Source organism: Mesorhizobium sp. B2-9-1 (genome assembly GCF_006439455.1).
GTDB lineage: Bacteria > Pseudomonadota > Alphaproteobacteria > Rhizobiales > Rhizobiaceae > Mesorhizobium.
Window position 1 is genome coordinate 1 of sequence record NZ_VFTP01000011.1, and the last position, 109,612, is coordinate 109,612.

The 109,612-nt window shown below is 64.5% G+C and carries 116 protein-coding genes and 2 pseudogenes; 47 read left to right on the forward strand and 71 right to left on the reverse strand.

Annotation, left to right across the window (positions count from 1 at the left end; genetic code table 11):
* Nucleotides 1-160: 160 nt before the first annotated feature.
* Genes FJW05_RS18790 through FJW05_RS18800 form a run of 3 tightly spaced genes read right to left on the reverse strand, consistent with a single transcriptional unit; the run spans nt 161 to nt 2,892 of the window.
* Entirely contained in the window at nt 161-1,042 is an 882-nt protein-coding gene (locus FJW05_RS18790) for a MurR/RpiR family transcriptional regulator (RefSeq protein WP_140634745.1), read from the reverse strand.
* Nucleotides 1,043-1,051: 9 nt separating this feature from the next.
* Nucleotides 1,052-2,119: a sn-glycerol-3-phosphate ABC transporter ATP-binding protein UgpC gene (ugpC, locus tag FJW05_RS18795; protein ID WP_140634746.1), complete on the reverse strand. Its 1,068-nt coding sequence runs from the start codon at nt 2,117-2,119 to the stop codon at nt 1,052-1,054.
* A gap of 2 nt (nt 2,120-2,121) precedes the next feature.
* Nucleotides 2,122-2,892, reverse strand: a complete 771-nt coding sequence (locus FJW05_RS18800) for an SDR family oxidoreductase (protein WP_140634747.1) — start codon at nt 2,890-2,892, stop codon at nt 2,122-2,124.
* A 173-nt stretch (nt 2,893-3,065) separates the two neighbouring features.
* On the opposite strand from FJW05_RS18800, the gene FJW05_RS18805 reads away from it, so the two are divergent.
* The 4 genes from FJW05_RS18805 (at nt 3,066) to FJW05_RS18825 (ending at nt 7,932) form a co-directional block, all read left to right on the forward strand.
* The gene (locus FJW05_RS18805) at nt 3,066-4,298 is read left to right on the forward strand and encodes a sugar ABC transporter substrate-binding protein (protein WP_140634748.1); all 1,233 of its coding nucleotides are present in this window, start codon (nt 3,066-3,068) and stop codon (nt 4,296-4,298) included.
* Between the two features lie 401 nt (nt 4,299-4,699).
* Nucleotides 4,700-5,569, forward strand: coding sequence for a sugar ABC transporter permease (locus tag FJW05_RS18815; RefSeq protein ID WP_140634749.1), 870 nt, complete (start codon nt 4,700-4,702; stop codon nt 5,567-5,569).
* A complete protein-coding gene (locus FJW05_RS18820) occupies nt 5,566-6,390 on the forward strand; it encodes a carbohydrate ABC transporter permease (protein WP_140546426.1) in 825 nt (274 codons plus the stop codon). Before FJW05_RS18815 ends, FJW05_RS18820 begins: the two co-directional genes overlap by 4 nt.
* A 21-nt stretch (nt 6,391-6,411) precedes the next feature.
* Nucleotides 6,412-7,932: a M81 family metallopeptidase gene (locus FJW05_RS18825; RefSeq protein ID WP_140634750.1), complete on the forward strand. Its 1,521-nt coding sequence runs from the start codon at nt 6,412-6,414 to the stop codon at nt 7,930-7,932.
* A gap of 109 nt (nt 7,933-8,041) precedes the next feature.
* Here the strand turns inward: FJW05_RS18825 and FJW05_RS18830 are convergent, their stop codons facing one another.
* From FJW05_RS18830 to FJW05_RS18855, 6 genes are all read right to left on the reverse strand, one after another.
* Nucleotides 8,042-10,096, reverse strand: coding sequence for a M3 family metallopeptidase (locus tag FJW05_RS18830; RefSeq protein ID WP_140634960.1), 2,055 nt, complete (start codon nt 10,094-10,096; stop codon nt 8,042-8,044).
* A 405-nt stretch (nt 10,097-10,501) separates the two neighbouring features.
* Entirely contained in the window at nt 10,502-10,873 is a 372-nt protein-coding gene (locus tag FJW05_RS18835) for a nuclear transport factor 2 family protein (RefSeq protein WP_246673523.1), read from the reverse strand.
* Between the two features lie 55 nt (nt 10,874-10,928).
* Entirely contained in the window at nt 10,929-11,570 is a 642-nt protein-coding gene (locus tag FJW05_RS18840; protein ID WP_140547167.1) for a carbonic anhydrase, read from the reverse strand.
* Nucleotides 11,571-11,733: 163 nt separating this feature from the next.
* Complete coding sequence (locus tag FJW05_RS18845) at nt 11,734-12,486, reverse strand: DUF429 domain-containing protein (protein WP_140634752.1); 753 nt, start codon at nt 12,484-12,486, stop codon at nt 11,734-11,736.
* Nucleotides 12,483-13,367, reverse strand: coding sequence for a pyridoxal kinase PdxY (gene pdxY, locus FJW05_RS18850; RefSeq protein ID WP_140634753.1), 885 nt, complete (start codon nt 13,365-13,367; stop codon nt 12,483-12,485). The genes FJW05_RS18845 and pdxY overlap by 4 nt, the downstream gene beginning before the upstream one ends.
* 12 nt (nt 13,368-13,379) lie before the next feature.
* Nucleotides 13,380-13,631 carry a hypothetical protein gene (locus tag FJW05_RS18855; protein WP_140634754.1) on the reverse strand — a complete coding sequence of 84 codons (252 nt, stop codon included), beginning with the start codon at nt 13,629-13,631 and terminating at the stop codon, nt 13,380-13,382.
* 242 nt (nt 13,632-13,873) lie between these two features.
* Between FJW05_RS18855 and FJW05_RS18860 the strand changes: the two genes are divergently transcribed.
* The 5 genes from FJW05_RS18860 to ppa all read left to right on the forward strand — a co-directional run bounded on the left by FJW05_RS18860 (nt 13,874) and on the right by ppa (nt 17,883).
* Nucleotides 13,874-14,518 carry a LemA family protein gene (locus FJW05_RS18860; protein WP_140634755.1) on the forward strand — a complete coding sequence of 215 codons (645 nt, stop codon included), beginning with the start codon at nt 13,874-13,876 and terminating at the stop codon, nt 14,516-14,518.
* A gap of 163 nt (nt 14,519-14,681) precedes the next feature.
* Entirely contained in the window at nt 14,682-15,542 is an 861-nt protein-coding gene (locus FJW05_RS18870; protein ID WP_140634756.1) for a YgcG family protein, read from the forward strand.
* A 6-nt stretch (nt 15,543-15,548) separates the two neighbouring features.
* Nucleotides 15,549-16,187 carry a TPM domain-containing protein gene (locus FJW05_RS18875; protein WP_140634758.1) on the forward strand — a complete coding sequence of 213 codons (639 nt, stop codon included), beginning with the start codon at nt 15,549-15,551 and terminating at the stop codon, nt 16,185-16,187.
* A gap of 530 nt (nt 16,188-16,717) precedes the next feature.
* Nucleotides 16,718-17,227: a GNAT family N-acetyltransferase gene (locus FJW05_RS18880; protein ID WP_040991512.1), complete on the forward strand. Its 510-nt coding sequence runs from the start codon at nt 16,718-16,720 to the stop codon at nt 17,225-17,227.
* A 122-nt stretch (nt 17,228-17,349) separates the two neighbouring features.
* Complete coding sequence (gene ppa, locus FJW05_RS18885; RefSeq protein ID WP_095769600.1) at nt 17,350-17,883, forward strand: inorganic diphosphatase; 534 nt, start codon at nt 17,350-17,352, stop codon at nt 17,881-17,883.
* A gap of 3 nt (nt 17,884-17,886) precedes the next feature.
* Here the strand turns inward: ppa and FJW05_RS18890 are convergent, their stop codons facing one another.
* Genes FJW05_RS18890 through FJW05_RS18905 form a run of 4 tightly spaced genes read right to left on the reverse strand, consistent with a single transcriptional unit; the run spans nt 17,887 to nt 22,343 of the window.
* Nucleotides 17,887-18,834 (reverse strand): ABC transporter permease, encoded by a 948-nt coding sequence (locus FJW05_RS18890; protein ID WP_140634760.1) that lies wholly within the window; start codon nt 18,832-18,834, stop codon nt 17,887-17,889.
* Nucleotides 18,835-18,837: 3 nt separating this feature from the next.
* Nucleotides 18,838-19,815, reverse strand: a complete 978-nt coding sequence (locus FJW05_RS18895; protein WP_181164999.1) for an ABC transporter permease — start codon at nt 19,813-19,815, stop codon at nt 18,838-18,840.
* Nucleotide 19,816: 1 nt separating this feature from the next.
* Entirely contained in the window at nt 19,817-21,280 is a 1,464-nt protein-coding gene (locus FJW05_RS18900; protein ID WP_140634764.1) for a sugar ABC transporter ATP-binding protein, read from the reverse strand.
* Between the two features lie 46 nt (nt 21,281-21,326).
* Nucleotides 21,327-22,343: an ABC transporter substrate-binding protein gene (locus tag FJW05_RS18905; RefSeq protein WP_140634766.1), complete on the reverse strand. Its 1,017-nt coding sequence runs from the start codon at nt 22,341-22,343 to the stop codon at nt 21,327-21,329.
* 182 nt (nt 22,344-22,525) lie between these two features.
* Between FJW05_RS18905 and FJW05_RS18910 the strand changes: the two genes are divergently transcribed.
* The 7 genes from FJW05_RS18910 (at nt 22,526) to FJW05_RS18940 (ending at nt 31,452) form a co-directional block, all read left to right on the forward strand.
* Nucleotides 22,526-24,937, forward strand: coding sequence for a glucan 1,4-alpha-glucosidase (locus tag FJW05_RS18910; protein WP_140634768.1), 2,412 nt, complete (start codon nt 22,526-22,528; stop codon nt 24,935-24,937).
* 50 nt (nt 24,938-24,987) lie between these two features.
* Complete coding sequence (gene gnd / locus FJW05_RS18915; protein ID WP_140544756.1) at nt 24,988-26,001, forward strand: phosphogluconate dehydrogenase (NAD(+)-dependent, decarboxylating); 1,014 nt, start codon at nt 24,988-24,990, stop codon at nt 25,999-26,001.
* Nucleotides 26,002-26,014: 13 nt separating this feature from the next.
* Nucleotides 26,015-27,391 carry a glucose-6-phosphate dehydrogenase gene (gene zwf / locus FJW05_RS18920; protein WP_140634770.1) on the forward strand — a complete coding sequence of 459 codons (1,377 nt, stop codon included), beginning with the start codon at nt 26,015-26,017 and terminating at the stop codon, nt 27,389-27,391.
* Between the two features lie 17 nt (nt 27,392-27,408).
* Nucleotides 27,409-28,113 (forward strand): ROK family protein, encoded by a 705-nt coding sequence (locus FJW05_RS18925; RefSeq protein ID WP_140634772.1) that lies wholly within the window; start codon nt 27,409-27,411, stop codon nt 28,111-28,113.
* Between the two features lie 205 nt (nt 28,114-28,318).
* Entirely contained in the window at nt 28,319-28,780 is a 462-nt protein-coding gene (locus FJW05_RS18930; RefSeq protein WP_140544762.1) for a MucR family transcriptional regulator, read from the forward strand.
* A 173-nt stretch (nt 28,781-28,953) separates the two neighbouring features.
* Nucleotides 28,954-30,054, forward strand: coding sequence for an aminotransferase class I/II-fold pyridoxal phosphate-dependent enzyme (locus tag FJW05_RS18935; protein WP_140634774.1), 1,101 nt, complete (start codon nt 28,954-28,956; stop codon nt 30,052-30,054).
* 156 nt (nt 30,055-30,210) lie between these two features.
* The gene (locus FJW05_RS18940) at nt 30,211-31,452 is read left to right on the forward strand and encodes an MFS transporter (RefSeq protein WP_181165007.1); all 1,242 of its coding nucleotides are present in this window, start codon (nt 30,211-30,213) and stop codon (nt 31,450-31,452) included.
* 86 nt (nt 31,453-31,538) lie between these two features.
* On the opposite strand, the gene FJW05_RS18945 is transcribed toward FJW05_RS18940, so the two are convergent.
* The gene (locus tag FJW05_RS18945) at nt 31,539-31,769 is read right to left on the reverse strand and encodes a hypothetical protein (protein WP_140634778.1); all 231 of its coding nucleotides are present in this window, start codon (nt 31,767-31,769) and stop codon (nt 31,539-31,541) included.
* A gap of 1 nt (nt 31,770) precedes the next feature.
* Here FJW05_RS18945 and FJW05_RS18950 point away from each other — a divergent pair, with 1 nt between their 5' ends.
* Genes FJW05_RS18950 through FJW05_RS18960 form a run of 3 tightly spaced genes read left to right on the forward strand, consistent with a single transcriptional unit; the run spans nt 31,771 to nt 34,716 of the window.
* On the forward strand, nt 31,771-32,370 hold the full coding sequence (locus FJW05_RS18950) for a hypothetical protein (RefSeq protein ID WP_246673525.1): 600 nt from the start codon (nt 31,771-31,773) through the stop codon (nt 32,368-32,370).
* Nucleotides 32,367-33,644, forward strand: a complete 1,278-nt coding sequence (locus FJW05_RS18955) for an XRE family transcriptional regulator (RefSeq protein WP_140634780.1) — start codon at nt 32,367-32,369, stop codon at nt 33,642-33,644. Before FJW05_RS18950 ends, FJW05_RS18955 begins: the two co-directional genes overlap by 4 nt.
* Nucleotides 33,631-34,716: a beta family protein gene (locus FJW05_RS18960; protein WP_140634782.1), complete on the forward strand. Its 1,086-nt coding sequence runs from the start codon at nt 33,631-33,633 to the stop codon at nt 34,714-34,716. Before FJW05_RS18955 ends, FJW05_RS18960 begins: the two co-directional genes overlap by 14 nt.
* On the opposite strand, the gene FJW05_RS18965 is transcribed toward FJW05_RS18960, so the two are convergent.
* From FJW05_RS18965 to hemC, 7 genes are all read right to left on the reverse strand, one after another.
* Nucleotides 34,670-35,266, reverse strand: coding sequence for a sce7726 family protein (locus FJW05_RS18965; RefSeq protein ID WP_140634784.1), 597 nt, complete (start codon nt 35,264-35,266; stop codon nt 34,670-34,672). The two genes, FJW05_RS18960 and FJW05_RS18965, sit on opposite strands and share 47 nt — an antisense overlap.
* Nucleotides 35,267-35,393: 127 nt before the next feature.
* On the reverse strand, nt 35,394-36,110 hold the full coding sequence (locus FJW05_RS18970) for a glutamine amidotransferase (RefSeq protein ID WP_140634786.1): 717 nt from the start codon (nt 36,108-36,110) through the stop codon (nt 35,394-35,396).
* 18 nt (nt 36,111-36,128) lie between these two features.
* Complete coding sequence (locus FJW05_RS18975) at nt 36,129-36,608, reverse strand: TerB family tellurite resistance protein (RefSeq protein WP_140634788.1); 480 nt, start codon at nt 36,606-36,608, stop codon at nt 36,129-36,131.
* 45 nt (nt 36,609-36,653) lie between these two features.
* Nucleotides 36,654-38,216, reverse strand: a complete 1,563-nt coding sequence (locus tag FJW05_RS18980; protein WP_140634789.1) for a heme biosynthesis protein HemY — start codon at nt 38,214-38,216, stop codon at nt 36,654-36,656.
* 9 nt (nt 38,217-38,225) lie between these two features.
* The gene (locus FJW05_RS18985) at nt 38,226-39,683 is read right to left on the reverse strand and encodes a mitofilin family membrane protein (protein WP_140634791.1); all 1,458 of its coding nucleotides are present in this window, start codon (nt 39,681-39,683) and stop codon (nt 38,226-38,228) included.
* Between the two features lie 100 nt (nt 39,684-39,783).
* On the reverse strand, nt 39,784-40,497 hold the full coding sequence (locus FJW05_RS18990; RefSeq protein WP_140634793.1) for a uroporphyrinogen-III synthase: 714 nt from the start codon (nt 40,495-40,497) through the stop codon (nt 39,784-39,786).
* 1 nt (nt 40,498) lies between these two features.
* Nucleotides 40,499-41,422, reverse strand: coding sequence for a hydroxymethylbilane synthase (gene hemC, locus FJW05_RS18995; RefSeq protein ID WP_140634795.1), 924 nt, complete (start codon nt 41,420-41,422; stop codon nt 40,499-40,501).
* Nucleotides 41,423-41,525: 103 nt separating this feature from the next.
* Here hemC and tsaD point away from each other — a divergent pair, with 103 nt between their 5' ends.
* The 6 genes from tsaD (at nt 41,526) to FJW05_RS19025 (ending at nt 45,562) form a co-directional block, all read left to right on the forward strand.
* Nucleotides 41,526-42,611, forward strand: a complete 1,086-nt coding sequence (gene tsaD, locus FJW05_RS19000; RefSeq protein ID WP_181165008.1) for a tRNA (adenosine(37)-N6)-threonylcarbamoyltransferase complex transferase subunit TsaD — start codon at nt 41,526-41,528, stop codon at nt 42,609-42,611.
* Nucleotides 42,608-43,609, forward strand: a complete 1,002-nt coding sequence (locus FJW05_RS19005; RefSeq protein ID WP_140634799.1) for an NAD(P)H-dependent glycerol-3-phosphate dehydrogenase — start codon at nt 42,608-42,610, stop codon at nt 43,607-43,609. Before tsaD ends, FJW05_RS19005 begins: the two co-directional genes overlap by 4 nt.
* Nucleotides 43,610-43,627: 18 nt before the next feature.
* Entirely contained in the window at nt 43,628-43,924 is a 297-nt protein-coding gene (locus tag FJW05_RS19010) for a YciI-like protein (protein ID WP_140634801.1), read from the forward strand.
* 92 nt (nt 43,925-44,016) lie between these two features.
* The gene (locus FJW05_RS19015; protein WP_140634803.1) at nt 44,017-44,442 is read left to right on the forward strand and encodes an EVE domain-containing protein; all 426 of its coding nucleotides are present in this window, start codon (nt 44,017-44,019) and stop codon (nt 44,440-44,442) included.
* A complete protein-coding gene (locus tag FJW05_RS19020; RefSeq protein WP_181165000.1) occupies nt 44,397-45,095 on the forward strand; it encodes a methyltransferase in 699 nt (232 codons plus the stop codon). The genes FJW05_RS19015 and FJW05_RS19020 overlap by 46 nt, the downstream gene beginning before the upstream one ends.
* 50 nt (nt 45,096-45,145) lie before the next feature.
* Nucleotides 45,146-45,562: a DUF1761 domain-containing protein gene (locus tag FJW05_RS19025; protein ID WP_140634807.1), complete on the forward strand. Its 417-nt coding sequence runs from the start codon at nt 45,146-45,148 to the stop codon at nt 45,560-45,562.
* A gap of 8 nt (nt 45,563-45,570) precedes the next feature.
* Here the strand turns inward: FJW05_RS19025 and gcvA are convergent, their stop codons facing one another.
* Nucleotides 45,571-46,491 carry a transcriptional regulator GcvA gene (gene gcvA / locus FJW05_RS19030; RefSeq protein ID WP_140634809.1) on the reverse strand — a complete coding sequence of 307 codons (921 nt, stop codon included), beginning with the start codon at nt 46,489-46,491 and terminating at the stop codon, nt 45,571-45,573.
* 130 nt (nt 46,492-46,621) lie between these two features.
* Between gcvA and FJW05_RS19035 the strand changes: the two genes are divergently transcribed.
* Complete coding sequence (locus tag FJW05_RS19035) at nt 46,622-46,882, forward strand: hypothetical protein (protein ID WP_140634811.1); 261 nt, start codon at nt 46,622-46,624, stop codon at nt 46,880-46,882.
* Nucleotides 46,883-46,992: 110 nt separating this feature from the next.
* On the opposite strand, the gene FJW05_RS19040 is transcribed toward FJW05_RS19035, so the two are convergent.
* Nucleotides 46,993-47,463, reverse strand: a complete 471-nt coding sequence (locus tag FJW05_RS19040; protein WP_246673534.1) for a L,D-transpeptidase — start codon at nt 47,461-47,463, stop codon at nt 46,993-46,995.
* Between FJW05_RS19040 and FJW05_RS27785 the strand changes: the two genes are divergently transcribed.
* From FJW05_RS27785 to FJW05_RS19050, 3 genes are all read left to right on the forward strand, one after another.
* Entirely contained in the window at nt 47,360-47,644 is a 285-nt protein-coding gene (locus FJW05_RS27785; RefSeq protein WP_246673538.1) for a hypothetical protein, read from the forward strand. The genes FJW05_RS19040 and FJW05_RS27785 overlap by 104 nt on opposite strands.
* 29 nt (nt 47,645-47,673) lie before the next feature.
* Complete coding sequence (locus FJW05_RS19045) at nt 47,674-48,357, forward strand: response regulator transcription factor (RefSeq protein WP_095769573.1); 684 nt, start codon at nt 47,674-47,676, stop codon at nt 48,355-48,357.
* Nucleotides 48,358-48,622: 265 nt separating this feature from the next.
* Nucleotides 48,623-49,078 (forward strand): cyclic nucleotide-binding domain-containing protein, encoded by a 456-nt coding sequence (locus FJW05_RS19050; protein WP_140545468.1) that lies wholly within the window; start codon nt 48,623-48,625, stop codon nt 49,076-49,078.
* Between the two features lie 123 nt (nt 49,079-49,201).
* Here the strand turns inward: FJW05_RS19050 and xth are convergent, their stop codons facing one another.
* The 7 genes from xth to tesB form a co-directional block, all read right to left on the reverse strand.
* Complete coding sequence (gene xth, locus FJW05_RS19055) at nt 49,202-50,008, reverse strand: exodeoxyribonuclease III (protein WP_140634815.1); 807 nt, start codon at nt 50,006-50,008, stop codon at nt 49,202-49,204.
* 226 nt (nt 50,009-50,234) lie between these two features.
* Entirely contained in the window at nt 50,235-50,903 is a 669-nt protein-coding gene (locus FJW05_RS19060) for an outer membrane lipoprotein carrier protein LolA (protein ID WP_140634817.1), read from the reverse strand.
* 350 nt (nt 50,904-51,253) lie between these two features.
* Complete coding sequence (locus FJW05_RS19065; protein WP_140634819.1) at nt 51,254-53,926, reverse strand: DNA translocase FtsK; 2,673 nt, start codon at nt 53,924-53,926, stop codon at nt 51,254-51,256.
* A 223-nt stretch (nt 53,927-54,149) separates the two neighbouring features.
* On the reverse strand, nt 54,150-54,428 hold the full coding sequence (locus FJW05_RS19070) for a hypothetical protein (protein ID WP_140545472.1): 279 nt from the start codon (nt 54,426-54,428) through the stop codon (nt 54,150-54,152).
* 267 nt (nt 54,429-54,695) lie between these two features.
* Nucleotides 54,696-55,877: an ammonium transporter gene (locus FJW05_RS19075; RefSeq protein ID WP_210200020.1), complete on the reverse strand. Its 1,182-nt coding sequence runs from the start codon at nt 55,875-55,877 to the stop codon at nt 54,696-54,698.
* Between the two features lie 196 nt (nt 55,878-56,073).
* Complete coding sequence (locus tag FJW05_RS19080; protein WP_006327120.1) at nt 56,074-56,412, reverse strand: P-II family nitrogen regulator; 339 nt, start codon at nt 56,410-56,412, stop codon at nt 56,074-56,076.
* Nucleotides 56,413-56,659: 247 nt separating this feature from the next.
* The gene (gene tesB, locus FJW05_RS19085; protein ID WP_140634823.1) at nt 56,660-57,523 is read right to left on the reverse strand and encodes an acyl-CoA thioesterase II; all 864 of its coding nucleotides are present in this window, start codon (nt 57,521-57,523) and stop codon (nt 56,660-56,662) included.
* 101 nt (nt 57,524-57,624) lie between these two features.
* On the opposite strand from tesB, the gene FJW05_RS19090 reads away from it, so the two are divergent.
* On the forward strand, nt 57,625-58,902 hold the full coding sequence (locus FJW05_RS19090) for a ubiquinone biosynthesis hydroxylase (protein ID WP_140634825.1): 1,278 nt from the start codon (nt 57,625-57,627) through the stop codon (nt 58,900-58,902).
* Nucleotides 58,903-59,167: 265 nt separating this feature from the next.
* On the opposite strand, the gene FJW05_RS19095 is transcribed toward FJW05_RS19090, so the two are convergent.
* From FJW05_RS19095 to FJW05_RS27790, 3 genes are all read right to left on the reverse strand, one after another.
* Complete coding sequence (locus FJW05_RS19095; protein WP_140634827.1) at nt 59,168-59,698, reverse strand: hypothetical protein; 531 nt, start codon at nt 59,696-59,698, stop codon at nt 59,168-59,170.
* 146 nt (nt 59,699-59,844) lie between these two features.
* Nucleotides 59,845-60,201, reverse strand: coding sequence for a YciI family protein (locus FJW05_RS19100; protein WP_140634829.1), 357 nt, complete (start codon nt 60,199-60,201; stop codon nt 59,845-59,847).
* Nucleotides 60,198-60,545: a hypothetical protein gene (locus tag FJW05_RS27790; RefSeq protein WP_246673527.1), complete on the reverse strand. Its 348-nt coding sequence runs from the start codon at nt 60,543-60,545 to the stop codon at nt 60,198-60,200. The genes FJW05_RS19100 and FJW05_RS27790 overlap by 4 nt, the downstream gene beginning before the upstream one ends.
* 85 nt (nt 60,546-60,630) lie before the next feature.
* Between FJW05_RS27790 and FJW05_RS19110 the strand changes: the two genes are divergently transcribed.
* The gene (locus tag FJW05_RS19110) at nt 60,631-61,056 is read left to right on the forward strand and encodes an OsmC family protein (RefSeq protein WP_124998336.1); all 426 of its coding nucleotides are present in this window, start codon (nt 60,631-60,633) and stop codon (nt 61,054-61,056) included.
* A 219-nt stretch (nt 61,057-61,275) separates the two neighbouring features.
* Here the strand turns inward: FJW05_RS19110 and FJW05_RS19120 are convergent, their stop codons facing one another.
* The 8 genes and pseudogenes from FJW05_RS19120 to FJW05_RS19155 all read right to left on the reverse strand — a co-directional run bounded on the left by FJW05_RS19120 (nt 61,276) and on the right by FJW05_RS19155 (nt 67,342).
* On the reverse strand, nt 61,276-61,911 hold the full coding sequence (locus tag FJW05_RS19120; RefSeq protein WP_140634831.1) for a DUF480 domain-containing protein: 636 nt from the start codon (nt 61,909-61,911) through the stop codon (nt 61,276-61,278).
* 270 nt (nt 61,912-62,181) lie between these two features.
* Nucleotides 62,182-62,961 (reverse strand): succinate dehydrogenase iron-sulfur subunit, encoded by a 780-nt coding sequence (locus FJW05_RS19125; protein WP_140634833.1) that lies wholly within the window; start codon nt 62,959-62,961, stop codon nt 62,182-62,184.
* Nucleotides 62,961-63,038, reverse strand: a pseudogene (locus tag FJW05_RS19130) (DUF3052 domain-containing protein); the annotation flags it as partial. The gene FJW05_RS19125 and the pseudogene FJW05_RS19130, both read right to left, overlap by 1 nt.
* A gap of 29 nt (nt 63,039-63,067) precedes the next feature.
* Nucleotides 63,068-63,796 carry a suppressor of fused domain protein gene (locus FJW05_RS19135; RefSeq protein ID WP_181165001.1) on the reverse strand — a complete coding sequence of 243 codons (729 nt, stop codon included), beginning with the start codon at nt 63,794-63,796 and terminating at the stop codon, nt 63,068-63,070.
* Between the two features lie 43 nt (nt 63,797-63,839).
* The gene (gene sdhA, locus FJW05_RS19140) at nt 63,840-65,675 is read right to left on the reverse strand and encodes a succinate dehydrogenase flavoprotein subunit (protein WP_140634836.1); all 1,836 of its coding nucleotides are present in this window, start codon (nt 65,673-65,675) and stop codon (nt 63,840-63,842) included.
* 4 nt (nt 65,676-65,679) lie between these two features.
* Complete coding sequence (gene sdhD, locus FJW05_RS19145) at nt 65,680-66,075, reverse strand: succinate dehydrogenase, hydrophobic membrane anchor protein (protein WP_140545484.1); 396 nt, start codon at nt 66,073-66,075, stop codon at nt 65,680-65,682.
* The gene (sdhC, locus tag FJW05_RS19150) at nt 66,075-66,497 is read right to left on the reverse strand and encodes a succinate dehydrogenase, cytochrome b556 subunit (protein WP_140545485.1); all 423 of its coding nucleotides are present in this window, start codon (nt 66,495-66,497) and stop codon (nt 66,075-66,077) included. The genes sdhD and sdhC overlap by 1 nt, the downstream gene beginning before the upstream one ends.
* A 293-nt stretch (nt 66,498-66,790) precedes the next feature.
* On the reverse strand, nt 66,791-67,342 hold the full coding sequence (locus tag FJW05_RS19155; RefSeq protein ID WP_246673528.1) for a hypothetical protein: 552 nt from the start codon (nt 67,340-67,342) through the stop codon (nt 66,791-66,793).
* Nucleotides 67,343-67,683: 341 nt separating this feature from the next.
* Here FJW05_RS19155 and FJW05_RS19160 point away from each other — a divergent pair, with 341 nt between their 5' ends.
* On the forward strand, nt 67,684-68,025 hold the full coding sequence (locus tag FJW05_RS19160; protein WP_140634838.1) for a hypothetical protein: 342 nt from the start codon (nt 67,684-67,686) through the stop codon (nt 68,023-68,025).
* Here the strand turns inward: FJW05_RS19160 and FJW05_RS19165 are convergent.
* Entirely contained in the window at nt 68,009-69,211 is a 1,203-nt protein-coding gene (locus FJW05_RS19165) for a GGDEF domain-containing protein (RefSeq protein ID WP_140634840.1), read from the reverse strand. The genes FJW05_RS19160 and FJW05_RS19165 overlap by 17 nt on opposite strands.
* A 388-nt stretch (nt 69,212-69,599) precedes the next feature.
* Nucleotides 69,600-70,796: a GGDEF domain-containing protein gene (locus FJW05_RS19170; RefSeq protein ID WP_140634842.1), complete on the reverse strand. Its 1,197-nt coding sequence runs from the start codon at nt 70,794-70,796 to the stop codon at nt 69,600-69,602.
* A 160-nt stretch (nt 70,797-70,956) separates the two neighbouring features.
* Between FJW05_RS19170 and FJW05_RS19175 the strand changes: the two genes are divergently transcribed.
* Entirely contained in the window at nt 70,957-71,262 is a 306-nt protein-coding gene (locus FJW05_RS19175) for a hypothetical protein (RefSeq protein ID WP_140545492.1), read from the forward strand.
* Between the two features lie 66 nt (nt 71,263-71,328).
* On the opposite strand, the gene leuC is transcribed toward FJW05_RS19175, so the two are convergent.
* The 6 genes from leuC to rplS all read right to left on the reverse strand — a co-directional run bounded on the left by leuC (nt 71,329) and on the right by rplS (nt 76,871).
* Complete coding sequence (gene leuC / locus FJW05_RS19180) at nt 71,329-72,738, reverse strand: 3-isopropylmalate dehydratase large subunit (protein ID WP_140634844.1); 1,410 nt, start codon at nt 72,736-72,738, stop codon at nt 71,329-71,331.
* Nucleotides 72,739-73,132: 394 nt separating this feature from the next.
* Nucleotides 73,133-73,783 carry a class I SAM-dependent methyltransferase gene (locus tag FJW05_RS19190; RefSeq protein WP_140634846.1) on the reverse strand — a complete coding sequence of 217 codons (651 nt, stop codon included), beginning with the start codon at nt 73,781-73,783 and terminating at the stop codon, nt 73,133-73,135.
* A gap of 58 nt (nt 73,784-73,841) precedes the next feature.
* Nucleotides 73,842-74,648: an amino acid ABC transporter permease gene (locus tag FJW05_RS19195; RefSeq protein WP_181165002.1), complete on the reverse strand. Its 807-nt coding sequence runs from the start codon at nt 74,646-74,648 to the stop codon at nt 73,842-73,844.
* Between the two features lie 261 nt (nt 74,649-74,909).
* Complete coding sequence (locus tag FJW05_RS19205; RefSeq protein ID WP_140634849.1) at nt 74,910-75,707, reverse strand: transporter substrate-binding domain-containing protein; 798 nt, start codon at nt 75,705-75,707, stop codon at nt 74,910-74,912.
* Nucleotides 75,708-75,877: 170 nt separating this feature from the next.
* Complete coding sequence (locus FJW05_RS19210; protein ID WP_181165003.1) at nt 75,878-76,048, reverse strand: hypothetical protein; 171 nt, start codon at nt 76,046-76,048, stop codon at nt 75,878-75,880.
* A gap of 301 nt (nt 76,049-76,349) precedes the next feature.
* Nucleotides 76,350-76,871 carry a 50S ribosomal protein L19 gene (rplS, locus tag FJW05_RS19215; protein ID WP_095769549.1) on the reverse strand — a complete coding sequence of 174 codons (522 nt, stop codon included), beginning with the start codon at nt 76,869-76,871 and terminating at the stop codon, nt 76,350-76,352.
* Nucleotides 76,872-77,227: 356 nt separating this feature from the next.
* On the opposite strand from rplS, the gene FJW05_RS19220 reads away from it, so the two are divergent.
* Nucleotides 77,228-77,980: a sulfite exporter TauE/SafE family protein gene (locus tag FJW05_RS19220; protein ID WP_140547008.1), complete on the forward strand. Its 753-nt coding sequence runs from the start codon at nt 77,228-77,230 to the stop codon at nt 77,978-77,980.
* Here FJW05_RS19220 and trmD read toward each other — a convergent pair.
* Nucleotides 77,962-78,663 carry a tRNA (guanosine(37)-N1)-methyltransferase TrmD gene (gene trmD, locus FJW05_RS19225; RefSeq protein ID WP_140634851.1) on the reverse strand — a complete coding sequence of 234 codons (702 nt, stop codon included), beginning with the start codon at nt 78,661-78,663 and terminating at the stop codon, nt 77,962-77,964. The two genes, FJW05_RS19220 and trmD, sit on opposite strands and share 19 nt — an antisense overlap.
* Nucleotides 78,660-79,259 carry a ribosome maturation factor RimM gene (gene rimM, locus FJW05_RS19230; protein WP_140634853.1) on the reverse strand — a complete coding sequence of 200 codons (600 nt, stop codon included), beginning with the start codon at nt 79,257-79,259 and terminating at the stop codon, nt 78,660-78,662. Before rimM ends, trmD begins: the two co-directional genes overlap by 4 nt.
* A gap of 99 nt (nt 79,260-79,358) precedes the next feature.
* On the opposite strand from rimM, the gene FJW05_RS19235 reads away from it, so the two are divergent.
* The 3 genes from FJW05_RS19235 (at nt 79,359) to rhuM (ending at nt 83,342) form a co-directional block, all read left to right on the forward strand.
* Entirely contained in the window at nt 79,359-80,297 is a 939-nt protein-coding gene (locus tag FJW05_RS19235) for a tyrosine recombinase XerC (protein ID WP_140634855.1), read from the forward strand.
* Between the two features lie 342 nt (nt 80,298-80,639).
* Nucleotides 80,640-81,704, forward strand: a complete 1,065-nt coding sequence (locus FJW05_RS19240) for a TraB/GumN family protein (RefSeq protein WP_140634857.1) — start codon at nt 80,640-80,642, stop codon at nt 81,702-81,704.
* A 606-nt stretch (nt 81,705-82,310) separates the two neighbouring features.
* Nucleotides 82,311-83,342, forward strand: coding sequence for a RhuM family protein (rhuM, locus tag FJW05_RS19250; protein WP_140634859.1), 1,032 nt, complete (start codon nt 82,311-82,313; stop codon nt 83,340-83,342).
* Between the two features lie 32 nt (nt 83,343-83,374).
* On the opposite strand, the gene lpdA is transcribed toward rhuM, so the two are convergent.
* The 15 genes from lpdA to FJW05_RS19325 all read right to left on the reverse strand — a co-directional run bounded on the left by lpdA (nt 83,375) and on the right by FJW05_RS19325 (nt 98,612).
* Entirely contained in the window at nt 83,375-84,781 is a 1,407-nt protein-coding gene (lpdA, locus tag FJW05_RS19255; protein ID WP_140634861.1) for a dihydrolipoyl dehydrogenase, read from the reverse strand.
* A gap of 24 nt (nt 84,782-84,805) precedes the next feature.
* Nucleotides 84,806-85,561, reverse strand: a complete 756-nt coding sequence (locus tag FJW05_RS19260; protein ID WP_140634863.1) for an SDR family oxidoreductase — start codon at nt 85,559-85,561, stop codon at nt 84,806-84,808.
* Nucleotides 85,558-86,070, reverse strand: coding sequence for a hypothetical protein (locus FJW05_RS19265; protein ID WP_140634865.1), 513 nt, complete (start codon nt 86,068-86,070; stop codon nt 85,558-85,560). Before FJW05_RS19265 ends, FJW05_RS19260 begins: the two co-directional genes overlap by 4 nt.
* On the reverse strand, nt 86,067-86,735 hold the full coding sequence (locus FJW05_RS19270; RefSeq protein ID WP_246673536.1) for a DUF4241 domain-containing protein: 669 nt from the start codon (nt 86,733-86,735) through the stop codon (nt 86,067-86,069). The genes FJW05_RS19265 and FJW05_RS19270 overlap by 4 nt, the downstream gene beginning before the upstream one ends.
* A 118-nt stretch (nt 86,736-86,853) precedes the next feature.
* The gene (odhB, locus tag FJW05_RS19275; protein ID WP_140634869.1) at nt 86,854-88,134 is read right to left on the reverse strand and encodes a 2-oxoglutarate dehydrogenase complex dihydrolipoyllysine-residue succinyltransferase; all 1,281 of its coding nucleotides are present in this window, start codon (nt 88,132-88,134) and stop codon (nt 86,854-86,856) included.
* Nucleotides 88,135-88,196: 62 nt separating this feature from the next.
* Nucleotides 88,197-91,184, reverse strand: a complete 2,988-nt coding sequence (locus FJW05_RS19280) for a 2-oxoglutarate dehydrogenase E1 component (protein WP_140634871.1) — start codon at nt 91,182-91,184, stop codon at nt 88,197-88,199.
* A 127-nt stretch (nt 91,185-91,311) separates the two neighbouring features.
* Nucleotides 91,312-92,214, reverse strand: a complete 903-nt coding sequence (gene sucD / locus FJW05_RS19285; protein ID WP_140634873.1) for a succinate--CoA ligase subunit alpha — start codon at nt 92,212-92,214, stop codon at nt 91,312-91,314.
* Between the two features lie 12 nt (nt 92,215-92,226).
* Nucleotides 92,227-92,724, reverse strand: a complete 498-nt coding sequence (locus FJW05_RS19290; protein WP_140634875.1) for a DUF1579 family protein — start codon at nt 92,722-92,724, stop codon at nt 92,227-92,229.
* 3 nt (nt 92,725-92,727) lie between these two features.
* Entirely contained in the window at nt 92,728-93,099 is a 372-nt protein-coding gene (locus tag FJW05_RS19295) for a cupin domain-containing protein (RefSeq protein WP_140634877.1), read from the reverse strand.
* 14 nt (nt 93,100-93,113) lie between these two features.
* Complete coding sequence (locus FJW05_RS19300) at nt 93,114-93,494, reverse strand: hypothetical protein (RefSeq protein ID WP_140634879.1); 381 nt, start codon at nt 93,492-93,494, stop codon at nt 93,114-93,116.
* Between the two features lie 16 nt (nt 93,495-93,510).
* Entirely contained in the window at nt 93,511-94,704 is a 1,194-nt protein-coding gene (gene sucC, locus FJW05_RS19305; protein ID WP_140634881.1) for an ADP-forming succinate--CoA ligase subunit beta, read from the reverse strand.
* Nucleotides 94,705-94,728: 24 nt separating this feature from the next.
* The gene (gene mdh / locus FJW05_RS19310) at nt 94,729-95,697 is read right to left on the reverse strand and encodes a malate dehydrogenase (protein ID WP_140545550.1); all 969 of its coding nucleotides are present in this window, start codon (nt 95,695-95,697) and stop codon (nt 94,729-94,731) included.
* A 276-nt stretch (nt 95,698-95,973) separates the two neighbouring features.
* A complete protein-coding gene (zapE, locus tag FJW05_RS19315) occupies nt 95,974-97,173 on the reverse strand; it encodes a cell division protein ZapE (protein WP_140634882.1) in 1,200 nt (399 codons plus the stop codon).
* A 264-nt stretch (nt 97,174-97,437) separates the two neighbouring features.
* A complete protein-coding gene (locus tag FJW05_RS19320) occupies nt 97,438-97,977 on the reverse strand; it encodes a protease inhibitor Inh/omp19 family protein (RefSeq protein ID WP_140634884.1) in 540 nt (179 codons plus the stop codon).
* 197 nt (nt 97,978-98,174) lie between these two features.
* Nucleotides 98,175-98,612, reverse strand: coding sequence for a VOC family protein (locus tag FJW05_RS19325; protein WP_140634886.1), 438 nt, complete (start codon nt 98,610-98,612; stop codon nt 98,175-98,177).
* A gap of 127 nt (nt 98,613-98,739) precedes the next feature.
* Between FJW05_RS19325 and FJW05_RS19330 the strand changes: the two genes are divergently transcribed.
* The 9 genes and pseudogenes from FJW05_RS19330 to FJW05_RS19370 all read left to right on the forward strand — a co-directional run bounded on the left by FJW05_RS19330 (nt 98,740) and on the right by FJW05_RS19370 (nt 106,055).
* On the forward strand, nt 98,740-99,777 hold the full coding sequence (locus FJW05_RS19330; protein ID WP_140634888.1) for an MBL fold metallo-hydrolase: 1,038 nt from the start codon (nt 98,740-98,742) through the stop codon (nt 99,775-99,777).
* A 29-nt stretch (nt 99,778-99,806) separates the two neighbouring features.
* On the forward strand, nt 99,807-99,968 hold the full coding sequence (locus tag FJW05_RS19335; protein WP_031195454.1) for a DUF1328 family protein: 162 nt from the start codon (nt 99,807-99,809) through the stop codon (nt 99,966-99,968).
* A 134-nt stretch (nt 99,969-100,102) separates the two neighbouring features.
* Nucleotides 100,103-100,987: a diaminopimelate epimerase gene (gene dapF, locus FJW05_RS19340; protein WP_140634890.1), complete on the forward strand. Its 885-nt coding sequence runs from the start codon at nt 100,103-100,105 to the stop codon at nt 100,985-100,987.
* Entirely contained in the window at nt 100,987-102,315 is a 1,329-nt protein-coding gene (mtaB, locus tag FJW05_RS19345) for a tRNA (N(6)-L-threonylcarbamoyladenosine(37)-C(2))-methylthiotransferase MtaB (protein ID WP_140634892.1), read from the forward strand. Before dapF ends, mtaB begins: the two co-directional genes overlap by 1 nt.
* A 14-nt stretch (nt 102,316-102,329) precedes the next feature.
* Nucleotides 102,330-103,955, forward strand: coding sequence for a signal recognition particle-docking protein FtsY (ftsY, locus tag FJW05_RS19350; protein ID WP_140634894.1), 1,626 nt, complete (start codon nt 102,330-102,332; stop codon nt 103,953-103,955).
* A 62-nt stretch (nt 103,956-104,017) separates the two neighbouring features.
* On the forward strand, nt 104,018-104,674 hold the full coding sequence (locus tag FJW05_RS19355) for a septation protein A (protein WP_140634896.1): 657 nt from the start codon (nt 104,018-104,020) through the stop codon (nt 104,672-104,674).
* 86 nt (nt 104,675-104,760) lie between these two features.
* Nucleotides 104,761-104,940 (forward strand): annotated as a pseudogene (locus tag FJW05_RS19360) (pyridoxamine 5'-phosphate oxidase family protein); the annotation flags it as partial.
* Nucleotides 104,941-104,983: 43 nt separating this feature from the next.
* A complete protein-coding gene (locus FJW05_RS19365) occupies nt 104,984-105,484 on the forward strand; it encodes an MSMEG_1061 family FMN-dependent PPOX-type flavoprotein (protein ID WP_181165004.1) in 501 nt (166 codons plus the stop codon).
* 37 nt (nt 105,485-105,521) lie between these two features.
* Entirely contained in the window at nt 105,522-106,055 is a 534-nt protein-coding gene (locus FJW05_RS19370) for an NADPH-dependent FMN reductase (protein WP_140634897.1), read from the forward strand.
* Between the two features lie 195 nt (nt 106,056-106,250).
* On the opposite strand, the gene FJW05_RS19375 is transcribed toward FJW05_RS19370, so the two are convergent.
* Both FJW05_RS19375 and FJW05_RS19380 read right to left on the reverse strand, forming a co-directional pair.
* A complete protein-coding gene (locus FJW05_RS19375; protein ID WP_140634900.1) occupies nt 106,251-106,457 on the reverse strand; it encodes a 4-oxalocrotonate tautomerase family protein in 207 nt (68 codons plus the stop codon).
* A 28-nt stretch (nt 106,458-106,485) separates the two neighbouring features.
* Nucleotides 106,486-107,406, reverse strand: a complete 921-nt coding sequence (locus FJW05_RS19380) for an SMP-30/gluconolactonase/LRE family protein (RefSeq protein WP_140634901.1) — start codon at nt 107,404-107,406, stop codon at nt 106,486-106,488.
* A 279-nt stretch (nt 107,407-107,685) separates the two neighbouring features.
* Between FJW05_RS19380 and FJW05_RS27475 the strand changes: the two genes are divergently transcribed.
* Nucleotides 107,686-107,850: a hypothetical protein gene (locus tag FJW05_RS27475; protein ID WP_181165005.1), complete on the forward strand. Its 165-nt coding sequence runs from the start codon at nt 107,686-107,688 to the stop codon at nt 107,848-107,850.
* A gap of 173 nt (nt 107,851-108,023) precedes the next feature.
* Here the strand turns inward: FJW05_RS27475 and FJW05_RS19385 are convergent, their stop codons facing one another.
* The 3 genes from FJW05_RS19385 to ccmB all read right to left on the reverse strand — a co-directional run bounded on the left by FJW05_RS19385 (nt 108,024) and on the right by ccmB (nt 109,549).
* Entirely contained in the window at nt 108,024-108,602 is a 579-nt protein-coding gene (locus tag FJW05_RS19385) for a DsbE family thiol:disulfide interchange protein (protein ID WP_140634903.1), read from the reverse strand.
* Complete coding sequence (gene ccmD, locus FJW05_RS19390; protein WP_140634905.1) at nt 108,599-108,766, reverse strand: heme exporter protein CcmD; 168 nt, start codon at nt 108,764-108,766, stop codon at nt 108,599-108,601. The genes FJW05_RS19385 and ccmD overlap by 4 nt, the downstream gene beginning before the upstream one ends.
* Before the next feature lie 117 nt (nt 108,767-108,883).
* A complete protein-coding gene (ccmB, locus tag FJW05_RS19395) occupies nt 108,884-109,549 on the reverse strand; it encodes a heme exporter protein CcmB (RefSeq protein WP_140634907.1) in 666 nt (221 codons plus the stop codon).
* Between the last annotated feature and the right edge of the window lie 63 nt (nt 109,550-109,612).

The following is a 109,612-nucleotide window of genomic DNA, read 5'->3' on the forward strand; positions in this document are numbered from 1 at the left end:
TCCTCTACCCCGTCGATCGGGGGAGAGGTGGCTCGGCGAAGCCGAGACGGAGTGGGGGTCGACCAGCGCTACATAAGGGGCGCGGCTGCCAATCGGGGAGATGGCCGGCAGGCCAGAGGGGGGCGCGAAGGATCGCCAACTTCGGCGGCGCTGCGACCGCTCAATCGCCCAGCGGCAGTTTCGGATCGTCCACCTTCAGCGTGTTCACGCTCTGCTTGATGCGGCGCAGATTCTCCAGCACTTTCGGCCCGCGCGCTTCCGCCACCGTGGTGGCGATCATGTCGAGGATGGCCAAAAGCGCGTAGCGCGACGAGGTCGGCTTGTAGATGTTGCCGTCCTCGACGGACTGCAGAAGGATGACCGTGTCGGCGACCTTGGCCAGGGCCGAATCCGGCGCAGTAATGGCGACGGTCGCCGCGCCATATTGCTGCGCGACCTCGACCGCCTCGATCACCGAGCGCGCATAGCCCGATACGGAGAAGGCAAGCAGCGTCGTCTCGGGCGTCGCGACGGCCGCATACATGCGCTGCAGCTGGCCGTCGGTCTGGGCGAGCGCCGAGAGGCCCAGCCGAAACAGCCGGTTCTGCATCTCGGTCGCCATCATCGAGGAAATGCCGCCTGAGCCGATGCACAGCACATTGCCGGAGCTCGCGATGCGGGCGGCGACGTCCATCAGCGCCGTCATGTCGAGATTCTCGCTGGCGCGCTGGATGGCGGCGATCGCCGCCTCGGTTATCGCCGAGGCGATGCGCTGCTCGCGCGCGTCGCGGCTGAGCGGCTCCGGCGACAGATACTGGCCGCCGATGGCGATCGCCTGCGCCAGGTAGAACTTGAAATCGCGAAGCCCCTCGCAGCCGAGATTGCGGCAGAAGCGGGTGACGGTCGGCTCGCTGACGCCGACGCGCGCGGCGATCTCCGAGATCGCGGCCTTCGAGGCGAAATCGAGGTCGGAAAGCACCAGCCCGGCCAGCCGGCGGTCCGACTTGGTGCCGTCCTGCGATATCAATTGCAGGCGGGTGATGATGTCGGCCGGGGTCTTCATGTCATCATCTCACAGCGGCAGGCCGGTCGCCTTGTCGAAGAGGTGGATGTTGCGCGGGTCGACGCTCACCGGCAGCCGGTCGCCGGGCTTCACCTGCAGCCGGTCACGGAACACCGCGCGCACCGTGTCGTCGCCGACCGAGCCATAGACATGGGTTTCCGAGCCGGTCGGCTCGACGACGTCGACCTTGATGGCGAGGCCATCGTCGCCGGCGCCGACGAGGAAGTGCTCGGGCCGGATGCCGGCCTCGACCGTGTCGCTGCCGGACAGAGCCTTGCCCGGGAGCGCCAGGCGGCCGCCGCCCGTCGTCTCGAACCAGGACTTGGCTCCAGCGCTCTTCAGCGCGCCGGAGACGAAGCTCATCGAAGGCGAGCCGATGAAGGCGGCGACGAATTTGTTGGCCGGCCGGTCATAGAGCTCCAGCGGCTGCCCGACCTGCTGGATGCGGCCGCGATCCATCACCACGATGCGGTCGGCCATGGTCATGGCCTCGATCTGGTCGTGGGTGACATAGACGATGGTCGATTTCAGCCGCTGGTGCAGCGCCTTGATCTCGGTGCGCATCTGCACGCGCAGCTGCGCGTCGAGATTGGAAAGCGGCTCGTCGAACAGGAAGACCGACGGCTCGCGCACGATCGCGCGGCCCATGGCGACGCGCTGGCGCTGGCCGCCGGACAATTGTCTCGGATAACGGTCGAGATAGGAAAAGAGGTTGAGCACGCCCGACGCCTTCTTGACCTTGTCCTCGATCGCGGAGCGCGTCTCGCCGCGGATTTTCGGGCCGAAGCCGATATTTTCCGAGGCCTTCAGATGCGGGAACAGCGCGTAAGACTGGAACACCATGGCGATGTTGCGCTTCTGCGGCGGCAGCTCGTTGGCGCGCGTGCCGCCGATGACGAGATCGCCTGAGGTGATCGTCTCCAGCCCTGCCAGCATGCGCAGGAGGGTTGACTTACCGCAGCCGGACGGGCCGACCAGCACGACGAACTCGCCGGTCCGGATGTCGAGATTGATGTCCTCGAGGATTTTGTGCTGGCCATAGGATTTCGACAGGTTGCGGAACTGGACGTCGGTCATGGTCACGCTCCCAATATGTCGTCGATGAAAGGCAGGTAGCCGGCTGTCAGTCCGGCGTCCACGGGCACCACGGCACCTGTTATGCCGGAAGCGCGCTCCGAGGCAAGGAAGGCGACGGCCTCCGCCACTTCTGACGCGTTGACGATGCGGCCGAGCGGATAGAGCCGCTTCAGCCGGCCTAAGATCTCGGGGTCCTTGGCCAGGCGATGATCCCAGGCGGCGGTGCGGATCGAGCCCGGGCAGACGACATTGGCGCGCAACCCGCTGCGGCCGAGCTCGACGGCGATCGATTTGGCGTAGGCGTTGATGCCGGCCTTGGCCGCCGCATAGGCCGGATTGCCGAAATGCGCGATGGCGTTGACCGAAGAGATGAAGACGACGCTGCCCGAGCCGCGCTCGGACATCGCCTTGATGAGCGGATCGGCGAAAGTCATCACGCCGGTCAGATTGAGGCCGAGCTCCTGCTCGATTTTGTCCGCCGTCAGCGCGTTCAAGGTCTCGGCGCGCGTCCAACCGGCATTGTTGATCAGGATGTCAGGGACGCCATCCTTGTCGAGCAGCGCGGGTATCGCCGCTTCGATCGAGGCCCGGTCGAGCAGGTTGAAGACGTGACGAGAGGCGATATGCGGACCGGCCAGCGCTTCTACCGATTGGTCGCAGCCGACGATGCGCGCGCCGCGCTCGGCCATGAGCTCGACGATTGCCGAGCCGAGGCCGCCGCCGGCGCCGGTGACGACAACGGTTCTGCCCTCGAAATCGGCCTTTGATACCACGATGCGCGCTCCTCCGCCGTGCCAGGCAGCGATGGAACGCTATCCAACAAAATGTAATTTAGCAACATGATAAACTGCTTGCATTGGGCATAACCCTCGATAATGTAGGAAAGTAACATAAATCCTGCGCCTCTAAGGCCCAGGCGCGAATGCGCATCATGGGAGGAAATCAGATGAGCCTTGCGAAATGGACTGTCGGCCTGTTGGCCGGAATGAGCATGCTGGCCTTTGCAGCACCTGCCGATGCCGGCGAGGTGCGCGTCACCGTTGCCGAATACAGCGCCAAGACCGGCCCCTATTTCGAAGAGGTGAAGAAGGAGTTCGAGGCGGCCAATCCCGGCATCACCATCAAGTATGAAGTGGTGCCGTGGGACGTGCTCCTGCAGAAGCTCACAACCGACATCACCGCCGGCACCAATGCCGACCTTTCGATCATCGGCACGCGCTGGCTGATCGACTTCGTCCAGCAGGATGTCGCCGAGCCGCTCGACAGCTACATCAAGCCCGAGTTCAAGGACCGCTTCATCGACACCTTCCTGCAGCCCTCGATCATGGACGGCCACACCTACGGCCTGCCGATCGCCGCCTCGGCGCGGGCCATGTATTACAACAAGGAGCTGTTCGAGAAAGCCGGCATCGCCAAGCCGCCGGCCACCTGGACCGAGCTGCAGGAGGACGCCCGCAAGATCAAGGCTCAAGGCGCCTTCGGCTACGGCCTGCAGGGCAAGGAGATCGAGACCGACGTCTACTACTACTATGCGATGTGGTCCTTCGGCACCGAGATCCTCAACAAGGACGGCACCTCCGGTCTGAGCACGCCCGGCGCGCTCGAGGCCGCCAAGCTTTACAAGTCGATGATCGACGAGGGTCTGACCGAGCCTGGCGTCACCTCCGACAACCGCGAGGACGTGCAGAACCTGTTCAAGCAGGGCAAGGTCGGCATGATGATCACCGCGCCCTTCCTGTCCAACCAGATCAAGGAAGAGGCGCCGAAGCTGAAATACGGCGTCGCCGCCATCCCTGCAGGCCCGACCGGCGCACGCGGCACCTATGGCGTCACCGATAGCATCATCATGTTCAAGAACTCCAAGAACAAGGACGAGGCCTGGAAGCTGCTCGACTTCCTGTTCACCAAGGAGCAGCGCGCCAAATTCACGCAAGGCGAAGGCTTCCTGCCGGTGAACAAGGAGGAGGCGAAGATGGACTATTACGTCAACAACGCCGACCTCGCCGCCTTCACCGCGCTCTTGCCCGACGCCCGCTTCGCGCCGGTCATCCCGGGCTGGGAAGAGATCGCCCAGATCACGTCCGACGCCATGCAGAAGATCTATCTCGGCAGCGCCACGCCGGAAGCGGCCCTGAAGGAGGCCGCCGACAAGGCCAACGCCGTGCTGACGAAGAAATAGGGCGTATCTCCCTGCGCCCGTGGCGCGCTCCACCCGTCGGAGCGCGCCACATCTTTTAGAAGAGGCTGCGACGGCCGCGGAAATGGCTAAACCGAGAAGGCCGCCAAAGTTGGCGCCGCCCCTCATTGCCCTGCCGGGCATTTCTCCCCGTATAGTGACGGGGAGAAAGAAGCTGGCCGCAACCTCGGAGCCATGCCTGCAACGTTGGTGATTGGCGAAAGCGGCGGCGACAGCGCCCCTCTCCCCGTCACTATACGGGGAGAGGATGCCGGCAGGCAGGTGAGGGGCAGCGCAGACGCAGGGAAGGAATTTGAACTGAGCCCCAACAAGGAACAGGTCGAGATTAGGCTAGCTGGCAAGCCAGCGCCGCTGATAGCTCGCAACGCGATACAAACCAGCCGATGCAAAATCGTCTCCTGCCCTATCTCCTGACGCTGCCCAGCTTGTTCTTGGCGGCGGTGGTGATCTTCTGGCCGATCTGGGACCTGATCCAGATCTCGACGCATGACGTCAACCGCTTCGGTCAGTTGCGCGAGTTCAGCGGTCTCGCCAATTTCGCGGCGCTCGCCGCCGATCCCGATTTTGTCGCCGCGCTCTGGCGCACCGCACTGTGGACGGTGCTCGTGGTCGGCGGCGCGCTGCTTTTGTCGATCCCGGTGGCGATCATCCTCAACACCGACTTCTACGGCCGCGGCCTCGCCCGTGTCGTCATCATGCTGCCCTGGGCGGTGTCGCTGACCATGGCGGCGGTGGTCTGGCGCTGGGCGCTCAGCGGCGAGAGCGGCATGCTGAATTCGGCGCTGATGAAGCTCGGCCTGATCAGCCAGAACATCCAGTGGCTGGCCAGCGCCGAAACCGCCTTCCCGATGCAGGTGCTGATCGGCATATTGGTGACGGTGCCGTTCACCACCACGATCTTCCTCGGCGGCCTGTCCTCGATCCCCGACGATCTCTACGAAGCCGCAGCGCTCGAGGGCGCGACGCCCTTCCAGCAGTTCCGCGAGATCACCTTTCCGCTGCTGAAACCCTTCATCAACATCGCGATCGTGCTCAACACCATCTATGTCTTCAACTCCTTCCCGATCATCTGGGTGATGACTCAAGGGGGGCCGGCGAACTCGACCGACATATTGGTGACCCATCTCTATAAGCTCGCCTTCCGCATCGGCAAGCTGGGCGAGGCTTCCGCCGTGTCGCTGGTGATGTTCGCGATCCTGCTCGTCTTCACCATGATCTATGTGCGGCTGGCCATGCGGGAGCAGCGGGCATGAACAGCAAGATGAAACGAACCATCGTCGCCTGGGTTCTGCTGGCCCCATTGATCGCGGTGACGATCTTCCCCTTCGCCGTCATGTTCCTCACCGCCGTCAAGCCGCGCACGGAGGTGCTGACGCCCACCTGGTGGCCGAGCGAATTCCGCTGGTCGAATTTCGCCGACATGTGGGTGGCGACCGGTTTCGGCCAGGCGCTGCTCAATTCGCTCTATGTCTCGGCGCTGGCGACCATCGGCGCGATCCTGATCTCGGTGCCGGCGGCCTACGCCATGTCGCGCTTCCGCTTCGGCGGCTACGGTGCCTTCCGGCAGTTCCTTTTGATCTCGCAGATGATATCGCCGATCGTGCTGGTGCTTGGCCTGTTCCGGCTGATGGCGGCCTGGGGGCTGGTCGAGAGCACCACCGCGCTCGGCTTCATCTACATGGCCTTCAACGTCGCCTTCACCGTCTGGATGCTGCAGAGCTATTTCGACACCATCCCGCGCGACCTTGAGGAGGCGGCCTGGATGGAAGGCGCCGGACGTTGGCTGACGCTGCGCAAGGTCTTCCTGCCACTTTGCCTGCCGGCAATCGCGGTGACGGCGATCTTCACCTTCATCAACGCCTGGAACGAGTTCGTCGTGGCGCTCACCATGCTGCGCAGCCAGGAAAGCTACACGCTGCCGATCCAGGTTTTCTCGCTGGTCGCCGGCCGCTATACGATCGAATGGCACCATGTCATGGCGGCCACGCTGCTGGCGACGCTGCCGGTGGCGATCCTCTTCATCTGGCTGCAGCGCTATCTGGTCAGAGGCCTTGCGCTCGGCGCGGTTAAGTAGCTTCCATTGCACGGAGCGTTCATGCGCATCTTCACCGCCTCGCTGGCGACGGAAACCAACACCTTCTCCCCGGTCCCGACCGACCGGGCTTCCTTCGAGATGGCCTTCTATGCCGGCCCCGGAAAACATCCGGAGACGCCGACGCTCTGCTCCTCGCCGATCGTGGCGCTGCGCAAGCGCGCCGCGAAGGAAGGGCTGACCATCATCGAAGGCACCGCCACCTGGGCGGAGCCCGGCGGCCTGGTGCAACGGCAGACCTATGAAGCGCTGCGCGACGAGATCCTCGATCAGCTCAAGGCCGCCTTGCCGGTCGATGCGGTGATCCTGGGATTGCATGGCGCCATGGTCGCGCAGGGCTATGACGATTGCGAAGGCGATCTCTTGGAGCGCGTGCGCGCCATCGTCGGCCCGAAAGTCGTGATCGCCTCGGAGTTCGATCCGCACAGCCATTTAACGCCGAAGCGCGTCGCGGCTTGCGACATCATGGCCTACTTCCTCGAATTCCCGCACACCGATTTCTACGAGCGCGGCGAGCACGTCGTCGAGCTCGGCCTTGCCGCGGCGCGCGGCGAGATCAAGCCGGTGATCTCGACCTTCGACTGCCGCATGATCCAGGTGCTGCCGACCAGCCGCGAGCCGATGCGCTCCTTCGTCGACAGGATCAAGGCACTGCATGGCAAGGACGGCGTGCTGTCGGTCTCGGTCATCCACGGCTTCATGGCCGCCGACGTGCCCGAAATGGGCACGCGCATCCTGGTCGTCACCGACAATGACAAGGAAAAGGGCGACAGGCTCGCCGAAACGCTCGGGCGCGAGCTCTATGACCTGCGCGAAGAGACCGCCATGACGATGCTGTCTGCATCGGCCGGCATCGAGCAGGCGCTAGCCGTGCGTGCCGAGCGCAAGGACAAGCCGGTGGTCATCGCCGACATCTGGGACAATCCGGGCGGCGGCGTGCCGGGCGACGGCACCATCGTGCTGCGCGAGCTGCTTTCGCGCGGCGTGAGCAAGGTCGGCGTGGCGACGATCTGGGATCCGGTCGCGGTCACCTTTTGCCATGCGGCCGGCGAGGGCGCGGTTATCGACCTGCGCTTCGGCGGCAAGGCCGGCCCTCAGGCCGGCGAGCCGATCGACGCCCGCGTCAGGATGCTGAAGACAACCAACGAAGGCTGGCAGAGCTTCGGGCCGAGCCGTGTGACGCTGGGGCCATCGGCGGTGGTGCGCATCGACGGCACCGAGGTCGACGTCATCTTGAACACCAACCGCACCCAGACCTTCGAGCCCGATATCTTTTCCAACATCGGCATCGATCCGTTGTCGAAGGAGGTCCTGCTGATCAAATCGACGAACCATTTCTACGCCGGCTTCGCGCCGATCGCCGCCGAGATCATCTATGTCGCCGCGCCGAGTTCCTATCCGAGCAATCCGGCGGTGACGGACTACAAGAAGCTGACGCGGCCGATCTGGCCGCGGGTGGCGGATCCGTGGCGCGCTTTCCCTTCTCCCCTTGTGGGAGAAGGTGTCGCCGAAGGCGACGGATGAGGGGTGTTCCAGCGGAGTGAGGCGCTGGCGTTCCCTGGAACACCCCTCATCCGTCTCGGCGCTGCGCGCCGATCCACCTTCTCCCACAAGGGGAGAAGGAAAAAGGGCGCTACACCAGCCCCCGCTTCACCGTCATCGCCTCAGGCGAAGGCATCTTGCCGCGGAAGGCCGTATAAAGCTCCTCCGGATCCTTCGAGCCGCCGGCGGCGTAGATGTTCTTCAGAAGCCGCTCGGCGAGTTCCGGATTGAAGGCATCGCCCGTCTCCTCGAACGCCGAGAAGGCATCGGCGTCGAGCACTTCCGACCACATGTAGGAATAATAGCCGGCTGAATATCCGTCGCCGGCGAAGACATGGCCGAAATGCGGGGTGCGGTGGCGCATCGCGATCGTGTCGGGCATATGCAGCTTTTCCAGCGTTTCAGCCTCGTATCGAAGCGGCTCGGCGGGCGCGTCCGGCCGCGCGTGATAGGCCATATCGATCAGCGCCGAGGCGGTGAACTCGACCGTCGCGAAACCGGCGCCGAAGGTGCGGGCGGCGAGCATCTTGTCGAGCAGCGCCTTCGGCATCGGCTTGCCGGTCTTGACGTGCAGCGCATGCTTTTCCAGCACCGCCGGCACGGTCAGCCAGTGCTCATAGAGCTGCGAGGGCAATTCGACGAAATCGCGGCTGACCGAAGTGCCCGAAACCGACGGCCAGGTGACGTCGGTCAGCATGCCGTGCAGCGCGTGGCCGAACTCGTGGAACAGGGTCTTTGCCTCGTCGACCGACAGAAGTGCCGCCTCGCCGGCCGGCGGCTTGGCGAAATTCATGATGTTGTAGATCACCGGCTTGGCGCCGTCGCCGAGCTTGTAACCGGACCGAAGCGCGCTCATCCAGGCGCCGGAGCGCTTTGAGGGCCGCGCGAAATAATCGGCGAGGAACAGGCCGCGTTCGCTGCCGTCGGCATTCTTCACCACGAAAACACGCGCGTCGGGATGCCAGGCTGTAATGCCCTTCTTCTCTTCGAAGGTAATGCCGAACAGGCGCGTCGCCACATCGAAGCAGGCTTCGATGACACGTTCGAGCTGCAGGTAAGGCTTCAACTCAGCTTCGTCGAAAGCGAATTTCTCGGCGCGCAGCTTCTCCTGGTAGAAGCGCCAGTCCCACGCTGCGAACTTCTCGTTGCTGCCGGCATTCGCGGCCAGCCGCTCCAGTTCCTTCTGGTCGGCCGCGGCCTTCTCCAGCGCCTTTTCCCAGACCGGGTCGAGCAGCTCGTGCACGGCCTTCGGCGTTTTTGCCATCGTGTCGTCGAGCTTCAGCGCCGCGAAGGAGCCGTAGCCCAGCAGCTTCGCCTTCTCGGCGCGCAGCTTCAGCATGTCGCGCACGACATCGGTATTGTCGGAGGCGCCGCCATTCTGGCCACGCATGATGAACGCCTTGAACGCGATCTCGCGCAGGTCGCGGCGCTCGGAAAATGTCGAGAATGGCTCGTAGATCGAGCGCGACAGCGTCACCGCGTAACGGCCCTTCTGGCCGCGCATTTCGGCCGCTTCCGCCATCGCGCTCTTCAAAAAGTCCGGCAGGCCGGCAAGGTCGGCCTCGTCGAGGAACAGCGCCCAGTCACGCTCGTCGGCCAGCACGTTCTGGCCGAATTTGGTGCCGAGCGAGGAAAGTTCCTCATTGATGGCCGCGAGCCGCTTCTTGCCCTCGGCGTCGAGTTTCGCGCCCGACCGGACAAAGCCTTTCCAGGTCTTTTCCAGAACGCGCAGCGTCTCGGCATCGAGCTTGAGGCTGTCGCGCCGCTGATAGAGGTCGTCGATGCGGGCAAACAGTTTTTCGTTCATCGAGATCGCCGAGAAATGCCGCGACATCTTTGGCGAAACCTCGCGCTCCATCGCCTGGATCGTGTCGTTGGTATGAGCGCCGGCGCGGCACCAGAAGATCGACGAGACACGGTCGAGCGCCTCGCCGGCAAGCTCGAGCGCGGCAAGTGTGTTCTCGACGGTCGGCATCTCGCTGTTGCCGGCGATCGCGTCGATCTCGGCCTGATGCGCCGCCAGCGCCGCGTCGAAGACCGGCCCGAAATCATTGTCGCCGATGCGCGAGAAATCCGGCAGGCCGAGCGGCCCTTGCCAGACGGTCAGCGGATGGGCGGCGAGGTCGACGGTTTTTGACATGAGCAAATCCAACTGGGAAGTTCGGTGAATTGGGAGCGGCAGGCTGCCCCGGATGTAGGACGATGCTACGCAGCGCGCAACAAGGGTAGCCCTGGGATTCGCCATGGACATTCAAGGGGTAAGGCGGCTCGCCGTTTCCGCGAAACGGTGAAATGCGCTGGTTCATCGCAAACCGAACCTCGTCATCCACGGGCGGAGCGACGCGAAGCGGAGCGCGGACCCGAGGATCCATTCCGTGACTTTAGCCGAGGAACGCAGCGGAGCAGAATTCTGCACCGTGGCAACGCCTCGACGTAACGGAATGGATCCTCGGGTCTGCGCCGCGTCGCTTCGCTCCTTGCTCCGCCCGTGGATGACGAACAGACGGGCGTTACGGCCAATCGCCAAGGCATGCGCCTGCCAACGCAAACACTAATAGGCGCTGCAGTCCTGCGCCACCGCCGTCTGGGTGCTGGCGACGATGCGGCCGCCGGCGATGGCAAAAGTCTCGCGCATCAGCATGTCGTTGCTGGGGAAGTCGTAGCAGGCGAGCACCGTGGTCTCGCCGTTCTCGCTCTTTTCGATGCGATGACGGATCGCGGCGCCCGCCACCGCGCCCTGCCATTCGTCGATCGAGGCGATGAAATCCTGCTTGGTCTGCACGACGCCGATATCGTCCAGCTTCATGCGCACGTCGTCGGCAAGCAATTCGGAAAGCTCGGTCCTGTCGGCGGCCAGCAGCGCCGAATACCAGCGGTCGATGATGGCGCCGTCGTCGGCGCTGGCACGCGCGACCGTGGACATGAGCAGCGCCGCCGCGAGAAGGAACCTCCGCCAGGTCCGGTGCATCGCCCCTCCGTTACAGCTCGGGCCGCTCGAAATCGCCGGTTTCCTTGTTCATCACCCAAAGCTCCCCGGTCGAGATGTCGAACCAGGCGCCGTGCAGCGAGAGCCGTCCCTTGCCTTCCAGGATCGAGACGCAAGGGAAGGTCCTCAAATTGGCGATCGAATAGCGGATGGAAATGCGTTCCAGCGCCGTCTGGCGCTCGGTCGCCGTCATCATGGTACTGGAGGCCACCGTCTCGGCGGCCGGCGCGATCAGGCTCATCCATTTGCCGATGAAGTCGCCAGGCGACAGCGGCGAGGAATTGGTGTCGAGAGCGGCACGGATGCCGCCGCAGCGGCCGTGGCCCATCACCACGATGTTCTTGACCTTCAGGCTCTGCACGGCGAATTCCAGCGCGGCCGATGTCGAGTGATATTCGCCGTCCGGCTCATAGGGCGGCACCAGATTGGCGACATTGCGCAGCACGAAGAGCTCGCCGGGGCCGGCGTCGAAGATCGCCTCCGGGGCTGAGCGGGAATCGCAGCAGGCGACGATCATCGTTTCAGGCGCCTGGCCTTCGCGCGCCAGCGAGCGATAGCGGTCGCTTTCCGAGGGATAGCGGCCGGCCATGAAGTTGCGATAGCCGGCGAGGAGGTGCTCGGGGAGGTGAGGCATGGGCGGCGTCTGGGCCCTTTCCGGGTTGGATGCGCACGAATGTGGGTGTTCGAGCGGTGTCTGCCTGAAGTCTGGGAAAGCCTCTAGCGGCAAAAGTCGGTCGCGAGCAATGCCGAATTGCGGATGAGCCCGTCGCAATCGCGATGCGGCATTCATGGCTTCGTCACGCCCAGATCGCAACGGGAATGCCGAAACGATCGGTCAATGGCGGATCTGGAGAAGGTTTTGCCTCGCCGCTGGCGATGCGCTCGGCAATCAGCATCATGGCCGCGGCGTCGAGGAAGTCGTCGCTCGCCGCGCCGCGCGGCGGCGCCTGGTCGAGAAAATCCTTCTTGTAGCCGTGCCGGCAAAGCAGCGCCTTGCGCTCCTCCATGCCGGCCGGGTTGACCGCTCCCTTGATCTTCTTCGGCAAGGCCATCGCCGTGCCGCCATTCAGCCGGCAGAACGCCACTTCCGGATGCGATTCGAAGATGCGGCTGCACAACTCCGGTCGCGTGATCAACAGCTGATCGATCTCGCGGATCTTCGAAAAGATGCCGAAGGCCTGGATGGAAACGCCGCGCGGCGGATCCGACGTTGCCAATGCCGTCGCGCTTGCCAGCCGATGCGCCGCATACCAGGCCTCGATCGTGGTGAAGTCGCTGGTATCGGCATAGAGTGCCGCCCGCGAGGGGATGGCGAACACGCTGGATTGCCGCGCCCCGAGCAGAGGCCGCACCAACGCTTCCGGCCCGCGGCCGCCTCTGCTCGCAAAATCCGGCAGGCCGATCGGCATGTCGACGGCGATCGTTGCATCCGGCAGCGCGTCGAGCAGCGCCTGGAAGCTCGGGAAGACCGAGACCGACGGCGCGGCGTCCGCTTCGCGGTGGACGGCGATCCAGCCGGCCTTGCAGCCATCGACGCCTGCGAGCTTCACGCCCGCTTGTCCCTCCCGGGATGCAGGAGATGGCGCAGCTGCACCATGGCCATGGGGTGCGACAGGCTCTGCGCGTCGGTTTCGAGTTGCAGCTCGTCGCCGCCGCGCTTCGCGGTGCGAGCGAGGATCTCGTAGACGGCAGCGGTGGTCGACTGCAGCGCCTTGACCGGCGGCTGGCCGGAGAGAACGCGCGCCAGATAGACGGCCGCCGTCAGATCGCCCAGCCCGTTCGGCGGCTTCTCGATCACGCGGTGCTCGGCAAGCAGCGCCTGGCTGCCGTCGAGCAGGAAATTGCCGGTGCCGCCCATCATCATGGCGGGCGCCGAGGTCACCAGCATGGTCGAAGGGCCGGCATGAAGTGCCGCCGCCGTCACCGCCTTGATGTCGGGCAGCGGCGCGCCCGCCATCCATTCCAGCTCGTAGCGGTTGGGCGTCGCGATATCAGCGATCGGCATCAATTTGTCGCGCATGGCGACGGCCGTCGGCTCGGGCACGTAGAGCCCGCCCGAATCGCCCATCACCGGGTCGCAGATATAAAGCGCGTTCGGCGTCTTTTCCTTGACGGCGGCGACCAGTGAGGCGACCGCGTCGGCCTGGCCGGCCTCGCCGAGATAGCCCGACAGCACGGCCCTCACCTCGCCCAGCCAGGGCGCGCGCTCGAGATCGGCCATCAGCGCCTTGAACTGATCGAGCGGCGGAACGATGCGCGTGGCCCGGCTGTGGCCCGGATGCCAGGGCAGGATGACGGTCGGCACCGCCCAGACCGGGAAGCCCAGCGTCTCCAGCGCGAAGACGGCGGCGCGGTTGCCGACCGAGCCGCGGGCGACATGGCTGGAGATGACGATGACCGCGCGCGGCGCGTCGATTTTTTCTGCATTCATGGAAATCTGTTCCTAGCCGCCACGCGTGGCGGCATACACCAGCCAGGCCAATAGCCCAATGGCAATGATGAAGCCGAGCGTTCGGCCAATGCGGGTTCCCCAATATTCGATGGGATCGGTGCGGTCGGTATCGGCGGCGGTCACGCGGTCGCGCGCATCCTTCGCCGTGCGGACGATGAACGACGCGCCGCCCGGCGCCGTCTCGCGCGCCACGCGTTCGAGGATGCGGCGTGATTCGGTCTCGTCGTCCCGGCGCTGGGCCATGGCAATTGCCCTTTCCTGCCCGGACTTTAGAGCAACTCCAGGAAAAGTGCGAAGCGTTTAGGCTCGGCGACTTCGCCGTAGCCTTCCGGCCGGAATTGCGTCGAACAAGGAGATGGAAACCTGTTGGCTCGACCATTCACAGGGGCTCGCGCCAGAGCTGGAATCGGCGTCGTCAGCCGGACATTTCCTTGCGCGTGGATTGTGGTAATGCTTCGCGTGCAACTTCTGTCGAGGGACCAATCATGATTGCCGAGCGCCTCTCACTAGCCTCCCCCTTCCGCAGCCTTGCCGCCTTCCTGATGATGGTTTTCGTGCTGCCGCTGCTTGCCGGCTGCGGTTACAACACCATTCCGACGGCGGAAGAGAACGCGCATGCGGCCTGGAGCGAGGTGCTCAACCAATATCAGCGCCGTTCCGACCTGATCCCGAACCTGGTCGAGACGGTGAAGGGCTATGCCTCGCATGAAAAAGATACGCTCGACGCGGTCGTCCAGGCGCGCGCCAAGGCAACGCAGATCACGGTGACGCCGGAGACGCTGAAAGACCCCGAGGCGCTGAAGAAGTTCCAGGATGCGCAGGCCGGGCTGACCAGCGCGCTGTCGCGGCTGATCGCGGTGTCGGAAGCCTATCCCGACCTCAAGGCGAACCAGAATTTTCTCGCGTTGCAGGCGCAGCTCGAAGGCACCGAGAACCGCATCGCGGTGGCGCGGCGCGACTATATCCAGGCGGTCAGGGACTATAATCTGACGCTGAGGACCTTCCCCTCGGTGCTGTGGGCGACCTTCTGGTTCCGCGGCAACGAGCCGTTTGCGAACTTCACCGTCGAGGAAGACAAGATGCAGGTGCCGAAGGTCGATTTCGGCACGAGCACGAAGCAGGGCGGGTGAGCCGGCGTCTTAGCTTATCGAGCCAGCCTTGAGTTCCGTCACCCCCCTCTCTGTCCTACCGGACATCTCCCCCTCAAGGGGGGAGATTGGCAGTTTCGGCAACCTCGCCCTCCCTTCGATGCTGAAGATTAGCGAAGGCCGGCGTGACATCCAATCTCCCCCCTTGAGGGGGAGATGTCCGGCAGGACAGAGAGGGGGGCGACAGAACGCCTACCTCTCATTGCTTGTCCTTCTTGCCGCCCTCTTCCTCCTCCCCCTCGCCGCCCTCGCCGCCGACCTTCCCGCGCTTACCGGCCGTGTCGTCGACAATGCCGGCATCATCGATGCCGGCACGCGCGCGGCGCTGACGCAAAAGCTCGCGGACTTCGAAACCAAGGGCTCGGACCAGATCGTCGTCGCCACCATAGCCAGCCTCGGCGGCGAGGAGATCGAACCTTACGCCAACCGGCTGTTCCGCTTCTGGAAGCTCGGCCAAGCCAAGGAGAACAACGGCGTGCTGCTCTTGGTGGCGCCCAACGACCGCAAGATGCGCATCGAGGTCGGCTACGGGCTGGAAGGCACGCTGACCGACCTGCACACCAAGCTGATCATCGAGAACGACATGGTGCCGGCCTTCCGCGCCGGCGATTTCTCCGGCGGCATCACCAAGGCCGTCGACGACATGATCATGGTCCTGGAGGGCAATCCGGAGGAGCTGGAAGCGCGCGGCAAGCGCAACGAGCAGGCGCCGTTCAACTCCGACGACCTGTTCTTCGCCATCTTCATCACCATCTGGGCGCTTATCTTCTTCGGCGGCATCGCGATGACGGTGCTGCCGCCGATCTTCGGCCAGAAGATCGGGCCCGGCCGCTATCGCTGGCTCGGCATGACTTTCAATCAGAACCGGCGCTCTTCCTCCGGCGGCTGGTCGTCCGGTGGCGGCTGGTCGTCCGGCGGCGGGGGCTGGTCCTCGGGAGGTGGCGGCGGCGGATTTTCAGGCGGCGGCGGCTCGTCGGGCGGCGGCGGCTCCTCGGGAAGCTGGTGAGGCATCATGGCAACGCGACCGATCAGCGCCGAGCACCATGACCGCATCGCCGAGGCGATCCGCATCGCCGAGTTGAAGACCGACGGCGAGATCTACTGCGTCGTCGCTCGGGCCAGTGACGGCTACTTCTTTCCAGCCGCGTTCACCACGACGATCGGCGTGTTCGTCGCCAGCCTTGTCGTCGCCTATGGGCTGGAGGCCTGGTGGCTGTCCATCCGGCTGCCGCATTTCGTGCTGGCGCAAGCGCTGGCGCTGGCCTCGGCGCTCATTCTGCTCTGGTTCCTGCCTACTTTGCGCATTCATTTCGTGCCGAGAAGGCTGCGCTATCAGGCGGCGCACGCCAATGCGATGAAGCAGTTCCTGGCCCGCAACGTCCACCGCACGAGCGCGCGCACCGGCGTGCTCATCTTTGTCTCCGTTGCCGAGCGCTATGCCGAGGTCGTCGCCGACTCCGGCATCGACGCCAAGGTCGGCCAGCATGTCTGGGACGGCGTGGTGGGCGATCTGACCAAACATGCCGGCGACGACCGGCTGGCCGACGGCTTCGTCAAGGCTATCGGTACGGTCGGCGCGGTTCTCGCCGAGCATTTCCCGGTCACCGAGGGCGACACCAACGAGCTCGACGATCATCTCGTCGAAATCTGACTAGTGGCACTGCACAAGGATTTCGACCGGTCGGCTTCGGTCAACTCTGTTTTGCGTTGGCAGGTGGCACGCGTTGGAGATTGGCCGAAACGCCAATCGCGATCGTCATTCCAGGGCGGAGCAGGAGCGAAGCTCCGTCGCGAAGACCCTCTTATGCCATTACCTTCGCCAAGGGGTGCAACGGAGCAGAATTCTGCACCGTGGCGGCGCTTCCAAGTCGCGGCATGGATTCTATGGTCTGCGCGCGTCGCTTCGCTCCTTGCTCCGCCATAGAATGACGAAGTTGGGGCGGCGTTTGCGCTGATTACACGGAAATGAACGGAAAATCTTGCACCAAGACAAACCGCAACCTTTCAAAATCCCTGTGTCGGGGAACTAGAGCATGATGCCGAAAAGTGTGAGGTGGTTTTCGGGCGACATCCGGCTCTAGGCGCCTCGTCGGCGCGCCCATCTTTCGCCTGTGCGAAAGCGAGGAGGCGTGTTGGCGGACTCTTTGCAATCCGGCGATGCGGGTTTATGGTTAACCAATCATGAACACGCTGACGATCGACATCCGGAAGGCAGAGCCGCGCGACGCGAGCGCCATCGCCGAGGTGCACCAGCAGGCCTGGCGCGGGGCCTATTCCGGCATCATCCCGCACCGCACGTTGACCTCGATGATCAACCGCCGCGGCGTCGATTGGTGGGCCAACGCGATTCGCCGCGCCGCCACCGTGCTGGTCGTCGAGATCGGCGGAACGGTCGCCGGCTATGCCACGATCGGCAAGAACCGCGCCCGCGAGCTCCGCCAGCAGGGCGAGATCTACGAGCTCTATCTGCGTCCGGAATATCAGGGCATCGGGCTCGGCAGCCGGCTGTTCAAGGCGGCCAAGGCCCGGCTCGCCGACCACGGCCTGCGCGGCCTGGTGGTCTGGGCGCTGGAGGACAATCACAACGCCCTGGCCTTCTACGCCGGCAATGGCGGCCGCGATATCGCCGAAGGCGTCGAGGTCTTCGAGCAGAAGGCGCTTAAGAAAGTGGCTTTCGTCTGGAATGACTAGCGTCGCCTAGGTTACAGGCCATCACAAACTGTGCGCCTCCATCAGCGTTCAGTGCCATTCGCCGCATTGCACCATGACGTTTCGCCCGCTATCGGTCTTGGAATCGAGAGAGGGATTTTGCCATGCGTATCGAAGCCGTGCCCACCGGAAAGAACCCGCCTGAGGACGTCAACGTCATCATCGAGGTGCCGATCGGCGGCGAGCCGATCAAATACGAGATGGACAAGGAGGCCGGCACCCTGTTCGTCGACCGCTTCCTGCACACCTCGATGCGCTACCCCGGCAATTACGGCTTCGTGCCGCACACGCTGTCGGGCGACGGCGACCCGATCGACGTTCTGGTCTGCAACACGCGCGCGCTGGTGCCGGGCTGCGTCATCAACGTGCGGCCGATCGGCGTCTTGATCATGGAAGACAATGCCGGCCAGGACGAGAAGGTGATCGCCGTCCCCTCGCCCAAGCTGACGCTGCGTTACGAGAACGTCACCGAATACACGCATCTGCCCGAGATCACGCGCCAGCAGGTGCAGCACTTCTTCGAGCACTACAAGGATCTCGAGCCCGGCAAATGGGTCAAGATCGAAGGCTGGCACGATTCCAAATACGCCAAGAAGATGATCGTCGACGCGATCGCGCGGGCCAAGACAGCCAAATAAAGGCTAGCGCACCGCCTTCTCGCCGCCCGCCGCCGTGATCACCCCGACGATGATCAGCCCGGTCAGCACCAGCCGCACGCCGGCGCTGACGCCGAACGTGTTGAGCATGGTGAGCAGGAGGACCAGGAACAGGCCGGCGCCCCAGACACCCGGCACATTGGCCTTGCCTCCGGCGACCGAGGTGCCGCCGATGACCACGACCGCGATCGAGGCGAGCAGGTATTCGTTGCCGATATCGACATTGGCGCCGCGGAAATAACCGGCAAGCAGCGCCCCGTCGATGCCGCCGAGCGCGCCGCACAGCGTGTAGGTGACGAAGCGGATGCGGCCGACATGGACGCCGGCCAGCCATGCGGCGCGGATGTTCTGGCCGATCGCCAGCACCGAGCGGCCGTAGATCATGCGCTGCAGCGCCAGCGCGGCGCCGATGGTGAAGACCACCGTCAGCATCGCCAGCACCGGAATGCCCAGCACCTGCCAGTTGGTGAAGTCGGCGAAGCCCGGCGGCGGCTTGATCTGCAGGCCGCGGCCATAGCTGATGTCGACCGACTGGATGATGAAGCTCGCCGACAGCGTCGCGATGATCGGCGGGATGCGCAGCGCCCAGATCAGCAGATAGTTGATCGCGCCGATCGCGGCGCCGCAGGCAAGTGCGGCAAGCAGACCGACGACGATCATGGCATCGCTGCCGCCCATCACCTTCATGGCGACCGCGCTGGCCAGCCCGATATTGGCCGGCAGAGACAGGTCGACATTGCCGGGCCCCAGCGTGATGACGAACATCTGGCCGACGCCGACGATGACGGTGAAGACGGCGAGCGAAAGTGCTGCCGTGACCATGCCTCCAGCGCCGTAGCCGCCGGTGAAGGCAATCGTTGCCAGCCAGACGACGAGGGCGCCGACGAACGACCAGATCCAGGGTTTCTCAAGCAGCGTTCGTACCGAGGTCATCGCTCACCGTTCCCTGCGGCTGATCAGCACCCGCGCCGCCAGCACGATGATCAGGATCGCGCCGTTGGCGGCCACCTGCCAGTCGGGCGGGATGTGCATGAAGGTCAAGAGCGGCGAGGCGGCGAGCGCCAATGTCAGCGCGCCGAGGACGGCGCCGATCGGCGACACCCTGCCGCCGACAAACTCGCCGCCGCCGAGGATGACGCCGGCGATCGAAAGCAGCGTGTAGCCATTGCCGATATTGGCGTCGGCCGAGGTGGTGATGCCGATCAGCGCCATGCCGGAGAGCACGCCGAACAGGCCGGTCAGCGCGAACAGCACGATCTTGGTCTTGAGCAGCGACCAGCCGGCGCGCCTCAGCGCCGCGGCATTGCCGCCGGAGCCGCGCAGGATAACGCCGTAGGACGTGCGCATCAGGCCGAAATGCACGATGGCGGCGATCAGCAGCGCGGCAAGGATCGGGAACGGGACGTAGGGCGGCTTGAACGACAGGATCGACAGCAGCCAGTCCGGCGCCTTGCCGCCGGGCTTGGGCAGGATGAGGATCGCAAGCCCCTGCCAGACGAAGCTCATGCCGAGCGTCACCACGATCGAAGGCAAATTGCGCAGGTGGATCAGCGCGCCGAGCAGCGCATAGATGCCGATCGAGCCTATGAGCACGAGAATGCCGATGAGCGGCGCGTCACGCAGCCACGTCGCGGTGACGCAACCGACGAAGCCGACGAACGTCCCTATCGACAGGTCGAGCTCGTTGCCGGCGATGACGAACATCTGCGCGATCGTCGCCAGCGCGATCGGGATCGCCAAGTTGAGCATCAGGTTGAAGCCGAAATAGCTGATGGCGCGCGGGTTGAGCCAGGCAATCGCAATCAGCACCAGTGCCAGCGACAAAGCCGGCAAAAGGCCGCGCAGCATGCGCGCCCGGGCGGCGCTGCCGCGCGGCGAGGCTTTCGGAACGGTGCCGGGAGCGATCGCCGTCATCTCAGGCCGCATCGCCGAACGAGGACTGGATGATCTTTTCCTCCGTCAGCTCGTCGCGCCGCAGATTGGCGACGATGCGGCCGTTCTTGAAGACATAGACATGGTCGCAATTGTCGAGCTCTTCGGTCTCGGTCGTGTACCAGAGGAAGGCCCGGCCCTTGGCGGCCTCCTCGCGCACCAGGTCGTAGACTTCCAGCTTGGTGCCGATATCGACGCCGCGCATCGGGTCGTCCATCAGCACGATCTCGGCGTCGGAACCGAGCGCGCGGGCAAACAGTGCCTTCTGCTGGTTGCCCCCCGACAGCGAATAGATGTTGTTGTTCATGTCGGGCGTGCGGATGCCGATCTTCTTCTTCCAGGCCTCGGCAAGCTCGGCCTCGCGCTGCGGCGAGATCAGCAGACCGCTGCGCAGCCGCGCCAGCGAGCGGATGCCGATGTTCTGCGCGATCGACCATTGCGAAAAGATGCCGTCCGATTGGCGGTCGCCGGCGACCAGCGCCACCGGCGCCGTCACCTCGATGCCGGTCCTGGCGCGGGCGGCGGCCGAGAAGATCGCCAGCAAAAGATCTGTCTGGCCGTGGCCGGCAAGTCCCGCAAGGCCGATGATCTCGCCTGCGCGCGCGACAAGCTCCTTGCCGTCCTGCTGCCTGGCCGGCCGTGCCCGCACCCTGAGCGCTCCTGGCTCGGTCTTGCGGGCCTCGGCGGCGGCTTTGTGATGTCCCTCCGCGCCGCCCATGGCCGCGACCAGCCTGTCGCGGTCGAACGCGCTCGCGGCATCGGCCGCGACCACCTTGCCGTCGCGCATCACCACGATGCGGTCGGCGTTCTGCAGCACCTCGCCCAGCACATGCGAGATCAGGATGCAGCTGCCGCCGGCCGCCACGAAGCGGCGCACGAAGGAAAGCAGCTGGCCCGCCGTATGTGCGTCGAGCGACGAGGTCGGCTCGTCGAGGATGACCAGGTGCAGCGGCTCGCGGGTCAGCGTGAAGGCGCGCGCCACCTCGACCATCTGCCGCCTGCCGATCGAAAGGTCGCCGGCGATGTCGTCCGCCGAAATGCCGTGGTCCGGGAAGATCTCGTCGAGCTTGGCTCGAATGAGGCCGGCGGCCCGGCGCCGCCAGCCGAAGCCGGTGAGCGCGGGGTGGTTGATGCGGGTATTCTCGGCGACGCTGAGATTGGGGCAGAGCGACAGCTCCTGGAAGACGCAGCGTATACCGAGCTCCAGCGCGCGCGCCACCGAATAGCTCGCTTCCTGATTGCCGCGCACGGCGATCTGCCCGCCATCCGGCCGCAGCGTGCCGGCCACCATGTGCATGAGCGTCGACTTGCCGGCGCCATTATGCCCGACCAACCCGACGCATTCGCCGGCGCCGACATGGAAGTCGACGCCGTTAAGCGCCCGGACGGCGCCGAAATGCTTTTCGGCGCCGTCCAGTTTGACGATGTCTGCAATAGCCTGGAGCATCCTCAACTTTTACCCGGTTGGCGATGCGGGCAGCAACGCCCCGCCGCTATTGCTTGATGTTGGCCTTGATGGCGGCGATGGCGTCTTCCTGCGTGTATTCGTGCGTGGCGACGCCGCCCTCCTTGATCTTCGGCAGCGCGGCCTCGAAATCGTCCTGAGTGAAGGCGAGATAGGGCACCAAAAGGTCGTGCGGGATGTCCTTGCGGCCATCGAGCACCTGCTGCGCCACCCAGAAGGCCAGCGTCGAGACGCCGGGCGCGATCGAGGCCGACCAGGTCTGGTAGCCGTCCTTCTCCTTCTGCTCCTTCCACCACTTCAGCTCGTCCTGCCGGTTGCCCATGATGATGGTCGGACGCGGCTTGCCGGCCGCGGCGAAGGCTTGCGCGGCACCATAGCCGTCGCCGCCCTGGTCGACGATGCCGACGACATCCGGCAGCGACGGCAGGATGGTCGCCACCGCCTTCTGCGCCGTCGTCTGGTCCCAGTCGCCCGTCACCGAACCGACGATCTTGAACTCGGGATGGGCGGCGACGCCCTCGAGGATGCCGGCATGGATGGCATCGTCGATCGAGGTGCCGGCGAGCCCGCGGATTTCCAGGAGATTGCCGCCCTTGGGCTGGAACTTGGCCATCTGCTCGACTTCCTGCTTGCCCATGTCCTTGAAGTCGACGACGACGCGGTAGGCGCAGGGCTCGGTCACGGTGCCGTCGAAGGAGACGACGACGATACCGGCGTCGCAGGCCTGTTTGATGGCGCCGTTCAGCGCATCGGGCGAGGCAGCGTTGATGACGATGGCGTCATAGCCCTGCAGGATCAGGTTCTGCACCTGGGCGGCCTGGGTCGGCACTTCCTTGTCGGCGGTGGTGAAGACATCGGCCGCGGCGACAATCTTGTCGTCGACCGCCTTCTTGGTGACGATCGCATAGCTGTCGAGCATCGCCTGGCGCCAGGAATTGCCGGCATAATTGTTGGAGAAGGCGATCTTCTTGCCGCTGGTGTCGGCAAGCGCGGTGCCCGAGGCGAGCATCGCCGCGAGTGCACTCAATACGAGCAGTTTCTTCATGTCGGTTCCTCCCGAGGTTGCTGCTATTAACGCGAAATCTCTGTTTTTTATCTATTGTCAGACAAATTCAGAGGAACCGCAAGCTGTCAACTCCAAAGCATTGGCACTGCCCGATCAACTTGCGGTGCGACGATTGAAAAGACGGCGGCTCCTGGTCTAGGAACGCGGCAGGAGGCCAATGCATGGCAGTGACGCCGACCGTTTCTAAAGGCGCGCCCGGAATTCCGGCGCGCTGGACGTCAAGTGCCAAGAGTGGCGTCGGAACCGCGCTTTCGGCAAAAAGCCCGCTCTGGTTCACCACCAGCCACGGCATCCTGAACGAAATCTATTACCCGCACCTCGACAGCGCCTGCACGCGCGACCTAGGGCTGATCGTAACCGGCCCTGACGGTTATTTTTCCGAGGAGAAGCGCGATGCGGCCCACACCGTCGACCCTTTCGAGGACGGGGTGCCTGGCTACCGGCTGACCAACATTGCCACCGACGGCGCTTACCGGATCAAGAAGCGCATCGTTACGGATTCGAAACGACCCGTGCTACTGCAGGAAGTGCATTTCAGCGCAATCAAGGGCTCGGGGGCCGATTATCGCGTCTACGCGCTGCTTGCGCCGCATCTCGTCAATGCCGGCATGGGCAACACGGCCTGGATCGGCGAGCACAAGGGGCAGCGTCTTCTCTTCGCCACAGGGCGCGGTGTCTCGCTGGCGCTCGCCTCCTCTTTGCCTTGGGGCGCCTGCTCGGCCGGCTATGTGGGCTTTTCCGACGGCTGGCGGCAACTGCACGACAATGGTGCGCTCGATCCTTCCAGCCAGTCGGCGGAGGACGGCAATGTCGCGCTGACCGGCGAGATTGGCTTTTCGGCCGGCGAGACGGTCGCCTTGCTGGCGCTCGGCTTCGGCGCTTCGCCGCAAGAAGCGGCGGATCTTGCCTTGGCAAGCCTGCAACAGGGTTTCGAGCCGGCCGCGAAGACCTATGTCGAGAACTGGCGGACATTCCAGGCAGGACTGGAAAAGCTCGACCGCCACGCCGCCTCGGGGCTGAACTCTTACCGCGTCAGCAGCGCGGTGCTGGCGACGCATCTGTCGGTAGCCAGGCCCGGCGCAGCCGTCGCCAGCCTGTCGATCCCCTGGGGTTTCAACAAGGGCGACGACGACCTCGGCGGCTATCACCTCATCTGGCCGCGCGACCTGGTCGAGACGGCGGGTGGCTTCCTGGCGGCCGGAGATGGCAGGCAGGCGCTGCAGATCCTCGCCTATCTGCGCTCGATCCAGCAGCCGGACGGCCACTGGCCGCAAAATTGCTGGTCCGACGGCACCGCCTATTGGCCCGGCATCCAGATGGACGAATGCGCCTTTCCGCTGCTGCTTGCCGATGCCTTGCGCCGCGCCGGCCACTTGCCGCAGTCGAAGCTCGCCGACTTCCTGGCGATGATCGAGAACGCCGCCGCCTATGTCGTGCGCAACGGTCCGGTCACCGGCGAGGACCGCTGGGAGGAGGACGCCGGCTACAGCCCGTTCACGCTAGCCGTGGAAATAGCGGGCCTGCTCGCCGCCGCTGACATGCTGGAAATCTGTGACAAAAATGAGCCGGCAAACTATCTGCGCGAGACCGCCGATTGCTGGAACGACCAGGTCGAGCGCTGGACCTATGTAACCGGCACGGAGGCAAGCGCCAGGGCTGGAACCGACGGCTACTATGTCCGCATCGCGCCGCCCGACAATGGCGGCGCCGCGTCTCCGAAGGACGGCTTCGTGCCGATCAAGAACCGGCCGCCGGGCGACACCGACAAGCCCGCCGAGGCGATCATCAGCCCGGATGCCCTGGCGCTGGTCCGCTTCGGCCTGAGGGCCGCGGACGACCCGCGCATCCTCAACACGGTCAAAGCGATCGACGCCGAGCTGCGCTGCGACCTGCCGCAGGGCCCGCTCTGGTACCGCTATACCGGCGACGGCTATGGCGAGCACGAGGACGGCGCGCCTTTCGACGGCACCGGCCGGGGGCGGCCGTGGCCGCTGCTCGCCGGCGAACGCGCCCATTACGAGCTGGCCGCCGGCCGCAAGGACAGGGCGGCGCAACTGCTTGAGACTTTCGAACGTTCGGCCGGCGAAGGCGGCCTCCTGCCGGAACAGGTCTGGGATCGCCCGGACATGCCCGACCGCGAACTGTGGCTGGGCAAACCGTCCGGCAGCGCCATGCCGCTGGTCTGGGCGCATGCCGAGCACATCAAGCTGTTGCGCTCGCTGCGCGACGGCGCCGTTTTCGACCTGCCGCCGCAGGGCGTCGAACGCTACATCAAGAGCAAGACGGCCTCGCCGCTGCGGGTCTGGCGCTTCAACAACAAGATCCGCTCCATTCCGGCCGGCAAGGCGCTGCGCGTCGAATTGTCGGCGCCCGGCGTCATCCATTGGAGCAGCGACAAATGGCTGACCGTGCGGGACAGCAAGACGGTCGAGAATGCGTTCGGCATTCACCTGGTGGATTTGCCCGTCAGCCGCCTGCAGCCTGGAACCACCATCGTCTTCACTTTTTTCTGGCCCGGGGCGATGCGTTGGGAGAATGTCGACTTCAGCGTCGGCATTGACGCTCAATCGTGATCCGGCAGGGCCATTGTACTTCTCCTTCCTCAAGCAATCGGGATTAAACCATGCAGATCGGAATGATGGGACTGGGCAGGATGGGCGCCAACATGGTGCGGCGCCTGATGCGCGACGGCCATGAATGCGTCGTCTACGACATCAATTCGGCAAGCGTCGCCGGCATGGTAAAAGACGGCGCGGTTGGTGCCGCCTCGCTGGAGGAGTTCGTCGCCAAGCTCGCCAAGCCGCGCTGCGCCTGGCTGATGCTGCCGGCCGCGATCACCGGCAGGATCGTCGACCAGGTGGCGGCGCTGATGGAGCCGGGCGACATCATCATCGACGGCGGCAATTCCTATTACCATGATGCCGTCGACCAAGCGGCCAAGCTGGCGGTTAAGGGCATCAACTTCGTCGATGTCGGCACCAGCGGCGGCGTCTGGGGGCTGGAGCGCGGCTATTGCCTGATGATCGGCGGCCCCGATGACGCTGTGAAGCATCTCGATTCGGTCTTTGCGACGCTGGCGCCGGGCGCCGATGCGGGCGCCAACCCGCCCAAGGATGCCGGCACCGCGCCCTTCGGTTATCTCCATTGTGGACCGAGCGGCGCCGGTCACTTCGTCAAGATGGTGCATAACGGCATCGAATATGGCGTGATGGCCGCCTATGCCGAAGGCATGAACATCCTGAAGTCGGCCAATGCCGGCAAGCGGTCCAGGATAGCGGACGCCGAGACCAGCCCGCTGGAAAATCCGCAATACTATCAGTTCGATATCGACCTGCCGCAGGTCGCCGAGGTCTGGCGGCACGGCAGCGTCATCGGCTCCTGGCTGCTCGATCTCACCGCCGGCGCGCTGAAGAACGATCCGGCGCTTGCCCAGTTCGGCGGCCGTGTTTCCGATTCCGGCGAAGGCCGCTGGACGCTCAAAGCGGCGATCGATACCGGCGTCCCGGCGCCGGTGCTGTCCTCGGCGCTGTTCGACCGCTTCTCCTCGCAAGGCGAATCGCAATTCGCCGACAAGCTTCTGTCCGCCATGCGCTATGCCTTCGGCGGCCATGTCGAGAAGCCGAAGACCGGCGCGTGAGGGGAGAGACTGCATGAGCCAGGAGAGGTCCGACACGCTGGTGCTTTTCGGAGCGACCGGCGACCTTGCGCACAAGAAGATTTTCCCGGCGCTCTACCAGATGGTCGCCAAGGGCACGCTGAGCGAGCCGGTGATCGGCGTCGCCTTCGAGCCTTGGGACCTTCCCAAGCTGGTGGACCGTGCGCGTGACGGCATCGTCACCGCGCTTGGCCGTGTCGACGACAAGGTCTTTTCCAAGCTCGCCTCGCTGCTGCGCTATGTCAGCGGCGACTACCGCGACGGCGCGACCTTCGAGAAGCTGAAGACGGCGCTGGGTTCCGCGCAGCGGCCGCTGCACTACATGGCCGTTCCCCCGACCATGTTCGAAACGGTCGTGCAAGGGCTGGAGCAGTCCGGCACCGCGCGCGGCGCGCGGCTGATGGTGGAAAAGCCGTTCGGCCACGACCTGCTGTCGGCGCGCTGGCTCAACCGGGTGCTGCATCTGGTGTTCGACGAGCAGTCGATCTTCCGCATCGACCATTATCTCGGCAAGGAAGCGATCCAGAACCTGCTCTATTTCCGCTTCGCCAATTCCTTCCTCGAGCCGATCTGGAACCGCAATTTCGTCGAGAGCGTGCAGATCACCATGGCCGAGGATTTCGGCATCGAGGGCCGCGGCAAATTCTATGACGATGTCGGCTGCATCCGCGACGTTATCGAGAACCACCTGCTCAACATCCTGTTGCTTTTGGCCATGGAGCCGCCGGTCGGCCGCTCGGCCGACGACCTGATCGACGAGAAGGTGCAGGTGCTGCGCGCCATCCGCACGCTAACCAAGGACGATGTCGTGCGCGGCCAGTTCGACGGCTATCTGGCCGAGCCGGGCGTCAGGCCCAACTCCCCGGTCGAGACCTTCGCCGCGGTGCGCTTTTTCGTCGACACCTGGCGCTGGCGCGACGTGCCTTTCTTCATCCGCGCCGGCAAGAACATGCCGGTGCACGCGACCGAGGTGGTCGTGCGTATGAAGCGGCCGCCGCTCGACGTCTTCGACCCCATAAAGCCGGGCGACGCCAATTATGTGCGCTTCCGCATCGACCCGCAGGTGGCGATCTCGATCGGCGCCCAGCGCAAGGTCGCAGGCGACGACATGATCGGCGAGCAGGTGGAGCTGACCGCGCTCGACGACACCAAGGGCGACATGCCGCCCTATGAGCGGCTGATCGGCGACGCCATGAACGGCAACGGCCAGCTCTTCACGCGGCAGGACGCGGCCGAGCTTGCCTGGCGCATCGTCGGTCCGGTGCTCGGCGACACCACGGCGCCGCAGATCTACGCGCCGAAAACCTGGGGACCTGCCGATGCCATGAACGGCTTCGGCCCACCCGATGGCTGGATCAATCCGAGCAAATAATTTTCGGGGAGGACGGGATGGCGAAGGCAGCAAAGAAAGCGGCGGCGACCGGCGATCCGATCGTGCTCACCGTCGATGTCGGCGGCTCGCATGTGAAGATCCTCTCCAGCGCAGGCGGCGAGATGCGCCGCGTCGCGTCCGGACCGAGCCTGACACCAGACCAGGTCGTCTCGTCGGTCAGGAAACTGGCCGAGGGCCTGGACTACGACGTCATCTCGATGGGTTATCCCGGCCCCGTGCGCGACAACAAGCCCTCGCTCGATCCCTTCAATCTCGGCAAGGGCTGGAACGGCTATGATTTCACCGCCGCTTTCGGCAAGCCGGTGAAGCTCGTCAACGACGCGCTGATGCAGGCGATCGGCAGCTATGACGGCGGCCGCATGCTGTTCCTTGGCCTCGGCACGGGCCTTGGCGCCGCCATGATCATCAAGAATGTCGGCCAGCCCATGGAGCTCGCCCATCTGCCCTACAAAAGGGGGTCGACTTTCGAGGATTATGTCGGCGAACGAGGCCTGGTGAAGCACGGGAAGAAGAAGTGGCGCAAATATGTTTTTGACGTTGTCGACAGGCTTCGCGCCGCCCTGCAGCCTGACTATGTCGTGATCGGCGGCGGCAATGTCGACAAGCTCGATCAATTGCCTGAAAAGTCCCGGCGCGGCGACAACACTCGCGCTTTCGAGGGTGGATTTCGTCTGTGGCGCGACAAGGCGCTGGTCGTCTGATATAGTTACATTTCAGTATAATTGTTCAAAACAGCGTGTATTGACGCGACAAAACGTTGCGCCGCGCAGATTTGCCGACTAGGAATTCGCCGGCCTGCGGCCCCTGCGGCTTCCCGAATTCGCAAACAACGCTCGCAGCGCTTCGACATTACACCGCGAAAACCGGATCGGTTTCGCGACCTTGCGGCAGAAATGGAGGGACTACGTGGACGAGGACACCAGCACAGCCAGGGAAATCGACCTGCTCGAGCTCACCGCTCATATCGTATCGGCCTATGTCGCCAAAAACCGCCTGCCTGCTTCCGACCTGGGCGGACTGATCGCCAGCGTTGCCTCTTCGATCGGCGGGATCAGCCAGCCGGTGGAGCCCGCGGCGCCCCCGCCGGTCCCCGCCGTCAATCCCAGGCGTTCGGTGACGCCGGACTACATCATCTGCCTCGAGGACGGGAAGAAGTTCAAATCGCTGAAGCGCCATATCGGCGTGCATTTCGGCCTGACGCCGGAGGCTTACCGCACCAAATGGGGCCTGCCGGTGGATTACCCGATGGTCGCTCCCAACTATGCGGCCTCGCGCTCGCAGCTCGCCAAGTCGATCGGCCTCGGCCGCAAGGCCGAACCGGAGCCGGCGAAGCCTGCAAGGGGCAGGAAGGCCAAGGCCCCGGCCTGAAATAACGCCCCTGCACCAATGGTTTAGCGAAGCCTGCCGAGGAATCAGCCTTGGCAGGCTTCCTGCTTTTATGGCTTGGATACCGTTCTACCAAGACAATTCCGGTACGGAATTGCCTCAAACAGGACGCCCGGTTCGTTTTCGCAAAACGATGAACCGCCAGGGACATGGCCATGAACTACGCCAGGATGGTGATCGAGAAGGAAGCGCCGGAGGAATACGGCTACGAGCGCATCCGCTACAACCTTTCCGAAAGCTCGATAGCAGACCAGAAACTCTCCGACATCGGTCTCGCGCTGCCCGATCTCACGCTGCTATATGGCGAGCATCGCGGCGACAAGGAACTGCGGGCGCTGATCGCCGGACAGGACAGCGGTCTTTCGTCCGATGATGTGCTGGTGACCGCTGGCGCGGCCGGCGCGCTGTTCATCATCGCCACGTCGCTTCTGTCGGCCGGCAACCATCTCGTGGTCGTGCGGCCGAACTACGCCACCAATATCGAGACACCGAAGGCGATCGGCTGCGCCATCTCCTATATCGATCTCGATTTCGACGAGGGCTTTGCCATCGACATCGACCGTGTGAAGGCAGAGCTGCGGCCGAACACCAGACTGATCAGCGTCACCTGCCCGCACAACCCGACCGGCACGATGATGACACGCGCCGACCTCGACGCGCTGATTGCGCTTGCCGAAAGCCGCAAATGCCGGCTGCTGGTCGACGAGACCTATCGCGACCTCTCCTATGGCGCCCGATTGCCGTCGGCGGCCTCGCTCAGCCCCGCCGCCATCAGCGCCTGCTCGCTGTCCAAGGCCTTCGGCATTCCGGGCATCCGCATCGGCTGGCTGATGACCCGCGATCCGCAATTGCAGGAAACCTTCCTCGCCGCCAAGGAGCAGATCGGCATCTGCGGCAGCGTCATCGACGAGGCGATCGCCCGCGCCACGCTCGAACGCCGTGATACCTTCCTCGCCTCGCTGCTGCCGGAAATGGCCAGGCGCCGCGACATCGTTCAATCCTGGATCGACGGCGAGCCTCTCGTCGACTGGGTGCGGCCGCAAGGCGGCGTTGTCGGCTTCCCACGGCTCAACGTCGATGCCGGCTTCGACCTCGACAGGTTCTATACCAGGCTGCTGGAGGAATACGGCACCTATGTCGGCCCTGGCCACTGGTTCGAGATGCCGAGACGCTTCTTCCGCCTCGGTTTCGGCTGGCCGACGGAAGCGGAGTTGCGCGGCGGGATCGAGGCCATCTCGGCCGCGTTGAGAGGCTGAACGCCCCCTCACCAGGGCAGGGAATTTCCGATTTTCTTCGCGCCAGGGCTGATTTTTTGCGCGCATGGCAAGACGAACTGGGCTAAAGGGTTGCGGCCGGACCAGCGCCCACCGTGGAAGTGCCCCCGCCGGCCATTGTCGCAAAGGGGCCCTCTGATCATGACCGTCGAAGCAACGTCACCAGACCAGCGTTACGCCGCATTTCGGCACCGCCCGTTCCTCAGCTATTGGACGGCGCGCTTTCTCACCACCTTCGCCACCATGATCGTCTCGGTCGCCGTCGGCTGGCAAGTCTATGATTTGACGCGCGATCCGTTCGACCTCGGCATTGTCGGCATCGTCCAGTTCCTGCCCTCGCTGCTCCTGGTCCTGGTCACCGGCGTCGTCGCCGACCGCTTCGGCCGCCGCCTGATCATGACCTTGTCGACTTTGGTCGAGGCCGGCTGCGCCTTGGCCCTGCTGCTTTTAACGCTGCGCGGCCTGACCAGCCCGCTGCCGATCTTTGCCGTGCTGGTGATGTTCGGCATTGCCCGCGCCTTCTACGGCCCCGCCTCGTCCTCGCTGTTCGCCAATCTCGTCCCGCAGGAAGATTTCGCCAACGCGATCGCCTGGAATTCGTCGGCCTGGCAGACGGCGACCATCGTCGGCCCGGTCGCCGGCGGCCTGCTCTACGGCGTGTCGGCGGAAGTCGCCTACGCCACCGCCGCGGTCCTGATGCTCGCTGCCGGGCTGCTCATCTTCACCATCCCGAAGCCCGCCCAGCAGACGGCCACCGACAAGCCGACGATGCAGACGCTGTTTGCCGGCTTCGGCTATATCTGGGGCGAGAAGATCGTGCTCGGCGCGATCTCGCTCGACTTGTTCGCCGTGCTCCTGTCGGGCGCCTCGGCGCTGCTGCCGGTCTATGCGCGCGATATCCTCCAGCTTGGCCCCTGGGGACTTGGCCTGCTGCGCTCGGCGCCTGGCATCGGCGCCATCTGCGTCGCCGTCTGGCTCGCCGGCCACCCGATCCGCAACCATGCCGGCAAGATCATGCTGGGCTTCGTCGCTTTGTTCGGCGCCTTCACGGTGCTGTTCGGCGTCTCGACCATCACCTGGCTGTCGATCGCGGCGCTCGCTCTGCTCGGCGCCACCGACATGTTCAGCGTCTATATCCGCGAGACGCTGATCCAGCTCTGGACACCGGACGAGGTGCGCGGCCGCGTCAACGCCGTCAACCAGGTCTTCGTCGGCGCCTCCAACGAGGTCGGCGAGTTCCGCGCCGGCACCATGGCGGCGCTGATCGGCACGGTCCCCGCGGTGGTGATCGGCGGCATCGGCGCCATAGCCGTCGCCGGCCTATGGGCCTATCTGTTCCCCGCGCTGCGCCAGGTGCGGCATCTCAACAGCCGCAACTGATCGCGTTCTTGATCCAAGCCGCTGGATCCGACGTTCAGGCCAATCTCACCGCGCCGTCGCCCAGCGAGGCAGGGGCGCGAGCAAATCTACTCCGAAAAGCTCACGCTGACGCCGCGCTGGCGAAAATAGGCCTGCATCAACTTGCGGCCGGCGCGGTTGTTCTGCACCAGCCTGGCCGGATCGAACACCGCCTGTTTCTTCCCCTCCCGTGCCAGCGCCGCCTTGAGTGCCGCGATATGCGCATCGAGGTCGGCATTGTCGGCTCGGAGTGAGGCATAGATATTTTCGGTCGCCTCGGCCAAGGTCAGTTCGTTCACGGTGTCTTCCTTCAATTGGTCGGGCGGCGCCTTAGCACAGATTCGCCGCTCGTCGATACCGGCGAGACTCGAAACCTTCCCGGCCTTGCGTTTCTGCAATTACAACATTATTGTTGTAAGCATGATTCCTGCCCTCATCCCATTGTCCGGCTCGCCGTGGACCGTTCTGCCCCCAGGGTCGCACGCGGCGAGTTTGGAGGATGTGGCGGCTGCCTTCGCAACGAATGCTTGGCGGCGCGAGCTTTTCGACGGCCTCGTTCTTGCCTGTAGAAAGCTACGGTCAGCTGGATGTCCGGCGATCTATCTCGACGGCAGCTATGTGACCGGAAAGCCGAGGCCCGGCGACTTCGACGCATGCTGGAATCCTACTGGGGTCGATCGAGCTAAGCTTGATCCCGTGTTCCTTGAATTTGCGAACGGTCGAGCAGCGCAGAAAGCGGCATTCAAGGGTGAGTTCTTTCCGTCCTCATTGATGTGCGTGGATGTCGGGCAGGCATTCGTCGATTTCTTTCAACTGGATCGTTTCACAGGAAAACAGAAAGGGATCGTCTCCATTCCGCTTTCGGCCGATCCGCTTCTCTCCGGGAAGGTGCAGCCATGATTTACAGCGACAAACAGTACGGCGTATCGGGTGCGCAACTAGCGAAGTTGCAAGACGCGCTTGCCGCTGCGGCGGCGCGCGCATCGGATCAGGCGTGGCTCAAGCAAGCAGAGATCGATGGGCTTAAAAGCCAGATCGCAGATATCGAGGCCGAGCTTACCGAATACGATCTGCTGAAATCCGGCCAGGTCTCGTTTTCGAAAGCCTACGCGCTGGAAGAATTGCCGCGCGTGCTGGTGCAGGCACGAATTGCCTCCGGCATGAGTCAGACGGACCTCGCCGAAAAACTTGGCATGAAGCCGCAACAGGTGCAGCGCTACGAGGCGACCGACTACATGGGCGCAAGCCTTGCTCGCCTGATCGAGGTTTCGAAAGCGCTCGGAGTGAAGGCGTCAGGAAGTTTTGAGGGGCCGAAGCAGGCTGGTGGATCGGTGTTCGCGTGGGGCGATGCCGATGGCATCGTCTGGGGTCAATTCCCCTACAGGGAGATGATCAAACGAAAGTGGTTTGATCTGCCACGCGGTGCAAACCCGGTCGAGCGCGTGAAGGAATATTTCCTGCATGCGGCGGGACCGCAATTTGCGACGGCGTATCACCGCAAGAAGATGCGCAGCGGAAATGTGCCGAACGAATACGCCCTCCTCGCGTGGCAGGCGCGTATTTTGGAACGGGCGCGTAGCAAGATTGAAGCAGAAGAGATTGCAACCTTCGAACTTGATGACCGGTGGCTGTCTGAGTTGGTAGGCCTCACGAAACGGAAGGATGGGCCAAAGCGTGCCCGCGATCTGCTGGCTGAGAAAGGCATCGTCCTCGTCGTCGAGCCGCACCTTCCGGGCTCCTATCTCGACGGCGCGGCCATGCTCGCCGACGGAGAGACGCCGGTTGTAGGACTTACGCTACGCTATGACCGTCTGGACAATTTCTGGTTTGTACTGTTGCACGAGCTCGGTCACGTTTTCCTGCATCTCTTCGACGGTTTGCGCTTCGACTTCTTCGACGAGGAAGGCGGCAATGATGGTGATGCGATCGAAGCGGAGGCTGACAAATTCGCGCTCGATGCACTGATACCTGAAGCATTGTGGGATCAGTGTTTGTCCCGCTTCGCCCTTTCGGAGGAGGCGGTGAAGATCGACGCGGAGACGATCGGCATCGATCCGAGCATCATCGCGGGGCGCATCAGGAAGGAGCGCGGTAACTACACCATCCTGAATGATCTGGTTGGTCGGGATCAGGTGCGCTCGCAGCTAGAGGAGGCGAGCGATGATCTTGACTAAGGACATGTATGTTCCGGCGCTGCGGTGGCGTCAGGGCGAATACCAGGCGCTTGCCCGCCTTTCCGCTGCTGCGAAGGACCGAACCGTCCCCTATGTCACCATTCCGGAAGTCGAATTCGATTTCGAATTGTGGCAGCCGAAGAAAACGGTTCAGGAACACGTCCATCCGTTTGCCGCCCGGTTCAATGCCAAGTGGGGGCAGCGGCCCGCGTGGGTCGGCGTGCATCCAAGTATTTCCGGGAAGCCGATGGGGGACGGCCGCGACATATTCACATACGCGTTCGAAGCCCTGAGGGCATTCCAGGCGAGTGCGATTCCGGCCGTCCCCCTCGATGCCTCCCCACCCATGGTCGCATCCGTTGCGGGGATTGTTGCGACCGACGGGCATGGAGCGGCCGTCGCAGTCCGGCTGGAAGACCTGATGAAGTCGGATGCACGCATGCGCATTGAGGCGTTGACCGGGGCACTCGGTCTATCGCTCAACGAAGTTGACCTCGTTATCGATCTCGGCGCGCCGAATTTTGAGCCCTATAACGCTTTCGCAGGCGCGCTGATTGCGGCCATGCAAAAGCTAGGTGATCTGCATACCTTCCGCAATTTCGTCGTCATCGGTACGGCGATTCCCGAGACGTTCAAGGATGTTGCCAAGGGCGCCGACCAGCTCTCTCGCCATGACTGGCTCTTTTATCAAACGTTGCTCGGCAAGCTGCCTCCCGGCATGCGGCAGCCCAATTACGGCGACTACACAATCGTCCATCCGGAATTCACACCGGTGGACATGCGCAAAATCAAATCGGCCGGCAAGCTTGTCTATACGACGTCGGCGGCATGGGAGGTCCGCAAAGGCGGGGCGTTCCGAGACAATCCGGGGCAGATGCACGACCACTGTGCTTCTATCGTGGCATCCGGCAAGTTTAGTGGAGCGGGTTTCTCAAGCGGCGATGACTACATCGCCAAATGTGCGGCGCGGACGGCAAAGCCTAGCAATCAGCCTTGGTGGAAGTTCGTTACGATCAACCACCACATCACACATGTGCTGGACGATCTCTCCATTTCTGGCGGCGCACCATGAAAGTGCGAATGGAAGCAGTAATCTCGCGAAGCGTCATGGACTCACAAAGCATTTCGTAAAGCTGCCTTCTTGGCCGTCGGAGGTCCTTCGGCGCACATCCGGCTTGGCCTAAGAGTTCGATGACTTCATTCCGCCAGAGAAGATGCGCCATCATGACCGGATCGATGTCAGGATTGGCGGCGGGGTTCCTCAATACATGAAAGCTGACACCACCCCTTGGTCCTTGCTCCGCCGCGATCACGCCGCACCATTCGGGAGCGCGGCTCATGATACCTGCAACATGCTTCGGCGCAGTGACGAGTGTGAGCTTCTGCAGCGTCTGGCGATAGATATCGATCTGGGTCGCGAACCGGTCGAGTGTGTCCCTCGCGCTCTTGATTTCATAGCCATGAATACAGCCGTTAATGACAGCCACGTCGATGCGGCTCCGGGCATGCACCAAGCCAAGTTCGTCGATCACGAGCGTGTCGGGATGAGATTTGGCGCGTCGCAATCGTTTTGCGTGTAGCGCAGAGCGGATGTCTGCGTCTGTCGTTCCCAACTTTGTCATAGCGGCATGGTTACTCCCCAACTTATGTTTTGCCGGAGGTTCTCCTCCAAGCCAAGACGGCAATCTGACTCACCTGACATTTCTCTCTTCTGGGCAAGCTCGGCCGTTCATGGCAATCGCCTTCGCCCTACCCCACAGCCGGCCTACCAAAAATCAACGCCAAAAACTCGCCCAGCCAGCGCTTGAGGTGCATGTCCCAGATCAGCCGGCCGCCGAGATGGTCGCGGCCGGGCTGGGCGCCGGGCAGCTCGAAGCGATGCGCGCCGCGCACCACCCAGCGCTGCATCATCACCCTTGTCAGCTCGCCGTGGAACTGGATGCCCCAGGCATTCTCGCCGTAACGAAACGCCTGGTTGGGATAGGTTTCCGCCGTCGCCAGCAGCGTCGCTTCCTTGGGCAGCGAAAAGCCCTCGCGGTGGAACTGGTAGACCATCTCCGGCCAGTGCAGAAGTTTCTTGCCGGCATCGGTCGCTTTCAGCGGATACCAGCCGATCTCGACCAGGCCATCGCCGTGGCCCTCGACCTTGCCGCCGAGATGGTTGGCGAGCATCTGCGCGCCCAGGCAGATGCCGAGGAACGGCCGGTTCTCTTTGAGCGGGATTTCCAGCCAGTCGGTCTCGCGGCGGACGAACTCATCCTCGTCATTGGCGCTCATCGGCCCGCCGAAGATAACCGCGCCGGCATGGCCGTCCAGCGTGCAGGGCAATTCATCACCCAATGGCGGCCGACGGATGTCGAGGTCGAAGCCTTCTTCCAGGAGCATGTGGCCGACGCGGCCGGGGCTCGAAGTCTCCTGATGCAGCACGATCAGGATTTTTGGTCTCGGCCTCGGTCTGGGTGGCATGGAGGGCGAAGGATCCTGTTATTCGTCGCTCGATTCGCCCCGCGCGCCGGGCACCTCGGCCGCCGCCTTGCGGCGCGCCTCGATGCGGTCGCGGCGCTCGACGCCGATCAGCTCGGCGACCCGCCAGACGGTGTTGTCCTCGAGCTCGTCAAGCTCGCCATCGGCGTAGACGATTTCCCACATCAGGCCGATGAAGGCCTTGCGCGCCTCGGCGTCGAGGTCGCGCTTGAGCACGCGGGTGAAGGCGTAGAGGTCGATCGCCTCGTTGTCGGCGCGCTCGCCGGCCGCCGCCAGCGCATCGAGCTCCTTACCGCTCACCGAATAGGTCTCGGCCAGGATCTGCTTGAACCGTTCCCATTCGACGTCCTGGCGCACGCCGTCGGCGTTCATCACATGATAGAGCAGCGCCGAAGCCGCGACACGCGGATCATCGGCGCTCGGCTTGGCCTCGCGCCCAGCCGGCAGATCCCTCAGGAACGAAAATACGCGCTCGAACATCGATGTTTTTTCCCTGCCCAACAAACCCGGTCCCAGAACACAGCCTCAGAACAAACGAAAGCGGCGCGGCGATTTTTCCGCTTCTTCTTCCGGCGCGACACCAGGGTCGTCCGGCAGAGGCGGCAGCTCCGAACCCTGCCGGACGCTTTCCGCCTCGCCGGCTGCATCGGCAGCCGCCATGTCTTTCTCGCCGCCATTCGCCGGCGCCGGCTTCTGCGCCGGAGCGTCGGGGACGATGTCGATCGCCTTGCCGTCCGCCGCGGGCGCGGCTGCGATCGCCGGCACCGGGAGATCGGTCTCGCTGTAGATCAGCTGGCCAAGCCGCTCCATCGGCGCGCGCCAGGTGAAGGCATCGAGCTTGCCGGTGACCGGCGACACCGGCGCCCAGCGCTCGGTGATGACGCCGTCCGCCACCCAGGCCGGATCGCGCGGCGCGCGCACCGCCTTCGACAGCAGTTGCCTTACCTTGCCCTGGTCGCCGGTCTCGGCTTCCTCGATATCGGCGAGCAGCAGATAGGCGCCCTCCCGGCGATCCATGCGGATCGCGGCCTCCGCCTCGCGCCGCGCGGTGGCGAAATCCTGGGCATCGAGCGCCGCGCGCGCCACGGTCATCGCCGACTCGGGATGGTTCCTCTTCAATTCCTGCAGCTTCTTCGCGCGGTTCAGACGATCGAGCACGGCGTCGCCCGGCCGGGCATGGGTGTAGAGCTCGGCGATGTCGGGATGCGGCTCGGCCTTCCAGGCGGCCTCCAGGATCTTGGAGCCCTTGCGCACGTCGTTTTGCCGGATAACCAGATCGGCGGCGATCACCGCGGCCGGCGCGAACTCCGGCGCCAGCTTGTTGGCTTCGAGCGCCGCGGTACGGGCCGCGTTCGGGTCGCTGTCGACCAGCGCCTGCGCCTTGGCGGTGAGCAGCACGGCGCGGCGGCGGTTGGCGGCGTCGCGCTCGATCTGCCTGGTCGATTTCTGCGCCTCGACCAGCTTCAGCGCGCCGTCCCAGTCGCCGCGTTCGGTGAGTTCCTCCAGCGTCGATTCCGCCGCCCAGGCAAGCTGCGGCGCCACCGCCGCCGCGCGGCCGGCATAGTGACGCGCGGCATTGCGGTCGCCGAGGCGCTCGGCCTCCAGATAGAGCCCGCGCAGGCCGAGCAGCCGCATCTCGGGATCGTCGAGCATGCGCTCGAATTTCTCCCGCGCGCCTTCATGGTCGCCTTCGAGCAGCGAGGCCTGGGCGTCGAGCAGGTTGATCAGCGGCTCCTGGTCGGAGTTGATCAGCTTGGCCGCCTCCTTGGTCTTCTTGCGCGCCAGCGCGCCGTCGCCGGCGCCGGCGGCGATCATGCCCGTCGACAATGCCTGGTAGCCGCGGTCGCGGCGGCGCACCCGGAAATAACGCGAGATCGTGTAGGGACTGTTCCACAGCGACTTGATCAGCCACCAGACGATCATCACCGCGGCCACAACGGCGACGATCGCCACCGCCGCCACCATCAGCGTGACCTGGTACTGGTAGCCGTTGAAGGTGACGAGCATATCGCCCGGGCGGTCCGCTAGCCAGGCAAAGCCGAGCCCGAGTGCGAAGACGACGGCGAGGAAGACGAGGAGGCGGATCATCTTGTCTCCTTAAGCCTTCGTCGCGCCGGCAATCAGCGTTTCGAGCTGCTTTTCGACCTCCAGCCGCGCCTTCAGTTTGCCGGCAAAGTCGGCGCCGGCCGTCTTCGCGGCATCAGGCAGCGTGTCATATTCGCTGAGCGCCTTGGCGTAGTCGCCCTGGTTGACCGCGACTTCCATGCGCGCGACGGTTTCCGGCACGCCCTTGCCCTCGACGGCGCCGACCGGCCGCACCTTGACCAGCGATTCCGCGCTCGACACCAGGCTCTGGAAGAAGCCGGCATTCTGGTCGACCGGCTTTGCCGCATCGACCATGGCGGTGGCGGCGGCATCGGCCTCCGCAGCGATGGTGGCGCGGGTCGGCACACCCTTTTCGGCATAAGAGCGCAGTGCCGGGAGCTCGGGCGCGTCCGGCGCGATCGCCGCGAACGTGTCGAGCTCGGTCGCGAAGGGCGCGCCGCGATCGAGCGCCGACTTCAGCGCCGAGGCGGCGATCGCCAGCGCGATCTTGGGTTGCGAGGCCTGCGCCTCGACCTTGCCGGAAAGCTGCGACACCGACTGCTCCAGCGCCGCAACCCTGCCGTCCTCGGCCTTGGCCGCGTCACCGGCCGATTTCACCAGCGCGTCGAGCCCGGCGATCTTCTCGTTGAGCGGACCGAGATCGGCGGGCGCCGCATTGCCGTTCTTCTGCAGCTCGGCGACGGTTGTCTCGATCTGGCCGACCTTGTTGCCGAGCGCCTTGAGCGCGGCGCCGTCGCCGCCTTGTCCGGCCGAGGATTTCAGCGCCGCGACATCGGCCTTGATCTGATCAAGCGCCGAGGACAGGCCGTCGACCTTGGCCGAGGTGCCGCCGCTTTCCTTCAGCCCCGCAATCTCGGTTTTCAGCGAAGCGATTTCGCCATTGACGCTATCGAGCGACTCCTCGCCCGGTCCCGACGAGCCGAGCAGGCCGACCGCTTGCAGCAGGCCGGCGCCGGCAAGCGCGATCACGCCGCCGACGACGCCCGCAGCTATGGCGTTGACGCCGGTTCTGCGTGGTGGCTGCGGCACGCGATCCTCGCTCCTCGTTTCGCCTGGCCTCGATGCGGAGGCGTCGGCGCCAGGCGCGGATGCGTCCTCGAAATTGTAGTCGAAGCCCTTGGGCTGGCTCTTCGGCGCATCGGACCCGCCGGGATATGGCGCCTCCGGCTCGTCCTTGCCGGCCTCTGGTTCATCGGCCGCTGCCTGCGCGGCGTCGCTATGTTCCCACGGCTCGATATCGGCCTGCTCGGCATGGATCGGCTCTTCCGGCGCCTCCGGCTGCGAAGCCGCGGCGGCCTCTTCCGCCTTCGCCTCGTCGGTCTGCGCTGCCTTGGCATCGGCCTTGGCGGCATCCTCGTCGGTGATTCGCGAGACGGCGCCGGGCTCGAGTTCGATGGTCACCGGCTCGCGCCGGGTCTTCGAATGTCGCATCTTCGGCGTCTTGACCATGCTTTGGGCTCCGCGAACTGGCTTGAGGATGGTTCAAAGGGTCCAGGGGATGCTCTAGCACATCACCAAGCGGTGAAAAGGGGCGGTGTGATGACGCGGCCTAGCGCGGTTGCGACAAAAGCGCGAGCAACGCGTCTTCCTCGGGCTTGGATGCGATGCCGATCCTGTTACGGGCAAACCCTTCCAGCGGCTCGGCGACACGGGACGAGAGCGCCAGGAATTCCGTCTTCTCAAAAAGATGCCGCAGCGTTGGCCGCGCAATCAGACTGGCCAGCGCGGCGCTGGCCTTGGCCGAATAAAGCAGCGCGGCCTCGACCGGCCGGCCCGACAGGCGGACGGCCACATCGGCATCGCCATAGTCGACAGCTGTCGTGTCGTAGGTCTCGATCGCCTGGACGTGCACGCCAGCCGCCGCCAACCGCCGCTCGAACCCCGGGAAGCGGACGCGGCCGCACAGATAGACGATTGCCTTGCCGGCAAGGCCGCCGGCGATGGCATCGGCCAGCGCCTCGGCGTCGCCCGGACCTTCCGTGACGGAGAGGAATCCCGCCCCGCGGCAGGCTTCTGCCGTCCGTTTGCCAACCGCGTGACAAGGCAGGCGCGTAAGCGCCGCGATCAGCGCCTTCGGCGCATGCCGCACCGCGTTGGCGCTGGTGACAGCGACTGCGACGGCATCGGTGCCGACGGTCGCCTCGACGGGCAATGCGCTGGTTTTGGTCAGCGGCAGCAGGACAGGCTGAAATTCGAGGGTTTCGAGGCGTCGTGCCGTGCGCGACGCGCCCGGCTCCGGCCTCGTCACCAGGACGCGGACCATGTCAGGCCCAGCCGTCGAAGAATGTCGCGCCGGCCCTGGCGCGGACCGTACGCGCCGCGTCCAGGCCGATCTCCGCCGCGTCCGCGGCCTCGCCTTCCAGCCGGACTTCGTGCGATTCCGTCCCGTCGGGCGAGATGATCAACCCGGCGAAGGAGAGTTTCTCGCCCGACACCGTCGCATGGCCGGCGATCGGCGTGCGGCAGGAGCCGTCGAGCGCTGCGAGGAAAGCCCTCTCGCAGGTGAGCGCCTGGCCGGTCGGCACGTGATGGATCGCCGCCAGCATCTTTTCGACGTCGCGGTCGCCGATGCGCGTTTCGATGCCGATCGCGCCTTGCCCCGGCGCCGGCGGAAAAGCCTCCAGCGGCATCAGGTCTGTGACGACATGTTCGAGGCCGAGGCGCTTCAACCCGGCATAGGCCAGGATAGTGCCTTCGGCGATGCCCTCTTCCAGCTTGCGCAGCCTGGTCTGCACATTGCCGCGGAAGATCACCACGTCGAGGTCCGGCCGCATGCGGCGGATCAGCGCTTGACGGCGCAGCGATGACGATCCGACCGCGGCGCCATGCGGCAGGTCCGCGATCCGCTTCGCCGTCTTGCCGATGAAGGCGTCGCGCGCGTCCTCGCGCGGCAGGAAAGTGACAAGCTCCAGCCCGTCGGGCAGCACCGTCGGCATGTCCTTCGACGAATGCACGGCGATGTCGATGCGGCGTTCGAGCAGCGCTTCCTCGATCTCCTTGGTGAACAGGCCCTTGCCGCCGGCCTCCGACAGCGGCCGGTCCTGGATGCGGTCACCGCTGGTCGAGATCGGCACCACCTCGAACGCCTGCTCCGGCAGGCCATGCGCCCGCATCAGCCGCGCCCGCGTCTCATGCGCCTGGGCCAATGCCAGCGGGCTGCCGCGTGTTCCGATTTTCAAAGTTTGCATGGCGCGCGGTCCGTGATAACCCCCGGGGCAGCTTGAGGTCTGCCGGGCCTTTTCCTAATTGGGATTGGCCGGTGATACAATCATAGAGGCCAGCGACCAATTGATCCGCGTTCTGGGCATTGAGACGAGTTGCGACGAGACGGCGGCCAGCGTGGTGGCGCTGGACGGCGTCGCCGCGCCCGAAATCCTGTCCAACATCGTGCTCAGCCAGATCGAGGAGCACGCGGCCTTCGGCGGCGTCGTGCCCGAGATCGCTGCGCGCGCCCATGTCGAGGCGCTGGACGGCATCGTCGAGGCGGCGCTCGCCGATTCGGCGGTGTCGCTCGACGAGGTCGACGCCATCGCCGCCACCGCCGGTCCCGGCCTGGTCGGCGGATTGATCGTCGGTCTGATGACCGCCAAGGCGATCGCCGCCGCCGCCAACAAGCCGCTGATCGCCATCAACCACCTCGAAGGCCACGCGCTGACGGCGCGGCTGACCGACGGCCTCGATTTTCCTTATCTTCTCCTGCTCGTTTCCGGCGGCCACACCCAGATCGTCGCGGTGCGCGGTGTCGGCGACTACCAGCGCTGGGCGACCACCATCGACGATGCGCTGGGCGAAGCCTTCGACAAGACCGCCAAGATGCTCGGCCTGCCCTATCCCGGCGGCCCGAATGTCGAGAAGGCGGCCGCCAGCGGGGATGCAGGCCGCTTTGCCTTCCCGCGCCCGATGAAGGGCTCGGCGCAGCCCGATTTCTCGTTCTCCGGTTTGAAGACGGCGGTGCGCCAGGCGGCGACGGCAATCGCGCCCTTGAGCGATCAGGACGTCGCCGACATCTGCGCCTCTTTCCAGGCGGCGGTGGCGGACGCGCTGGGCGATCGTGTCGGCCGCGCCCTTGCCCGCTTCCGCCAGGAATTTCCTGGCCAGGCGAAGCCGGCGCTGGTCGTTGCCGGCGGCGTCGCCGCCAACCGCACGATCAAGGCGACGCTCGAAGCGCTGTGTTCCGAGGCCGGCTTCGCATTCGTCGCGCCGCCGCAGAAGCTTTGCACCGATAATGCGGCGATGATCGCCTGGGCCGGCATCGAGCGGCTGCGCGCCGGCATCGCTGACGAAAACGCCGCCGATTTCGTGCCGCGCTCGCGCTGGCCGCTCGACAGTGTTTCCGCGCCCCTGGTCGGCTCGGGCCGGCGTGGTGCCAAGGCATGACCAAGAAAGGCACGAGCGGCTGGCGCATCTCGGTGCTGGGCGGCGGCGCCTGGGGTACGGCGCTGGCGCTGGCCATGCTGCGCGCCGGCCATGATGTCCGGCTCTATGCGCGCGACACCGAGACCGTCGCCGCCATCGCCCGCGGCGAGAACCCGCGCTACCTGCCCGGCATCAGGATCGAACCCGGCATCACTGCCACCAGCGACATTGCCGCGGCGCTCGACGGCGCCGACTGCGTGCTCGCCGTGACGCCGGCGCAGTCGCTGCGCGCCGTCCTGGCCAATGCCCGCAACCATGTTCCCGCAGGCGTGCCGCTGGTGCTCTGCGCCAAGGGTATCGAGCGCGACACCGGCGCGCTGCTCTCGGCGATCGTCGAGGAGAGCCTGCCGGGCAATCCGGTCGCGGCACTTTCCGGCCCGAGCTTCGCCAGCGACGTCGCGCGCGGCCTGCCGACGGCCGTGGTGGTTGCCGCCCGCGATGCGGAATTGGCGGCCGAGCTTGCCGCGCGCTTTTCGGCGCAGAACCTGCGCTGCTATTCGAGCGACGACCTGATCGGCGTCGAGATCGGCGGCGCGCTGAAGAACGTCTTTGCCATCGCTGCCGGCGCCGTTACCGGCGCGGGTCTCGGCGCCAGCGCCCAGGCCGCCATGGTGACGCGCGGCTTCGTCGAATTGCGCCGCATCGGCGCCGCCTTCGGCGCCCGGCCGGAGACGCTGATGGGGCTATCCGGCCTCGGCGACCTCTTGCTCACCTGCTCTTCCGCCCAGTCGCGCAATTTCGCCTACGGCTTGGCGCTCGGCCAGGGCAAGCCCCTTGCGGGCCTGCCGCTGGCCGAAGGCGTGCCCACGGCGGGGATTGCCGCCCGCATCGCCGCCGAGCGCGGCATCGAGGCGCCGATCATTTCCGCCGTCGCCGCCATCCTCGACGGCAAGGTGACCATCGGCCAGGCCGTGACCGCGCTGATGACACGCCCGCTCAAGACCGAAACCGACATATGAGCCATCGGAGTTTGAAACATGCTGTTTGCGTTGATTTGCAAGGACAAGCCCGGCAGCCTGCAGCTGCGCGTCGACACGCGGCCGGCGCATGCTGCGTTCCTGGAAGGCCTGATCGCCGAAGGCAAGCTTGCCTTTGCGGGTCCTTTCCTCAACGCCGACGGCAAGCCGGACGGCAGCCTGGTGATGATCGAAGCGCCGGACATGGCTGCTGCCCAAGGCCTGGCCGCGGCCGATCCCTACGCCAAGGCCGGCCTGTTCGAAAGCGTCGAGATCCGTGCGTGGAACTGGGTCTTCCAGAAGCCCGCCGGCGCATGATCGTTGCTACTCTCGCCGCAATGACGGCGAGAGAGTAAGAATAGACGGGAACGCCATGCGTGGCGGTGCGACAAAGCGATGGGACAAACGATATGAACTACTGGCTGTTCAAGTCCGAACCCTCGGTCTTTTCCTTCGAGGCGCTGAAGGCCAAAGGCAAGGCCGGCACGCAATGGGATGGCGTGCGCAACTACGCCGCCCGCAATAACATGAAGGCGATGCAGATCGGCGATCTTGGCTTCTTCTACCATTCCAATGAGGGCCTCGACATCGTCGGCATCGCCGAGGTCTGCGCGCTGGCGCATCCCGACACCACCACCGACGATCCGCGCTGGGAATGCGTCGACATCCGCGCCTATAAGGACGTGCCGAAGCCGGTGACGCTGGAAGAGGTGAAGGCCAATCCCAAGCTCGCCAAGATGGCGCTGGTCCGGCTCGGCCGGCTTTCCGTGCAGCCGGTGACGCCGGCAGAATGGAAAGAGGTCTGCCGCATGGCCGAGCTCAATCCGGCGCCGTGACGAAGCTCACGCCGAGAAGCGCGAGAAAGTTCATCCTCGACAATACGGCGCTGATGGCGCCGCCGCATGTGCCGGAAGTGCTGCTGCACCTCGCCGACGAGGCGCATGACCTGTGGCTGCGCACCGAGGAGGAATTGGCCGAGATCGGCCTGCCGCCGCCCTTCTGGGCCTTCGCCTGGGCGGGCGGCCAGGGCCTCGCCCGCTATGTGCTCGACCATCCCGGGACAGTGCGCGGCAGGCGCGTGCTCGACTTCGCCTCCGGTTCCGGCCTCGTCGCGATCGCAGCGATGAAAGCCGGTGCTAGCCAAGTGATCGCCGCCGACATCGACCCGTTCTGCGAGACGGCGATCGCGCTCAACCTCGAAGCCAACGGCGTTGAAGCGCAATTCCGCGGCACGGATTGCGTCGGCATCGACGATGGCTGGGACGTCGTGCTCGCCGGTGACGTCTTCTACGACAAGGCTTTCGCCGAACGGCTGCTGCCCTGGTTCACCTCTCTGAAGACGCGCGGCGCCGAGATCCTCGTCGGCGATCCCGGCCGCGCCTACCTGCCCAAGACCGGGCTGCAATCGCTTGCTGTCTACCAGGTTCCGGTGACGCGCGTGCTGGAGGATACCGAGGTCAAGCGTACGACCGTCTGGCGCCTTGCTTGACGGAACGACCGAACAAGCGTTCCATCGCCTTCAACTTGGAGGGGAAAAGCATGGATTTTTCGGTCGTGAACTGGCTGGCGGTGGTCGCCGCCGCCGTCGTCGCGTGGCTGTTCGGCGCCGCCTGGTACATGGGCTTGAGCAAGCCTTGGCTGAAGGCCGCCAGGCTCGACCCGGCCACCATGCAGCGCTCGGTCGTTCCCTTCGTTGTCAGCTTCATCGCCGAGCTGATCATGGCGCTCGTGCTGACGCTGGTGGTGGGCGCGATAACCGGCGGCGAGCCGAACCCGATCGCCGGGTTGCTGTTCGGCTTCGTGCTCTGGCTCGGCTTCATCGCCACCACGCTCACCGTCAACCACCGCTATGAAGGCTTCGGCTGGGCCCTGACGCTGATCGATGCCGGCCACTGGCTGGGCGTGATGCTGATCATCGGCGCCGTCATCGGCTGGTTCGGCGCGCCGGCTGGCTAAGGCGGCCGTCATGTCGGCGTCTTCGCCGCCTCCTCGGTAAGCCATTCGCGAAAGGCGACGACGCGCGCGTCGTCCTTCGCCGCCTCGGGATAGACCAGGAAATACGCGAATTCCGGCGCGACCTTGATGCCGAGCTGGAAGGGCCGCACCAGGCGGCCTTGCGAAAGATCGTTGGCGACCATGGCGAAATCGGCGAGCGCCACCGCGTTGCCGTCGAGCGCCGCCTGGGTGGCATCGGTCGAGGATCCGAAGACCAGGGTGCGGCTGTCGTCGAAATCGTCGACGCCGGCCGCGTGCATCCACATGCTCCAGTTCGGCCAGGTCACGCCCTGCCGCGACCATTCGATATGCGCGAGCGTGTGGTTGAACAGGTCGCGCGGCTCCTTCAGCGGTGGACCTGACGCCAGCAGGGCCGGGCTGCATACCGGGATGATGATGTTCTCGAACAGCCGATGCGCGCAGAGCCCGGGATATCTGCCGGCGCCGAAGCGGATGCCGACATCGACGTCGTCGAGGTCGAAATCCCGGACATCGTAGGTGATGTCGAAACGCAGCTCGATGCCCGGCTTTTGCTTGCGGAAGTCGTCGACGCGGCGCATCAACCATTTCGTCGCGAACTGCGCGTCGAGCGTCACCTTCAGCAGCGCCGTGCCGCGGGTCATCTTGCGGGCGCGGCTGACGGCGCGGTTGAGCAGGTCGAGCGCATCGACCGAGGCCTCCAGCAGCACATTGCCTGCCTCCGTCAGCCGGATAGTGCGGCTGGTGCGCGTGAACAGCACCAGCCCGAGCTGATCCTCGATTTCCTTGATCTGGTGGCTGACCGCCGCTGGCGTCAGGCCGAGCTCGTCGGCCGCGCGGGTGAAGTTGAGATGCCTGGCGGCCGCTTCGAACGTCCGCAGCGCACGCGTTCCCGGCAGCAGCTTGGACATGCGATCTCCAAATAAAACTTGATGATCAGAAAAGAACTACTCGTTTCCCGTTTGTTTTTCAATCCGGCATCATGGCTTCATCGAAACACTATAAAACCGGATTTGATATCCGGAGAACACGGATAGAGCCATGTCTGAGATCGCCCTGAAGTCCTGCGCCACCCTGGAATCCCCTTCCGGCGTCACGCTTTGGCTGCGTTCGGCACGCGATTGGCTGCGCCAGGCTCGCGTCGCCATCTGGCTGCCACACGAGTCGGTCGAAGATCTTTCCGACAGCCAGCTGCGCGACATCGGCGCCGAACGTCGGGACATCGCGAAGACGATGGACAGGGAGCTCCGCGAGATCGGGCTGCTCGGCACGGGCTGGCAGAAACAGGGAAAAAGGGACTAGGGATTAGGCAGTAGGCAATAGGGAAGGAGACACCTACTGCCTACTGCCTACTGCCTACTGCCTACTGCCTACTGCCTACTGCCTACTGCCTACTGCCTACTGCCTACTGCCTACCTCACCACCCTCACCACCGTCCTGTCCGACAGCAACGGAAGCAGCCTCGCCATGGTCCGCGCCGTCACCGCCACGCAGCCTTGCGTCGGCGTGAAGCCCGGCCGGGTCAGATGGAAGAAGATCGCGCTGCCGCGCCCGCGCCGGCGTGGCGCGATGTTCCAGTCGAGCACCAGGCAGACATCATAGAGCCGGTCGTCGCGCTTCATCCTCTCATGGCTGGCGCCATAGGGGATCTTCACCGGGCGGTTGTAGTTGCGGTCGTCCGGCACCTCGCACCAGCCGAGATCCGGACCGATGGGCGCCATCGGCAGCCTCGTCCTGCGCCCGCCCGCGAAATGATCGCCCCGGAAATAGCCAGACAGGATGCGCATCGACGCCAACGGGGTCGCGCCGTCCCCTTCATGTTTGTTGGCCGAGATGCCGCCGCGCCCCAAAGCGCAGGGAAACACCGTTTTGCCGGCTTGCAGGAAGCCTTGCGCGGGGTTGCCGGGGCGCGCGCGCACCACCAAAACGTTCAAGCCTTTCGGCAAAAATGCGCCCGACGCATTGCGCGCACGTTTTTTCTTGTATGATTGGGTCACGGAACAAATCACTGTGATCGGCTGTTGCGCCGGTGAGCTTCCGCATAAATGGGGGGAGGTCAACTGAATATTCTTTTTAAAACAACGGATTGATCCATGACATCACGCACCATTCTGATCGTCGATGACGACGACGACTTGCGCGCCACCCTGGTTGAGCAGCTGGCGCTCTACGAAGAATTCGACGTCCAGCAAGAAGCGACCGCCGCAAAAGGCGTTGCCGCGGCGCGCAGCGGCGTCGTCGACCTGCTCATCATGGATGTCGGCCTGCCCGACATGGATGGCCGCGAGGCGGTGAAGATCCTGCGCAAGGGCGGCTACAAGGCGCCGATCATCATGCTGACCGGCCACGACACCGATTCCGACACGATCCTGGGTCTCGAGGCCGGCGCCAATGATTATGTGACCAAACCTTTCCGCTTTGCCGTGCTGCTCGCGCGCATCCGCGCCCAGCTTCGCCAGCATGAGCAGAGCGAGGACGCGACCTTCTCGGTCGGCCCCTACACGTTCAAGCCCAGCCAGAAGCTGCTTATCGATCCGCGCGGCGCCAAGGTGCGGCTGACCGAGAAGGAAGCCTCGATCATCAAATACCTCTATCGCGCCGACCAGAAGGTGGTGACGCGCGACGTTCTTTTGGAAGAGGTCTGGGGCTACAATTCCGGCGTCACCACGCACACGCTGGAGACCCATGTCTACCGGTTGCGCCAGAAGATCGAGCGCGATCCTTCCAATGCCGAAATTCTTGTGACAGAAAGCGGCGGCTACAAGCTGGTTCCTTAAACATTTCATGATCAAGAACAATTCCAGGAAAAGTGTGAAACGGTTGGGCTCGGCGGCTTCGCCGAGGACGACTGTCCGGAATTGCGTCGAAACAAACATTTAGGGCGGTCGGGCGGGACCGCTTCGGGTACGATCCTGGTGCTGGAGGGTGATGGGTCGGCTCGTTGCTAGCATCGCATGATGCACGGTGGAGCGTTTCGCGCGCCCAGGAGGGCGCGCCGCTCCAAAGGAGGGACTGGACTGACCGCTCGGGGACACAGCTAGGATGGCGCTGGATGACGACATCCGCATTCTGTCAAGCGTGAAGCTTTTCCAGGGCTTCACGCAGGAACAGCTGCGCCTGCTCGCCTTCGGCGCCGAGACCACAGTGCTGCAGGCCGACCATAAGCTATACCGCGAGGACGATGTCGCCGACTCTGCCTATATCGTGGTCAGCGGTTTGATCGCGCTCTATCGGGAGCTGGGCGGCAAACGCGTCCCGATCGGTACGGCAGGCCCAGGCACCATGTTGAGCGAACTGGCGCTGATCGCCGATACCAACCGGCTGACCAGCGCCTCGGCCGCGGTCGACTCGGAAGTGATTCGATTGAGCCGCAAGATGTTCCACCGAATCCTGGAAGAATATCCGGAGATCGCGGTGCTGTTGCATGACCGCATCCTGGAGGAATTCCAGCAGATGATCGCCCGCATCGAGGAACTGGCGCCGCGGTTTACGGAATAGGATGGCGCCCGCCAAAAGCGCCTTCGTCATTCTCGGGCGGAGCAAGGAGCGAAGCTACGCGGCGCTCAGCCCTAGGATTGACGAACGCGAAGGTTTGCGTCTCTTAGCTGCCGACGTCGAACCTCAATCCAATTCAAACTTCGCAATCACCGGCACATGGTCGGACGGCTTTTCCCAGCCGCGCGCCGCCTGCAGGATCTCGTAGCCGGCGAAAGCCGGCACTAGGTTGGCGGACGACCAGACATGGTCGAGACGGCGGCCGCGGTTCGAGGCCTGCCAGTCTTTCGCGCGGTAGCTCCACCACGTGTAGAGTTTCTCTTCGGCCGGCACATTGAGCCGCATCAGGTCGACCCAGCCGCCGGCCTTGCGCATCGCCTCGAAATTTGTCGTCTCGACCGGCGTGTGGCTGACGACGTTGAGCAGCTGCTTGTGCGACCAGACGTCGTGTTCCTGCGGCGCGATGTTCAGGTCGCCGACCAGGATCGAGGCGGACGATTCGTCCCCGCTCGCCGGTACGGAGTTCATCTCGTAGACGAAATCGAGCTTGTGGCGGAATTTGCGGTTGATCTCCGGATCCGGTTCGTCGCCGCCAGCCGGCACGTAGAAATTATGCACCAGCACCGACTTGCCGCCCGCCTGCACCCTGACCGACAGATGCCGGCTGTCGTCGATCTCGCAGAACCGTCGCTTTTCGACCAGCTCGATCGGGCGGCGAGCGACCGTGGCAACGCCGTGATAGCCCTTCTGGCCGTGGAACACGATGTGCTCGTAGCCCGCCTTGCGGAAGGCTTTTTCCGGGAACAGCTCGTCGGGGACCTTGGTTTCCTGCAAGCAGAGAACATCGGGCGCATGCTCTTTCAGGAGCCGCTCGACGATCGGCATGCGCAGGCGCACGGAGTTGATGTTCCAGGTGGCGATGGTGAAGGGCATTCAGGCGGGGTCCGGCAAGAGATCGCCGATCTAGTGCCAGCCGCGCGCCGTAAAGACAAGCCGGACTAGGCCCTGCTCCGGCTTGTAGGTTCGCTGAGATTCAGGTCAGGACGAGCCGAGAATGGTGGCTACCGAGAACCGGAGCGGAGCGTACTTGAAGTACGTGAGCACCGGAAGCGCAGGAAGCCGCCATTCGCAGGCCGGCCTCACCTGAATATCGGCGGACCTACCTGGTCTTGGTATTCAGCTCTCTATTCGCCGTATAGTCGATCGCGAAAGTGTCCGCCGGGAAGTTGCCGCCTTCCTTGACGTTGAAGATCATCACCGTCGTGTCTTTTCCTTGAGCGTCGGTGATCGTCCACTGGCGCAGCTCGTAGGTCTTCGGATCGAACATCATGGTGATCGTCGCATTGCCGAACACCGACTTGTCGGAAAGCTTGATGGTTGTCAGGTCGTCCTCTTCCTTGACGGCCTTGACGCGTCCGCCGGAGAGGTCGATCCGGTCGTCGAGCAGCAATTTCAGCGGCGTCTTCGACAGCGGGTAGAGGTCGGAGGTGTTGAGCTTCTTGTTGAGGATCACCACCGACTTGCCATCGGAGATGACGCGGAAGTTCGAGGATCCGTCATAATTGAAGCGGATCTTGCCCGGACGCTCGAGGAAGAACTTGCCGCCGGTCTGCTCGCCTCTCGGCCCGAACTGGACGAACTCGCCACTCATCGACTTCACCGAGGAGAAATGGTCGGCGATCTTCTGCGCCGCTGGCGGTACCGCGGCCTGCGCGGCGGCCACGAGCTGATAGCCCGGCACGAGATTGAGAGCGGCGGCTCCGCCAAGCATCAGGCCGAGGCCAAGGACCTGGCGGCGGGTGAGGGCGAATTCGGTCTGGGTCTTCATGCCGGTCACTTTCTGTGATTCGTGTCGCCGCAGTTTCTGGACTCCCACTAGGGCCTAAGTTTGGCGGCTAGGCGAGAGCCCGCATTGAACGCGCCAGACGATTTCCGGTTGCCTGCTGACCCGGATCGGTGTCTCGCCGCGCCAGGGTTTGTCGAGATTCAGGTCAGGCCGAGTCGAAAATGGTGGTTTCCGAGAACCGGCCTACGCCGGCCGCAGCCTTCATAGAGCGGAGACACCTATGAGGGCTTCGGCCGGCGAAGGCCAGAGCGGAGCGTACTTTTCGTACGTGAGCACCGGAAGCGCAGGAAGCCGCCATTTGCAGGCCGGCCTCACCTGAATATCGATAAGCCCTAGAATTTGTCCTCTTCTGTCGGCACCAGGATCTCGCGTTTGCCGGCATGGTTGGCTGGGCCGACAATGCCTTCCTTCTCCATCTTCTCGATGATCGAGGCGGCGCGGTTGTAGCCGATGCCGAGCCGGCGCTGGATGTAGCTGGTCGAGGCCTTGCCGTCGCGCAGCACCACCGCCACCGCCTGGTCGTAGGGGTCGTCGGAATCCTCGAAATTGCCGCCGCCGCCGGAGCCGCTCTTGCCCGACGGACCGTCCTCGTCGTCTTCCTCGTCGTCCTCGGTGATGGCGTCGAGATATTCCGGCACGCCCTGCAGCTTCAGATGCCCGACAACCTTCTCGACCTCGTCATCCGAGACGAACGGGCCGTGGACGCGCTGGATGCGGCCGCCGCCGGCCATATAGAGCATGTCGCCCATGCCGAGCAGCTGCTCGGCGCCCTGCTCACCAAGGATGGTGCGGCTGTCGATCTTCGACGTCACTTGGAAGGAGATGCGGGTCGGGAAATTGGCCTTGATGGTGCCGGTGATGACGTCGACCGACGGGCGCTGCGTCGCCATGATGACATGGATGCCGGCGGCGCGCGCCATCTGCGCCAGGCGCTGCACCGCGCCTTCGATGTCCTTGCCGGCCACCATCATCAGGTCGGCCATCTCGTCGATGATGACTACGATATAGGGCATCGGCTCGAGATCGAGGTCCTCGGTCTCGTAGATCGCCTCGCCCGTCTGGCGGTCGAAGCCGGTCTGCACCGTGCGAGAGATCTTTTCGCCCTTCTTCTCGGCCTGCTGGACGCGCGCGTTGAAACCGTCGATGTTGCGCACGCCGACCTTGGACATCTTGCGGTAGCGGTCCTCCATCTCGCGCACCGTCCATTTCAGCGCGACGACCGCCTTCTTGGGATCGGTGACGACCGGCGTAAGCAAATGCGGGATGCCGTCATAGACCGACAGTTCCAGCATCTTGGGGTCGATCATGATCAGCCGGCATTCCTGCGGCGTCAGCCGGTAGAGCAGGGACAGGATCATGGTGTTGATGGCGACCGATTTGCCCGAGCCGGTGGTGCCGGCGACCAGTACGTGCGGCATCTTGGCGATGTCGACGATGACGGCCTCGCCGTTGATCGTCTTGCCTAGCGCCAGCGCCAGCTTGGCCTTGGTCGTCTCGAAATCGCGGCTGGCCATGATCTCCCTGAGATAGACCGTCTCGCGCTTCGCGTTGGGCAGCTCGATGCCAATAGCGTTGCGTCCCGGAACGACAGCGACGCGGCAGGCGATCGCGCTCATCGAGCGGGCGATGTCGTCGGAAAGGCCAATGACGCGCGAGGACTTGATGCCGGGCGCCGGCTCGAGCTCGTAAAGCGTCACGACCGGGCCCGGGCGGACATGGATGATCTCACCCTTGACGCCGAAATCCTCCAGCACGCCTTCGAGCAGGCGCGCGTTCTGCTCCAGCGCGTCCTTCGACAGGCTTGGATCCTTGGCGATGTTCTTCGGCTCGGACAGGAAGTGCAGCGACGGCATCTCGAACGTGTCGGACCCGATCAGCGAGGTCTGCGCCTCGCGCTGGACACGGGCGCCCGGCACGGGTCGCGCCGCCGGAGCCGCGACGCGGGTCGCGGCATCGGAGCGGAAATTCTGTACCCTGGCGCCCGGCGCGGCGCGGCGCTGGGTGGGCGCCTCGTCGTCGAAATCGTCAACGTCGGCGTCTTCGTCCTCCTCGTCGCCGAAAATATCTTCATCGACCGGATCGACCGAAACGCTTCGATCATTGACCATGGCGGCGAAGAATTCCGGCTCGACGCGGGCGCGGCCGCCGGGGCTCATGCGGGCCTCGGCGAACTCGGCCGATTCGACCCGCTCGGCCGCGCGCCGCCAGGCGCTTGCCTTCGGTTCCATCGACGGTTCGAATTCGTCGCGCTCGCGCCTGCGCCGCTCGGCGCGGCGGTGCAGGAAGGCGCGGAACGACAGCCACCAATGGGTGATGGCGCCGAGAGCGAGTATGCCCTCGTCGCCCTCGTCGTCGTCCTCATCGAACAGCATCTCGTCCTGCTCGCGCGGATCGGGCCGGGCGGCGCGCTCGGTGACGGCAAAGCCGTTCTTGCGCGCGATCAGTGCCGAGCCATAGGCGAACAGCCACAACATCGGCGCGGCGAGGATGACCGCTATGATGCTGGCGAACAGGCCTTTCGGATAACCGCCGACCGCGATGCCCGGGATTTTCAGAACCATGTCGCCGAACACGCCGCCGAGGCCGGTGGGCAGCGGCCAGGTATTTGGCGGCGTCACGCAGCCGGCGATGGCCGCGGCGGTGAGCGCAAAGCCGAACCATGCGAAGCCGCGCTTCGGCAATTTGTCGACGCCGCGCGCGGAAAACAGAAGGAAGCCCCAGATCACCGCCGGCACCAGCCCCGCGACGGCGGCAAGACCGAAGAACTGCATGGCGAGGTCGGAGAACACCGCGCCGGCATAGCCCATGGCGTTGGTGACGACGTTGCTGGTGGCGTGCGAGAAGCTCGGATCGGCGACATTCCATGTGGCTAGAGCGGCAATGCCGAAGGCGGTGAACAGGAACAGCCCCGCGCCGACCAGCCGCCCGACCTGACGCCGCGCGAATGCCTGGATGCCGTGCCCCGTATCGGTCAGCGCGAGCGGTGCTGAAGCGCCTGAACGCATGCTCTTCCCCGTGATCGTTGCCTGGCCGGGCGCATGGCGCATTCCGGCAGATTCGAACGCCAGACTATCGGGGGGAAGGTTAAGGCCGCATTAACCATGGGCCTTTACCCGCATGGCGCGGAGACCATGGCGCGGAAACAAAGATGGCAGGCCTCGCGGCCCGCCACCTCCTTGTCTTCAAACGCCGTAGGATCAGGCCCTTCCGGAACCTGACCTTCCACGATCACTCGTTGGCGCCGCCATAGGCCTTGAGATTGGCGCAGAATTCGGCGTGGGGTTTGCTCATCGCCGCGTCCTGGCACTCCTTCATCATCGCGTCCTGCTTGTCCTTCGGCATCGAAGCCCAGGCCGCCTTGAAGCCGGCCTCCGGCTTCATGGTCTTCATGCTGGAGTCGGTGAAGAACGGGGCCATGTTGTCCGGCTCATCGAGAGCACCGGCGAGTGCAACGCCGCTGATCATCGAAAGAGCCATTGCTCCCAGGACGATGTTCTTGATGTTCATCAGGTGGTTTCCTTCCCTCTTGTTCTGGCGGACGCCTTGATGACGCTCGCTATCCCAGTACGGAATCTGACGGGCTGATGTTTCATTCCGACGGATCAAGTGAATGTGATCGAAATGGCTTGGATCATCGCCCGGCAAAAAAAGGAGGCCCGGAAGGGTGTTCCGGGCCTCAAGGCGTGAGCGCTTTTCGAGAGCGTCACGACGGGATCTTGGGAGGAATTCCGGGCCGGCGGGAGGAGGGTCCGCCGGCCCTTGGCGAAGTCTGCCTTACGGCACAACTTCGCCGTGCTGGGTGACGTCGAGGCCTTCGACCTCTTCCTGGGTCGACGGACGCAGGCCGACCAGAGCCTTGACGATGTAGAGGATCACGAAGGTGGCGATCGCCGTCCACAGGATGGTGAAGGCGATGCCATAGAGCTGCTTGCCGACCGAGGCGTCCTTGCCGAGGGCGTTGATCGCCGGATCTGCCAGCGCGCCGGTGAGCAGCGCGCCGACGATGCCGCCGACGCCGTGGACGCCGAAAGCATCGAGCGAGTCGTCATAGCCGAACGCGTGCTTGAGCTTGACCGCCGAGAGGTAGCAGACCACGCCGGCGATGATGCCGATGATGAAGGCGCCGGTCGGGTTGACGAAGCCGGAAGCCGGCGTCACCGCGACGAGGCCGGCGACGGCGCCCGAGATGATGCCGAGCACCGAAGGCTTCTTGGCGACGATCCATTCGGCGAACATCCAGGCCAAAGCCGCCGCCGCGGTGGCGACCTGCGTGTTCATCATCGCCGCGCCCGCGAGGCCGTCGGCAGCCAGTTCCGAACCGGCGTTGAAGCCGAACCAGCCGACCCACAGCAGCGACGCGCCGATCACCGAATAAACGAGGTTGTGCGGCGCCATGTTGGTGGTGCCGTAGCCCTCGCGCTTGCCGAGCACCAGCGCGCAGACCAGGCCCGCGACACCGGCGTTGATATGGACGACCGTGCCGCCGGCGAAGTCGAGCACGCCGGCCGAACCGAGGAAGCCGCCGCCCCAGACCCAATGCGCGATCGGCGCGTAGACGAAGACCAGCCACAGGCCCATGAAGATCAACAGCGCCGAGAACTTCATGCGCTCGGCGAAGGCGCCGGCGATCAGCGCCGGCGTGATGATGGCGAAGGTCATCTGGAACATCGAGAAGACGAATTCAGGAATGTTCGCCACGCCCGGCGCCCACAGAGTCGAGACGGTGATGCCGTGATGGAAGAATTTCGAGAAGCCGCCGAGATAGGCGTTCGTGGCGCCGCCGTCGGAGAAGGCGAGCGAGTAGCCGAACATGAACCACAGCACCGTCACCAGGCAGGTGATGGCGAAGCTCTGCATGATGGTGGCAAGCACGTTCTTCTTGCGCACCATGCCGCCGTAGAACAGCGCCAGGCCCGGGATGGTCATCATCAGCACCAGCGCCGTCGAGGTCAGCATCCAGGCGGTGTTGCCGGTGTCGAGCGCCGGTGCCGGCGTGGCGGGCGCCGCGGCAGTAGCTGCCGGGGCGGCCTCCTGCGCGATGGCGGCGACGGTGCTCATGGCCACGAGCGCGAGCGAAGCGGCCGCGCGTCCCGTCGTCTTCAAGGTGGAAGGAATATTCATCGAACTCTCCGTTGGAATGGATGGTCGCCGCTTAGAGCGCGTCGGTGTCTGTTTCGCCGGTGCGGATGCGTACCGCCTGATCGATGCCGAAGACGAAGATCTTGCCGTCGCCGATCTGACCGGTCTTGGCGGCGGCGGTGATGGCTTCGACGGCCTTGTCGACCATGTCGGCGCCGACCGCGACCTCGATCTTGATCTTGGGCAGGAAGCTGACCGCGTATTCCGCGCCGCGATAGATTTCGGTATGCCCCTTCTGACGCCCGTAGCCTTTGACCTCGGTGACGGTCAGGCCCTGGATGCCGACGGCGGTTAGCGCTTCGCGCACCTCGTCGAGCTTGAACGGCTTGATGATTGCCATCACGATTTTCATAAGGTTTCACCCTTTGCTGTTGCGGTCCCCCGCGTTTGCACACCTTCACCGATCCCGAGGAGCCGGAGAGTGCCCGACAGGATTCAAGCTCCGTGCCAATTGCCGAAGCAGGGTGTTAACCTATTGTAAACAAAGAGAATGGGCGATCGGTGCACATCATTCGCGCACGGGCATGGCAGCATACCTGCCCATAAAATAGGCAAAAAATCGAAAATGCACGTATTCCAGGCAGTAGCCTGAAGCCGGCTCAGCGTTTCAGCCGGATCAGGCCTTCCTGGGCGACCGAGGCGATCAGCGTCCCATCCCGCGCGAACAGCGAGCCGCGAGTGAAGCCGCGCGACCCTTGCGTCGACGGGCTGTCCTGAGTGTAGAGGATCCAGTCGTCCAGCGAATGACTGCGGTGGAACCACATGGCGTGGTCGAGGCTGGCGGCCTGGATGTCGCGGTCGAAGATGGCGCGGCCATGCGCGAAAGTCGAGGTGTCGAGCAGCGTCATGTCGGAGAGATAGGCAAGCACCGCCGCCTGAATGGCGCGGTCTTCCGGCACCGGGCCGGTGGTGCGGATCCAGATGTTCTGCTGCGGCTCCAGCTTCTCGCGGCTCGTGTAGTGCTTCAGCATCACCGGCTTCATCTCGATCGGCCGGTCGCGCTCCCAGTAGCGCCTGATGCCTTCCGGCACCGCCTCGCCGAACTTGCCGAGCAGCTCGCGTTGGGTGAGCAGCGTGTCGGGCGCCGGCACGTCGCGCGGCATCGGCAGCTGATGCTCGAGCCCGACCTCATCCTGCTGGAAGGACGCCTCCAGCGAGAAGATCGCCTGGCCATGCTGGATCGCCACCACCCGGCGGGTGGTAAAGGAGCCGCCGTCGCGGATGCGGTCGACCTCGTAGACGATCGGCAGCTTGGTGTCGCCCGGCCGCATGAAATAGCCGTGCAGCGAATGCACGTGGCGTTCGGGTTCCACCGTGCGCTGCGCGGCGACCAGCGCCTGGGCGATGGTCTGGCCGCCGAACACGCGCTGCCAGTCGACCTTGGGGCTGCGACCACGATACAGATTGTGTTCGAGCTGCTCGAGGTCGAGAATGTCGAGAAGCTCGTCCATGGCCGCTGTCATGTTTGAAATCCTTCACGGATGTGCCATGGCCGGTTTCGGACAGGACGCGCAGGCAGTCAAGGCCGCAATGGCGGCCGCCGCAGCCGCGAAAGGATGATGCCATGGTCGACCGCAAGCCGGATGCAGCAGGCGCCAATGGGAAGCGCGAAGCGCCGCTCGACGTGCTCATCGCGGGCGCCGGCTATGTCGGCCTCACCGCCGCCGTGTCGCTGAAGCAGGCGCGCCCTAGCCTCGCCATCGCCGTCGTCGACGCGGCCCCCGCCGGCGTCTGGCAGCGCGACGGCCGCGCCTCGGCCATCGCGGCAGCCGCCAGCCGCATGCTGGAACAGCTCGGCGTCTGGGAAGAGATCGCGCCGGAAGCGCAGGCGATCACCGAGATGATCATCACTGATTCGCGCGCCGCCGACCCGGTGCGTCCGGTGTTTTTGACCTTCGACGGCGAGGTGGCGCCCGGCGAGCCTTTCGCCCACATGGTCGCCAACCGCGACCTGAACGGCGCGCTGCGCCGACGCGCCGAAAAGCTTGGCATCGACATCATCGAAGGCATGGCGGTCAGCGCCTTCGACGCGAATGGCGCCGGCATCACCGTGCATTTGGCCGATGGTGCCGCACTGAAGGCGCGGCTGCTGGTCGCCGCCGATGGCGTCAATTCGAAGCTGCGCGACATGGCCGGCATCAAGACCGTGAAATGGGAATACGGCCAGTCCGGCATCGTCTGCACGGTGGCGCATGAGCGCCCGCACAACGGTCGCGCCGAGGAGCATTTTCTGCCGGCGGGTCCCTTCGCCACGCTGCCGCTGAAGCCGGACAAGGACGGGACCAACCGCTCCTCGATCGTCTGGGTCGAGCGCACGGAGGATGCCAAGGCGCTGGTCGAGGGCGACGAGTTCGTCTTCGAGCACGATCTGGAGCTGCGCTTCGGCCTGAAGCTCGGCGAAATAAGAGTTGCCGACAAGCCGCGCGCCTGGCCGCTCGGCCTGACGCTCGCCCGCGCCTTCGTCGCACCGCGCTTCGCGCTGGCCGGCGATGCCGCGCACGGCATCCACCCGATCGCCGGCCAGGGCCTCAATCTGGGCTTCAAGGATGTCGCGGCGCTCGCCGAAGTGGTGGTCGAGGCCGATCGGCTCGGCCAGGACATCGGCGCCCTCGACGTGCTTGAGCGCTACCAGCAATGGCGCCGCTTCGACACGCTGCAGATGGGCATCACCACCGACGTCTTGAACCGGCTCTTCTCCAACGACATCGGCCCGCTGCGCCAGGTCCGCGACATCGGGCTGGGGCTGGTGGAACGCGTGCCGAGGCTGAAGGAGTTCTTCATCCGCCAGGCCTCGGGCCTCTCCGGCGACACGCCGAGGCTGCTGAAGGGCGAGGCGATCTGACCGCCTTACTGGCCGAAACCTGCACGACGTCGTCATCCACGGGCGGAGCGGGAGCGCAGCGGACGCGCAGACCCGAGGATCCATTCCGTGACTTTAATCGTAGGTGCTGCGGAGCAGAATTCTGCACCGCTGCAACGCTTACAGGTCACGGAATGGATTCTATGGTCTGCGCCGCGTCGCTTCGCTCCTTGCTCCGCCATAGAATGACGAGGCGAGAGGCGTTTAGGCCAATCACGAACGCAGGCGATCCCGCAGCAGCTTCGGCTCAGTTCACCTCGAAGCCCAGCTTCTGCCGCAGCCTCAGCATCCGCTGGTCGGCGATCCTGAGGCTCTGCCCGCCGCCTTGCGCGACGCGGTTCAACATCCTGAGCAGGTCGTCCCGCTCATGCGGATCGAGGCGCTCGCGCAGGAACGGCGCCAGCTTGTCGATGACGATCGTCGTGTCGTCGATCTGCGCGGCGGCCCATTTGGCGTAGACGACGGCCTCGTCGGTCTTCTTCTGGCTGTCCGCGATCTGCGTGATCACTTCGCGAATGACCGCCTCGCGCTGCGGCAGGACCGGACCGTGCTCCGCTACGATCGCGGTGATCAGCGTCGCCGCCGCCACCACCGGATCGTCGATCGCCGTCAGCGGTGAGAGCGCGGCCTGATTGCGCAATTTCTTGCGACGGATGTTGCCCTGGACGCGCCCGACGACGTCGGCCACCTCGCGCGCGGCGTCGCTCATATATTTCAGCCGGTACCACCAGATGGCGGCCGCTCCGAGCAGGCCGAGGATGGCGATCAGAAAAGGCATGCCGAATTCCCCCGAAATCGCGGCGACGATAAAAGAAGCGCGGCATCGCTTCAACACGCAACGGTTGCGGCCGGTGAAGAAACACTGAAGATGTTTCCCGCGAGAGACAGCTTCAACCGGCGCGCCGCGCCCATGCTGACCGGCGGCTATGACCCCGGCACGTCGTAGATCGCCCTGATCTCAACCGTGCCGAGCTCCGCCAGCGGGATCTTGGCCGCAATGTCGAGCGCCTCGGCAAGGTCCGCCGCCTCGACCATGACGAAGCCGAGCAGTTGCTCCTTGGTCTCGGCGAAGGGGCCGTCGGTCACCAGCACCTTGCCATTGCGCCGCCGGAGCGATTTCGACGTCTTCACCGACTGCAGCGCCTGCGCGATGACCAGCTTGCCTTGCCGGTCGAGCTCCCGATCATAGCCGAGCGAGTCGGCATCGAGCTTGGCCATACGCTCGGGGGTCAGCGCGTAGAGGTCCTCTTCCTCGCCATAGACCAGCAGCACATATTTCATTTCGAGCTTCTTTTCGTTGACGCGTCATAGGAGGCGACGGTGTCGGTTTTGCCTGCCGTCGCCGCATGGTCGAGCAGGCATGCCGCGACGCCGATGATCGCGATGGCCGCCGCCAGCCGGCCGAAGGCGAGCGCCGGCGGATCCAGCCAGAATTCTTCAAGTCGCCTCCCTTTTCGCTCGGGCTTTCCCCAGATCGCAAGAAACAGATTGTCCATCTTAACCTCCATCGGCCGGGAGTGGCCGCCCGCAGGACGGTCGGGCAGACGGGAAGTCGACATTTTTGCATGCGCTTTTTTTTGAGAATTTTCGAAGCGCCTCGCGCAAGCACAATCATACCGGGCCATGGATGGTCTTCCGCCGCGCCCGCGCTATAGTTCCCGGGAACGTCGGCGCCCGCCGGCGTAAACCCCGACAAGGCAGGAGGATTCCATGGACCGCACCGCAAACGCCGTCTGGAAGGGCAATCTGAAGGAAGGCAACGGCACGCTGGACACCCAGAGCGGCACCTTGAAGGGCACGCCCTATTCGTTTAAGGCGCGTTTCGAGGACGAGAGCGGCAAATCCGGCACCAATCCGGAAGAGCTGATCGCCGCCGCGCATGCCGGCTGCTACGCCATGCAGCTGTCGCACTTCCTGGCCGAAAACGGCACGCCGGCCGCCGAGCTCGACGCCAAGGCGGTGGTGACGCTGGTGCCCGGCACCGGCATCACCGGCAGCGCCATCACCCTGGTCGGCAAGGTGCCGGGCATCGACGCGGCGAAATTCAAGGAATTGGCCGAGAAGGCCAAGGCCGAATGCCCGGTGTCGAAGGCACTGGGGGCGATCAAGGTGTCGTTGGATGCTAGGCTGGGCTGACGCAGCTTGCTGAGGGGCAGCGATCCTTCGCCCCCCTCTCTGCCCTGCCGGGCATCTCCCCCTCAAGGGGGGAGATTGGCAGTTTCATCGCCGTCGCTTCTTTTCCAACGGCGGTAATTAGCGAAAGCCGACGTGACATCTAATCTCCCCCCTTGAGGGGGAGATGTCCGGCAGGACAGAGGGGGGCGCCTCGCACCAACGTTTCTGGTGAGAGCCAGTCTAGCCCCCCAGCGCCTCGATCTTTGCCCGCAACACAGCGACCTCTTCTTCCAGCGCTTTGACGCGAGCTTCAAGTCCGGAATCCGCAGTTGTCGCCGCCGGCTGCCAGGGCGCCGCCGCCGCCGCTGCTGCTTCCACCGGACCACTCAGCAGATGCACATAGCGCTCCTCGCGCTGGCCGGGCGCACGTTCGAGCAGTTGGATCAGCGGCGGCCGGCGGCCGATCATCAGGTCGAGATTGTCGCGCAGCTCCTCGATCGAAGCAAAGCGCGCCATGCGCTCCGAGCGCGCCAGCAATTCATGCGCCGTCTGCGCGCCGCGCAACAGCAGCAGCCCGATCACCGCGATCTGCGGCGTGGTCAGCGAAAAGCGCTGCGCCATCAGATGCTCGTAGCGCTCAACCCGCGAGGCGAAGACCTGGCGCACCAGCCCCTTCTGCTCGAGCGTGCTCAGCGCCCGCCGGATCTCGGTCAGCTCCAGCGCCATGACAGGCTCGCGCGCCGTCTTTTGGTTGGCGGCCTGGTGCGCGCCGTTGAGCGTCAGTGGATAGACGTCCGGCGTCAGCTCCTTCTTCTCGATCAGGGAACCGAGGACTCGGGCTTCGACGGCGGATAGGATGGGGAGATCTTCACTCATTGGTTGGCTATCCTTTTTGACGCTGGCGGGACAGCGCCCCCCTCTGTCCTGCCGGACATCTCCCCCATTTGGGGGGAGATTAGCAGCTTCGCCGACGGCGCCTCATCCTTCAACCTTGGAGATTGGCGAAAGCCGCGGTGACGGCCAATCTCCCCAGGTGTCGGGGAAGACGTCCGGTTTACCCTCCGAAGCGGCAGCGTAGCTGCTGCGGAGGACGGGCAGGACAGAGGGGGCGCGAAGGATCGCTACCTGCTAGTAAGGCCGCGAGAACTAAACGCGCCGCTCCACCATCATCTTCTTGATCTCGGCGATCGCCTTGGCGGGATTGAGCCCCTTCGGGCAGGCCTGCGCGCAGTTCATGATGGTATGGCAGCGATAGAGCCGGAACGGGTCTTCGAGATTGTCGAGCCGCTCGCCCGTCGCCTCGTCGCGGCTGTCGATCAGCCAGCGATACGCCTGCAGTAGCGTGGCCGGGCCGAGATAGCGGTCGCCGTTCCACCAGTAGCTCGGGCAGGAGGTCGAGCAGCACGCGCACAGGATGCATTCGTAAAGCCCGTCGAGTTTCTCGCGGTCCTCGTGGCTCTGCAGCCATTCCTTGGCGGGCGTCGGCGAGACCGTCTTCAGCCAGGGCTCGATCGAGGCGTGCTGGGCATAGAAATTGGTGAGATCGGGCACCAGGTCCTTGATCACCGGCATATGCGGCAGCGGATAGATCTTCACCGCGCCGGAAATGTCCTCGACGCCCTTGGTGCAGGCCAGCGTGTTGGAGCCGTCGATGTTCATGGCGCAGGAGCCGCAAATGCCTTCGCGGCAGGAACGCCGCAGCGTCAGCGTCGGATCGATCTTGTTCTTGATCCACAAGAGCGCGTCGAGAACCATCGGCCCGCAATCGTCCATGTCGACGAAATAGGTGTCCATGCGCGGGTTCGCGTCATCATCCGGCGACCAGCGGTAGATGCGGTATTCGCGCAGGTTGGTCGCGCCTTCCGGCTTCGGCCAGGTCTTGCCTTGCTGGACCTTCGAGTTCCTGGGAAGCGTAAGTTCGACCATTACCTGCGGTCCTTTCGGATGACGAGCTTCAGCCCGGACCAGATTTCGTTCACGGCGGCGACCTTGACGTCGACCAGGTTGTTCATAAAGATCAGCGAAATCGTCATCAGAAGAGCCCTAGGTAGCGCTTCTTCTTGACGATACTTGGTCTGCCTGCATCCAACACGTCGGAAACACCTGCGCTGTCGAGTGCAATAATCAGAGCCTTAACACCCTTATTCAGCTTCAGCGTCATCTCATCTGCGTGAAGCGGGACGACCGCGAAGAAATTAATCTTAGTGCCGTCGACCGCACGGAGGACATCTCTCCCTTCGGGCCAACTCGGTGGACGGAGAAGAATTACGCCGGACATTTTGGTGTTGTCGGCGTAAGGCTCCGGCGGACTGCCTTGTGACGCAACAGTATGCGAACTCCATATCCAGCTTCCATAGTCGTGAGGCATTCGGGCGAGCGACTTCATCAAACGGATGGGCCAGTATTTATTCGGATCAGCGAGTTGATTTTCAGAGATCATTCCGTTTTCCCCAGCAGCAAACCATGTCGCCGGCAGCATAAAAACTAGTTCGGCTCGTTCGAAATCCTGGCGGGGGTGGAGATTGTCTGGGGCATTCATCGGGAGGTCGCTCATCCCGCTCGTTACAAGAGTCCAGTTATTTTTAATATCGTTTGGTGGAAACACGAGTAGATCAAGATGTACTTTATCAGAGATGATTTCGTGGAAAACGCCTGCTTGTTCGCCCAGGAATTCTCCAAGAGATTCTTGGATTTCTTCCAGGTAGACGGCGACATCTGTCGGGCCTCGAAACTCCGTTCTCGCACCAGTGTAGTCGTACACTGAAGTTCCGTCGGGTAATTTCGACCGCTTTATCATTGCCGCGTCAGTACACCCGCGCCTTCGGCGCGATCTTGGCCACGCTGATGCCGCCGTCCTTCTCCGCCAGCAGCGGCTCGGTATGCACCGGCCTGTAGGTCAGCGTCACCTTGCCGTCTTCGCTCAGATGCGCCAGCGTATGCTTGCGCCAATTGGCGTCGTCGCGCGCCGAGAAATCCTCACGCGCATGCGCGCCGCGGCTCTCCTTGCGCGCCTCGGCGCCGTAAACCGTGGTGATGGCGTTGGCCATCAGGTTTTCCAGCTCCAGCGTCTCGACGAGGTCGGAATTCCAGATCATCGAGCGATCGGTGACCTTGATGTCCTTGAGCTCGCCCCAGAGTTCCGAAATGCGCCTGCAGCCGTTCTCCAGCGATTCCTGCGTGCGGAACACGGCGGCGTCTTCCTGCATGGCGCGCTGCATTTTCTCGCGCAGCACGGCCGTCGGCGTCGAGCCGTTGGCGTGGCGCAGCCTGTCGAAGCGCTCCATGATCTTCTCGACCGAGGCGGCGTTGGGCGACGGGATCGCCGACTTGCGGTCGATCACATGGCCGGCGCGGATCGCCGCCGCGCGGCCGAACACGACGAGGTCGATCAGCGAGTTGGAGCCGAGCCGGTTGGCGCCGTGCACCGAGGCGCAGCCGGCCTCGCCCACCGCCATCAGGCCGGGCGACACGCGGTCCGGATTGTCGAAGGTCGGATTGAGCACCTCGCCCCAGTAGTTGGTCGGCACGCCGCCCATATTGTAGTGCACCGTCGGCAGCACCGGGATCGGCTCCTTGGTGAGGTCGACGCCGGCGAAGATCTTGGCCGACTCGGAAATGCCGGGCAGCCGCTCGTGCAGCACGGCCGGGTCAAGATGGTCGAGATGCAGGAAGATGTGGTCCTTGTTCTTGCCGACGCCGCGGCCCTCGCGGATCTCCAGCGTCATGCAGCGCGAGACGACGTCGCGCGAGGCGAGGTCCTTGGCCGACGGCGCGTAGCGCTCCATGAAGCGCTCGCCCTCGGAATTGACGAGATAGCCGCCTTCGCCGCGCGCACCCTCGGTGATCAGGCAGCCGGCGCCGTAGATGCCGGTCGGATGGAACTGCACGAACTCCATGTCCTGCAGCGGCAGCCCGGCCCTGGCGGCCATGCCGCCGCCGTCGCCGGTGCAGGTATGCGCCGAGGTGGCGGAGAAATAGGTCCGCCCATAGCCGCCGGTCGCCAGCACCACCATCTTGGCCGAGAAGCGATGAATGGTGCCGTCGTCGAGGTTCCAGGCCACGACGCCGGTGCAGGTGCCATCCGGCTCCATGATCAGGTCGAGCGCGAAATATTCGATGAAGAACTGCGCGTTGTTCTTAAGCGACTGGCCGTAGAGCGTGTGCAGGATGGCGTGGCCGGTGCGGTCGGCGGCCGCACAGGTGCGCTGCACCGGCGGACCGTCGCCATAGTTCATCATATGCCCGCCGAACGGCCGCTGGTAGATCTTGCCTTCCTCGGTGCGTGAGAACGGCACGCCATAATGCTCGAGCTCGTAGACGGCGGCCGGCGCCTCGCGCACCATGTATTCCATGGCGTCGACATCGCCCAGCCAGTCCGAGCCCTTGACGGTGTCGTACATGTGCCACTGCCAGGAGTCCGGCCCCATGTTCGACAGCGAGGCGGCGATGCCGCCCTGCGCGGCGACGGTGTGAGAGCGCGTCGGGAAAACCTTGGTGATGCAGGCGGTGCGCAGCCCCTGCTCGGCCATGCCGAGCGTAGCGCGCAGGCCGGCGCCGCCGGCGCCGACGATGACGACGTCGAATTTGTGGTCGACAAAGGTATAGGCGGAAGCCGCGTTGGCGGTGTTTGCATTGGCCAAGACGTCAGCCTCCGAATGCGAGTTTGAGCAGGGCGAACAGCGAAGCGACGCCGACTGCCACCGCGAAGAAGGTGTTGAGAGCGATCAGCGCCAGCCTCATGCCTTCGCCATGCACGTAATCCTCTATGATGGCCTGCATGCCGAGCCGCATGTGGTAGAGGCCGGAGATCAGCACCAGCGTCAGCACCAGCGCCACGAAGGGATTGGCGAGCGCCGCCCGCACTTCCGTGTAGCCGTGGCCGTTGACCGCGATCAGGAAGCCGACGAAGAACAGGATGAGCGGTATGTTGGCGATCGCCGTCAGCCGCTGGCGCCAGAAATGCTGCGTGCCCTCGCGCGCCGAGCCCAGGCCCCGCACTCTCGCCAGCGGCGTGCGCATGTCCGAATTGTTCGCGCTCATCACAAAGCTCCCCGCGCCATGTAGCCGGCGATCCAGATCAGCAGCGTCAGCACGATCGAGCCGGCGAGCGTCGCCCAGGCGATCCTGGACGCGGTGTGTTTTTCCAGTCCCGCGCCGGTGTCCCAGACGAGGTGGCGCAGCCCGCCCAGCATATGGTGCATCAGCGCCCAGGTGTAGCCGAACAGAACCAGCCGGCCGAGCCAGGAGCCGAAGGCCCAGTTGACCCAGTCGAATGCGGCCTGCGAGCTCGAAGCGGCAATCAGCCAGGCTGCCACCAGCAGCGTCCCGAAATAGAGCGCGCCGCCGGTGATGCGATGGATGATCGACATCGTCATCGTGATCGGCGGCCGGTAGATCGTCAGATGCGGCGAGAGCGGCCGTTCACGTCTGGCAACTGCGCGGGTGGCTGGTGATTTGCTCATGGCTCCCCCAGTTCGGCATCCTGAATGCCACGATGGGAATGCGGCGTTTGCCGCCCCCATTTATGGCATCGGACAGCCGGTTTCTAATGCTCTTTTTGCACCGCGTCAAAGCCGGAAAATCGTTTTGGAAACATCATTTAGTCTGACAAATTGAGGGCCGCGCGCTTCAATCGATTAGCGGCTGTTTTGAAGCCGGCGCAGCGTTCGCTGCAGCGCAGCAATCAGATGACCGACGCGGCGGCCGGCCGCGTCGGGTTCCGGGCGGGCCGGCCTCACCCGAATATCGTCGCACCTCAGCGCCTGCAAGTCTGCGGGGTGGATCCCCTCTTCATCACCAGCGCCTCGCGTCCGTCGATCACGATTGCGTCATGGGTCGCTGCTTCCTGGTAGCGGCTGCTCTGGTTGGCGGGCGAGGCCGCGAACTCTTCGGCCGTGCCATCGGGCCGCATGACGCGCAATGCGTTGCCCAGATTCTGGATGGTGATCATGCCGCCGTTGCCGCATCTGTAGCTGGCCGTGCCGACGCCGGAACGCGGCACGGTAAGGTCGGTGACGATCCTGGTTGCGGGCGCAGGCGTTGCAGGCGCCTTCGCCGTCGCAGATGCCGGCGCCGTTGTGGCTGCCGGGGCCGTTGCAGGTATGGCGGGCGTTGCAGCTGCCGGCGCCGTCGCGGGTGCGGCGGATTGCGGGGAAGGAGCAGGCGAGGCGGCGGGCGCCGCGGCATTCGCCACCTTCGGCACGCCGTCCTGCGGCACGCAGGCCGCCGCCGCCAGAAGCAGCGGGATGGCGATCGACACTCGAACCGTGCGGCCAAAGCTCATGCGCTGCCCTTTCGTGCGCGGCACGCTACAGCAATTCCAGGAAAAGTGTGAACGGTTGGGTTCGGCGCCTTCGCCGTGGTCTTCCGTCCGGAATTGCGTCGAAACAAAGAGATAGGCGGTTGCCCTTTCCGTGAGACGGTGGACCGCTGTAGCCATGCGGCGCCGCAAGATCAAGTTGACCCTGGGTCAGCCCGGCTATCCAGACCGCGCCCGTCGCCGGGAAGCCCGATCCTCGAAAATTAACCATGTTCTTTAAGAACCGGCGCGGAAAGCCTCCCGCCTCTTAACAAAGGTTAAGAAAAAGTTAATTTCCGATTCGAACCGGATTCCAGGCGCGATCTGCGCGCCGACCAAGGGAGAGCGACATGCGTTCGAATTCAGTGCGGATAGGCCTCGCGGCCGCAACGCTGGCGGCGCTGGCGATCGCCGCGCCGGCCGAGGCCGGCTTGCGCCATCACGACCGAGTCTATGCCGATTCCTTCGGCAATCTCGTCATCGACAGCGCCGCCGGCTACAAGCGCATCGTCGTCGGCGAAGGCAAGCTCGCGAAAAAACTTTCCGAATACACCGGCACCGGCCAGCCGGATGTCGCCTATGACGATGCGGACGAGCCCGGCTGCTACCAGCCGCCGGTGCTGGTCAAGGGCCGTTCCTATATGTACGGGCTTTCCGACGGCGAGATGCCCAATCTCAGCCCTTGCCGTTGAAGATAGCCGGCGTGTGGCGCCGCGCCGACACGCCTGACACGCGCACGCAGTCGCGGCCGGCATTCTTGGCATGGTAGAGCGCGGCGTCGGCGCGCCGCAAAAGATCGGCAAAACCCTCGTTGTCGGCAAGCTCGGCCACGCCGAAGCTTGCGCTGCAGCGATGGTCGGCAGGTAACCCGTCGATCGGCAGGGCGCCGAACGCGTTGCGGGCGCCTTCGGCAAACAGCCGCGCCGCGGCGAGATTGGTGCCCGGCAGGATGATGGCGAATTCCTCGCCGCCGATACGGCCGGCGACATGGTGTTCGGCGGCGGCTTCGCGCAGGAATCCGGCGAAGGTCTCGATCACGCGGTCGCCGCAGGCATGACCGTAGCTGTCGTTGATGCTCTTGAAATAGTCGAGATCGGCGATCACCAGCGCCACCGGCACGCCGCGCCGAACGGCATCCCGCATGGCAAGGTCGGCATGGCGTTCGAAGCCGCCGCGGTTGAACAGACGCGACAAAGCGTCGGTTTCCGATTTCGAGGTCGCCTCGGCCAGCGCGTCGCGCACCAGCACGGCCAAGGCAAGCAGCGCCAGCGCCAGCCCGAACACGGTGCCGAGCGATTGCGACACCAGCGCATAGCTGGTTTGCACATAGGCCTGCGGGTTGGCGCCCCAGCCGCCCAGCGCTCCCGCGATGAGCGGCTTGGAGGCAAACTGCACGGCGCTGGCGCCAAGCACCAGCGCCAGCACATGGTCGAGCCGCGCGAGCCTTTGCCGGGAGGACAGCACGATGCCGAGCGCGACGAACTGCATGGCGGCGTAAGGAAGCTGGTAGGCCATCATGCGCGTCAGCGAGTGGCGCGGCAGGTCCTGCACCAGATAGACGGCGACCGAGGTGACGACGAGGAAGCACAGCATCGTCGCCCAGGGTGGCCGCACGCCGTATTTATGGGCCAGTCCGCCATTGAATGCGATGGTTGCGCCGAGGAACACGGCAAAGGCGGCAACCACCGGCAGCCGCGCGTCCGCGAAGGCGGGGATGCTGAATTCGATGGCGAAATAGGCCATGCCGAGCAGATAGCTGAAGGCAAGCCAACGCGCCGATACGCGTCCGCTGTCATGGACGGCAATCGCCATGAACGCCGCCGACAGCAGACCGGCGACGAGCAGGTTGATCATCAGGATGAAGTCGGCGCTGCCCATATTTGCTCCTTGACCGAAAGCAAATCATCGACCGGCGAAAATCACGTTAACGCCAGCCATGGCGGAAGGGCCACGGACCGTTGCGATTGGCTCAAAGGCCCCATCCGGTCGTCAGGGCATTTGGAACGCCGCTTAGAGGTCAATGGCAATCGCCTGGTTCCGCGATTGGCCCAGCCATCCCTCCGATCGTCATCCATGGGCGAAGCAAGGAGCGAAGCGACGCGCGCAGACCCGAAGGATCCATTCCGTTACTTTCGAGAGCCGCTCACGGTGCAGAATTCTGCTCCGCTGCATTCTTCGGCGAAGGTCACGGAATGGATCCTCGGGTCTGCGCTCCGCTTCGCGTCGCTCCGCCCGTGGATGACGAAGGCGCGGGTGTCCACTTGTGTCACCCGGCTGCGAGCCGCTCGGCAACGAAGGCGGTCTCGGGCCGCTCGTAAGAGAGACGCACGCTGTCGCGGCCGTTCTTCTTGGCCTTGTAGAGCGCCTCGTCGGCGCGCCGCATCAACGGCATCAGCCCTTCCCTGCCGGTGCGGGCGGCAACGCCGAAGCTTGCGGTGACCCTCGTGTCGGGCGGCAGGCCGTCGACCGCGCCAGCCGAATAGAAGGAACGGATCGCTTCGGCGAAGAGCCTTGCCGACGCCAGGTCGCTCAGCGGCAAAAGCACGGCGAACTCTTCGCCGCCGATGCGGCCGGCGGCCCCGCGCGCGCCGGTGGCGGAACGCAGCTTGGCGGCGAAGTCGGCAATCACCCGGTCGCCTGCCTCATGGCCGTGCTGGTCGTTCAGCGCCTTGAAGTGATCGAGATCGGCAAGCACCAGCGCGACGGGAAATCCGGCCTTGCCGCACTGGTCGAGCAACAAGGTCGCCCGCTCCTCGAAGCCGCGGCGATTGAGGATGCCCGAGAGCGGGTCGGTATGGGTCTCGTCCTTCAACGCCCTCATCACATCGAGCGCCGCCGCCGTGAACAGGCAAAGCGCGATCAGCAGCGACAACAGCGCGTGCGAAAGCAGCGCGGTCGTCCAGTAGGACGATCCGTAGAAGCCGTCATAGCTGGGGAACGGCCCGTGCGCAATGACGACGACCAGTGTGCGGGCGATGAAGTTCAGCCCCGAAAGCAGTGACAGTGCCAACAGGATTTTCTCGGTTGGGCCGTTGTTGCGCACCGTTCTCAGTTCCGCGCCGACCAGCAGGCTGAGTGCGCCGAAGCCGAAATTCATCGCAAGCACGCGCCAGGTGAGATCCGGCTGGACGAACATGAACCAGATGAAGGCGGCGAGCCCGCCGCCGGTCACCATGCCGATGCCGACATAGGGCACGCGCCGCCCGTAGCGCGCGATGATCGCGCTGGAGAGGCAGCAGGCCGCGATCGTGAAGCAGACGTTGGAAACGAGCTTGGTCAGCGCCACGCCGACCGGAAGCGTGAAATATTGCAGCAGGAAGCCCGGTGCCGACAGGCAGTAGCTCGCGCCGAGCGCGGCCAGATACGGGCGATGGCGCTGATAGCACCACAGCACGAGGAACGCAGCGCCGAGCGCCAGCGCTATCGTCGGATTGAGCAGCGCTATGAGCAGACCGGTGTCCAAAGGACTGCGACTTTCCCCAACTTACCCAGGGGGAGATACTAGGACGCAAGCCCAAACAAGCGGTTAAGCCTCGATGATACGTCGCATGCCGCGCGGAACCCGCCTGCCGGAGCGGCGTTGTCCGGCCAGGACAGGAGATGCCAGACGGGAGACGATCGAGATGGCCGGCACGATCACTTTGACGAACCACGATGAAATCCGCTCCTGGGCGGCGGCGCGCGCCGGCTTCCCGGCCATCGTTGACGTCTCGCCCGAGGCCGGAACGCAGCCCATGCTGCGGCTGGTGTTCGGGCAACAGGCCTATGAAGACACCGACCGACCGGAACGTCCGATCAACACCGGCGGCTACGAGCTCGTGGAATGGGATGAGTGGTTCAGGATCTTCGACGAGCGGCAGCTGGCCTTGGTCGTCGCCGCCGACGAGCCCGGCCGGCGCGAGGAATTTCACGAGATCATCCGCAGGTAGATAGCCGAAAAGTGAAAGGCCGGGACGTCCTGTCCGGGCCTTTGTTGAGAGACGCAGCCGGGGCGCCTATTTCCAGTCGCGGATATCGACGAAATGACCGGCGATCGCGGCGGCAGCCGCCATGGCCGGCGACACCAGGTGGGTGCGGCCCTTGAAGCCCTGCCGGCCCTCGAAATTACGGTTCGAGGTCGAGGCGCAGCGCTCATGCGGCTTCAGCCGGTCGTCGTTCATGGCCAGGCACATCGAGCAGCCCGGTTCGCGCCAGTCGAAGCCGGCGGCGACGAAGATCTTGTCGAGGCCTTCGGCTTCCGCCTGTTCCTTGACCAGGCCGGAGCCGGGCACGATCATGGCGTTGACGCGCGGGCTGACCTTCTTGCCCTCGACCACTTTGGCTGCGGCGCGCAAGTCCTCGATGCGGCCATTGGTGCAGGAGCCGATGAAGACGCGGTCGAGTTCGATGTCGGTGATCTTGGTTCCGGGCGTCAGCCCCATATAGTCGAGCGCGCGGATCTTCGAGGTGCGCTTGTTCTCGTCCGCGATCGCTTGCGGATCGGGGACGATACCTTGCACCGAGACGACGTCCTCGGGCGAAGAACCCCAGGAGACGATCGGCGGCAGCTTCTGCGCGTCGAGCACCACGACCTTGTCGAAATGCGCGCCCTCGTCGGACTGCAGCGTCTTCCAATAGGCGAGCGCGGCATCCCAGTCAGCGCCCTTCGGGGCGCGCGGCTTGTCCTTGACATAGGCAAAGGTCGTCTCGTCCGGCGCGATCAGGCCGGCGCGGGCGCCGCCCTCGATCGACATGTTGCAGATCGTCATGCGGCCTTCCATCGACAGCGAGCGGATCGCCTCGCCGGCATATTCGATGACGTAACCGGTGCCGCCGGCGGTGCCGATCTCGCCGATGATGGCGAGGATGATGTCCTTGGCGGTGACGCCTTCCGGCAACTGGCCGTCGACGCGCACCAGCATGTTCTTGGCTTTGCGCTGGATCAGCGTTTGGGTGGCGAGCACATGCTCGACCTCGGACGTGCCGATGCCATGCGCAAGCGCGCCGAACGCGCCATGCGTGGAGGTATGGCTGTCGCCGCAGACGATGGTCATGCCCGGCAGCGTGAAGCCCTGCTCGGGCCCGATGATGTGGACGATGCCCTGGCGGATATCGTTTTCGGAATAATAGTCGATGCCGAAATCCTTGGCGTTCCTGGCCAGCGCCTCGACCTGGATGCGGCTTTCCTCGTTCTTGATGCCGAACTTGCGCTCGGGCGAGGTCGGCACGTTATGGTCGACCACGGCCAGCGTCTTTTCCGGATGCCGGACTTTTCTGCCGCTCATGCGCAGGCCTTCGAAGGCCTGCGGGCTGGTGACCTCGTGCACGAGGTGGCGGTCGATATAGAGCAGGCAGGTGCCGTCGTCCTGGCGGTCGACCGTGTGGTCGTCGAAGATCTTGTCGTAGAGGGTGCGCGGTGCGCTCATGTGCGTAAATCCGTCGATATGAGAATGGGAAAAGGACGCCGGCAATCCGGCGCGACGACTGCGATCGGTCGGTTCAGCGAAGTCGGCTGGTGAGCGCGCCACAGACGCGCGCGGAGAAACGCGACGGCAGGCGCTTTCTGTCCTGCAGCACGAAACCCTTATAGGCCGGATCGCTGAAAAGCTTTTCCATGGCGCGGTAAATAGCAATGTTTTGGCTTTTCGGCAATCAGCGCGACTTCCCCTTCTCCTCTTGTGGGAGAAGGTGGATCGGCGCGCAGCGCCGAGACGGATGAGGGGTGTTCCAGCGAAGTGAGGCGTCGGCATTCCCTGGAACACCCTCATCCGGCCGCTTCGCGGCCACCTTCTCCCACAAGGGGAGAAGGCAAGCTGGCGCTCAAACCACCTCGAACACAAACGTCTTCACCAGCGCCGCCGGGTCGCCGATGGCATAGCAGCGGAACCACGGACTTTCCTCGACCAGCCGCCATTTGCCCGCCTGCCTCAGCTCGTCGAACACCGCCTGAAAACCGCCGCTCTCGAAAACCTGGTCGCGCACGGTGAAGATGGCGTGGCCGCCGCTCTTGGTGATGCGCACCAGTTCATGCAGTCCCGAAGCCGGCGCATGGCCGATGGTGAAGACGCCGGTCGAGAAGAAGGCGCGGAAATGCCGGTCGGGCCAGGGCAGCTGGCCGCCGAGCATCGCTTTCTTCAGCTCGCTATAGGCCGGCCTGCCACTGGCATGGCGGCTGCCGGCGATCTTCAGCATGTCATCGGAGAGGTCGAGCCCGGCGATGTCGCCATAGCCCAGAGCCTTCAGCGACGGCCCCGACAGGCCCGTGCCGCAGCCGGCGTCGAGCAGCGGACCTTCGCTCGTCGGCACGTGCCGCGCCACCCAGGCGGTGATGAGGAAAGGCAGAAGATAGCCGAGCGAGGCGGTCTCGCTGTCATAGGTCGCGGCCCATTCGGCATAGGCCTTGGCGAGCCCTTCCGGCGAGTCGGCCGAATAGACGGAATCCAGCGCCGCATTGGCCTTGTCGAAATTCATAGGGCTTGTCCTCCGCGATGGTGAGCTGAAGGATCGTAGCGCGCCCCGAGGCAGCCGGCTATTCCTGATACTGGCGACGCAGCCGCTGTTCCAGCCCCCGCAGCGCCAGCGACAGGCCGACGGTTAGGATCAGGTAGATATAGGCGACGATCGAATAGGTCTCGAAGAAGCGGAAGGAGCCCGCGGCATAGACCTTGCCCATCTGGGTGATGTCGGCGACGCCGAGCACCGAGACCAGCGAGGAATCCTTGACCATGGCGACGAAGTCGTTGCCGAGCGGCGGCAGGATGGTGCGGATCGCCTGCGGGAAGACGATGAGCCGGAAACGCTGGACTCGGCTGAGCCCGAGCGCCTTAGCCGCCTCGATCTGGCCCTTCTCGACCGATTGGATGCCGGCGCGGAACACTTCCGAGATGAAGGCCGAGTAGCCGATGGTCAAAGCCATGATGGCGCGCCAGAGCAGCGAGACGTCGCGCACCAGCAACTCGCCCATCAGGCCGGCGCCCTGCAGCGGCGCGGTCAGCGCATTCCAGGCGGCGACGAAGGCCGGCGCGCCGGCAAAGGCGATCCAGAACAGCAGCACCAGGATCGGCACGCCGCGGATGATCTCGACATAGAAGCGCGCGGTCTGGCGCAGCCACTGCGATCCCGACAGCGCCATCAGCGCGATGCCAAGCCCGAAGGCGGAGGCTAAAGCGAAAGCGACCGCGGTGACGAAGATGGTGATGCCGATGCCCTTGGCGACTGTGGCGAAGACTTGCGCATAGAGGTCGCTGGAAGCGATGGCGATGGCGGCGGCCAAGGCAAGGCTGGCCGCGGCCGCCAGCCACCAGGGGAATTCGGGTTTGGATGTGGGCGTCGGCATCAGGCGATGCCATCGCGGCCGTTTTTGCGATAGCAGCGCTCTACGAGACCCCCCTCTGTCCTGCCGGACATCTCCCCCTCAAGGGGGGAGATTGGCTGCTTCGGCCTCGCCGTCCATCCTGCAGCGTTGGGGATTAGCGAAAGCCGGCGCGACGTCCGATCTCCCCCCTTGAGGGGGAGATGCCCGGCAGGGCAGAGAGGGGGGCCTTGGCGCAATGTCAGCGCAATTTCCTGCAAACTCTCTGCGCGCCACAAGATGAGCTCACTGCCCCATCTTGTAGTCGAGGAACCATTTCTTGTTGAGCTTGTCGATCGTGCCGTCGGCCTTGAGCGAAGCGATGGCGGCATTGACCGGCTTCACCAGCTCCGAGCCCTTCGGGAAGATGAACCCAAAATCCTCGGTACCGAGCGGTCCGCCGATCAGCTTGAGCTTGCCTTCGGAGGCATCGACATAGCCCTGGCCGGCGGTGCCGTCGGTGAGCACCACGTCGACGTCGCCGGATTTCAGCGCCTGCACGGTCGCGCCGAACGTCTCGAACAGCTTTATCCGCGGGTTCTGCTCGTTGCCGTCGAGCACGCTGTAGACGGCGGTGTAGAAGGGCGTGGTGCCCGGCTGGGCGCCGATCAGCCCGTCCTTGAAGGCGCCGAAGCTCTTGGCGTCGGTGAAGCGGTTCTCGTCGCCGCGCACCAGCATGAACTGCTCCGAGCGCATATAGGGATCGGAGAAGTCGACCTTCTCCTTGCGGTCGTCCTTGATGGTGATGCCGGTCATGCCGATATTGTACTGGTTGTCGGAAACCGCCTGGATCATCGCGTCCCAGGAGGTGTTCTGGTACTCGACCTTGAAATTCAGCCGCTTGGCGATCTCGTCCATGGCGTCATATTCCCAGCCGATCTGCTTGCCTGTCTTCTTGTCGATGAACTGCAGCGGCGGATAGGCGTTTTCCGTCACCACCACGACCTTTTTGCCGCCGAGATCGGGCAGCGTATCGGCGAGCGCCGCGACAGGCGCGAGAAGGCACGCCATCATGGCGGCCAGCAGCAGTTTCGACTTGGTCATGACAAACTCCCCGAATGTGATTTGGCCGCACGATGTTCGCGCGCCAAGAGAAAACCGCGCCGACTTTAGCTTGCCGCAGGCGCCTTGCAAGCCGGCCCGCGCTGCCGGGGCTCGCCAATGTGAATTCCAATGCTCTTCAGCGATGATTTCGGGGACGGCGATTGCGGCGATCAGTCCTGATCGGCCGTGGCTTCGCGCAATCCGGCGACCAGTCGTGTCAGCGGGCCGTGCAGTGCTTTCAGCTCGGCGCGTTCCAGCGGCATGTTGCAGGCAAGCCCTTCCTGCACGTTGGCGGGAAAGAGGGAGGTGTGAAAGGAACGCTGACCTATTACCTTCGTCATTCCAGGGCGGAGCAAGGAGCGAAGCGACGCGCGTAGACCTTGGAATCCATTCCGTGAGATAAGAGCGATACTGCGGTGCAGACCTATCCTCTCAGGAAAGTTCGACGGAGTTCCATTCTCTACCGCCGCATCGCTCGCGAAGGTAACGGCAAGATTCCAGGGTCTGCGCTCCGCTTCGCGTCGCTCCGCCCCAGAATGACGAAACCGCGAAGGCTTCGATCAAATTCCGAACGCTTGCGATATCTGCACAACGAAAAAAGGCGGCTGAAGCCGCCTTTCCAGAACCTGTCTCGCAAAAACCTTATTCGGCCGAAGCGGCCTCGGCGGCGGCCTTCTTCTCGGCGGCTTCCTTGGCGGCCGTCTCGGCTGCCAGCGCCTGGGCGGCGGCGACCTTCTCGGCCTCGATCCGGGCGCGCTCGGCGTTCAGCGCGTCGCGCTCTTCATCGTTCAGCTTGCGGGCGCGCACGCCGGTGTTTTCCGAAATGCGGGCCGACTTGCCGCGACGGTCGCGCAGATAATAGAGCTTGGCGCGGCGAACCTTGCCGCGGCGCACGATCTCGACGCCCTCGACCATCGGCGAGTAGACCGGGAAAACGCGCTCCACGCCTTCGCCGTAGGAAATCTTGCGTACCGTGAAATTCTCCTGGAAGCCCGAGCCGGCGCGGGCGATGACGACACCCTCATAGGCCTGGACGCGGGTGCGGGTGCCTTCGGTGACACGCACCTGGACGCGCACGGTGTCGCCCGGCTGAAATTCGGGCAGCTTGCGCTTGGCTTCGATCTTGGCGGCCTGTTCGGCCTCGAGCTGGCGGATGAGATCCATCTCAAATATCCACTTCTTGTTCTTCCGACAGTCAGAGCGTCCTGCGCTCGCCTTGCAGTTCCAATGACCGCTCGGCTATGCCCTTTGTCCCCAAATTTGTATCGGGACATCGGGCAGGGACGACTACACCGCACTTGTTGACGGGTCCGAAAGATTGTTCTTCCGGTTCGGGCGGGCACATACAGCCATTTTGCCACTTTGTCACGCCCTAATGCATGTCGCCCGGAAGTGCGCGCGGTTCCGGGACCACGACATGCATCAAAACAAGGGCGTTGCGGCATATTTTGCGCCCATGGCCCACATTTACTGCGGCCGTGCCGGGTTGCGCGCGGCTTGCAAGCTTCCTAAGCGGGGAAATGACTTTCTTCGATGCCGCCTTGCTCTTTCTCTCAGGCTTTGTCTCCGGCGCGGTCAATGCCGTCGCCGGCGGCGGCACCTTCGTCACCTTCGGCGCCATGACGCTGGTCGGCCTGCCGCCGATCGTCGCCAATGCTACCTCCTCGGTGACGCAGTTTCCCGGCTATATCACCTCGACGCTCGCCTATCTCGACGACATCAGGCATTTCTGGCGCCAGGCGCTGCTGCTCTGCGTCATCTCCGCCCTCGGCGCGCTGGCCGGCTCGCTGATCCTGCTTGCGCTCTCCAACCCGTCCTTCCGCGCGCTGGTGCCCTGGCTGCTGATCGCCGCGACCGCGCTGTTCGCCGCCGGGCCATGGTTGAAACCAGCCCCGAAGCCCGGCGCCGAGGCCAAGGTCGGCTCATTCGCCGGATCGCTCGCCCAGTTCGCGACCTCCGTCTATGGCGGCTTCTTCGGCGCCGGCATGGGCGTCATGATGCTGGCGACGCTCGGCCTGACGCAGGCCGGCGACTACCACCGGCTCAACGCGCTGAAGAACATGCTGGCCGTGGTCATCGCAGCCATCGCCATCCTGGTCTTCGTTTCGGGCGGTGTCGTCGCCTGGCCGCAGGCGATCGTCATGATCCCTGGCGGCGCGCTCGGCGGCTATGCAGGCGTCTGGATCGCCAAGCGCGTGCCGCAGGGCGTCGTGCGCGGCTTCGTCGTCGCCGTCGGCCTGTTTCTGGCCTTCTATTATTTCACCAAGGGCTGAGCAGCCCTCAGCAGATCCGGCCGCCGCTCCCGCGTCAGTTTCTCGGCCTCCGCGCGACGCCATTCGGCAATCTTCTTGTGGTTGCCGGAAATCAGCACGTCTGGGATCGGCCTGCCTTCGAACTCCTGCGGACGCGTGTAGTGGGGATGCTCGAGCAGGCCGTTCTCGAAACTTTCTTCCTCGCCGGACACGGCATTGCCCATGACGCCCGGCAGCAGCCGCACCACGGCATCGAGCAGCACAAGTGCTGCCGGCTCGCCGCCCGACAGGATGAAATCGCCGACCGAGACCTCCTCCAGCCCCCGCGCCTCGATCAGCCGCTGGTCGACGCCTTCGAAGCGGCCGCACAGGATGACCGCGCCCGGGCTGGCGGCCAGCGCGCGCACGCGGGCCTGCGTCAGCGGTTTGCCGCGCGGGCTCATCAGCAGCCTTGGACGCTTATCGCCGGGCGGCGAGGCGTGGTCTATGGCCTTGGCCAGCACGTCGGCGCGCATCACCATGCCGGCGCCGCCGCCGGCCGGCGTGTCGTCGACGGTGCGGTGCTTGTCGGTGGCGAAATCGCGGATCTGGATCGCTTCGAGCGACCAAGTTCCGGCCTCCAGCGCGCGGCCGGCCAGCGACAGGCCGAGCGCGCCCGGAAACATCTCCGGATAGAGCGTCAGCACCGAGGCGGCAAAGCTCACCGGTTGCCCCCGGCATCCTTCGGTCCGCGCGGCCGACCCTTCGGGTCAAAGCCGGCATCCCTGGGCGCTTCGTCGCCTTCTTCGTCTTCGACCAGCCCCGCCGCCTGAGGGTTGACCTCAACGAATCCGTCGGCGATCGAGACATGCGGCACCGCGGCCTGCGTGAACGGAATCAGCACGCCCTTGCGACCGGCAAGCGTGACGTCGAGTATGTCGCCGCCACCGAAATTATGCACCGCGACGACCTTGCCGATGACGCCCGTATCATCCCTGACATCGAGGCCGATGAGATCGGCGTGATAGAACTCGTCCTCCTCGCCCTCGTCGGGCAGCACCGAGCGGTCGACGAAAAGCTCGGTGCCGGCCAGCGCCTCGGCGGCATTGCGGTCGCCGACGCCTTTGAAACGCACGACCACCACAGTCCCGGCCGGCCTGATATCGGTGATCTGGAAGGCGCGGCCGTCCTTGGCATAAAGCGGGCCGTAATCGGCCAGCGCCAGCGGGTCTCCGGTGAAGGTTTTCACCCGCAATTCGCCCTTGATGCCGTGCGCGGCGCCGATGACGGCCATCTGTACGGGGTTTTCGAGCTTCGACATCGGCGGCGCTTCCTTTGCTCCTGCTCTAACGCCGTCAAGCCGCCATTTCAATGACGGCCTCTTCACCGCTTCCTAACCCGCATGCCCGAAACTGCCGCCATGCAGGAATTCCTCATCCCGTCAAAACCCGACCTTCAGGCGGCCCGCGAGACCTGGCTGAAGACGCTGGCGCATGAGCGCCGCTTGTCGCCGGAAACGGTCGAGGCCTATGAGCGCGACACCCGCCAATTCCTGCATTTCTTGACCGGCCATTGCGGCGGCGCGCCGGGTATCTCCGACATTGCCGACCTGCGGCCGGCCGATTTGCGCGGCTTCCTCGCCGCGCGGCGCAACACCGGCGCTGGCGCCCGCACGCTGGGGCGCGGCCTTGCCGGCATCCGCTCGCTGCTGCGCTTTCTCGAAAAACGCGGTCTGGTCAACGCGGCGGGCGCCGCAGCCCTGCGCGCGCCGCGCCAGCCGAAATCGCTGCCCAAGCCGCTGACGGCAAGCGACGCCAGACAGGTCGTGGCGATGGAGGGCCAACTGGCGGAAGAGCCGTGGATCGCCGCGCGTAACGCCGCCGTGCTGACGCTGCTCTACGGCTCCGGCCTGCGCATCTCCGAGGCGCTGGGCCTGACCGGCGCCGACCTGGCGACGGAAGCCGACAGCGTGCTGCGCGTCACCGGCAAGGGCGGCAAGACGCGGCTGGTGCCTGTGCTGCCGGTAGCCCGCAAGGCGGTTGCCGAATACCGCCGGCTCTGCCCTTTCCATATTGGTTCCGACGGCCCGCTGTTCCGTGGCGCCCGTGGCGGCTTGCTCAACCCGGCCATCGTCCAGCGCGAAATGGCGAAGCTGCGCTCGGCGCTCAACCTGCCCGACACCGCGACGCCGCACGCCCTGCGGCATTCCTTCGCCACCCACCTGCTCGGCCGCGGCGGCGACCTGCGCACCATCCAGGAACTGCTCGGCCACGCCAGCCTTTCGACCACCCAGATCTACACCGGCGTCGACACCGCAAGGCTGCTCGACATCTACGAGAAGGCGCATCCAAGGGCGTGAAGCCGCTGGGGTGGCGCGAAGCCCCGCGGCTTCGTCATTCCAGGGCGAAGCAAGGAGCGTAGCGACGCACGCAGACCCTGGTATCCTGCCGTGACCTCGTCCGAGGGGTGCAACGGTGTAGAATTCTGGACCGCAGCGGCGCTTTGAAGACACGGAATGGATCCTCGGGTCTGCGCTGCGTCGCTTCGCTCCTTGCTCCGCCCGTGGATGACGAAGCGATAGACGTTTCGGTCAACGCATTCCTTCCGAAAACCCGAGCGAACATCAAAGCTCACCGGACCGGAAACAATTTCATCCTCCCGGTTAACCGTTTTGCCGCTTTTCGGCGCTAAGACGCTTCCCATGAAACGCGTCATCGCCATCGCCGACCGCGCGGCCCTGGTCTCGTTGAAGCTGCTTGCAGCGCTCAACCTGCTGTTTTTCCTGTCTTTCCTCGCCGTTCTGCTGCTCGCCAGCCGGGCCCATGCCGCAGCGCCCAATTGCGCCGGCGCCGATCTTTTGACCGCGCTGGAGAAGAACGATCCCGCCGCCTTCAAGAAGGTCGAGACCGAGGCCGCGGCCGTTCCCGACGGCAAGGGCCTGCTGTGGAAGCTGGAGAAGCCCGGCGAAAAACCGTCCTATCTGTTCGGCACCATGCACATGACGGATACGCGCGTCACGACGCTGCCGGCCGCGGCGCAGAAAGCCTATGACGGCGCGGGCACAATCGTCATCGAAACCACCGATGCGATGGACAAGGCCAAGATGATGGCCGCGATGGCCAGCGAACCCGGCCTGATGATGTTCACCGACAACACCACGCTGTCGTCGCTCTTGTCGCCCGACGATGCGGCGGCGCTGGACAAGGGGCTCGACGCGCGCGGCATCCCGCCGGCGACGGTCGCCAAGATGAAGCCGTGGATCCTGTCGGCGATGATGGCGTTGCCGGCCTGCGAGGTGGCGCGCCAGAGCGCCGGCGAACCCGTGCTGGACGTCAAGCTTGCCTCGGACGCCAAGGCTTCGGGCAAGGACGTCGAAGGGCTCGAAACCGCCGTCGATCAGTTGCGCGCGATGGCCTCGCTGCCGATCGAATTCCACATGAAGAGCTTGGTCGAGACGATGAAGCTCGGCGACAAGGTGAACGACGTCAACGAGACGATGATCGTGCTCTACCAGCGTGGCGAGGTCGGCATGTTCTGGCCGCTGTTCCGCGCCGTGCTGCCGGAGACGGCGGACGACAAGGCCGGCTATGCCGCCTTCGAGCAGACCATGATCACCAGCCGCAATAAGGTGATGGCGGCGCATGCCGGGCCGATATTGGCCAAGGGCAACGTCTTCATGGCCGTCGGCGCCATGCATCTGCCCGGTTCGGAAGGACTGGTCGAGGATTTTCGCAAGGCAGGGTATACTGTTACCGCCGTCAACTGAGTCGTCTGGCGGCTGGCGGACCTGAAAACGCCGGTTTTTCAGCGCTTTCCGTCCGTCCGCGTGAAACCCGATGCGGGCTCAGCGCGTTGATGGCTGTTATTTTGATGACTTTCATCCAAGGAGGACACGTTTCATGGCGAACCCTAACGACCCGTTCACCCCTTCGAGCACGCCTCCCACCTCGAGTGGCGGTGGCGGCGGCAGCGGCTGGCTGATCGCCCTTGTTGTCATTATCCTGGCCGTGGTTGCGTATTATGTCTTTGGCAGAAGCGGCGGCGAGCATGCGCCCGCCCCGGCTGAGCCGCCGGCCGCCAGCACGCCGGCTCCGGCCCCTGCAACGCCTGCTCCGGCGCCTGAGCCAACTCCGGCGCCTGCCCCGGCTCCCGCGCCAGCTCCGGCACCTGCGCCCGCGCCCGCGCCCACCCCTGCGCCAGCCCCGGCACCTGCGCCGGCTCAGTAACCTGGCAACAGCTTGAAGATGAACGGCCCGCCGAGAGGCGGGCCGTTTTGGTTGGGGCAGGCAAATCGCGGAGAATGGTGGCATGACCGGGTGTTCGGTAGCGGAAGTTGCTATAATGTTCTCGTGCAACCGAGTCGGGCATCCTTATGACTGATGATGAAAATGAACCGGTTCATCTGGTAGAAGACGAAGAGACTGGCGATCGGTTTCTCGTCTACAGCACCGAAAAAGGCATTCAGCTCGATATCCGCTTCGAAGGTGACACCCTGTGGATGACGCAGGCGCAGATTGCCGACCTATTTGGGCGGGATCGCACCACGATCACGCGACATATCAACAATGTAATTGAGGAGGGGGAACTCGACGAAGCGACTTCTGTGCAAAAAGTGCACATAAGTCTGGGCAGGCCGGTCGCTGTCTACAACCTGGATATGGTGATCTCGGTTGGCTATCGGGTGTCATCGACCCAGGCCACTCTTTTCCGTCGCTGGGCCACGGGCATCCTGGTCCAGTTCGCCAAGAAGGGATTCATTGTCGATTCTCCACGTCTAAAGCGTCCCGAGAGTGCAGATCGGGTCGCTGAGCTACGTGAGATAATCCGTGACATTCGTTCCGACGAGGCGAACATCTACCGCGAGCTGCGCAGCATTTGCGCCATGTGCCAGGACTACGACGGCACCACCGAAGCGGCGCGCGAGTTCTATCAACGGACGCAAGCCAAGCTGGTCTACGCGGTCACATCGCAGACGCCCGCGGAAATAATCGCCGCCAGGGCAAACTACCAATTTGAAAACATGGGCTTACGGTCGTGGCCAAACGACAACATTAGAAAGACTGATGTCGCCGTTTCGAAGAACTATCTCGCTGAAGGCGAGATCAAAGAGCTAAACCGGCTCACGACCATCTTGCTCGACATATTCGAAGACCAGCTCGACATGGGCAGGCTTGTCGTGATGCAGGATGCGCAGGCCCTTCTCGACCAACAGTTGCGTCAGCTTGGGCGAACAGTCCTGCGATCCGGCGGCTCCGTGAAAACCTCTGACGCAAAGCGTATCGCTGAAGCGCAGTACGAGAAATTCGATCGGCAGCGGAAGCTTGAACGCCATCAGGAAGCTGACGAACGCATCGCCTCCTTGGCCAAGGAGGCGAAGAAACTGCCGAAGTCGCCACGCCGATAGCAGACAAAGATAGAAGAAGCCTATGACGCCTTTCAGATGTGAATAGGCTTGAAGAACGTGGCCAGCGCCGCTTCCTTGACCGCTTCCGACATCGTCGGATGCGCGTGGCAAGTCCGCGCCAGGTCTTCCGAGGAGCCGCCGAACTCCATCAGCACCGCCGCCTCGTGGATCATCTCGCCGGCGCCGAAGCCGACGATATGGACGCCGAGCACGCGGTCGCTTTGTTTGTCGGCCAGGATCTTCACGAAGCCGTCGGTATGCAACATGGCGCGCGCGCGGCCATTGGCGCTGAACGGGAATTTTCCGGCCTTGTAGTCGATGCCGGCCTTCTTCAGCTCTTCTTCGGTCTTGCCGACCGAAGCGATCTCCGGGCTGGTGTAGACGACGCTCGGGATGACGTCGTAATTCACATGGCCGGCCTGGCCGGCGATCGTTTCGGCCACCGCGACGCCCTCGTCCTCGGCCTTGTGCGCCAGCATCGGCCCGGCAATGACGTCGCCGATGGCATAAATGCCAGGCACATTGGTCCTCAAATGCCCGTCGGTCTTGACGCGGCCGCGCTCGTCGACCTCGACGCCGGCTTCCTTCAGCCCGAGGCTGTCGGCATAGGGGCGCCGCCCCGTGGCGACCAGCACGACGTCCGCCTCAATGGTTTCGGCCGCGCCGCCCTTGACCGGCTCGAAGGTGACGCTGGCGCCCTTCTTGACCTTGGAGACGCCGGTGACCTTGGCGCCGAGCTTGAACTCGAAACCCTGCTTAGAAAGCAGCCGCTGGAACTGCTTCGACACCTCGCCGTCCATACCGCCCAGGATAGTGTCGAGGAACTCAACCACGGTGACCTTGGCGCCGAGCCGGGCCCACACCGAGCCGAGTTCCAGCCCGATGACGCCGCCGCCGACGACGACGAGGCTGGCGGGCACCTTGGCCAACGACAACGCGCCGGTGGAGGAGACGATCGCCTTCTCGTCGAAATCGACCTTGACGCCCGGAATGCCGGCGACATCCGAGCCGGTGGCGATGACGATGTTCTTGGTCTCGATCTCCTCGACCTTGCCGTCCTCGCCCGTCACTGAAACCTTGCCGCCGGAAATCACCTTGCCGGTGCCGCGAAAGGAATCGATCTTGTTCTTCTTGAACAGGAACGCGACGCCGTTGACGTTGGACGTCACCGTCGCGTCCTTATGTGCCATCATCTTCTTCAGGTTGAGCTTCGGCGCCGGTAGCTCGATGCCCAGCGTATCGAAGGCATGGCCGGCTTCCGCGAACATCTCGGAGGCGTAGAGCAGCGCCTTCGACGGGATGCAGCCGATGTTGAGGCAGGTGCCGCCGAAGGTGGCGTTCTTCTCGACCACCGCCGTCTTCAGCCCGAGCTGTGCCGCCTTGATGGCGCAGACATAGCCGCCCGGTCCCGATCCGATGATAACGACGTCATAAGCCATGATGGTGTCCTTCTGGTCTGGCCCTCAGCGGCCGCCGCTCACATTCAGGATCGCGCCCGTTATATAGGAGGCCGCATCCGACAAAAGATAGAGAACCGCGCTGGCGACTTCGTCGGCTGTCCCGGCGCGTTTCATCGGCAGCAAATCCTGCATCCGCGCCACCCGATCGGGCTGGCCGCCCGAGGCATGGATTTCGGTCTCGGTGATGCCGGGGCTGACCGCGTTGACGCGAATGCCTTCGAGCACCACCTCACGCGCCAGGCCGATGGTCATGGTGTCGATCGCGCCCTTGGAGGCGGCATAGTCGACATATTCGCCGGGCGAACCCAGCCTGGCCGCTGCCGAGGACAAGTTGACGATGGCACCGCCCTGGCCGCCGTGTCGCGTCGACATGCGCTTGACCGCTTCGCGGGCGCAGAGAAAGGAGCCGACGACATTGATGCGCATCATGCGCTCCAGCCGCGCCGCGCTCATCTCGTCGACCCGCGCCTTGACGTCGACGATGCCGGCATTGTTGACGAAGGCATCGAGCCGGCCGAACGCCCGGTCGACGGCTTCGAACATCGCCAGGACATCGGCCTCGTTGCCGACATCGCCTCTGACCGCGAAAGCATCGCCGCCACCGGCTTTGAGCTCGGCGACCAGCATGTCCGCCGCCGCCTGGTTGGAGACATAGTTGACCGCCACCCGGTAGCCGGCTTGGCTTGCCTGCCGGCAGATGGCGGCGCCGATGCCGCGGCTGCCGCCGGTAACCAGCAGCGTCTTTTTCTCGGCGCTCATTCCTGGCAGCCTTTCAGCACGAAGATGTCCCAAGGCACCTTGGAGAAACCGGCGGGACCATAGGCGGCCGACATCTCCAGCGACGCTCCGAGATCGGGAAAGATCAGGCTTTTCGGTGCCTCGGCGCCTTCGGCCGGCAGCAGGCCGATCGTGCCCTTGTCGTCGGCGCTGTAGACGACGCCTTCCCAGACCGTGCAGGCGGCAAGCTCCTCGCCGGTGACGTCGCCGGTCGGGCATTTGTACATCAGCGAGCCATGCGGCCGCGCGGCCGATCCCTCGGTCCACATGGCAATGCCGTCGAGCACGACATTGTTGTCGAGGATCATGCGGAAATTGTTGGTGATCGTCGCCGAACTGCCGGCCGGCGTGAAATCGATCTCGGCGCCGCTCTTTGCTTCGCCATAGATGGCAAGCTGGATCGGGCAGGCGGCCTCGGCGCTGGAATTCACTGCCGTAAGCGCCAGCGATCCGGCCATCAATCCGATCATGGGCGAGGCGGCACTCGTCATCGCTTGCCCTGGTCGCTTTCGCGGCCGTCGGCGTTTTCGAGCACGCCGAAGTCGGTCATCAGGACCACCGGCTCACCCGCCGCGTCCAGCCCCCAGAAGGACGGATAGAAACCATCGCCCCAGCCGCTCCAGAATATCGCAATGTTGACCGGATTGCCGGCGGCCGGACGGTGCATGACGAACCGGTCCTGGTTGGGCGCGAACTCGGCCGCCAGCACATCGTCATAATAGTTCTGATCGGGCTTCAGCTTGTCCTGCGCGGCCGTCATCAAGGCCATCGCCGCCTTGTCCATGAACGAGCCGAGGCCGGCATCGACGGGATAGCCGAAGATTTCGTCGCCGTTCAGCGTCGAGACGTCCTGGCCGGGCAATGTGGCGAGCTCCCAGCGCACCGGCACGCCCGGCCGGAAGCGAAGGAACGCCGCGGCCACGCGACCCTGCGCCTCGAACAGCGCGACCGGATAGTGCCCGGGCTTCACCCTGCGCGCCAGCGCCGGCCAGTCGTCGGTCGTGATCAGAGGATCGCAGGCGATGATCTCGCCGGTCGGGAGTTCGAGCTCGCCGATCGGCGTGACGGTGATCTTGCGCTCTGCCAATTGCGCGTCGCTGAGCGCAAAGATGCCGAAATTGCTGCTGGCCGTCGCCGGATCCCAGTCGGCGGCCATTGCGGGCGACGGGATGGCGGCGGAGAGGCCAAGCAGGAAGATGCTACGCCGCAAGCCGCATGCCGTCCGGCCGAGCCCGAACCGTTCCAGCCAGCCGCTCATTGCGGATCGGCTCCGATCACAGATCGAGCACCAGCCGCTCGGGATCCTCCAGGCTTTCCTTGACCCGCACCAGGAAGGTCACCGCTTCCTTGCCGTCGACGATGCGGTGGTCGTAGCTCAGCGCCAGATACATCATCGGCCGGATGACGATCTGGCCGCCGACCACCATCGGCCGCTCCTGGATCTTGTGCATGCCAAGAATGCCCGACTGCGGCGCGTTCAGGATCGGCGTCGACATCAGCGATCCGTAAACACCACCGTTAGAAATCGTAAACGTCCCGCCTTGCATATCCGCCACCGACAGCTTGCCGTCGCGCGCGGCGAGGCCCAGACGGCCGATCTCCTTCTCGATCTCGGCGATGGACATCTGGTCGGCATCGCGCACCACCGGCACCACCAGCCCCTTGTCGGTGCCGACGGCAACGCCGACATGGGCGAAGTTCTTGTAGATGATGTCGGTGCCGTCGATCTCGGCATTGACCGCCGGGATCTCCTTCAGCGCGTGCGTCACAGCCTTGGTGAAGAAGCCCATGAAGCCGAGCTTCACGCCATGCTTCTTCTCGAACACGTCCTTGTACTTGGACCGCAGCGCCATCACCGCGCTCATATCCACCTCGTTGAAAGTGGTGAGCATGGCGGCGGTCGACTGCGCCTCCTTCAGGCGGCGCGCGATGGTCTGGCGCAGCTTGGTCATGCGCACGCGTTCCTCGCGCGGCGCATCGGCGGTCGAGGACGGCGCCCGGGCAACGACCGGCGCTGGAGCCGGAGCAGCCTTCGGCGTCTCGGCCGGCTGGGAAGGGGCGCCCTTGGCGATGGCGTCGAGCACGTCGCCCTTCAGCACCTGGCCGCGCTTGCCGGAGCCGGACAACTGGTCGACCGAGAGATTGGCCTCCGCGATCAGCTTGGCGGCGGCAGGCGCCGGCGGCATGGTGCGCGGCTCGATCTGGCCGGCATCGCCAGCGATTCTGGCGGTTTCGGCCGCGGCCTGCTTGCCGGTGGATGCGGCATCCGGGCTGGAAGCCTGGGCGACTGCCTGCGGCTTGGTCGCCGGGGCCGCGCCGCCCGCCGAAATCGATCCGAGCAACGCCCCGACATTGACCGTCTCGCCTTCCTTGACGGCGATCTCGGCCAGCGTTCCGGCGCCCGCGGCGGGCACTTCCACCGTCACCTTGTCGGTTTCGAGCTCGACCAGTGGCTCGTCGGTGGCGATCGCGTCGCCGACCTTCTTGAACCACTTGCCGACAGTCGCCTCGGTGACGGATTCGCCGAGAGTGGGGACGCGGATTTCGGTAGCCATTGTGCCTGTCCGTTGTCTTCTTGAGGTCTGTTTCGTCCGGTCTGCTTACCCGCCCGGCGCCCTTATTCGCCGAGAGCGTCGTCGAGCAGCGCGGCCAGCTGGCTGAGATGCTTCGACATCAACCCAGTCGCCGGCGAGGCCGAGGCCGGCCGGCCGGTGTAGCGCACCCGCTGATGCTTGGCGTCGATATGCGCCAGCACCCATTCGAGATAGGGATCGATGAACGACCAGGCGCCCATGTTCTTGGGCTCTTCCTGGCACCACACCATCTCGGCGTTGCGGAAGCGTGACAGCTCGGTGATCAGCGCCTTGGCCGGGAACGGATAGAGCTGTTCGACGCGCAGCAGGTAGATGTCGTTGATGCCGCGCTTCTCGCGCTCCTCATAGAGGTCGTAATAGACCTTGCCCGAGCACAGCACGACACGGCGGATCTTGGAGTCCTTCACCAGCTTGATCGGCTGGTCGGCCAAGAGCTGCGCATCGTCCCAAAGCAGGCGGTGGAACGAGCTTTCGCCCGACATTTCCGGCAGCGTCGACACCGCCCGCTTGTGGCGCAGCAGCGACTTCGGCGTCATCAGGATCAGCGGCTTGCGGAAGTCGCGCTTCAACTGCCGGCGCAGGATATGGAAATAATTGGCCGGCGTGGTGACGTTGGCGACCTGCATGTTGTCTTCGGCGCAAAGCTGCAGGAAGCGCTCCAGCCGCGCCGACGAATGCTCCGGCCCCTGGCCCTCATAGCCATGCGGCAGCAGACATACGAGACCCGACATGCGGAGCCACTTGCGCTCGCCCGACGAGATGAACTGGTCGAACACGACCTGGGCGCCATTGGCGAAGTCGCCGAACTGCGCCTCCCAGAGCGTCAGCGCCTTGGGCTCGGCCAAGCTGTAGCCATACTCGAAGCCGAGCACCGCCTCTTCCGACAGCATCGAGTTGATCACCTCGTAGCCGGCCTGCGCCGCCGACAGGTTGTTGAGCGGGATGTAGCGGTTCTCGTCGCGCTGGTCGTAAAGCACCGAATGGCGCTGCGAGAAGGTACCGCGCTCCGAATCCTGCCCGGAAAGCCGGATCGGATTGCCGTCGAGCAGGATGGCGCCGAAGGCCAGCGCCTCGGCCGTCGACCAATCGATACCTTCGCCCGACTCGATCGCCTGGCGGCGGTTTTCGAGGAAGCGCAGGATGGTCTTGTGCGCCTCGAAGTCCTTCGGCACCTCGGTCAGCTTCTTGCCGATCTCCTTCAGCGTGCGCACCGGCACGGCGGTCTTGCCGCGCCGCTGTTCGTCCTGGTTGTCGGCGGTGCGCAGGCCCGACCACGCGCCGTCCAGCCAGTCGGCCTTGTTGGGCTTGTAGTGCTGGCCGACTTCCCATTCGGCTTCCAGATGCGCGCGCCAGTCGGCCCGCATCTTGTCGACCTCGGCCTGGGTGACGTGGCCTTCGGCGATCAGCCGGTCGGCATAGATCTGCACCACGGTCTTATGGCTGCGGATGTTGCGGTACATGATCGGCTGGGTGAAGGACGGTTCATCGCCTTCATTGTGGCCGAAGCGGCGGTAGCAGAACATGTCGACCACCACCGGCTTGTGGAACTTCATGCGGAATTCGGTCGCTACCTTCGCGGCATGCACCACCGCTTCCGGATCGTCGCCATTGACGTGGAAGATCGGCGCCTCGATCATCTTGGCCACATCCGACGGATAGGGCGAGGAGCGCGAGAAGCGCGGATTGGTGGTGAAACCGATCTGGTTGTTGATGATGAAATGCAACGTGCCGGCGACGCGATGCCCGCGCAGGCCCGACAGGCCGAGGATTTCCGCGATCACGCCTTGGCCGGCAAAGGCGGCGTCGCCGTGCAGCAGCAGCGGCATGACCTTGGCGCGCTCCGACAGCGGCACGATCTCGCCGCGCTCACGGCCGGACAACTGATCCTGCTTGGCGCGCGCCTTGCCCATCACGACAGGGTCGACAATTTCCAGATGCGAGGGATTGGCCGTCAGCGACAGGTGCACCTTGTTGCCGTCGAACTCGCGGTCCGACGAGGCGCCGAGGTGGTACTTGACGTCGCCCGAGCCTTCGACCTCGTCGGGAGCCGCCGAGCCGCCCTTGAATTCGTGGAAGATGGCGCGGTGCGGCTTGGCCATGACCTGGGAGAGCACGTTGAGGCGGCCGCGATGCGCCATGCCGAGCACGATTTCCTTCAGGCCGAGCTGGCCGCCGCGCTTGACGATCTGTTCCAGCGCCGGGATCAGCGACTCGCTGCCATCGAGGCCGAAACGCTTGGTGCCCTTGTACTTGACGTCGATATATTGCTCGAAGCCCTCGGCCTCGACCAGCTTCGACAGGATCGCCTTCTTGCCAGTGGCGGTGAAGGTGATCTCCTTGTCGGCGCCTTCGATGCGCGCCTGAATCCAGGCCTTCTCTTCCGGGTCGGAGATGTGCATGAACTCGACGCCGAGCGTCGAGCAATAGGTGCGGGTCAGGATATCCAGCATCTGCCGGATGCTGCCGAATTCGAGCCCGAGCACATTGTCGAGGAAGATCGGCCGGTCGTAATCGGCTTCGGTGAAGCCGTAATTCTCCGGCGACAGCTCGTTATAGTCCTCGAGCGGCTTGGCGATGCCGAGCGGGTCGAGATTGGCGTGCAGGTGGCCGCGCATGCGGTAGGCGCGGATCATCATGATGGCGCGCACGGAATCGCGCGTCGCCTGGTGCACGTCGGCGTCGGAAAGCACGGCGCCGTTGATGACGGCCTTTTCCTTGACCTTCTTTTCGATCGCCTTTTCGACCAGACCCCAATTGCCGTCGAGCGCCGAGACCAGCTCGCCATTGGCCTGCAGCGGCCAGGAAGGCTTCGCCCAGGAGGCGCCCTTAGCGTTCTTGCGGACATCGCCCGCGTCGTCCTTCAGCGCCGCGAAGAAATCCTGCCACTCCGGATCGACGGAGGCCGGATTGTCCTCATAGGCCGCGTAGAGCGCGTCGATATAGTCGGCATTGCCGCCATAAAGGAATGAGGTGAGCGAGAATTGGTCGTTGGCCTGATCTTGTCTTGCCATTTTCGTCTGCGGAGCCTGGCTCCGTCTCCTTTTCTGGAAGGGAGTAGGGGAGTAAGGCAGTAGGGGAGTAGGGCATTTTTGCCGCTGATCTTTCCCTACTCCCCTATTCCCTTACTCCCCTACTCCCTTAACCCTTGATCGCCTCGACCAGCGTCGTGCCGAGCCTGGCCGGCGACGGCGACACCTTTATGCCGGCCGATTCCATCGCCGCGATCTTGTCTTCCGCGCCGCCCTTGCCGCCGGAGATCACCGCGCCCGCGTGGCCCATGGTGCGGCCGGCCGGCGCGGTGCGCCCGGCGATGAAGCCCGCCATCGGTTTCTTGCGGCCGCGCTTGGCTTCGTCCTTGAGGAACTGTGCGGCGTCTTCCTCGGCCGAGCCGCCGATCTCGCCGATCATGATGATCGACTTGGTCTCGTCGTCGGCGAGGAACATCTCCAGCACGTCGATGAATTCGGTGCCCTTGACCGGGTCGCCGCCGATGCCCACCGCTGTGGTCTGGCCGAGGCCGACATTGGTGGTCTGGAAGACTGCCTCATAGGTAAGCGTTCCCGAGCGCGAAACAACGCCGACCGAGCCCTTGCGGAAGATGTTGCCGGGCATGATGCCGATCTTGCATTCGTCGGGCGTCAGCACGCCCGGGCAGTTCGGGCCGATCAGCCGCGAGATGGAGCGGTCGAGCCGCGCCTTGACCTTGACCATGTCCATCACAGGGATGCCTTCGGTGATGCAGACGATGAGCGGGATCTCGGCCTCGATCGCCTCGATGATGGCCTCGCCGGCTCCCGCCGGCGGCACGTAGATGACGGAGGCGTTGGCGCCGGTCTTTGCCTTGCCCTCGGCGACGGTGGCGAAGATCGGCAGGTTTTCGCCTTTCGAACCGGTCCAGGTCTCGCCGCCCTTCTTCGGGTTGATGCCGCCCACCATCCGGGTGCCGTGATAGGCCAGCGCCTGCTCGGTATGGAACGTGCCGGTCTTGCCGGTCAGACCCTGGACCAGCACCTTGGTATTCTTGTCGACGAGAATGGACATCGTGGCCCTTTTCTAAAAACCGTTGATCGAGGAAGGCGGAACGCGCCGGTAGAGGCCGCTCACCATGTCTTGCCATGCATCGCTGCCGGCGGGCTTGAACTGAAGTTTCATGCGGTAGGCGTCAGCGCCGTCAAAGCTGTACGCCGCGCGCGCGGCACCGCGCGGCGACGAGCGTTCCAGCATCAGCTCGCTGCCGTTCCACCTGCCGGTAGCCGGCGACATCGGCACGAATCCCATCGAGTCGAACTGATGCATGGTGACGAGGCCGCTCTGCTGGTCGAAGCCGAACACATTATGCGCGCCGAACGAGACGGTGCCGTCGCGGCGCTGGCGATAGCGCTGCACCACGAACAGGCCGCCGAACTCAGCCTCGGACTGCACTTCCGACGTTGCCGTGCCGGCATCGGTCCATTGCGTGGCCGCAATCTCTTCCTCGCCGCGCCACGCGCCGACCAGCGCCTGCAGGCGTTGGTGGCCGCCCGAGAGGGAAGAGAAGGGTGACGCGTTCATGGCTCAGAGCCGCTTCAGGTCGGTGACGGTGAGGTCACTCCGGGCGTTGCCCGTGTTGAGCGTCGTCGCCGGCTCGAACATCAGCACCACCGGCTCCTTCGTCAGCGAGCGCGGCCGATGCTCGACGCCGCGCGGCACGACGATGAAGTCGCCCTCGCCGAGCTCGACCGGCCCGTCGCGGAAGTCGATGGCGATCCTGCCGCGCAGCACGAGAAAGGCTTCGTCCTCATGGTCATGCGCATGCCAGTCGAAAACCTCGCCGAACTTGGCGACCTTGGCCTGGGCATCGTTGACGTCGCCGGCGATATGCGGATCGAAGACCTTGGCGATCTTCGCGTCCGCCGCCTCGACCAGGTTTATCTTGCGCGGAGGCATCCGCTCATTCCTTTTCATCTGGCGTCCGCGAGGCGCTGGTCGCCAATCTCATCTCTCAGATAATGGTGAGGCATAAGGCCAAGAACGTTCTCTTTGCCGTACATCCAACCTCTCATTTTCATCGAAGGTTTGAACGGACTCTTCCCGCTTCCAACGACAACGTACCACTCGCGCCCAACCTCGTCTGATGCCCGGTACAGCCAGAAATGCCGCTCATCTTCCGTTTGCTCAGCGACCGCGCCGTGCACTTTGTAGTGCATCGGCTTCTCGTCCAACTTCGAATGATCGTGGCACCAACAAAGATACTGCTCGATTTCATCGATCGAATACGGACACGCGGCCGGCTGATCGAGGCTTTGAACTTCTTCCTCCCAATGGACTGGGAAGCTACTCACGCAGCGCTCTCCTTGGTTAGCCCTTCACCGCCTTGACGATCTTCTTGGCCGCGTCATCCAGATCGTCGGCCGACACGACATTGAGGCCGCTGTCGTTGATGATCTTCTTGCCGAGCTCGGCATTGGTGCCTTCGAGACGCACGACCAGCGGCACCTTCAGGCCCACTTCCTTGACCGCGGCGATCACGCCCTCGGCGATGACGTCGCACTTCATGATGCCGCCGAAGATGTTGATCAGGATGCCTTCGACGGCCGGATCCTTGGTGATGATCTTGAACGCCGCCGTGACCTTTTCCTTGGAGGCGCCGCCGCCGACGTCGAGGAAGTTAGCCGGCTCGGCACCATAGAGCTTGATGATGTCCATCGTGGCCATGGCAAGGCCGGCGCCGTTGACCATGCAGCCGATATTGCCGTCGAGCGCGACATAGGCGAGGTCGTATTTCGACGCCTCGATCTCCTTCTCGTCCTCCTCGGAGGTGTCGCGCAGCTCCATCACGTCCGGATGGCGGAACAGCGCATTGTTGTCGAACGACACTTTGGCGTCGAGCACGCGCAGATGCCCGTCCTTCATGACGATCAGCGGGTTGACCTCGAGCAGGCTCATATCCTTCTCGGCAAAGGCCTTGTAGAGGATCGGGAACAGCGTCCCGCCGTCCTTCGCCGCATCGCCGTCGAGCTTCAGCGCGGCGTTGAGCTTCTTCACCTCGTCGGCGCTCACACCCTTTTCCGGATCGATGGCGACGGTGACGATCTTTTCCGGCGTGTCGTGGGCGACCGTCTCGATATCCATGCCACCCTCGGTGGAGACGACGAAGGCGATGCGGCCGACCGAGCGGTCGACCAGGATCGACAGATAGAGCTCGCGCTCGATGTCGGCGCCGTCCTCGATATAGAGGCGGTTGACCTGCTTGCCGGCAGGCCCCGTCTGCTTGGTGACCAGCGTGTGGCCGAGCATCTCGTTGGCATTGGCGACGACTTCCGCCGCCGACTTCGCCAGGCGCACGCCGCCCTTGGCATCGGGGCCGAGCTCCTTGAACTTGCCCTTGCCGCGGCCCCCGGCATGGATCTGGCTCTTCACGACATAGAGCGGGCCGGGCAGCGCTTCTGCCGCGGCTTCTGCCTCGCCGGCCTTGAACACCGGAACGCCGCTTGCGACCGGCGCGCCAAACGTCTTCAGCAGCGCCTTGGCCTGATACTCATGGATATTCATGCGCGTGGTCTCCGGGAAGGACTGTTATTTGCCGGCGAGATGCGGGGCGATCTTGGTGCAGGCCTCGGTCAAGCCCTGGACCGCCGCGACCGAGGAATCGAACATCTTCTGCTCGGCCTTGGAGAGGTCGATCTCGATGACGCGCTCGACGCCGCCGGCGCCGATCACCACCGGAACGCCGACATAGGTGTTTTTGACGCCATACTGGCCCGAGAGGTGCGCGGCGCAGGGCAGCACCCGCTTCTTGTCCTTGAGGTAGGATTCGGCCATCGCGATCGCCGACGCCGCCGGCGCGTAATAGGCCGAACCGGTCTTCAACAGGCCGACGATCTCGGCGCCGCCGTCGCGGGTGCGCTGCACGATCTGGTCGAGCTTTTCCTTCGAGGTCCAGCCCATCTTGATGAGGTCGGGCAGCGGGATGCCCGAGACGGTCGAATAGCGGATCATCGGCACCATGGAATCGCCGTGACCGCCGAGCACAAAGGCGGTGACGTCCTCGACCGAGACCTTGAACTCTTCGGCCAAGAAGTAGCGGAAGCGGGCGCTGTCGAGCACGCCGGCCATGCCGACGACATGGCTGGTCGGCAGGCCGGAGAACTTCTGCAGGGCCCACACCATGGCGTCGAGCGGGTTGGTGATGCAGATGACGAAGGCCTTCGGCGCATATTTCTTGAGGCCGGCGCCGACCTGTTCCATGACCTTGAGGTTGATGCCGAGAAGGTCGTCGCGGCTCATGCCCGGCTTGCGCGGCACGCCGGCGGTGACGATGCACACATCCGCGCCCTCGATGCCGGCATAGTCGTTGACGCCGGTCAGCCTGGAGTCGAAGCCGTCGACCGGCGAAGACTGCGCGATATCGAGACCCTTGCCCTGCGGAATGCCCTCGGCGATGTCGAACAGCACCACGTCGCCGAGATCCTTGAGGCCGATCATATGGGCGAGCGTGCCGCCGATCATGCCCGAGCCGATGAGCGCTATCTTGTTGCGTGCCATGTGAGGATGTTTTCCTTTGTCTGTGACGAAGTCGTGACGGGCCGGAGGGCCGAAAGGATGCGGGAAACCGCGAGATTTGGCCGCACCGAATAACTCCGGCGCGGAAGAAATTCAAACGATTATTTTGAGCCTAACGTTTTCAATCGGTTAGATGTATCGGGAATTACGTAAACGTCAAAGTTTGTGAGCCGACCGAGGAGAATTTACACAATGAACGTCGAAATCAGAAGGCTTCATCCGGGCGATGACGCGGTTGTGATTTAAGCAGGGCACCCTCTAACGCCGGCGGGACAGCGCCCCCGCAGGCTGCGTCCTGTCGCGCCGTTCCGCCCAGCCGTCCAGCCAGTCGCGGCTCTGCATCTCGACCAGGCGCGAGGCTGTACGCTCGAATTCGAACACTTCCGTGCCGCGCTTGGCCGTATAAAGCCGCTCGGGCGGCGCCGCCGCGCTCATCACCAGCCGCATGCGGTGGTCGTAGAGCGTGTCGATCAAAAGGATGAAGCGCTTGGCCTCGTTGCGCTTGCCTTCGCCCAGCACCGGCACATGGTCGATGAAAACGGTCGAGAAGCGGCCGGCAATCGCCAGATAGTCGCGCGCGCCGAGCGGCTTTTCGCAGAGGTCGGCAAAGGAAAAGCGCGCGACATCGCCGGCGGCGCGCGGCACGACAAGCTGGCGGCCTTTCAGCGTCAGCGTCACCTCGCCGGTTGGCTGGCCATGCGTCATCGCCTTCCAGGCCTCGTCCAGCGCGCGCTCGGCCGCAGCGTCGTCCGGCGTGACATAGACCGGCTGGCGGTTGAGCTTTTCCTGCCGGTAGTCCTTCTCGGCATCCAGCGCCATCACATGGGCATTGCGCTCCAGCAACGAGATGAACGGCAGGAAGAGCTGGCGGTTCAGCCCGTCGCGATAAAGGTTCTCCGGCGCCACATTGGAGGTGGCGACCAGCACCACGCCGCTGGCGAACAGCGCCGAGAACAGGCGCGACAGGATCATCGCGTCGGCGATGTCAGTGACCGAGAATTCGTCGAAGCACAGCACCCAGGCTTCATCGGCGAGCGCCCGCGCCACCGGCGGGATCGGATCGTCTTCCTTGACCGTGCCTTCCTTGCGCGCCTGCCGGTGCCTCTGGATACGGTCCTGCACATCGGCCATGAAGTCGTTGAAATGCACGCGGCGCTTGCGCCGGACCGGCAACAGCTCGAAGAACATGTCCATCAGCATGGATTTGCCGCGCCCGACGCCACCATGGATGTAGAGGCCTTTGACGGGCTCCCGCGACTGCCGCTTGGCCGCGAACAGCCAGCCCAGCGCGCTCGATTTATGCGCCAGCCTTTTGGCCGAGATCTCGTCGGTCAGCCGGTCGAGCGCGGCGACGATGCGCTCCTGCGCCGGGTCGCGCTCGGCCGCGCCGCTCTGGACGAGATGGTCGTAGCGCTGCCTGACGGTCGCGTGGGTCTGGATACCGTCGCGCAGATGCATGGGTCCGGTCTTTTGCATTTTTTTGCGCGGAACGCCTGAGGAAGGGCCAGGGTGTGTTGAGATTCAGGTCAGGCCGAGTCGAAAATGGCGGGTTCCGAGAACCGGAGCGGAGCGTACTTGAAGTACGTGAGCACCGGCCTTCGCCGGCCATAGCCTTAATTTAACTGCCACGCCACTCCTAAGTGCTTCGGCCGGCGAAGGCCGGAAGCGCACGAAGCCGGCATTTGCAGGCCGGCCTCACCTGAATATCAGCACACCTTCGCGTTATCTTGTAAGCGAGATGGGCTGCCCGTTGGAAGTCTGGCCGTCGAACTTTTCGCCGCCGGACGAATAGAGCCTGGCCAGCGTGCCGCCGTTTTCGTCGTAGAGCGTCAGCTGCTTGCCGGCGACATTCCACGACTTGATGCCGTCGATCGGAGCCGGGCAGTGCAGCGGACCGGCGCGGTAGCCGGCGCCGAACTTGGTCTGCGGCGTCGCCACCTTGCAGCTCTGCCCGGAGACATTGACGTTCCAGACGCCGGCGACGCTGGCCGCGGTGAGATCGGTGGCGCCGGCAGGCGCGGTGCCGTCCGGCGGCAGCGAGGCTACCTGGGTGTTCTTCGGAGCGGTCGGGAATTGCGACGCATCGGCGGCGCCGGGGGAAGCCGGCGGCGGCAGCTGATTCTGCGTCACCGTTCCGGAGGGCGCCGGGGTCAGCGGCGCCGGCTGCTGGTCGTCCATCGACGAGAAGCGCGAGGTCGAGCAGCCGCCCGCAACGAGCGCGGCCAGCGATACGGCCACAAGGCCAGTCCTTGAAAAATGCATTTACCACCTCCGTCGGATCTGGCCGGGGGGAGCCATCCGCGTAATCTCCGCTTCACCAAGACGGCGAAGGTGGCAGAATTTCAACCCGATATGGTTAAAATAGGGTTTTCGACGCGGCTGTTGCAAATTTATCGCAGCGGAGGGCCACAGTCGGGAAGCTGCCGCTGAAAACCTTATAATCTATTGAAATATCAATATTAAATCCTGGCGCTCGGCACGAACACATAACCATCCGGGCCGACGATGTAGCATTCGCGCAAGCCATGCGGCTTGTCGATCGAGCCGGCCAGCACGATGTGGCCGAGCGCGGCCGCCTTTTTCTCGACCGAGTCCGGATCGGCGCCGTAAAGGCGCAGTTCGATACCGGCCCCGCGAGTCTCGGCGCCTGCGGTGACGCCGGTCATCGGATTGTCCAGATAGGAATGGTCGGCATGCAGCATGAAGATAGAGCCCAACAGCTCGATCGCCGCGAAATCCTCGTCGCCATGGATGATCCGGGCGCCAAGCACATCGCGGCAGAAAGCCTCCATCGCCCTCATGTCGGTGACCAGCAGGTTGACGCCGACCCCAAGCCGCAGCGAACGGCCGAAATCCTCGGCCTTCATCCACGGTATCTTGGTTCGCTTCGTTACCATGACGATCCCCCCTGTCTGCCGATCCTAGACGAGCCCGGCTTCGGCCATTGGCATTCCGCGGCAAAATGCTTGCGCCAGGCCGGCGCGTCCTTATCTCAGGAAACGACACAAGCGGGCGGGAGACAGCATGGCCGCGAGAACGGGAACCGCCAACCGCTACTACAGCGGGCCGCCGAGCGATCATTTCGACGGCGCCCTGTTCTTCAATCCCGGCGGCAAGCCGCCCGGGAGCTTCACCGATCTCATCAAATGGCAATTCGGCGGCGGGCGGGCGAAATGGCCGGCTTCGGTTCCGAGCCCGTATCCCCCGGCGAAGCCTGATATACGGGTGGAGGGCAGCGCGCTGAGACTCACCATGGTCGGCCATGCTTCGCTCCTCATCCAGACGGCGGGGTTGAATATCCTGACCGACCCGGTCTGGTCGGAGCGCGCCTCGCCTTTCGCCTTCGTCGGGCCGAGAAGGGTCAATGCGCCGGGGATTGCCTTTGCCGACCTGCCGCCCATCGACCTGGTCCTGATCAGCCACAATCACTACGACCATCTCGACCTCGCCACGCTGAAGCGGCTGAGGGAGAGACACGATCCGCTGGTGATCGCGCCGCTCGGCAATGACGCCATCATCGGCCGCGCGGCGCCCGGCATGCGGCTCAGCGTGCATGATTGGGGCGACAGGCTCGATGCCGGCGCGGCCGCCATCCATGTCGAACCGGCGCATCACTGGTCGGCGCGCGGCGGGCGCGACCGCCGCATGGCGCTGTGGGCTGGCTTCGTCATCGAGACGATGGCCGGCAATATCTATTTCGCCGGCGACACCGGTTTCCATGACGGCATCAACTACCGGCTGATGGGAGAAAAGCATGGCGGCTTCCGCCTCGCCATCCTGCCGATCGGAGCCTATGAGCCGCGCTGGTTCATGGCGCCGCAGCACCAGAATCCGCAGGAGGCCGTTCAGGGCATGAAGCTGTGCAACGCCGCCTTTGCCGCCGGCTGCCACTGGGGCACCTTCCACCTCACCGACGAGCCGGTCGATGAGCCGGCCCGGAAACTGGCCGAGGCTTTGGCCGCCGAAGACCTGCCCCCGGAGCGTTTCCGTGCCATGCGGCCGGGAGAGCTATGGGACGTGCCGGCCATCTACAAAGGAACCCAAACCGGCCAAACGCGTTGATCGGACGACGCAAACCGCTGGAGCTTCCCATGATTAGGTGGATCATCATCCTTCTCATCATCGCCGCAGCCGCGAGCCTGCTCGGCATGCCGGCTTTGGCAGGCGCGGCCGCTACCGGCGCGCGCATCCTCATCGGCATCGTGCTGATCATCTTCCTGCTGATCGTGCTCGGCGTCTTCGCGGTAACATAAGCGCGACCACTTGGTCGTCGCTGCGCGACCACTTGGTCGTCGTCGCCAGAGCCACGCTGGACTGGTAATTCCTGCCCGTTTCCGCCATATAGCGCCCAAACGGATTGGCCAAACGGATTGGAACGACCGGTTAGATGGCAGGCAGCGCCCCCTTCGCCAAGATGAACGGCATCGGCAACGAGATCATCGTTGCCGATATGCGCGGCCGCGCCGACAAGGTGACGGCGGCGGCCGCGATCGCCCTCAATGGCGACGCGGCGACCAAGTTCGACCAGATCATGGCCATCCATGATGCGCGCACACCGGGCACCGCCTATTATATCGACATCCTGAACTCCGACGGCACCGGCGCGCAGGCCTGCGGCAACGGCATGCGCTGCGTCGTGCAGGCTCTGGCCGCCGAGACGGGCAACAAGAGCTTCACCTTCGAGACCCGCGCCGGCATCTTGAATGCGCAGGAGCATGCCGACGGCCTTATCTCGGTCGACATGGGCAAGCCGCGCTTCGGCTGGCAGGAGATCCCGCTGGCGGAAGAGTTTCGCGATACCCGCATGATCGAGCTGCAGATCGGCCCGATCGACGCCCCGGTGCTGCATTCGCCCTCGGCGGTGTCGATGGGCAACCCGCACGTGATCTTCTGGGTCGACAACGACGTCTGGTCTTATGAGCTGGACCGCTTCGGCCCGCTGCTTGAGAACCATCCGATCTTCCCCGAGCGCGCCAACATCACCATCGCCCAGGTGACTTCGCCTCGCACGATGATCATCCGCACCTGGGAGCGCGGCGCCGGCCTCACCAAGGCCTGCGGCTCGGCGGCTTGCGCCGCCGCGGTCGCGGCGGCCCGCACCAGGCGCACCGGCCGCAACGTCTCGCTGCTGACGCCCGGTGGCGGCGAGCTCAATGTCGAATGGCGCGACGACGACCACGTCGTCCTGACAGGTGCCGCCGAATGGGAATTTTCCGGCAGCTTCGATCCCTCGACCGGCGCCTGGGCCCGCGACACCGAAAGCGCCGCTTGATGTCCGCCCTTCAAAAAGGCGTGGTATCCCAAGCCTCCACCACGACAGGTATCGACGTCGTCACCTTCGGCTGCCGCCTCAACACCTATGAATCGGAAGTGATGCGCCGCGAGGCCGAAAGCGCCGGCCTGGGCGAGCTCGATGGCGGCGCCTTCATCTTCAACACCTGCGCCGTCACCGCCGAAGCGGTGCGCCAGGCCAAGCAGGCGATCCGCAAGGCGCGCCGCGAGAACCCTTCAGCCCGCATCATCGTCACCGGCTGCGCGGCCCAGACCGAGCCGCAGAATTTCGCCGCAATGGACGAGGTCGACCTGGTGCTCGGCAATGAGGAGAAGCTCAAGGCCAACTCCTATCGCGCGCTGCCCGATTTCGGCGTCAACGACACCGAGAAGGCGCGCGTCAACGACATTTTTTCGGTGCGCGAGACGGCAAGCCACATGGTCGACGCCATCGAGGGCCGCGCGCGCGCCTTCGTGCAGGTGCAGAATGGCTGCGACCATCGCTGCACCTTCTGCATCATCCCTTACGGCCGCGGCAATTCGCGCTCCGTGCCGATGGGCGCGGTGGTCGAGCAGGTGAGGCGGCTGGCCGGCAACGGCTATGCCGAGATCGTTTTGACGGGCGTCGACATGACCAGTTTCGGCGCCGACCTGCCGGGGGCGCCAACGCTGGGAAAGCTGGTGAAGACCATCCTGCGCCAGGTGCCCGACGTGAAGCGGCTGAGATTGTCCTCGATCGATTCCATCGAGGCCGACGACGACCTGCTCGACGCCATCGCCACTGAACAGAGGCTGATGCCGCATCTGCATCTGTCGCTGCAGTCGGGCGACGACATGATCCTGAAGCGCATGAAGCGCCGCCATCTGCGCGACCAGTCGATCCGCTTCTGCGAGGACGTGCGCAAGCTGCGTCCCGGTGTCGTCTTCGGCGCCGACATCATTGCCGGCTTCCCGACCGAGACCGAGGCGATGTTCGAGAATTCGGAAAGAATAGTCGAGGAATGCGGCCTGACGCATCTCCACGTCTTTCCGTTCTCGCCACGCGAAGGCACGCCGGCCGCGCGCATGCCGCAGGTTCGCCGCGAGGTGGTGAAGGCGCGCGCCGCGAGGCTACGCGCCGCCGGCGAGGCCGCCTACCGTCGTCATTTGTTGTCGCTCTCCGGCACACGGCAATCGATTCTGGTCGAGCGCGACGGGCTTGGCCGCACCGAAGGTTTTACGCTGGCCGCGATCGACGCCGGCGCGCCCGGCGAAATCGTCGACGCCATGGTCGCCGGCCATGACGGCGCCCGACTGATTGCGGCCCCGCTTGCCGCGCAAGCCGCCTGAGAACTGCGAGACGCATGGCTGGTTTCTTCAAGAAGATATTTTCGTTCGGCAGGAAAGAAGTCGTCGAGGAGCGCGTCGACGAGACGCTGCCGCCGATCAAATGGGACGCGCTGGAGGCGCTGAAGCCCGAGGCTGAGCCTCAACCGGTCCCCGAAGAGCCGAAGCCGGAGCCCGCTCCATCCATCCCGCCGGTGCCGGAGCCCACCATTCCCGCCGAGCCGGAACCGCTGCCTCAGCCCGAGCCGGAAGAAGAGCCGCAACCGGCGCCCGAGAAGCCGGAGACGCCGGCCCCCGAGGAAGTGCCGCCGGCACAACCTGAGCCTTTACCTGCGCCGACACCCGAACCTGCTCCGCAGGAAGTGCCCGCACCTGTGCCGACGCAACCTGACATCGAGCCTTCGCGTCCGGAACCGCTGCCTGAGCAGCCAGCGGTCGAAGTGCCGACGCCGCCTGCCGAAGTCCCGGTCGAAACGCCAGCGCCCATCGAGGTTCCGCCAGCGGCGCCGCCCTCTGTGGAACCATCCGCCGAAGCCGTAGCGGAAATCGCGCCTCCTATTCGACAGCCCGCGCCCGTGGAGCCGCAGCCGATCCATGCCGAGATCGCACCGGAGCCGGGGGCTTTGCCGTCGCCGCCGACACCCGCCCCCTCTGCCGGCAAGGTAACGGTCTCAAAAAAGGTCGAGCAGAAGGCCGAGCCGATGAAGGCGCCGGAGCCGGCGCCGCGGCGCTCCTGGTTCCAGCGCATGCGCGACGGGCTGGCCCGATCCTCGCGCGAGCTTACCGGCAACATCGCCGGCGTCTTCACCAAGCGCAAGCTGGACGAGGACACGCTGCAGGACCTGGAGGACGTGCTGATCCGCGCCGATCTCGGCGTGGAAACCGCGCTGCGCGTCACCGATTCGCTTGCCTCCAGCCGCTACGGCAAGGATGTCTCGGACTCGGAAGTCCGCGCCGTGATGGCGGCGGAGGTGGAGAAGGTGCTGGCGCCGGTCGCCAGGCCGCTCGAGCTCGACCTCAGCCACAAGCCGCATGTCGTCCTGGTCGTCGGCGTCAACGGCACCGGCAAGACCACCACCATCGGCAAACTGGCCGCCAAGCTGACCGATGGCGGCCTCAAGGTGATGCTGGCAGCAGGCGACACGTTCCGCGCCGCCGCGATCGAGCAGCTCAAGATCTGGGGCGAGCGCACGAAATCGCCGGTCGTCGCCTCCAAGCTCGGCGCCGATGCGGCGGGCCTTGCCTATGACGCATTCGAGAAGGCCAAGGAGGCCGGCTCCGACGTGCTGATCATTGACACGGCTGGGCGCCTGCAGAACAAGACCGAGCTGATGGCCGAGCTGGAGAAGATCGTGCGCGTGCTGGGCAAGCTCGATCCCGAAGCGCCGCACACGGTGCTGCAGACGGTCGATGCCACAACCGGCCAGAACGCGCTGAACCAGGTTGAGATCTTCCGCAACGTCGCCGGCGTCAACGGCCTGGTGATGACCAAGCTGGACGGCACGGCGCGCGGCGGTATTCTGGTGGCGATCGCCGCCAAGCACCGGCTGCCGGTCTATTTCATCGGCGTCGGCGAGCAGGTCGACGACCTTGAACCGTTTTCCGCCAGCGAATTCGCGAGAGCCATCGCCGGCGTGGCTTGAACAAGGCGCGATCTTGCAAGGCCGCCTGCTTTTCGGCCAGATCGTGCGCAAGAAGGACTTTTATGAACATCATCGAACGCGACCCGTCCGATCCACGCCGCAAGCCGATCAACCCCGGCTTGAAGTTCCTGCTCGAGCTTGGCCCTGGCCTGGTGTTCTTCTTCACCACCATCCGCGGCGAGTGGCTGGCCGAGAAATTTCCGGTGCTCGCCCATCTCGGCGAGCCGATCCTGATCGCCACCGCCTTCTTCATGGCCGCGACGGCGCTTTCGCTGAGCGCCTCCTGGCTGCTGACGCGCAGCCTGCCGCTGATGCCGCTGGTCTCGGCGATCGTCGTGTTCGTCTTCGGCGCGCTGGCGCTTTACCTGCAGGACAAGACCTTCGCCTTCATGAAGCCGACGATCATCAATTCGCTGTTCGGCGTCACGCTGCTCGGCGGGCTGCTGTTCGGCCGCTCGCTGCTCGGCTACGTCTTCGATTCCGCCTTCCAGCTCGATGCCGAGGGCTGGCGCAAGCTGACCTTCCGCTGGGGCCTGTTCTTCCTGTTCCTCGCCGTGCTCAACGAGGTCGTGTGGCGCAACTTTTCCGAGGCGACCTGGCTTTATTTCAAGGTCTGGGGCACCATCCCGATCACTTTGCTGTTCACCTTCAGCCAGATGCCGCTGATCATGCGCCACTCGCTGGAGGAAAAGTCCAAGCAAGAGAAGGCCGGAAACTAAAGCAATTCCAGGAAAAGCGGCTGCCGGTCGGGTTCGGCGACTTCGCCGTAATCTCCGTCCGGAATTGCGTCAGAAAGGGGGGCGGTATGGAATTCCTCACCACGCATGACGAGCTGAGGACGGTCTACAAGACGCCCCGGCCGACCGACGGCTCGATCCGCAAGGAGCTCAAGGCCCTCGACGGCCATTGCCGCTCCTTCATCGGCAAGAGCCCCTTCGTGCTGATCGACTCCTCCGACGGCGCCGGCAATGCCGACGTGACGCCTAGCGCATGACCCCGAAAATCGAAATCGATTTTCGGAAAGGATCATGCGCCAAATCAAAAGTGTTACAGCGTCCTTTGCGCGTCCAAAGGACGCGCGGCGCTGTAATGGCGACAAGCCCGGCTTCGCCGCCATCCTCGACAACTCCACCATCGCCATTCTCGACCGTCCCGGAAACAACCGTCTGGACACGCTGGAAAACATCATCCGCAACCCATCGATCGGGCTGCTTTTCCTAATCCCCGGCATGAACGAGACGCTGCGCGTCAATGGCGACGCCCGCATCACCGTCGACCCGACCTTGCGCGAACGGCTGGCCGTCGACGGCAAGGAGCCGCTGAGCGTGATCGTGGTGACGGTCAAGGCCGCCCATATGCATTGCGCCAAGGCCTTCATGCGCTCCGATCTCTGGAGGCCGGAGACCTGGTACGACCGCGCGACCCTGCCGACCCTCGGCCAGATCATCCGCGACCAGCTGGCGCTCAGCGAAAGCGCCGGCGAGATCGACCGCGAGCTGGACGACGATTACCGCCAGACCATGTGGTAAGCTTGCCGAACGACTCAACCCTTCGTCCGGCTCTCCCTTGATCGAGATCATCGCCATATCGGGCAGCCTGCGCGCCGGCTCGACCAACTCGGCCCTGGTTGCCGCATTGGCCGCCAATGCGCCCGCGGGCTGCCGCGTCGAGGTTTATGATGGCCTCGGCCGGCTGCCGATCTTCAACCCCGACGACGAGGGCGAGCGCACGCCGCCCGAAGCGGCAGCGCTGATCGAGACGATCACCCGCGCAAACGGCGTCATCGTCTCCTGCCCGGAATATGCGCATGGCGTGCCCGGCGGCATGAAGAACGCGTTGGACTGGCTGGTCTCGCGCGACGCCGCGGTCGGCAAGCCGGCGATGCTGGTCCACGCCTCGCCCCGCTCGCTCTATGCGCGGGCGGCGCTTGCCGAGATCATGCGGACGATGTCGTTCGCGATATATGAGGAGAGAGCGCTGGAGATCGCGCTGCTGGGCAAGAAGCCGGCAGAGGTGGAGGCTATTTTGGCAGACCCTGCGAACCGAAGGGCGATGCGTGCGGCGATCGAGGCTTTCGTGGGGTTTATTGGCGGACGATGAGTGGCGCGTCTTCCCCTTCTCCCCTTGTGGGAGAAGGTGGATCGGCGCGCAGCGCCGAGACGGATGAGGGGTGTTCCAGCGGAGTGAGACGACGGCGACCTCGTCGCGGGACAAACGGCGTCGCCAAGCTGGAGCACCCCTCATCCGACCTCGCTTCGCGAGGCCACCTTCTCCCACAAGGGGAGAAGGAAGAAGCTACCCCTTCCTCCGCGTCTCGACATCGGTCTTGCCGACAAACCAGTCGCGGGCGTTGACCTCCTCGAACACCACCCAGACATCGTCATTGCCGAGCCCGGTGGCGTCCATGATGGCCGCAGTCACCTTCTTGGCGATGTCAGCCTTCTTGCCGGCCGGATCGGCGGCGATCACTTCCTTGACGATGCGGATATTGACGAATGGCATTTTTCTCTCCCGCTGATATGCCTCGCTATCAGTACGTCTTGGCCCCGTTCACCATGAGCCGCACCATGTAGAGCGAGGTGGTGCCGGCGATGTAGAGGCAGTTGAGCTTGTTGCCGCCGAACACGCAGTTGGCGGTCACCTCCGGCACCTTCACCTTGCCGATCAGCGTGCCGTCGGGGTCGTAGCAATGGATACCGTCGGCAGCACTTGTCCAGATGCGTCCGTCCGAATCGAGCCGGAACCCGTCGAACAGGCCGGCGGTGCAGTCGGCGAAGACCTTGCCGCCGGAAACCTTCTTGCCGTGCTTGCCGACATTGAAGACGCGCATATGCGCGGGATTCTTCTCGCCATGTGTCCGGCCGGTATCGACGACATAAAGCAGGCTTTCGTCGAGCGAGAAGGCGAGCCCGTTGGGCCGCACCATGTCGGTGATGACGGCCTCGACATCGCCGGTCTCGGGATCGACGCGATAGACATTGCAGGCGCCGATCTCGCTTTCGGCCTTGTCGCCCTCATAGTCGGTGTCGATGCCGTAGCTCGGATCGGTGAACCAGATCGAGCCGTCGGAGCGCACCACCACGTCGTTGGGCGAGTTCAGCCGCTTGCCTTTCCATTTGTCGGCGATGGTGGTGACCGAGCCGTCGAATTCCGTCCGGCTGACGCGGCGGCCGGAATGCTCGCAGGTCACCAGCCGGCCCTGCGGGTCTACCGTGTTGCCGTTGGAATTGCCGGACGGCTGGCGGAACACGCTGACGCTGCCGTCGGTCTCGTCATAGCGCAACATGCGGTTGTTCGGGATGTCAGACCAGACGACGTAGCGGCCGGCAGCGAACCAGGCAGGCCCTTCCGCCCAGCGGCAGCCGGTGAACAGCTTCTCCACCTGCGCGTTGCCGTTGAACAGGCGCGCGAAGCGCGGATCGAGAACTTCGTAATAGTCTGCGGCCGCCATCAATTTCCTCCCGGCATCAGGTGACGCGCGGATCAAGCCAGCCCGCAGCCGTTCTGGCAAGACGCCAGGCCAGCAATTTGTATGACAAAAACGGATGAGAACTGCGTGAAGCCGGACGACCCTGCATGGCCGCGCGCCGAATGCAGAGCCTGTTAGCGAGCAATTAACCGGCTATGCGCTGGCTGCAATGGTGCATTGCAACATCTTTCTTTTGCAATGCATCATTCCTATGTCATGCTGGCAATCGTCAGGGAGGAATAACGAAGAAGGAACCCTGTCATGTTCGACAATCTTGTCTCCCGCGCCCGCGCCACCATGGCCAAGCGCCGCCACTACAACCGCCTCGTCGCCGAAATCGAGAACCTGTCGAGCCGCGATCTCGCCGATCTGCGCGCCGACCGTTCCGAGATGCTCTACCAAATCCACAAGCAGATCTACGGCTGAGTCATTCCGGTCGAGGGGAATTCCCCCTCACCCGGATTGCCAACCGAATTGCGAAGGGCAATTCGGGGCAATCCGACCTCTCCCCAAGGGGAGAGGAGCAGGTATGCGCCGACGTCAACCTCTTCTCCCCTCGGGGAGAAGGTGGCCGCGAAGCGGCCGGATGAGGGGGCGCGTCAACCAGGCGCCGCCAGTGCTTTCTCAATCTGCGGCAACAGCAACGCCCTCACCGAGTCGGGCGTCAGTGGCCCGACATGCTTGTAGGCAATCTTGCCGTCCTTGCCGATGACGAAGGTCTCCGGCACGCCGTAGACGCCCCAGTCGATTGCCGCGCGCCCGGCCGGATCGGCGCCGATCGCCTGATACGGATTGCCGAGCTCGCCAAGGAAGCGGCGGGCGTTTTCGGGCTGGTCCTTGTAGTTCAGCGCGGCGAGCGTGAAGCGCTTGTCCTGCGACAGGCCGAGCAGCACCGGATGCTCCTCGCGGCACGGCGCGCACCAGGACGCGAACACGTTGACCAGCGTCACCTTGCCGGCAAAGTCTTTTGACGCGAGCCCCGGCAGGCTCGTCCCTTCGAGCGGCGGCAAGTCCGTCTGCGGCGCCGGCAGGCCGATCAGCGCCGAGGGGATTTCCGAAACGTCGCGGCCTGAGAGCAGTTGCGACAGGAACAGCCCCGCCAGCCCCAGGAACACCAGCAGCGGCAGAAGCACGAACAGGCGGCGGCGCGGCGCCGGAGCTTCGCTTTCGAGGCTCATGATTTGACGCCCTTGTCGGAACGCCGCCGCACCCCGGCTGCTTCAAGTGCGGCAAGCTCACGCCTGCGCGCCCGCTGGTCGAGCAGGATCCAGCCGATCAGTCCGGCCAGCACGACGGCCGTGATGGCATAGGCGGCAGTGACGAAAAGGGCGTGCGCGCTCATAGCGACCGCTCCCTGCTCGTAGCCATGTCAACCGTTCCGATCATGTCTTTCCATAACCCCGCGCTGGCCGGTCCGCAATTTGCCGCGGTGCCGCAGTGAAGGAACGTCCTCGTCGCCTCAATCCGTTCCGTGCCGCAACGCCAGCGCCGCCGCCAGTGGACCGAGCACCGCAAGAAACAGCGTGAGCGCGGCAAGAATGAGGAAAGGCTGCAGGAACGGCGCCGGATCGGCGACAGCGCCATAGCTTGCCGAAACGCCGAAGATCAGCACCGGAATGATCAAAGGGAGCACCAGCACGGAAATAAGCAATCCGCCGCGCGGCAGCGCCACCGCCACCGCTGCGCCCGCCGCGCCGATGAAGGTGATGGCCGGCGTGCCGACGAGCAATGTGAGCGCCGTGGCGCCGATGCCCAGCGGCTCCATATTCATGAACAGGCCGAGCAGAGGTGCCGCGACCACCAGCGGCAGCACGCTGCCGGTCCAGTGCGCCAGGCATTTCGTCAGCACCGTCAGCGCCAGCATGTGGCGGTCGTTGTTCAGCACCAGGAGATCCAGCGAGCCGTCCTCGCGGTCGGCCTGGAACAGCCGGTCGAGCCCGAGCAGGCAGGCAAGCAGCGCAGCAATCCACAGGATCGCCGGACCGATGCGGGCGAGCAGATTGAGATCGGGGCCGACGCCGAACGGGATGGTGACGATGACCGCGAGGAAAAAAATCACGCCGATCAGCGCCCCGCCGCCGGCACGGATCGAGAGGCGGATGTCGCGCAGGAAGAGGGCTAGCATGATTTGGGATGCCTGCGCCCAGGCCCCCCTCTCTGGCCTGCCGGCCATCTCTCCCTCAAGCGG

Excerpts from the sequence above, each read along its gene's own strand:
- FJW05_RS18790 (WP_140634745.1), bottom strand. The coding sequence starts at position 1,042 with ATGAAGACCCCGGCCGACATCATCACCCGCCTGCAATTGATATCGCAG.
- ugpC (WP_140634746.1), bottom strand. The coding sequence starts at position 2,119 with ATGACCGACGTCCAGTTCCGCAACCTGTCGAAATCCTATGGCCAGCAC.
- FJW05_RS18805 (WP_140634748.1), top strand. The coding sequence starts at position 3,066 with ATGAGCCTTGCGAAATGGACTGTCGGCCTGTTGGCCGGAATGAGCATG.
- FJW05_RS18815 (WP_140634749.1), top strand. The coding sequence starts at position 4,700 with ATGCAAAATCGTCTCCTGCCCTATCTCCTGACGCTGCCCAGCTTGTTC.
- FJW05_RS18820 (WP_140546426.1), top strand. The coding sequence starts at position 5,566 with ATGAACAGCAAGATGAAACGAACCATCGTCGCCTGGGTTCTGCTGGCC.
- FJW05_RS18825 (WP_140634750.1), top strand. The coding sequence starts at position 6,412 with ATGCGCATCTTCACCGCCTCGCTGGCGACGGAAACCAACACCTTCTCC.
- FJW05_RS18835 (WP_246673523.1), bottom strand. The coding sequence starts at position 10,873 with ATGTCCACGGTCGCGCGTGCCAGCGCCGACGACGGCGCCATCATCGAC.
- FJW05_RS18840 (WP_140547167.1), bottom strand. The coding sequence starts at position 11,570 with ATGCCTCACCTCCCCGAGCACCTCCTCGCCGGCTATCGCAACTTCATG.
- pdxY (WP_140634753.1), bottom strand. The coding sequence starts at position 13,367 with ATGAATGCAGAAAAAATCGACGCGCCGCGCGCGGTCATCGTCATCTCC.
- FJW05_RS18855 (WP_140634754.1), bottom strand. The coding sequence starts at position 13,631 with ATGGCCCAGCGCCGGGACGACGAGACCGAATCACGCCGCATCCTCGAA.
- FJW05_RS18860 (WP_140634755.1), top strand. The coding sequence starts at position 13,874 with ATGATTGCCGAGCGCCTCTCACTAGCCTCCCCCTTCCGCAGCCTTGCC.
- FJW05_RS18875 (WP_140634758.1), top strand. The coding sequence starts at position 15,549 with ATGGCAACGCGACCGATCAGCGCCGAGCACCATGACCGCATCGCCGAG.
- FJW05_RS18880 (WP_040991512.1), top strand. The coding sequence starts at position 16,718 with ATGAACACGCTGACGATCGACATCCGGAAGGCAGAGCCGCGCGACGCG.
- ppa (WP_095769600.1), top strand. The coding sequence starts at position 17,350 with ATGCGTATCGAAGCCGTGCCCACCGGAAAGAACCCGCCTGAGGACGTC.
- FJW05_RS18890 (WP_140634760.1), bottom strand. The coding sequence starts at position 18,834 with ATGACCTCGGTACGAACGCTGCTTGAGAAACCCTGGATCTGGTCGTTC.
- FJW05_RS18895 (WP_181164999.1), bottom strand. The coding sequence starts at position 19,815 with ATGACGGCGATCGCTCCCGGCACCGTTCCGAAAGCCTCGCCGCGCGGC.
- FJW05_RS18900 (WP_140634764.1), bottom strand. The coding sequence starts at position 21,280 with ATGCTCCAGGCTATTGCAGACATCGTCAAACTGGACGGCGCCGAAAAG.
- FJW05_RS18905 (WP_140634766.1), bottom strand. The coding sequence starts at position 22,343 with ATGAAGAAACTGCTCGTATTGAGTGCACTCGCGGCGATGCTCGCCTCG.
- FJW05_RS18910 (WP_140634768.1), top strand. The coding sequence starts at position 22,526 with ATGGCAGTGACGCCGACCGTTTCTAAAGGCGCGCCCGGAATTCCGGCG.
- gnd (WP_140544756.1), top strand. The coding sequence starts at position 24,988 with ATGCAGATCGGAATGATGGGACTGGGCAGGATGGGCGCCAACATGGTG.
- zwf (WP_140634770.1), top strand. The coding sequence starts at position 26,015 with ATGAGCCAGGAGAGGTCCGACACGCTGGTGCTTTTCGGAGCGACCGGC.
- FJW05_RS18925 (WP_140634772.1), top strand. The coding sequence starts at position 27,409 with ATGGCGAAGGCAGCAAAGAAAGCGGCGGCGACCGGCGATCCGATCGTG.
- FJW05_RS18935 (WP_140634774.1), top strand. The coding sequence starts at position 28,954 with ATGAACTACGCCAGGATGGTGATCGAGAAGGAAGCGCCGGAGGAATAC.
- FJW05_RS18955 (WP_140634780.1), top strand. The coding sequence starts at position 32,367 with ATGATTTACAGCGACAAACAGTACGGCGTATCGGGTGCGCAACTAGCG.
- FJW05_RS18960 (WP_140634782.1), top strand. The coding sequence starts at position 33,631 with ATGATCTTGACTAAGGACATGTATGTTCCGGCGCTGCGGTGGCGTCAG.
- FJW05_RS18965 (WP_140634784.1), bottom strand. The coding sequence starts at position 35,266 with ATGACAAAGTTGGGAACGACAGACGCAGACATCCGCTCTGCGCTACAC.
- FJW05_RS18970 (WP_140634786.1), bottom strand. The coding sequence starts at position 36,110 with ATGCCACCCAGACCGAGGCCGAGACCAAAAATCCTGATCGTGCTGCAT.
- FJW05_RS18975 (WP_140634788.1), bottom strand. The coding sequence starts at position 36,608 with ATGTTCGAGCGCGTATTTTCGTTCCTGAGGGATCTGCCGGCTGGGCGC.
- FJW05_RS18980 (WP_140634789.1), bottom strand. The coding sequence starts at position 38,216 with ATGATCCGCCTCCTCGTCTTCCTCGCCGTCGTCTTCGCACTCGGGCTC.
- FJW05_RS18985 (WP_140634791.1), bottom strand. The coding sequence starts at position 39,683 with ATGGTCAAGACGCCGAAGATGCGACATTCGAAGACCCGGCGCGAGCCG.
- FJW05_RS18990 (WP_140634793.1), bottom strand. The coding sequence starts at position 40,497 with ATGGTCCGCGTCCTGGTGACGAGGCCGGAGCCGGGCGCGTCGCGCACG.
- hemC (WP_140634795.1), bottom strand. The coding sequence starts at position 41,422 with ATGCAAACTTTGAAAATCGGAACACGCGGCAGCCCGCTGGCATTGGCC.
- FJW05_RS19005 (WP_140634799.1), top strand. The coding sequence starts at position 42,608 with ATGACCAAGAAAGGCACGAGCGGCTGGCGCATCTCGGTGCTGGGCGGC.
- FJW05_RS19010 (WP_140634801.1), top strand. The coding sequence starts at position 43,628 with ATGCTGTTTGCGTTGATTTGCAAGGACAAGCCCGGCAGCCTGCAGCTG.
- FJW05_RS19015 (WP_140634803.1), top strand. The coding sequence starts at position 44,017 with ATGAACTACTGGCTGTTCAAGTCCGAACCCTCGGTCTTTTCCTTCGAG.
- FJW05_RS19020 (WP_181165000.1), top strand. The coding sequence starts at position 44,397 with ATGGAAAGAGGTCTGCCGCATGGCCGAGCTCAATCCGGCGCCGTGACG.
- FJW05_RS19025 (WP_140634807.1), top strand. The coding sequence starts at position 45,146 with ATGGATTTTTCGGTCGTGAACTGGCTGGCGGTGGTCGCCGCCGCCGTC.
- gcvA (WP_140634809.1), bottom strand. The coding sequence starts at position 46,491 with ATGTCCAAGCTGCTGCCGGGAACGCGTGCGCTGCGGACGTTCGAAGCG.
- FJW05_RS19035 (WP_140634811.1), top strand. The coding sequence starts at position 46,622 with ATGTCTGAGATCGCCCTGAAGTCCTGCGCCACCCTGGAATCCCCTTCC.
- FJW05_RS27785 (WP_246673538.1), top strand. The coding sequence starts at position 47,360 with ATGCGCATCGACGCCAACGGGGTCGCGCCGTCCCCTTCATGTTTGTTG.
- FJW05_RS19045 (WP_095769573.1), top strand. The coding sequence starts at position 47,674 with ATGACATCACGCACCATTCTGATCGTCGATGACGACGACGACTTGCGC.
- FJW05_RS19050 (WP_140545468.1), top strand. The coding sequence starts at position 48,623 with ATGGCGCTGGATGACGACATCCGCATTCTGTCAAGCGTGAAGCTTTTC.
- xth (WP_140634815.1), bottom strand. The coding sequence starts at position 50,008 with ATGCCCTTCACCATCGCCACCTGGAACATCAACTCCGTGCGCCTGCGC.
- FJW05_RS19060 (WP_140634817.1), bottom strand. The coding sequence starts at position 50,903 with ATGAAGACCCAGACCGAATTCGCCCTCACCCGCCGCCAGGTCCTTGGC.
- FJW05_RS19065 (WP_140634819.1), bottom strand. The coding sequence starts at position 53,926 with ATGCGTTCAGGCGCTTCAGCACCGCTCGCGCTGACCGATACGGGGCAC.
- FJW05_RS19070 (WP_140545472.1), bottom strand. The coding sequence starts at position 54,428 with ATGAACATCAAGAACATCGTCCTGGGAGCAATGGCTCTTTCGATGATC.
- FJW05_RS19075 (WP_210200020.1), bottom strand. The coding sequence starts at position 55,877 with ATGCTGACCTCGACGGCGCTGGTGCTGATGATGACCATCCCGGGCCTG.
- FJW05_RS19080 (WP_006327120.1), bottom strand. The coding sequence starts at position 56,412 with ATGAAAATCGTGATGGCAATCATCAAGCCGTTCAAGCTCGACGAGGTG.
- tesB (WP_140634823.1), bottom strand. The coding sequence starts at position 57,523 with ATGACAGCGGCCATGGACGAGCTTCTCGACATTCTCGACCTCGAGCAG.
- FJW05_RS19090 (WP_140634825.1), top strand. The coding sequence starts at position 57,625 with ATGGTCGACCGCAAGCCGGATGCAGCAGGCGCCAATGGGAAGCGCGAA.
- FJW05_RS19095 (WP_140634827.1), bottom strand. The coding sequence starts at position 59,698 with ATGCCTTTTCTGATCGCCATCCTCGGCCTGCTCGGAGCGGCCGCCATC.
- FJW05_RS19100 (WP_140634829.1), bottom strand. The coding sequence starts at position 60,201 with ATGAAATATGTGCTGCTGGTCTATGGCGAGGAAGAGGACCTCTACGCG.
- FJW05_RS27790 (WP_246673527.1), bottom strand. The coding sequence starts at position 60,545 with ATGGCCCGGTATGATTGTGCTTGCGCGAGGCGCTTCGAAAATTCTCAA.
- FJW05_RS19110 (WP_124998336.1), top strand. The coding sequence starts at position 60,631 with ATGGACCGCACCGCAAACGCCGTCTGGAAGGGCAATCTGAAGGAAGGC.
- FJW05_RS19120 (WP_140634831.1), bottom strand. The coding sequence starts at position 61,911 with ATGAGTGAAGATCTCCCCATCCTATCCGCCGTCGAAGCCCGAGTCCTC.
- FJW05_RS19125 (WP_140634833.1), bottom strand. The coding sequence starts at position 62,961 with ATGGTCGAACTTACGCTTCCCAGGAACTCGAAGGTCCAGCAAGGCAAG.
- sdhD (WP_140545484.1), bottom strand. The coding sequence starts at position 66,075 with ATGAGCGCGAACAATTCGGACATGCGCACGCCGCTGGCGAGAGTGCGG.
- sdhC (WP_140545485.1), bottom strand. The coding sequence starts at position 66,497 with ATGAGCAAATCACCAGCCACCCGCGCAGTTGCCAGACGTGAACGGCCG.
- FJW05_RS19160 (WP_140634838.1), top strand. The coding sequence starts at position 67,684 with ATGCGTTCGAATTCAGTGCGGATAGGCCTCGCGGCCGCAACGCTGGCG.
- FJW05_RS19165 (WP_140634840.1), bottom strand. The coding sequence starts at position 69,211 with ATGGGCAGCGCCGACTTCATCCTGATGATCAACCTGCTCGTCGCCGGT.
- FJW05_RS19175 (WP_140545492.1), top strand. The coding sequence starts at position 70,957 with ATGGCCGGCACGATCACTTTGACGAACCACGATGAAATCCGCTCCTGG.
- leuC (WP_140634844.1), bottom strand. The coding sequence starts at position 72,738 with ATGAGCGCACCGCGCACCCTCTACGACAAGATCTTCGACGACCACACG.
- FJW05_RS19190 (WP_140634846.1), bottom strand. The coding sequence starts at position 73,783 with ATGAATTTCGACAAGGCCAATGCGGCGCTGGATTCCGTCTATTCGGCC.
- FJW05_RS19195 (WP_181165002.1), bottom strand. The coding sequence starts at position 74,648 with ATGCCGACGCCCACATCCAAACCCGAATTCCCCTGGTGGCTGGCGGCC.
- FJW05_RS19205 (WP_140634849.1), bottom strand. The coding sequence starts at position 75,707 with ATGACCAAGTCGAAACTGCTGCTGGCCGCCATGATGGCGTGCCTTCTC.
- FJW05_RS19210 (WP_181165003.1), bottom strand. The coding sequence starts at position 76,048 with ATGACGAAGGTAATAGGTCAGCGTTCCTTTCACACCTCCCTCTTTCCC.
- rplS (WP_095769549.1), bottom strand. The coding sequence starts at position 76,871 with ATGGATCTCATCCGCCAGCTCGAGGCCGAACAGGCCGCCAAGATCGAA.
- FJW05_RS19220 (WP_140547008.1), top strand. The coding sequence starts at position 77,228 with ATGACTTTCTTCGATGCCGCCTTGCTCTTTCTCTCAGGCTTTGTCTCC.
- rimM (WP_140634853.1), bottom strand. The coding sequence starts at position 79,259 with ATGTCGAAGCTCGAAAACCCCGTACAGATGGCCGTCATCGGCGCCGCG.
- FJW05_RS19235 (WP_140634855.1), top strand. The coding sequence starts at position 79,359 with ATGCAGGAATTCCTCATCCCGTCAAAACCCGACCTTCAGGCGGCCCGC.
- FJW05_RS19240 (WP_140634857.1), top strand. The coding sequence starts at position 80,640 with ATGAAACGCGTCATCGCCATCGCCGACCGCGCGGCCCTGGTCTCGTTG.
- rhuM (WP_140634859.1), top strand. The coding sequence starts at position 82,311 with ATGACTGATGATGAAAATGAACCGGTTCATCTGGTAGAAGACGAAGAG.
- lpdA (WP_140634861.1), bottom strand. The coding sequence starts at position 84,781 with ATGGCTTATGACGTCGTTATCATCGGATCGGGACCGGGCGGCTATGTC.
- FJW05_RS19260 (WP_140634863.1), bottom strand. The coding sequence starts at position 85,561 with ATGAGCGCCGAGAAAAAGACGCTGCTGGTTACCGGCGGCAGCCGCGGC.
- FJW05_RS19265 (WP_140634865.1), bottom strand. The coding sequence starts at position 86,070 with ATGACGAGTGCCGCCTCGCCCATGATCGGATTGATGGCCGGATCGCTG.
- FJW05_RS19270 (WP_246673536.1), bottom strand. The coding sequence starts at position 86,735 with ATGGCCGCCGACTGGGATCCGGCGACGGCCAGCAGCAATTTCGGCATC.
- odhB (WP_140634869.1), bottom strand. The coding sequence starts at position 88,134 with ATGGCTACCGAAATCCGCGTCCCCACTCTCGGCGAATCCGTCACCGAG.
- FJW05_RS19280 (WP_140634871.1), bottom strand. The coding sequence starts at position 91,184 with ATGGCAAGACAAGATCAGGCCAACGACCAATTCTCGCTCACCTCATTC.
- sucD (WP_140634873.1), bottom strand. The coding sequence starts at position 92,214 with ATGTCCATTCTCGTCGACAAGAATACCAAGGTGCTGGTCCAGGGTCTG.
- FJW05_RS19290 (WP_140634875.1), bottom strand. The coding sequence starts at position 92,724 with ATGAACGCGTCACCCTTCTCTTCCCTCTCGGGCGGCCACCAACGCCTG.
- FJW05_RS19295 (WP_140634877.1), bottom strand. The coding sequence starts at position 93,099 with ATGCCTCCGCGCAAGATAAACCTGGTCGAGGCGGCGGACGCGAAGATC.
- sucC (WP_140634881.1), bottom strand. The coding sequence starts at position 94,704 with ATGAATATCCATGAGTATCAGGCCAAGGCGCTGCTGAAGACGTTTGGC.
- mdh (WP_140545550.1), bottom strand. The coding sequence starts at position 95,697 with ATGGCACGCAACAAGATAGCGCTCATCGGCTCGGGCATGATCGGCGGC.
- zapE (WP_140634882.1), bottom strand. The coding sequence starts at position 97,173 with ATGCATCTGCGCGACGGTATCCAGACCCACGCGACCGTCAGGCAGCGC.
- FJW05_RS19320 (WP_140634884.1), bottom strand. The coding sequence starts at position 97,977 with ATGCATTTTTCAAGGACTGGCCTTGTGGCCGTATCGCTGGCCGCGCTC.
- FJW05_RS19325 (WP_140634886.1), bottom strand. The coding sequence starts at position 98,612 with ATGGTAACGAAGCGAACCAAGATACCGTGGATGAAGGCCGAGGATTTC.
- FJW05_RS19330 (WP_140634888.1), top strand. The coding sequence starts at position 98,740 with ATGGCCGCGAGAACGGGAACCGCCAACCGCTACTACAGCGGGCCGCCG.
- FJW05_RS19335 (WP_031195454.1), top strand. The coding sequence starts at position 99,807 with ATGATTAGGTGGATCATCATCCTTCTCATCATCGCCGCAGCCGCGAGC.
- dapF (WP_140634890.1), top strand. The coding sequence starts at position 100,103 with ATGGCAGGCAGCGCCCCCTTCGCCAAGATGAACGGCATCGGCAACGAG.
- mtaB (WP_140634892.1), top strand. The coding sequence starts at position 100,987 with ATGTCCGCCCTTCAAAAAGGCGTGGTATCCCAAGCCTCCACCACGACA.
- ftsY (WP_140634894.1), top strand. The coding sequence starts at position 102,330 with ATGGCTGGTTTCTTCAAGAAGATATTTTCGTTCGGCAGGAAAGAAGTC.
- FJW05_RS19355 (WP_140634896.1), top strand. The coding sequence starts at position 104,018 with ATGAACATCATCGAACGCGACCCGTCCGATCCACGCCGCAAGCCGATC.
- FJW05_RS19365 (WP_181165004.1), top strand. The coding sequence starts at position 104,984 with ATGCGCCAAATCAAAAGTGTTACAGCGTCCTTTGCGCGTCCAAAGGAC.
- FJW05_RS19375 (WP_140634900.1), bottom strand. The coding sequence starts at position 106,457 with ATGCCATTCGTCAATATCCGCATCGTCAAGGAAGTGATCGCCGCCGAT.
- FJW05_RS19380 (WP_140634901.1), bottom strand. The coding sequence starts at position 107,406 with ATGGCGGCCGCAGACTATTACGAAGTTCTCGATCCGCGCTTCGCGCGC.
- FJW05_RS27475 (WP_181165005.1), top strand. The coding sequence starts at position 107,686 with ATGTTCGACAATCTTGTCTCCCGCGCCCGCGCCACCATGGCCAAGCGC.
- FJW05_RS19385 (WP_140634903.1), bottom strand. The coding sequence starts at position 108,602 with ATGAGCCTCGAAAGCGAAGCTCCGGCGCCGCGCCGCCGCCTGTTCGTG.
- ccmD (WP_140634905.1), bottom strand. The coding sequence starts at position 108,766 with ATGAGCGCGCACGCCCTTTTCGTCACTGCCGCCTATGCCATCACGGCC.
- ccmB (WP_140634907.1), bottom strand. The coding sequence starts at position 109,549 with ATGCTAGCCCTCTTCCTGCGCGACATCCGCCTCTCGATCCGTGCCGGC.